This is a genomic window from Nonomuraea marmarensis (genome assembly GCF_043197025.1).
GTDB classification, from domain to species: Bacteria; Actinomycetota; Actinomycetes; order Streptosporangiales; family Streptosporangiaceae; genus Nonomuraea; species Nonomuraea marmarensis.
In genome coordinates this window covers 1-114,769 of sequence record NZ_JBICRM010000012.1, presented here as the reverse complement: position 1 = coordinate 114,769, position 114,769 = coordinate 1, and the positions used below count along the sequence as shown (strand labels likewise).

The 114,769-nt window shown below is 71.6% G+C and carries 98 protein-coding genes and 1 pseudogene (1 of these 99 cut by a window edge); 49 read left to right on the top strand and 50 right to left on the bottom strand.

Annotation, left to right across the window (positions count from 1 at the left end):
* Both zwf and ACFLIM_RS21430 read left to right on the top strand, forming a co-directional pair.
* Positions 1-921, top strand: partial view of a glucose-6-phosphate dehydrogenase gene (zwf, locus tag ACFLIM_RS21435; protein WP_393168019.1) — the 3' portion only. Its footprint begins 468 nt before the window's first position; the window shows 921 of its 1,389 coding nt (coding positions 469-1,389); its start codon lies beyond the left edge, outside the window; its stop codon occupies positions 919-921.
* Positions 922-958: 37 nt separating this feature from the next.
* Entirely contained in the window at positions 959-1,312 is a 354-nt protein-coding gene (locus tag ACFLIM_RS21430) for a GerW family sporulation protein (RefSeq protein WP_393168017.1), read from the top strand.
* 29 nt (positions 1,313-1,341) lie between these two features.
* Here the strand turns inward: ACFLIM_RS21430 and ACFLIM_RS21425 are convergent, their stop codons facing one another.
* Positions 1,342-2,064, bottom strand: a complete 723-nt coding sequence (locus ACFLIM_RS21425; RefSeq protein ID WP_393168015.1) for a VIT1/CCC1 transporter family protein — start codon at positions 2,062-2,064, stop codon at positions 1,342-1,344.
* 223 nt (positions 2,065-2,287) lie between these two features.
* On the opposite strand from ACFLIM_RS21425, the gene ACFLIM_RS21420 reads away from it, so the two are divergent.
* Complete coding sequence (locus tag ACFLIM_RS21420) at positions 2,288-2,917, top strand: Uma2 family endonuclease (protein WP_393168013.1); 630 nt, start codon at positions 2,288-2,290, stop codon at positions 2,915-2,917.
* Positions 2,918-2,962: 45 nt separating this feature from the next.
* On the opposite strand, the gene ACFLIM_RS21415 is transcribed toward ACFLIM_RS21420, so the two are convergent.
* Together ACFLIM_RS21415 and pulA are read right to left on the bottom strand one after the other, a co-directional pair.
* On the bottom strand, positions 2,963-3,628 hold the full coding sequence (locus tag ACFLIM_RS21415; protein ID WP_393168012.1) for a hypothetical protein: 666 nt from the start codon (positions 3,626-3,628) through the stop codon (positions 2,963-2,965).
* A 99-nt stretch (positions 3,629-3,727) separates the two neighbouring features.
* Positions 3,728-6,334 carry a pullulanase-type alpha-1,6-glucosidase gene (pulA, locus tag ACFLIM_RS21410; RefSeq protein WP_393168010.1) on the bottom strand — a complete coding sequence of 869 codons (2,607 nt, stop codon included), beginning with the start codon at positions 6,332-6,334 and terminating at the stop codon, positions 3,728-3,730.
* 262 nt (positions 6,335-6,596) lie between these two features.
* Between pulA and ACFLIM_RS21405 the strand changes: the two genes are divergently transcribed.
* Genes ACFLIM_RS21405 through ACFLIM_RS21390 form a run of 4 tightly spaced genes read left to right on the top strand, consistent with a single transcriptional unit; the run spans position 6,597 to position 12,058 of the window.
* Positions 6,597-7,874 (top strand): extracellular solute-binding protein, encoded by a 1,278-nt coding sequence (locus tag ACFLIM_RS21405; protein WP_393168009.1) that lies wholly within the window; start codon positions 6,597-6,599, stop codon positions 7,872-7,874.
* Between the two features lie 3 nt (positions 7,875-7,877).
* On the top strand, positions 7,878-8,873 hold the full coding sequence (locus ACFLIM_RS21400) for a carbohydrate ABC transporter permease (protein WP_393168007.1): 996 nt from the start codon (positions 7,878-7,880) through the stop codon (positions 8,871-8,873).
* On the top strand, positions 8,870-9,721 hold the full coding sequence (locus ACFLIM_RS21395) for a sugar ABC transporter permease (RefSeq protein ID WP_393168005.1): 852 nt from the start codon (positions 8,870-8,872) through the stop codon (positions 9,719-9,721). The genes ACFLIM_RS21400 and ACFLIM_RS21395 overlap by 4 nt, the downstream gene beginning before the upstream one ends.
* A gap of 48 nt (positions 9,722-9,769) precedes the next feature.
* On the top strand, positions 9,770-12,058 hold the full coding sequence (locus ACFLIM_RS21390) for a hypothetical protein (protein ID WP_393168003.1): 2,289 nt from the start codon (positions 9,770-9,772) through the stop codon (positions 12,056-12,058).
* Here the strand turns inward: ACFLIM_RS21390 and ACFLIM_RS21385 are convergent.
* Entirely contained in the window at positions 11,978-13,168 is a 1,191-nt protein-coding gene (locus ACFLIM_RS21385; protein ID WP_393168001.1) for a cytochrome P450, read from the bottom strand. The two genes, ACFLIM_RS21390 and ACFLIM_RS21385, sit on opposite strands and share 81 nt — an antisense overlap.
* A 93-nt stretch (positions 13,169-13,261) precedes the next feature.
* Between ACFLIM_RS21385 and ACFLIM_RS21380 the strand changes: the two genes are divergently transcribed.
* The 3 genes from ACFLIM_RS21380 to ACFLIM_RS21370 all read left to right on the top strand — a co-directional run bounded on the left by ACFLIM_RS21380 (position 13,262) and on the right by ACFLIM_RS21370 (position 20,730).
* Positions 13,262-16,654 (top strand): phosphodiester glycosidase family protein, encoded by a 3,393-nt coding sequence (locus ACFLIM_RS21380; RefSeq protein WP_393167999.1) that lies wholly within the window; start codon positions 13,262-13,264, stop codon positions 16,652-16,654.
* Positions 16,655-16,772: 118 nt separating this feature from the next.
* Complete coding sequence (locus ACFLIM_RS21375; RefSeq protein ID WP_393167997.1) at positions 16,773-17,924, top strand: amidohydrolase family protein; 1,152 nt, start codon at positions 16,773-16,775, stop codon at positions 17,922-17,924.
* 34 nt (positions 17,925-17,958) lie between these two features.
* On the top strand, positions 17,959-20,730 hold the full coding sequence (locus ACFLIM_RS21370) for a glycoside hydrolase family 2 TIM barrel-domain containing protein (protein ID WP_393167995.1): 2,772 nt from the start codon (positions 17,959-17,961) through the stop codon (positions 20,728-20,730).
* 43 nt (positions 20,731-20,773) lie between these two features.
* Here the strand turns inward: ACFLIM_RS21370 and tuf are convergent, their stop codons facing one another.
* Positions 20,774-21,940, bottom strand: a complete 1,167-nt coding sequence (tuf, locus tag ACFLIM_RS21365) for an elongation factor Tu (RefSeq protein ID WP_393167993.1) — start codon at positions 21,938-21,940, stop codon at positions 20,774-20,776.
* Between the two features lie 361 nt (positions 21,941-22,301).
* Here tuf and ACFLIM_RS21360 point away from each other — a divergent pair, with 361 nt between their 5' ends.
* From ACFLIM_RS21360 to ACFLIM_RS21325, 8 genes are all read left to right on the top strand, one after another.
* Positions 22,302-23,387, top strand: coding sequence for a Fic family protein (locus ACFLIM_RS21360; RefSeq protein WP_393167991.1), 1,086 nt, complete (start codon positions 22,302-22,304; stop codon positions 23,385-23,387).
* Between the two features lie 186 nt (positions 23,388-23,573).
* Complete coding sequence (locus ACFLIM_RS21355; RefSeq protein ID WP_393167989.1) at positions 23,574-25,427, top strand: S9 family peptidase; 1,854 nt, start codon at positions 23,574-23,576, stop codon at positions 25,425-25,427.
* Entirely contained in the window at positions 25,391-26,704 is a 1,314-nt protein-coding gene (locus tag ACFLIM_RS21350) for a serine hydrolase domain-containing protein (protein WP_393167987.1), read from the top strand. Before ACFLIM_RS21355 ends, ACFLIM_RS21350 begins: the two co-directional genes overlap by 37 nt.
* A 20-nt stretch (positions 26,705-26,724) precedes the next feature.
* The gene (locus ACFLIM_RS21345) at positions 26,725-28,323 is read left to right on the top strand and encodes a PucR family transcriptional regulator (RefSeq protein ID WP_393167986.1); all 1,599 of its coding nucleotides are present in this window, start codon (positions 26,725-26,727) and stop codon (positions 28,321-28,323) included.
* Between the two features lie 97 nt (positions 28,324-28,420).
* Positions 28,421-29,986: an ABC transporter substrate-binding protein gene (locus ACFLIM_RS21340; protein WP_393167984.1), complete on the top strand. Its 1,566-nt coding sequence runs from the start codon at positions 28,421-28,423 to the stop codon at positions 29,984-29,986.
* A complete protein-coding gene (locus tag ACFLIM_RS21335; RefSeq protein ID WP_393167983.1) occupies positions 29,987-31,072 on the top strand; it encodes an ABC transporter permease in 1,086 nt (361 codons plus the stop codon).
* On the top strand, positions 31,072-32,919 hold the full coding sequence (locus ACFLIM_RS21330; RefSeq protein WP_393167981.1) for a dipeptide/oligopeptide/nickel ABC transporter permease/ATP-binding protein: 1,848 nt from the start codon (positions 31,072-31,074) through the stop codon (positions 32,917-32,919). Before ACFLIM_RS21335 ends, ACFLIM_RS21330 begins: the two co-directional genes overlap by 1 nt.
* A complete protein-coding gene (locus tag ACFLIM_RS21325) occupies positions 32,916-33,581 on the top strand; it encodes an ABC transporter ATP-binding protein (protein ID WP_393167979.1) in 666 nt (221 codons plus the stop codon). The genes ACFLIM_RS21330 and ACFLIM_RS21325 overlap by 4 nt, the downstream gene beginning before the upstream one ends.
* Here the strand turns inward: ACFLIM_RS21325 and menC are convergent.
* The 9 genes from menC to ACFLIM_RS21280 all read right to left on the bottom strand — a co-directional run bounded on the left by menC (position 33,571) and on the right by ACFLIM_RS21280 (position 42,453).
* Entirely contained in the window at positions 33,571-34,671 is a 1,101-nt protein-coding gene (gene menC / locus ACFLIM_RS21320; RefSeq protein ID WP_393167977.1) for an o-succinylbenzoate synthase, read from the bottom strand. The two genes, ACFLIM_RS21325 and menC, sit on opposite strands and share 11 nt — an antisense overlap.
* On the bottom strand, positions 34,668-35,432 hold the full coding sequence (locus tag ACFLIM_RS21315; protein ID WP_393167976.1) for a GNAT family N-acetyltransferase: 765 nt from the start codon (positions 35,430-35,432) through the stop codon (positions 34,668-34,670). Before ACFLIM_RS21315 ends, menC begins: the two co-directional genes overlap by 4 nt.
* A 149-nt stretch (positions 35,433-35,581) precedes the next feature.
* Positions 35,582-36,139, bottom strand: coding sequence for an acyclic terpene utilization AtuA family protein (locus tag ACFLIM_RS21310; protein ID WP_393167974.1), 558 nt, complete (start codon positions 36,137-36,139; stop codon positions 35,582-35,584).
* Between the two features lie 95 nt (positions 36,140-36,234).
* Complete coding sequence (locus ACFLIM_RS21305) at positions 36,235-37,269, bottom strand: M24 family metallopeptidase (protein ID WP_393167973.1); 1,035 nt, start codon at positions 37,267-37,269, stop codon at positions 36,235-36,237.
* On the bottom strand, positions 37,266-38,174 hold the full coding sequence (locus ACFLIM_RS21300) for an ABC transporter ATP-binding protein (protein ID WP_393167971.1): 909 nt from the start codon (positions 38,172-38,174) through the stop codon (positions 37,266-37,268). Before ACFLIM_RS21300 ends, ACFLIM_RS21305 begins: the two co-directional genes overlap by 4 nt.
* Entirely contained in the window at positions 38,171-38,995 is an 825-nt protein-coding gene (locus ACFLIM_RS21295; protein WP_393167969.1) for an ABC transporter ATP-binding protein, read from the bottom strand. The genes ACFLIM_RS21300 and ACFLIM_RS21295 overlap by 4 nt, the downstream gene beginning before the upstream one ends.
* A complete protein-coding gene (locus ACFLIM_RS21290; protein ID WP_393167968.1) occupies positions 38,992-39,849 on the bottom strand; it encodes an ABC transporter permease in 858 nt (285 codons plus the stop codon). The genes ACFLIM_RS21295 and ACFLIM_RS21290 overlap by 4 nt, the downstream gene beginning before the upstream one ends.
* Complete coding sequence (locus ACFLIM_RS21285) at positions 39,846-40,868, bottom strand: ABC transporter permease (protein ID WP_393167966.1); 1,023 nt, start codon at positions 40,866-40,868, stop codon at positions 39,846-39,848. Before ACFLIM_RS21285 ends, ACFLIM_RS21290 begins: the two co-directional genes overlap by 4 nt.
* A 7-nt stretch (positions 40,869-40,875) precedes the next feature.
* On the bottom strand, positions 40,876-42,453 hold the full coding sequence (locus tag ACFLIM_RS21280; RefSeq protein WP_393167964.1) for an ABC transporter substrate-binding protein: 1,578 nt from the start codon (positions 42,451-42,453) through the stop codon (positions 40,876-40,878).
* A gap of 106 nt (positions 42,454-42,559) precedes the next feature.
* Here ACFLIM_RS21280 and ACFLIM_RS21275 point away from each other — a divergent pair, with 106 nt between their 5' ends.
* Positions 42,560-43,210, top strand: a complete 651-nt coding sequence (locus tag ACFLIM_RS21275; RefSeq protein ID WP_393167963.1) for an Lrp/AsnC family transcriptional regulator — start codon at positions 42,560-42,562, stop codon at positions 43,208-43,210.
* On the opposite strand, the gene ACFLIM_RS21270 is transcribed toward ACFLIM_RS21275, so the two are convergent.
* Complete coding sequence (locus tag ACFLIM_RS21270; protein ID WP_393167961.1) at positions 43,207-43,554, bottom strand: hypothetical protein; 348 nt, start codon at positions 43,552-43,554, stop codon at positions 43,207-43,209. The genes ACFLIM_RS21275 and ACFLIM_RS21270 overlap by 4 nt on opposite strands.
* 156 nt (positions 43,555-43,710) lie before the next feature.
* Positions 43,711-46,431, bottom strand: coding sequence for a helix-turn-helix transcriptional regulator (locus tag ACFLIM_RS21265; RefSeq protein ID WP_393167959.1), 2,721 nt, complete (start codon positions 46,429-46,431; stop codon positions 43,711-43,713).
* A gap of 177 nt (positions 46,432-46,608) precedes the next feature.
* On the opposite strand from ACFLIM_RS21265, the gene ACFLIM_RS21260 reads away from it, so the two are divergent.
* From ACFLIM_RS21260 to ACFLIM_RS21250, 3 genes are all read left to right on the top strand, one after another.
* A complete protein-coding gene (locus ACFLIM_RS21260) occupies positions 46,609-46,767 on the top strand; it encodes a hypothetical protein (RefSeq protein ID WP_393167957.1) in 159 nt (52 codons plus the stop codon).
* Between the two features lie 137 nt (positions 46,768-46,904).
* Positions 46,905-47,672, top strand: a complete 768-nt coding sequence (locus tag ACFLIM_RS21255; RefSeq protein ID WP_393167955.1) for a bestrophin-like domain — start codon at positions 46,905-46,907, stop codon at positions 47,670-47,672.
* A gap of 2 nt (positions 47,673-47,674) precedes the next feature.
* Positions 47,675-48,205, top strand: a complete 531-nt coding sequence (locus ACFLIM_RS21250; RefSeq protein WP_393167954.1) for a hypothetical protein — start codon at positions 47,675-47,677, stop codon at positions 48,203-48,205.
* A 12-nt stretch (positions 48,206-48,217) separates the two neighbouring features.
* On the opposite strand, the gene ACFLIM_RS21245 is transcribed toward ACFLIM_RS21250, so the two are convergent.
* From ACFLIM_RS21245 to ACFLIM_RS21235, 3 genes are read right to left on the bottom strand one after another with little or no spacing between them, the layout of a single operon-like run.
* Positions 48,218-49,108, bottom strand: coding sequence for a carbohydrate ABC transporter permease (locus tag ACFLIM_RS21245; protein WP_393167952.1), 891 nt, complete (start codon positions 49,106-49,108; stop codon positions 48,218-48,220).
* A 3-nt stretch (positions 49,109-49,111) separates the two neighbouring features.
* Entirely contained in the window at positions 49,112-50,035 is a 924-nt protein-coding gene (locus ACFLIM_RS21240) for a carbohydrate ABC transporter permease (RefSeq protein WP_393167950.1), read from the bottom strand.
* Positions 50,032-51,375: an extracellular solute-binding protein gene (locus ACFLIM_RS21235; RefSeq protein WP_393167948.1), complete on the bottom strand. Its 1,344-nt coding sequence runs from the start codon at positions 51,373-51,375 to the stop codon at positions 50,032-50,034. The genes ACFLIM_RS21240 and ACFLIM_RS21235 overlap by 4 nt, the downstream gene beginning before the upstream one ends.
* A 360-nt stretch (positions 51,376-51,735) precedes the next feature.
* On the opposite strand from ACFLIM_RS21235, the gene ACFLIM_RS21230 reads away from it, so the two are divergent.
* The 3 genes from ACFLIM_RS21230 to ACFLIM_RS21220 are packed head-to-tail and all read left to right on the top strand — an operon-like array spanning position 51,736 to position 56,382.
* Complete coding sequence (locus ACFLIM_RS21230) at positions 51,736-54,249, top strand: glycoside hydrolase family 3 N-terminal domain-containing protein (RefSeq protein ID WP_393167946.1); 2,514 nt, start codon at positions 51,736-51,738, stop codon at positions 54,247-54,249.
* Entirely contained in the window at positions 54,233-55,315 is a 1,083-nt protein-coding gene (locus tag ACFLIM_RS21225) for a LacI family DNA-binding transcriptional regulator (RefSeq protein WP_393167944.1), read from the top strand. The genes ACFLIM_RS21230 and ACFLIM_RS21225 overlap by 17 nt, the downstream gene beginning before the upstream one ends.
* Positions 55,316-55,317: 2 nt before the next feature.
* On the top strand, positions 55,318-56,382 hold the full coding sequence (locus tag ACFLIM_RS21220) for an NAD(P)-binding domain-containing protein (protein ID WP_393167942.1): 1,065 nt from the start codon (positions 55,318-55,320) through the stop codon (positions 56,380-56,382).
* Positions 56,383-56,387: 5 nt separating this feature from the next.
* On the opposite strand, the gene ACFLIM_RS21215 is transcribed toward ACFLIM_RS21220, so the two are convergent.
* Entirely contained in the window at positions 56,388-57,026 is a 639-nt protein-coding gene (locus ACFLIM_RS21215) for a GNAT family N-acetyltransferase (RefSeq protein ID WP_393167940.1), read from the bottom strand.
* A 134-nt stretch (positions 57,027-57,160) separates the two neighbouring features.
* Here ACFLIM_RS21215 and ACFLIM_RS21210 point away from each other — a divergent pair, with 134 nt between their 5' ends.
* Together ACFLIM_RS21210 and ACFLIM_RS21205 are read left to right on the top strand one after the other, a co-directional pair.
* A complete protein-coding gene (locus tag ACFLIM_RS21210) occupies positions 57,161-58,762 on the top strand; it encodes a serine/threonine-protein kinase (RefSeq protein ID WP_393167938.1) in 1,602 nt (533 codons plus the stop codon).
* A gap of 112 nt (positions 58,763-58,874) precedes the next feature.
* Positions 58,875-59,975: a coiled-coil domain-containing protein gene (locus tag ACFLIM_RS21205; RefSeq protein ID WP_393167936.1), complete on the top strand. Its 1,101-nt coding sequence runs from the start codon at positions 58,875-58,877 to the stop codon at positions 59,973-59,975.
* A 20-nt stretch (positions 59,976-59,995) separates the two neighbouring features.
* On the opposite strand, the gene ACFLIM_RS21200 is transcribed toward ACFLIM_RS21205, so the two are convergent.
* Complete coding sequence (locus ACFLIM_RS21200) at positions 59,996-61,477, bottom strand: sugar ABC transporter ATP-binding protein (RefSeq protein ID WP_393167934.1); 1,482 nt, start codon at positions 61,475-61,477, stop codon at positions 59,996-59,998.
* Between the two features lie 109 nt (positions 61,478-61,586).
* Positions 61,587-62,387 carry a DeoR/GlpR family DNA-binding transcription regulator gene (locus ACFLIM_RS21195; RefSeq protein ID WP_393167932.1) on the bottom strand — a complete coding sequence of 267 codons (801 nt, stop codon included), beginning with the start codon at positions 62,385-62,387 and terminating at the stop codon, positions 61,587-61,589.
* 162 nt (positions 62,388-62,549) lie between these two features.
* On the opposite strand from ACFLIM_RS21195, the gene ACFLIM_RS21190 reads away from it, so the two are divergent.
* The 5 genes from ACFLIM_RS21190 (at position 62,550) to ACFLIM_RS21170 (ending at position 69,627) form a co-directional block, all read left to right on the top strand.
* Complete coding sequence (locus ACFLIM_RS21190; RefSeq protein WP_393167931.1) at positions 62,550-65,066, top strand: PA14 domain-containing protein; 2,517 nt, start codon at positions 62,550-62,552, stop codon at positions 65,064-65,066.
* A 66-nt stretch (positions 65,067-65,132) separates the two neighbouring features.
* Complete coding sequence (locus tag ACFLIM_RS21185; protein WP_393167929.1) at positions 65,133-66,200, top strand: ABC transporter substrate-binding protein; 1,068 nt, start codon at positions 65,133-65,135, stop codon at positions 66,198-66,200.
* Complete coding sequence (locus tag ACFLIM_RS21180) at positions 66,187-67,719, top strand: sugar ABC transporter ATP-binding protein (protein WP_393167927.1); 1,533 nt, start codon at positions 66,187-66,189, stop codon at positions 67,717-67,719. Before ACFLIM_RS21185 ends, ACFLIM_RS21180 begins: the two co-directional genes overlap by 14 nt.
* Positions 67,712-68,677 carry an ABC transporter permease gene (locus ACFLIM_RS21175; RefSeq protein ID WP_393167925.1) on the top strand — a complete coding sequence of 322 codons (966 nt, stop codon included), beginning with the start codon at positions 67,712-67,714 and terminating at the stop codon, positions 68,675-68,677. Before ACFLIM_RS21180 ends, ACFLIM_RS21175 begins: the two co-directional genes overlap by 8 nt.
* On the top strand, positions 68,674-69,627 hold the full coding sequence (locus ACFLIM_RS21170) for an ABC transporter permease (protein WP_393167924.1): 954 nt from the start codon (positions 68,674-68,676) through the stop codon (positions 69,625-69,627). The genes ACFLIM_RS21175 and ACFLIM_RS21170 overlap by 4 nt, the downstream gene beginning before the upstream one ends.
* A gap of 46 nt (positions 69,628-69,673) precedes the next feature.
* Here ACFLIM_RS21170 and ACFLIM_RS21165 read toward each other — a convergent pair whose 3' ends face one another.
* Both ACFLIM_RS21165 and ACFLIM_RS21160 read right to left on the bottom strand, forming a co-directional pair.
* Positions 69,674-70,078: a hypothetical protein gene (locus tag ACFLIM_RS21165; protein ID WP_393167922.1), complete on the bottom strand. Its 405-nt coding sequence runs from the start codon at positions 70,076-70,078 to the stop codon at positions 69,674-69,676.
* A 92-nt stretch (positions 70,079-70,170) separates the two neighbouring features.
* Positions 70,171-71,103 (bottom strand): pirin family protein, encoded by a 933-nt coding sequence (locus tag ACFLIM_RS21160; RefSeq protein ID WP_393167921.1) that lies wholly within the window; start codon positions 71,101-71,103, stop codon positions 70,171-70,173.
* 65 nt (positions 71,104-71,168) lie between these two features.
* Here ACFLIM_RS21160 and ACFLIM_RS21155 point away from each other — a divergent pair, with 65 nt between their 5' ends.
* Entirely contained in the window at positions 71,169-75,077 is a 3,909-nt protein-coding gene (locus ACFLIM_RS21155) for an AAA domain-containing protein (protein ID WP_393167919.1), read from the top strand.
* A gap of 31 nt (positions 75,078-75,108) precedes the next feature.
* Here ACFLIM_RS21155 and ACFLIM_RS21150 read toward each other — a convergent pair whose 3' ends face one another.
* Positions 75,109-76,230 carry an MBL fold metallo-hydrolase gene (locus tag ACFLIM_RS21150; protein ID WP_393167917.1) on the bottom strand — a complete coding sequence of 374 codons (1,122 nt, stop codon included), beginning with the start codon at positions 76,228-76,230 and terminating at the stop codon, positions 75,109-75,111.
* Between the two features lie 83 nt (positions 76,231-76,313).
* Positions 76,314-77,102 carry an SDR family oxidoreductase gene (locus ACFLIM_RS21145; RefSeq protein ID WP_393167916.1) on the bottom strand — a complete coding sequence of 263 codons (789 nt, stop codon included), beginning with the start codon at positions 77,100-77,102 and terminating at the stop codon, positions 76,314-76,316.
* A 108-nt stretch (positions 77,103-77,210) separates the two neighbouring features.
* On the opposite strand from ACFLIM_RS21145, the gene ACFLIM_RS21140 reads away from it, so the two are divergent.
* Positions 77,211-77,786, top strand: coding sequence for a TetR/AcrR family transcriptional regulator (locus tag ACFLIM_RS21140; RefSeq protein WP_393167914.1), 576 nt, complete (start codon positions 77,211-77,213; stop codon positions 77,784-77,786).
* Positions 77,787-77,848: 62 nt separating this feature from the next.
* Here the strand turns inward: ACFLIM_RS21140 and ACFLIM_RS21135 are convergent, their stop codons facing one another.
* On the bottom strand, positions 77,849-78,589 hold the full coding sequence (locus ACFLIM_RS21135; protein ID WP_393167912.1) for a DUF3152 domain-containing protein: 741 nt from the start codon (positions 78,587-78,589) through the stop codon (positions 77,849-77,851).
* Between the two features lie 107 nt (positions 78,590-78,696).
* Complete coding sequence (locus tag ACFLIM_RS21130; protein WP_393167910.1) at positions 78,697-79,968, bottom strand: NAD(P)/FAD-dependent oxidoreductase; 1,272 nt, start codon at positions 79,966-79,968, stop codon at positions 78,697-78,699.
* Between the two features lie 128 nt (positions 79,969-80,096).
* Here ACFLIM_RS21130 and ACFLIM_RS21125 point away from each other — a divergent pair, with 128 nt between their 5' ends.
* A complete protein-coding gene (locus ACFLIM_RS21125) occupies positions 80,097-80,999 on the top strand; it encodes a hypothetical protein (RefSeq protein ID WP_393167909.1) in 903 nt (300 codons plus the stop codon).
* 9 nt (positions 81,000-81,008) lie between these two features.
* Here ACFLIM_RS21125 and ACFLIM_RS21120 read toward each other — a convergent pair whose 3' ends face one another.
* Together ACFLIM_RS21120 and ACFLIM_RS21115 are read right to left on the bottom strand one after the other, a co-directional pair.
* The gene (locus ACFLIM_RS21120; protein WP_393167907.1) at positions 81,009-81,437 is read right to left on the bottom strand and encodes a type II toxin-antitoxin system PemK/MazF family toxin; all 429 of its coding nucleotides are present in this window, start codon (positions 81,435-81,437) and stop codon (positions 81,009-81,011) included.
* A 49-nt stretch (positions 81,438-81,486) separates the two neighbouring features.
* Positions 81,487-81,789 (bottom strand): epoxide hydrolase N-terminal domain-containing protein, encoded by a 303-nt coding sequence (locus tag ACFLIM_RS21115; protein WP_393167906.1) that lies wholly within the window; start codon positions 81,787-81,789, stop codon positions 81,487-81,489.
* A gap of 89 nt (positions 81,790-81,878) precedes the next feature.
* On the opposite strand from ACFLIM_RS21115, the gene ACFLIM_RS21110 reads away from it, so the two are divergent.
* Positions 81,879-82,652: an acyl-CoA thioesterase domain-containing protein gene (locus ACFLIM_RS21110; RefSeq protein ID WP_393167904.1), complete on the top strand. Its 774-nt coding sequence runs from the start codon at positions 81,879-81,881 to the stop codon at positions 82,650-82,652.
* 143 nt (positions 82,653-82,795) lie between these two features.
* On the opposite strand, the gene gndA is transcribed toward ACFLIM_RS21110, so the two are convergent.
* A complete protein-coding gene (gene gndA / locus ACFLIM_RS21105; RefSeq protein WP_393167902.1) occupies positions 82,796-84,220 on the bottom strand; it encodes an NADP-dependent phosphogluconate dehydrogenase in 1,425 nt (474 codons plus the stop codon).
* Between the two features lie 269 nt (positions 84,221-84,489).
* Here gndA and ACFLIM_RS21100 point away from each other — a divergent pair, with 269 nt between their 5' ends.
* The 3 genes from ACFLIM_RS21100 (at position 84,490) to ACFLIM_RS21090 (ending at position 88,782) form a co-directional block, all read left to right on the top strand.
* Positions 84,490-85,131, top strand: a complete 642-nt coding sequence (locus ACFLIM_RS21100) for an NAD(P)H-binding protein (protein WP_393167900.1) — start codon at positions 84,490-84,492, stop codon at positions 85,129-85,131.
* Between the two features lie 4 nt (positions 85,132-85,135).
* Positions 85,136-86,170: an aldo/keto reductase gene (locus tag ACFLIM_RS21095; RefSeq protein WP_393167899.1), complete on the top strand. Its 1,035-nt coding sequence runs from the start codon at positions 85,136-85,138 to the stop codon at positions 86,168-86,170.
* 113 nt (positions 86,171-86,283) lie between these two features.
* Entirely contained in the window at positions 86,284-88,782 is a 2,499-nt protein-coding gene (locus tag ACFLIM_RS21090) for an ATP-dependent Clp protease ATP-binding subunit (RefSeq protein WP_393167897.1), read from the top strand.
* Between the two features lie 15 nt (positions 88,783-88,797).
* On the opposite strand, the gene ptsP is transcribed toward ACFLIM_RS21090, so the two are convergent.
* Genes ptsP through ACFLIM_RS21050 form a run of 8 tightly spaced genes read right to left on the bottom strand, consistent with a single transcriptional unit; the run spans position 88,798 to position 95,327 of the window.
* Positions 88,798-90,408 (bottom strand): phosphoenolpyruvate--protein phosphotransferase, encoded by a 1,611-nt coding sequence (ptsP, locus tag ACFLIM_RS21085; protein ID WP_393167895.1) that lies wholly within the window; start codon positions 90,406-90,408, stop codon positions 88,798-88,800.
* Positions 90,401-90,682 carry an HPr family phosphocarrier protein gene (locus tag ACFLIM_RS21080; protein WP_393167893.1) on the bottom strand — a complete coding sequence of 94 codons (282 nt, stop codon included), beginning with the start codon at positions 90,680-90,682 and terminating at the stop codon, positions 90,401-90,403. Before ACFLIM_RS21080 ends, ptsP begins: the two co-directional genes overlap by 8 nt.
* Before the next feature lie 10 nt (positions 90,683-90,692).
* A complete protein-coding gene (locus ACFLIM_RS21075) occupies positions 90,693-91,697 on the bottom strand; it encodes a zinc-dependent dehydrogenase (RefSeq protein WP_393167891.1) in 1,005 nt (334 codons plus the stop codon).
* Positions 91,694-92,119 carry a PTS sugar transporter subunit IIA gene (locus ACFLIM_RS21070; RefSeq protein ID WP_393167889.1) on the bottom strand — a complete coding sequence of 142 codons (426 nt, stop codon included), beginning with the start codon at positions 92,117-92,119 and terminating at the stop codon, positions 91,694-91,696. Before ACFLIM_RS21070 ends, ACFLIM_RS21075 begins: the two co-directional genes overlap by 4 nt.
* A complete protein-coding gene (locus ACFLIM_RS21065; RefSeq protein WP_393167888.1) occupies positions 92,112-92,420 on the bottom strand; it encodes a PTS lactose transporter subunit IIB in 309 nt (102 codons plus the stop codon). The genes ACFLIM_RS21070 and ACFLIM_RS21065 overlap by 8 nt, the downstream gene beginning before the upstream one ends.
* Before the next feature lie 3 nt (positions 92,421-92,423).
* Entirely contained in the window at positions 92,424-93,533 is a 1,110-nt protein-coding gene (gene mtlA / locus ACFLIM_RS21060; RefSeq protein WP_393167886.1) for a mannitol-specific PTS transporter subunit IIC, read from the bottom strand.
* 49 nt (positions 93,534-93,582) lie between these two features.
* A complete protein-coding gene (gene pfkB, locus ACFLIM_RS21055; protein ID WP_393167885.1) occupies positions 93,583-94,569 on the bottom strand; it encodes a 1-phosphofructokinase in 987 nt (328 codons plus the stop codon).
* Positions 94,566-95,327 (bottom strand): DeoR/GlpR family DNA-binding transcription regulator, encoded by a 762-nt coding sequence (locus ACFLIM_RS21050; RefSeq protein ID WP_393167883.1) that lies wholly within the window; start codon positions 95,325-95,327, stop codon positions 94,566-94,568. Before ACFLIM_RS21050 ends, pfkB begins: the two co-directional genes overlap by 4 nt.
* A gap of 108 nt (positions 95,328-95,435) precedes the next feature.
* Here ACFLIM_RS21050 and ACFLIM_RS21045 point away from each other — a divergent pair, with 108 nt between their 5' ends.
* Positions 95,436-96,305 carry a hypothetical protein gene (locus ACFLIM_RS21045; RefSeq protein ID WP_393167881.1) on the top strand — a complete coding sequence of 290 codons (870 nt, stop codon included), beginning with the start codon at positions 95,436-95,438 and terminating at the stop codon, positions 96,303-96,305.
* Positions 96,306-96,310: 5 nt separating this feature from the next.
* Here ACFLIM_RS21045 and ACFLIM_RS21040 read toward each other — a convergent pair whose 3' ends face one another.
* From ACFLIM_RS21040 to def, 3 genes are all read right to left on the bottom strand, one after another.
* On the bottom strand, positions 96,311-96,661 hold the full coding sequence (locus tag ACFLIM_RS21040) for an MmcQ/YjbR family DNA-binding protein (RefSeq protein ID WP_393167880.1): 351 nt from the start codon (positions 96,659-96,661) through the stop codon (positions 96,311-96,313).
* Between the two features lie 9 nt (positions 96,662-96,670).
* The gene (locus ACFLIM_RS21035) at positions 96,671-97,087 is read right to left on the bottom strand and encodes a CBS domain-containing protein (protein WP_393167878.1); all 417 of its coding nucleotides are present in this window, start codon (positions 97,085-97,087) and stop codon (positions 96,671-96,673) included.
* A 115-nt stretch (positions 97,088-97,202) separates the two neighbouring features.
* Complete coding sequence (def, locus tag ACFLIM_RS21030; RefSeq protein ID WP_393167877.1) at positions 97,203-97,742, bottom strand: peptide deformylase; 540 nt, start codon at positions 97,740-97,742, stop codon at positions 97,203-97,205.
* 147 nt (positions 97,743-97,889) lie between these two features.
* On the opposite strand from def, the gene ACFLIM_RS21025 reads away from it, so the two are divergent.
* On the top strand, positions 97,890-98,684 hold the full coding sequence (locus tag ACFLIM_RS21025) for a class I SAM-dependent methyltransferase (RefSeq protein ID WP_393167876.1): 795 nt from the start codon (positions 97,890-97,892) through the stop codon (positions 98,682-98,684).
* A 21-nt stretch (positions 98,685-98,705) separates the two neighbouring features.
* Here ACFLIM_RS21025 and ACFLIM_RS21020 read toward each other — a convergent pair whose 3' ends face one another.
* Positions 98,706-99,221 carry a hypothetical protein gene (locus tag ACFLIM_RS21020; protein WP_393167874.1) on the bottom strand — a complete coding sequence of 172 codons (516 nt, stop codon included), beginning with the start codon at positions 99,219-99,221 and terminating at the stop codon, positions 98,706-98,708.
* Positions 99,222-99,277: 56 nt separating this feature from the next.
* Positions 99,278-100,225, bottom strand: coding sequence for a hypothetical protein (locus tag ACFLIM_RS21015; protein ID WP_393167872.1), 948 nt, complete (start codon positions 100,223-100,225; stop codon positions 99,278-99,280).
* A 129-nt stretch (positions 100,226-100,354) separates the two neighbouring features.
* Between ACFLIM_RS21015 and ACFLIM_RS21010 the strand changes: the two genes are divergently transcribed.
* Complete coding sequence (locus ACFLIM_RS21010; protein ID WP_393167870.1) at positions 100,355-101,296, top strand: GNAT family N-acetyltransferase; 942 nt, start codon at positions 100,355-100,357, stop codon at positions 101,294-101,296.
* Positions 101,297-101,304: 8 nt separating this feature from the next.
* Here the strand turns inward: ACFLIM_RS21010 and ACFLIM_RS21005 are convergent, their stop codons facing one another.
* Together ACFLIM_RS21005 and ACFLIM_RS21000 are read right to left on the bottom strand one after the other, a co-directional pair.
* Positions 101,305-102,039, bottom strand: coding sequence for a nucleotidyltransferase domain-containing protein (locus tag ACFLIM_RS21005; protein ID WP_393167868.1), 735 nt, complete (start codon positions 102,037-102,039; stop codon positions 101,305-101,307).
* Entirely contained in the window at positions 102,036-102,680 is a 645-nt protein-coding gene (locus ACFLIM_RS21000; protein ID WP_393167866.1) for a nucleotidyltransferase domain-containing protein, read from the bottom strand. Before ACFLIM_RS21000 ends, ACFLIM_RS21005 begins: the two co-directional genes overlap by 4 nt.
* Before the next feature lie 39 nt (positions 102,681-102,719).
* On the opposite strand from ACFLIM_RS21000, the gene ACFLIM_RS20995 reads away from it, so the two are divergent.
* Both ACFLIM_RS20995 and ACFLIM_RS20990 read left to right on the top strand, forming a co-directional pair.
* Positions 102,720-104,585 (top strand): propionyl-CoA synthetase, encoded by a 1,866-nt coding sequence (locus tag ACFLIM_RS20995; protein WP_393167864.1) that lies wholly within the window; start codon positions 102,720-102,722, stop codon positions 104,583-104,585.
* Positions 104,586-104,667: 82 nt separating this feature from the next.
* Positions 104,668-107,481: an NACHT domain-containing protein gene (locus ACFLIM_RS20990; RefSeq protein ID WP_393167862.1), complete on the top strand. Its 2,814-nt coding sequence runs from the start codon at positions 104,668-104,670 to the stop codon at positions 107,479-107,481.
* Between the two features lie 34 nt (positions 107,482-107,515).
* Here the strand turns inward: ACFLIM_RS20990 and ACFLIM_RS20985 are convergent, their stop codons facing one another.
* Positions 107,516-107,902 (bottom strand): VOC family protein, encoded by a 387-nt coding sequence (locus ACFLIM_RS20985; protein WP_393167860.1) that lies wholly within the window; start codon positions 107,900-107,902, stop codon positions 107,516-107,518.
* A 508-nt stretch (positions 107,903-108,410) separates the two neighbouring features.
* On the opposite strand from ACFLIM_RS20985, the gene ACFLIM_RS20980 reads away from it, so the two are divergent.
* Genes ACFLIM_RS20980 through ACFLIM_RS20970 form a run of 3 tightly spaced genes read left to right on the top strand, consistent with a single transcriptional unit; the run spans position 108,411 to position 111,088 of the window.
* Entirely contained in the window at positions 108,411-109,205 is a 795-nt protein-coding gene (locus ACFLIM_RS20980; RefSeq protein WP_393167858.1) for a hypothetical protein, read from the top strand.
* A 56-nt stretch (positions 109,206-109,261) separates the two neighbouring features.
* Positions 109,262-110,182: a hypothetical protein gene (locus tag ACFLIM_RS20975; RefSeq protein WP_393167856.1), complete on the top strand. Its 921-nt coding sequence runs from the start codon at positions 109,262-109,264 to the stop codon at positions 110,180-110,182.
* 21 nt (positions 110,183-110,203) lie between these two features.
* On the top strand, positions 110,204-111,088 hold the full coding sequence (locus ACFLIM_RS20970) for a hypothetical protein (RefSeq protein WP_393167854.1): 885 nt from the start codon (positions 110,204-110,206) through the stop codon (positions 111,086-111,088).
* Here the strand turns inward: ACFLIM_RS20970 and ACFLIM_RS20965 are convergent.
* Together ACFLIM_RS20965 and ACFLIM_RS20960 are read right to left on the bottom strand one after the other, a co-directional pair.
* Positions 111,073-112,218 (bottom strand): UDP-N-acetylglucosamine--N-acetylmuramyl-(pentapeptide) pyrophosphoryl-undecaprenol N-acetylglucosamine transferase, encoded by a 1,146-nt coding sequence (locus ACFLIM_RS20965; protein WP_393167852.1) that lies wholly within the window; start codon positions 112,216-112,218, stop codon positions 111,073-111,075. The genes ACFLIM_RS20970 and ACFLIM_RS20965 overlap by 16 nt on opposite strands.
* A 4-nt stretch (positions 112,219-112,222) precedes the next feature.
* Positions 112,223-113,068, bottom strand: a complete 846-nt coding sequence (locus tag ACFLIM_RS20960; RefSeq protein ID WP_449291479.1) for a formylglycine-generating enzyme family protein — start codon at positions 113,066-113,068, stop codon at positions 112,223-112,225.
* A 209-nt stretch (positions 113,069-113,277) separates the two neighbouring features.
* Here ACFLIM_RS20960 and ACFLIM_RS20955 point away from each other — a divergent pair, with 209 nt between their 5' ends.
* Complete coding sequence (locus ACFLIM_RS20955) at positions 113,278-114,237, top strand: Ppx/GppA phosphatase family protein (RefSeq protein WP_393167850.1); 960 nt, start codon at positions 113,278-113,280, stop codon at positions 114,235-114,237.
* Between the two features lie 58 nt (positions 114,238-114,295).
* On the top strand, positions 114,296-114,646 hold the full coding sequence (locus tag ACFLIM_RS20950) for a hypothetical protein (protein ID WP_393167848.1): 351 nt from the start codon (positions 114,296-114,298) through the stop codon (positions 114,644-114,646).
* 21 nt (positions 114,647-114,667) lie between these two features.
* On the opposite strand, the pseudogene ACFLIM_RS20945 reads toward ACFLIM_RS20950, so the two are convergent.
* Positions 114,668-114,769: pseudogene (locus ACFLIM_RS20945) on the bottom strand (IS982 family transposase); the annotation flags it as partial.

Sequence of the window (114,769 nt, the reverse complement as noted above, 5' to 3'; positions counted from 1 at the left end):
CTCAGGCACTTCGACGAGGACCACCTGCGGCGGGTCGACCACTTCCTGGGCAAGGAGCCGGTCGAGGACCTCATGGTGTTCAGGTTCGCCAACACCCTGCTCGAGCCCATCTGGAACCGCAACCACATCCGCAGCGTCCAGATCACCATGGCCGAGGACTTCGACGTGCGCGACCGCGGCGCCTTCTACGACGCCAACGGCACCATCCGCGACGTCGTGCAGAACCACCTGCTCCAGCTGCTGGCCATCCTCGCCATGGACCCGCCGCCGTCCACCGACGCCCGCGCCCAGCTCGACGAGAAGTGGCGGGTGCTGCGCGCCGTCCAGGCCATCGAGCCGTCCGACGTCGTGCGCGGCCAATACACCGGCTACCTCGACACCGACGGCGTGCGCCCCGACTCCACGACCGAGACGTTCGTCGCGCTGCGCGCCCACATCGACAGCTGGCGGTGGGCCGGGGTGCCGTGGTGCATCCGCTCCGGCAAGGCGCTGCCGACCACCGACCTGGAGGTCGTCGCCGAGCTGCGCAGGCCGCCGGTGACGATGTTCCGCGGCGGCGACGCGCCACCCGGCCCCAACCTCATCAGGTTCAGGCTCCAGCCGGACGCCGGGGTGACGTTCGACCTGCTGGCCAAGGAGCCGGGCAAGCAGCACACCAGGCCGGTGCCGGTCAGCGTCGACTTCACCAAGGTGCTCGGGCCGATGGAGGCCGCCTACGAGCGCATCCTGGCCGACGCCATCAGTGGTGATCCGCGCAGGTTCGCCAGGTTCGACCTGGTGGAGGAGTCGTGGCGGATCGTGCACCGGGTGCTCGACCTGCCGGAGCGGCCGTTGCCGTACGAGAAGGGGTCCTGGGGGCCCGAGCCGGCCGCGAAGATCCCGCCCGGCGGGTGGCACGAGATCTCGACCACTTTCGACTGAGGTGGCCAGGCGGGCGATCCGGGGTGACGATGGGGGGATGGACATCATGGAGCTGATGGAGCAGGCGAAGGACGCCGCGACCGTCAAGCGGGTCTTCGGCGAGCCGATCCAACAGGGCGACGTCATCGTCATCCCCGTCGCCAGGGTCGCCCACGGGGGCGGCGGCGGTCAGGGCCAGGGCACGGGGGAGAAGGGCGAGGAGAGCGGCGGCAGCGGCGGCGGGTTCGGGTTCAGCGCCACTCCGGCGGGCGTGTTCGTGCTCAAGGACGGCGACGCGCAGTGGCGGCCGGCCATCGACGTCAACCGCATCGTGTTCGGCGGCCAGCTCGTGGCCGTCGTGCTGCTGCTGACCGTGCGAGCCATCTTGAAGCGGCACCGCCGCAAGCGCTGAGAGCCGGAGCGCGCCGCCCTGCGCACGGCCTACGAGATGGCGACGCCGAGCAGATGCCCCAGGCCGAACGTGACGGCCGCGGCCGCGACCCCCAGCGCGAGCTGGCGCACCCCGCCCAGCCACCACGGCCGCGCCGTCATCCGCGCCACCGCCGCCCCGAACCCGAACAACGCCACCACGCTCAGCACCAGGGCCACCACCAGCCCCGACGCGCCGAACAGGAACGGCGCCAGCGGCACCAGCGCCCCGGTGGCGAACGCGCAGAACGACGACGCGGCGGCCACGTAGGGCGAGGGCAGATCATCGGGATCCACCCCGAGCTCCTCACGCACGTGCACCCGCAACGCCTGCTCGGGATTGACCGACAACCCGGCGGCGACGCGGCGCGCCAGCTCGGCGTCCAGGCCGCGCGCCCGGAAGAGCGCGGCCAGCTCCGCCTGCTCACCCTCGGGATCGCGGGCCAGCTCGCGCCGCTCCACGGCGATCTCCGCCCGCATCAGCTCGGTCTGGGACTTCACCGACGTGTACTCGCCGGCCGCCATGGAACACGCCCCCGCGATCAGCCCCGCGAACCCGGCGAGCACCGCACCCCGCCCGGCTCCCGCCGCACCGACGACCCCGGCGATCAACGCGAAATTGGACACCAGCCCATCCATCGCCCCGAACACCGCGGGCCGCAACCAGCCACCGGTCACGTCCCGGTGGCTGTGGTGCTTCTCAGGACGGTACGGTCTGGCGAGCCCGACGGTCATGAAGTCCTCCATTTCCTGACACCTGCGTCAGGAAATGTAGGCATATCACCCCAAGATCCGCAACGAAGGCCAGGCTTCCCTGACGTGCGCCGTTTCCAAGAATCGACCCTCCATGGGTCATGAACCAGTAAGGTCATCACGTCACTCGGTGTGATCGCGTGAACGCGTATGGCCGTGCATGGGTGCGGCATGCGGAACTCGGCTTATGGAAGGTGGCGAGGACATGAGTGCTCTGCCGATCGAGGGCTGGCTGGTGGCGCATCCGCCGCCCAGGCGAATCGTCCTGTTCCCGTCCGGTCGTGTCACCGGTTACACCGTCGATGACTGGCTCAAGCTGCCCGAGACCGGGGAGCGTATCGAGTTGATCGACGGGAGTTTCCAGGTGAGTCCTGTGCTTACGGGACTGCACGCACTGTGCGCCGCCGGCTTGCGCGCGGTCCTCACCGCAGTGGCCAGGGCGGAGAAGTCGGATCTCGTGGTAGTGGAGACGGTAAACGTGACGGTCGGGGAAGACGGCCTCATTCCGGACATCGCAGTCGTGCCCCGTGACTTGGTCATGGCGCGCACGGTCGCATTTCCGGCCTCAGAGGTCGCGCTGGTCGCCGAGGTCGTCAGCCCCGGCCTCGGTAACTGTCGGCGAGACTACGAGATCAAGCCACCCAAATACGCCGCGGCCGGCATCGAGGTGTTCATCAGGGTCGAGATCGAAGGAGCCGACATCCCGCGTGTCGAGGTGCTCAAGTTGGGCCGAGACGGCTACGAGACGATCAGCCAGGCCAAGGCAGGCAAGCTGCTGACGCTGACCGACCCCTTCCACGTATCATTCGACCCCGCCGAGCTGCTCGAAGCGTAGTCACGCCTGCCGCGGCGCCCGCCGCAGGGCGCCGCGAAGGGCCGGTCAGGCGTGGATCGGGGTGGGCATGACAGGCGCGTTGGATTGCGGGCCGCGGATCAGGGCGGCGCAGTCGGCGATCGTCTCCTCCAGCAACGTGCGCAACAACGAGTCCGGGTCGGGGATGCACGCCTGTACGATCCCCACCACCGACAGTTGCACCGCGTTCGGGGCCGCGTACCGGCGGAAGCCCTTCTCCGTGATCCGGGCCGCGCGGCTGAAGCGCCTGGCCTGCTCGGCCGCGTGCGGCACCTCCTCCATCGCCCGCCGGCTCGCCTCGCTGAGCCGTCCCGACGGGGCGCCGTCGAGCCGGGTCAGCATCTCCTCGGCCGCCAGCACCGACACCGCCAGCGCGAGCTGGCGCTCGGCCGCCGCCACCGGCAGCGCCGTCGTGGCGCAGCGCAGCGCGATCCGCGCGTCCACGCGCAGGTCGTCGCTGGACAGGTCGATGATGGACGGTACGAGCCCGACGAGCCTGGCCCGGCTCTCGTCGCTCGTGTTGTCGTTGACCAGGCGGGCGAGTGCGGCCAGCAACGGATGCGTGCAGGCCGGATGGTCGCTCCACCGCTCCCCGGCCAGGTAGGAGGCCAGTTCCATGAAACAGGCACCGCGTTTCGGGTTGCGATGCCTGCCGCGGGACAGGACCGGCATGTGATCAAGGTGATTGTCCACGGGTGCTCCACTGCTCCACGCGATCGCCGTCTATCCAGTCTGCGCTGTCGTGCGCGACAACGCTAGAGATGGGCGTCTTCCGTCTAATACGTTCCCCCGTCACGCCTGGACGAACACCGCGACCGTGCGCGCGGGAACCGTGAGGGTGCCGGTGGCCGGGTCGAACGACGCCTCCCGCACGACCGGATCGCCGGATTCGGCCTGTACGGGATGCAGCGAAACCGCCTGCCCCGCCAGCGACGGCAGCTCCTGCGGGTGGGCGGAAGGCGTCGCGTTGAACACGACCGTGACCGACTTCCAGCGCGGATCGAGGCCCGCCGTGTCCACGTGCATAGTGATCACACCCTCGGCCGAGCCGGGGAACGACAGTCGCCGCTGCACCTCCGCCAGCGATCCCAGCGCGAAGGCAGGGGAAGACGCCCTGATCCGCAGCAGCTCGCCGTACCGAGCCCGGCCGGCGTTGATCGCCGAGCAGTCGGGCCGCAGGGCGGGGTCGGCGAGCAGCGGCCTGGCGTACGGCCACTTGGCCTCGTTGTCCGCCCTGGGCGGCAGCCCGGCGCCGAAGCCGTTGCCCGCCGCGCAGTCCCACGACAACCGGTTGAACCAGTCGCCGGAGTCGTAGGAGTTGCGGTCGAACGACTTCGACCGCAGCCGCTCGCTGCCCGCGTGCACGAACGTCGTCCCCTGCGCCAGCACCGCCGTGGCCAGCGACAACACCTGCATGCGCACCCGGTCGGCCATCGGCGTCTCCTGCGGCAGCTTGTACGCCAGCGCGTCGAACAACGTCTCGTTGTCGTGCGCGTCCACGTACGTCACCGCCTCGCCGGGCGACGACGTGTACCCCGCGGGCGAGCCGTTGTAGTCGATCTCCGAGCCCTTCTGGCCGGACGGCAGCACGTAGTCGCGCAGGTTCCCGGTCAGCCCGACCTTGATCAGGTCCGTGTAGTACGCCAGCCGGGCCCGCTGCTGCTCGGCCGTGCCGTTGGCCGGGGCGCCGTTGGGCGCGCCCGCCAGGCCCGAGCCGAACCCCTGCACGCGGGGATCGTCGTCGAACGGGCTGCCGCCACGCACCGCGTCCCGCAGCCGGTCGGTGAACGTGCCGATGCCGGTCCCGGCCAGGTTCGCCTGCGTGGCCTGCTCGAACCGGGCGCCGTCGGCCACCTCGCCGAAGTTCCAGCCCTCGCCGTACAGGATGATCGACTTGCCGTCGACGCCGTCCTTCGCCACGGTCAGCTCGTCGAGGGCCTCGCGGACGGCGAGCAGGTTCGCCTTCGGGTGGTGGCCCATGAGGTCGAAGCGAAAACCGTCGATCTTGTACTGCTTCGCCCAGGTGACGACCGAGTCGACGACCAGCTTGCCCATCATGGTGTGCTCGGGCGCGGTGTTGGCGCAGCAGGTGGAGGTGGCCACGGTGCCGTCGTCGAGCAGCCGGTGGTAGTAGCCGGGCACGATCGGGTCGAGCACGCCGATGGAGTGCGTGTGGTTGTACACCACGTCCATGACGACCCGCAGCCCGGCCCGGTTCAGCGCGGCGACCAGGCCTCTGAACTCCCTGGTCCGGTTGTCCGGGTCCGTCGCGTAGGAGCCCTCGGGCACGGTGTAGTGCAGCGGGTCGTACCCCCAGTTGAAGGAGTCCGTCTCGGCCGTCCGCGCCACGCACTCCTGCTGCTGGTCGGAGTCGGGCGGCAGCGCGGCCAGGTCGCAGTCGGGCTCGGTCCTGTCCGACCTGCGCTCGGGGACCGTGGCGAAGTCGAACACCGGCAGCAGATGCACGTGCGTCAGCCCGTCCGCGGCCAGCGCCCGCAACTCCCGCATCCCGGCGGAGTCCGCGCCGAACGCCGCGTACGTGCCGCGCAGCCCGGCCGGCACAGTCGTGTCCGATGCGGAGAAGTCGCGCACGTGCAGCTCGTAGATCGACGCCCGATCCTGGGGCACGGCCGCGGGTTTGGCCGGCCGGTCCCAGCCGGGCGGCTTGAGCGCCGCGCGGTCCAGGTTCACGAGCCTGCTGCGCCCGCCGTCCGGGGTCACGGCCAGGCTGTACGGGTCCGTGACCTCGTTCGTGACGATCTCGCCTGCCGTGGGGGAGTAGACCGTGACCAGGAACGTGTACTGGCGGCCCAGCCACGTCGGCAGCCCGCGTACCGACCAGACGCCGGTCTCGTCGTCGCGCCGCATCTGGTGGACAACGGCCGCGGCGGACCCGTACAGGGCCAGCTCGACCTTTCGCGCGGTCGGCGCCCACAGCGACAGCTTCGGGATCAGCCGCCCGGTCGGGCCGAGCGTGGCGGTGGCGGCCTTGGCGTACACGTCGTCGAGCACGCCGGGGAGCTGCACGCCCGTCGCGGCCAGCAGCGACCCGTCGGTGTCCCGCTCCACGGCCACGATCTGGCCGCGCAGCGCCTGCCGCACCAGGTCGGCGTCGCGCGGGTCGACCTTCAGCGCGGTGTGGGAGGCCAGGTGCGGCCATGCGCGCCGCTGCTCGTCGCTCAGTGCCCCGGCCGCAAGCCGGATGATCCGCAGACTCCCGGTCAGATCGCCCTGGTCGCAGGCGATGTCGCCCTGCTCGCTGAAGGCGAGCGAGTGCCGCAGCGACGGCTCGACCTGCCAGGCCACCGTGTCGCGGTCGATCCAGTGGGCCCTGGCCTTGGTCAGGTCGGCGTCCGCACCCGAGGCCGCGGGCTCCGGCAGCAGGTGGTCGTCTCCCATGCGGATGATGTAACTCAGGCTCTTCGCCCCCTCGGCCGGACACGGCCGCCGGTGCCCGACGGCCGCACGGGGGAGGCCCGATCCGTCCCCCGCCGTCGTCGTTCCCGCCTCAGCGGCGGTAATGCGGACGACGGCGTTCTCAGCGCTTGCAACCTTTCTGAAATTTCTTGCAGAAACCTTACGCTCCCATCTATCCGTGAGCGTCACGTCGGCGTAACCTCCGGCGTACTCCGACCTCGGACCCAGCCGTGAGGAGAAGGACATGCGACGACTTTTACCGGCCGTGGCGGCGCTCACCCTGACGATCTCCGCCTGTGGCGGCGGCGGTGGGACCGCGAGCCCGGCCCCTTCCGTTTCCGATCCGCTGAAGATCACTGGCGAGGTGACGTGGTGGGACACGACCCGTCCGGACAGTGAGGGGCCGACGTTCCAGGCGTTGATCAAGGAATTTGAGGGGAAATATCCGGGGATCAAGGTCAAATATGTGAATGTGCCGTCCGACCAGGCGCAGAACCAGTTCCAGACGGCGGCGCAGGCCGGGTCGGGAGCGCCGGACGTGATCCGGTCCGAGGTGGCGTGGACGTCGCAGTTCGCGTCGCTGGGCTATCTGCAGCCGCTGGACGGCGGCCGCGCGGTGGATCAGCCGGACGACTTCCTGGCCGGGCCGCTGTCCAGCACCAAGTACAACGGCAAGACCTACGCCGTGCCGCAGGTGACCGACACGCTCGCGTTGATCTACAACAAGCGGCTGTTGAAGGAGGCCGGTCACGAGCAGCCGCCCACGACGATCGCCGAGCTGAAGCAGACCGCCCTCGACGTCAAGGCCAAGACCGGTGCCGCCGGGCTCGCGCTGAACGTCGACTCCTACTTCCTGCTGCCCTTCATGTACGGCGAGGGCGGCGACCTGCTGGACGTGGCGAACAAGAAGATCGTCGTCAACTCGCCGGCCAACGTGAAGGCCATCCAGACCGTGGCCGACCTGATCAGCTCCGGCGCCGCGCCCAAGCCCGCCACGACGGAGAGCTACGCCAACGCGATGACCGCCCTGAAGGAGGGCAAGGCGGCGATGATCTACAACGGGCCGTGGGCGCTCTCGGAGATCTACCAGGGCAAGGAGTTCAAGGACAAGGCCAACCTGGGCATCGCCCCGGTCCCGGCGGGCTCGGTCAAGGCCGCGGCACCGACCGGCGGCTGGAACCTGGCGATCTACGCGGGCTCGAAGAACATCCCGGCGGCGTACGAGTTCGTCAGGTTCATGACCACGGCCGAGGCGCAGGCGAAGATCGCCAAGGAGATCAGCCTGTTGCCCACCCGCACCTCCGCCTACGCCAACGCGGACGTGCAGGGCAACGCCGACGTGGCGGTGTTCAAGCCGATCATGGACACGGCCGTGCCCCGGCCGTGGATCCCGGAGGGCGGGCAGTTGTTCCAGCCGCTGCTGGAGGGCTACCAGTCGCTCGTCGGCGGCGAGTCCGCACCCGCTGACATGCTCAAGAAGGTCGACGAGCAGTACCGCGGGATCATGAAGGACTGGAGCTGACCGGTGGCGGTCTCCACCGGACGCGCGAGGGCCGCGGGCCAGACCGCCCGCGGCCGGAGCCGCCGCCACGACAGGCCGGGACGGTTGCGCCGCGCGCTGTCCACCCACTGGTACGCGTGGGCGATGATCGCGCCGGTGGTGGTCGTGATGCTGGTGCTGATCGGCTGGCCGCTGGCGCGCGGGGTGTACCTGTCGCTGACGGACGCGACCGAGGCCAACATCGGCCGCACCATCGGGGTGAACGTCATCCCGGCCACCTACGAGTTCGTCGGTCTGGACAACTACCTGCGGATCCTGACCAGCAGCCTGTTCTGGGACAAGCTGCTCTGGACCGTCGTCTGGACGGTCGTCTGCGTGGGCCTGCACTACGGGATCGGGCTCGGCCTGGCCGTGATGCTCAACCGCAGGCTCCGCCTCCGCTCGCTCTACCGGGTGCTGCTGATCCTGCCCTGGGCCGTCCCCGCGTTCGTGGCGGCGTTCATCTGGCGCTACCTCTACAACAGCGACTACGGCGTGATCAACGGCTTTCTGAAGATGGCCGGGCTGTCCGGGGTGGGCTGGCTGGACGACCCCACCACGGCGAAGATCGCGGTGATCGCGGTGAACGTGTGGATCGGCGTGCCGTTCATGATGATCGCCATGCTCGGCGGCCTGCAGTCCATCCCGGCCGAGCTGTACGAGGCGGCCGAGGTGGACGGGGCGAGCGCCTGGCAGCGGTTCAGGGCGATCACGCTGCCCGGGCTCCGGCAGGTGTCCTCCACGGTGATCCTGCTGGGCACGATCTGGACGTTCAACATGTTCCCCATCATCTTCCTGGTCACCCGGGGCGGGCCGGGCAGCGAGACCGAGATCCTGGTCACCTACGCCTTCCGCGAGGCCTTCACCGGCATCCGCGACTACGCGGGTTCGGCGGCCTGGGGCGTGATCATCCTGCTCATGCTGGTGGTGCTGGCCATCGGCTATCGCCGCACGTTGCGTAGTCAAGGAGGCCCCTGGTGACCACGACGGCGCGGGCGCGTGGTGAGCGCGGCCCGCTGGCCTCGATCGGCCTGCACGCCGGGCTGCTCATCGCGGTGGCCATCTCGCTGTTCCCGGTCGTGTGGCTGGTGCTGACCTCGCTCAAGCCGCGCGACGGCTGGTTGTCGACCGAGCTGCGGCTCTTCGACAACTCCTCGCTCGACAACTACACCCGGGTGCTGACCGGCACCGAGTTCCCGCAATGGCTGCTCAACAGCGTGCTGACGGCCGGGCTGACCATGGTGCTCGGGGTGTTCCTGGCGGCCAGCACCGGCTACGCGGTCAGCCGGTTCCGCTTCCCCGGCCATCGCGGGGTGATGTGGCTGCTGCTGATCACCCAGATGTTCCCGGTCGCCATCCTCATCGTGCCGCTCTACAACCTGATGGCCGGGCTGGGGCTGCTGAACCAGATCCCCGGCCTGGTGATCGCGTACATGACGATCGCGGTGCCGTTCTGCGCCTGGATGATGAAGAGCTACTTCGACACCGTGCCGATCGAGATCGACCAGGCCGGGATGGTGGACGGGCTGACCCCGTTCGGCACGTTCTGGCGGGTCGTGCTCCCGCTCGCCCGGCCGGGGATCGCGGTCACCGCGTTCTACTGCTTCATGACCGCCTGGGGCGAGGTCGGCTACGCCACCGTGTTCATGTCCCAGGAGGACAAGCGCACCCTGGGCGTCGGGTTGCAGCAGTTCATCGGCCAGCACTGGTCGGACTGGGGCCTGATGACCGCCTCCGCCGTCCTCATCGCGCTCCCGGCGGGGGCGGTGTTCCTGCTGGTCCAGCGGCACCTCGTCACCGGCCTCACCGCGGGCGCCACGAAGTCGTAACGGATCAATCACTGTACGTGACCGTCCCTGTCGCAGGATCCTGGTGACATGGACGGATTCCTCGACGAGACCTGCGCAGGCGTGACGGAGCTACGCGTGCACGGCGTCTCCGGCACCCCGCCGCAGGGCATCCTGAACCACCCCCACCCCCGGCTCGTCGCGGGCGACGGCACCACCGGGTTCTACCGGCGCTGGTGGGCGGACGGCGAACCTGCGGGCGAGCACGCGGACGTGCCGGGCGCCCGCCACCGGGAGGCGTACGCGTGGGGCGGCCTCACCTCAGGCGGCAGGACGATCGCGCTGTGGTTGCTCCTGCTGCCGTTCTCGCTGGCCAACCTGTCGTACTTCATGCTGCCCAGGCCGGCCGGCGGGACCCGGCTGCGGCACGTGACGGAGGCGGCGCAGCGGCTGTTCGCGCTGCTGCTCACCGGGACGCTCGTCGGCGCCGTCACCAGGGCCGGCGTCGATCTCGTCGGCTGGCAGTGCACGGCCGCGGGCCGGGCGTGCACGCAGGACACGGCGCCCGCCTGGGTGCAGTGGATGGGCGCGCTGTGGGGGAACGAGCCGTCGAAGCGGCTGGCGGTCACCGCTCTGGTTCCGCTGGCGGTCGTCGTCCTGCTGTGGTGGATCGCGCGGCGTACCTGGCACCGGGACGAGCGCACGGTGGTGCCGCCCGGCGGCGCCGGGGGTGCCGGTCCGTTGCTGGCGCAGGCCCGGTTGTGGCACGGCGGCGCGCCGGTGTGGCGGTTGCGGGTGGTGCACGTCTGCTTCTCGATCGCCTCGATCGGCCTGGCCGTGTCCGCGCCGTTCGCGGGCACCCCGCGCGGCCTGGCGCTGACCGTGGCCAACGCGGGCGTCGAGGTCGCCGCCGCGGTCCTGGTGGTGTTGCCGTGGATCGCCAGGCGGCTGGACCCGCACTCCGGCGCGTCCGTGCCCGGGTGGCTCACGGCGGCGTGCCGGGTGTTGCGGATTACCGCGCCGGTGGTCTTCGCGGCCACGATCGGGCTGGCGCTGGCCGGGCTGCCGCCGGGCGCCACCAGTCGCCGGCTTCCCGGCGTCGGAATTGGAGCGTTCCAGTTCGCGCTCACCATCGCGCTTGGGGTGTTCATCCTGGTCGCCACCTGCGTGCTCGCCCGCATGGACCGTCCGGCCGAGCGGCCGGCGATGGGCGGGATCGCCGCTTGGTTCGTGCTGATGGTGGCCGCGGGCAGCGCGAACGTGCTGGCGCTCGGCGTGCTGTTCTGGACCGCCACGTTCTTCGGTGTGCCCGGCACCTCCGCCGCGCCGGAGCCGCTCGACCGGAAGTTGTTCCTGGACGATCCGGTCTGGTGGACGGCGGCCCTCGTGCCGCTGCTGGCGGGCGGGTTCCTCGCCGTCGCGCTCGTCCTTTACCTGATTCGCAGGAGGGAGGCGGGCAGGCTCGCGCCGGAGCTGAGGCCGTACTACGGCGAGCACTCGGCCGTGGTCGCGGGGAAGTGGGCGCTGGCCTCGCTCACCGACCGGGCCGGGCTGGTGCTCGGGGTGCTCACCGGGATCGGGGTGGCCGGGTTCGCCGCGGTGACGGTGATCTACCAGCTCCGGCTGTTCACCCCGGACGGAGGGGTCGCGGGGCTGCTCGCCTCGGTCGGGAGCTGGGCCATGACGGCGATCGTGGTGGGTCTGGTGCTGCTCGGCCGCCGCACGTACGGCGACTTGAGGTTGCGCAGGACGATCGGCATCGTGTGGGACGTCTGCACCTTCTGGCCCCGGGCCATCCACCCGCTGGCGCCGCCCTGCTACACCGAACGGGTCGTCCCCGAGCTGATCGGCCGCGTCGGCCGGCTCGCCAGGACCGAACACGACGAGGTCGTCGTCTCCGGGCACAGCCAGGGGAGCGTCATCGCCGCCGCCCTGGTGGTGCAGCTCAGGCCCGAGCTGCGGGGGCGCGTCCGGCTGCTCACCCACGGGTCGCCGCTGCGCCGCCTGTACGCCGCCTTCTTCCCCGCCTACTTCGGCGCCGACGGCCTGGCCGCCGTGCGTGCCGCCGTGCCCTGGTACAACCTCTACCGGCTGAGCGACCCCATCGGCGGGCCCGTGTTCGGTCGCGTCGACCCGCTCGTCTCCGAGCCGGTTGGCAAGGACGCGGTGGACCGGTTCTGCTGGGATCCGCTCCGGCCCGGGCCTGGTGAGCCGCTGCCGGCGGCTCGGTGGCATTCGGACTACTGGCTCGACCCCCCGTACGACGAGGCGCTGGCGCGGCTGATCACCGTCAAGCGGTCACCAGGCCAGGAAGAGCTGCTCGGGGGCGCGGTGGATGAGCGTGGCCGTCATGGGGACGTCCTCACCGGCGAGGCGTAGCCCGGGCAGCTCGCGCACCAGCAGCTCCAGCGTGATCCTGAGCTGCTCGCGAGCCAGCAGCGCGCCCGGGCAGCCGTGTAAGCCGTGCCCGAACGACAGGTGCCGCACCGGCTCCCGCGCGATGTCGAACTCGTCCGCCCGCTCGAACACCGCCGCGTCCCGCCCCGCCGACCCGAACGACACGAACACCCTGTCGCCCTCGCCCAACTGCGTGCCGCTCAGCTCCAGCGGCCTGGTGACCGTGCGCCGGAACCCCTGCACCGGCGCCTCGTACCTGGCCGCCTCCTCGACCGCCGCCGGGATCAGCTCGGGCCGCGCGCACAGCAGCTCCCACTGGCGGCGGTCGCGCAGCAGATGGTGCACGGCGGTGCCGAGCAGCGCGGTCGTGGTCAGGTGCCCGGCGAGCATGAGGTTGTGCAGATTCGAGGTGATCTCGTCGCGCTGCCCGGCCGTCGGCTCGCCCGGACCGGGGGCCAGGCCGCGCGACAACTCGCCGGCCAGGTTGTCGTCGGTCCTGGAGCCGGCGGCGTGCGCGTCCATCAGCCGCCGCACCGCCGCCACCTCGTGGGCCGCGGCGATCTGGTCCTCCTCGGGCATCGGCGTGAACAGCAGCTCCTCGGCCTGATGTCCCGCCCGGACCACGCCGGGCACGTCGGCCGGGTCGAGGCCGAGCAGGTGCCCGATCACCGCGGCGGGCAGCGGCCTGGCGTACCCGGACATCCACTCCACCCGGCCCGCCTTCGCGAACGAGGCCACGAGGTCGCCCGCCGTAGAAGTGACGAACGGGAGCGCGGCGCTCACCCGGGCGGGCGACAGGCCGCGGGTGAGCGGTCTGCGGTACCGCGCGTGGGCCGGGCCGTCCGTGCTCAGCACCACCGGGGCGCCGCCGGGCGCGCCCGCCAGCTCGGCGAACACGCGCGGGCCGGGGATCACGTCCGGCTGCAGCGCGCCCTTGGAGGAGAAGTCGTCAGGGCGCCCCAGCACCTCGCGCACGTCGGCGTGCCGGGCCACCAGCCAGGCCCCCAGCTCCTCGGCGAAGGTCAGGCCGGGGGCGGCGCGAGCCCTGGCGTAGACGGGATACGGGTCGCGGTAGAACGCTTCTCGATCCACGCGTCCCATCCTAATCACCGGCAAGATCTGAAATTATCTTTTAGTTCACTCCCAAGTCTTGAAAGTTATATCCACGGGCGATTGAGTTCGGTCGTGCAGACCCTCAGAATGCTGACCGCCGCCGCGCTCCTGTTAGGTCCCATGGCCCTGACAGCCGCGCCCGCGCAGGCGGACCCCGCACCTCCCGCAGAGGACGCGCTCGAGGCGTCGTCCTATCCGCCGCCGTCCACCCTGCTCGCCCAGGACGCCGGGCAGAAGCTGGAGACGGCCGAGAAGACCCGGCCGGTGGCGCCGGGGATCTCGCTGACCTCGTTCGACACCTATGACGCGCTCGGCTGGTTACGCGCCGACGCCGTCACCGCCGACCTCGGCGGCGCGAAGGCCGACTACGTGTTCTCCGGCGAGGTGTCCAAGACCGAGCCGCTGTCCGGCCCCGCCAAGCGCTCCCACGCCGTCGCGGCCGTGAACGGCGACTTCTTCGACATCAACAACTCCGGCGCCGCCGAGGGCATCGGCGTGCAGAACGGCTCACTGGTGCAGTCGCCCGTCGCCGGGCACGAGAACGCCGTCGCGGTCACCGGTGACGGCGTCGGGCGCGTGCTCAAGATGTACTTCGAGGGCACCGCCACGCCGTCCGGCGGCTCGCCGATCGCGCTCACCCAGTTCAACCAGATCATCCAGGGCGGCGGCGTCGGGCTGTTCACGCCGCTGTGGGGCTCCTACAACCGGGCCCGCGCCGTCGAGGGCGCCACGTCCGTCGCCGAGGTCGTCCTGGTCAACGGGGTGGTCTCCGAGGTACGTACGTCCGCCGGCACCGGCCCCATCCCCGCCGGGACCACGATCCTGCTCGGCCGGGACGCCGGAGCCGGCAAGGTGTCCGCCTTGAAGGTCGGCGACCGCGTTGACGTGAAATATCAGCCCAAGTCATCGGATGGCAGCACGGTCAAGGCAGCCGTCGGGGGCAACTGGGTGCTGGTCAAGGACGGCGCCGTGCAGAACTCCACCGACCCCGCCGCGCACCCGCGTACCGCCGTCGGGTTCTCCGCCGACGGCAGGAAGATGTACCTGCTGACCGTGGACGGCCGCCAGGCCGACAGCCGCGGCGTCACGCTCAACGAGCTGGCCGGCATGATGGTCGAGCTCGGCGCCGCGAACGCGCTCAACCTCGACGGCGGTGGCTCCTCCACCATGCTGGCCCGCGAACCGGGCGCCGAAGACGTCCGGGTGGAGAACAGCCCCTCCGACGGCGGCGAGCGCCACGTCCCCAACGGCCTGGCCCTCTACGCGCCGGAAGGCAGCGGCAGGCTCAAGGGCTACTGGTTGGAGACCGCGAGCGACCCCGCCAAGGCCCCCGGGGTCGGGCCCGTCGCCGGTGGCCGCCCCGAACGCGTCTTCCCCGGCCTCACCAGGCGGCTGACCGCCGCCGGGTACGACGAGACGTACGGCCCCGCGGCCGGCACGCCGTCCTGGCGGGCGAACCCGGCGGTGCACGGCGTCATCCGGGACGGGAGATTCCATGCCCTGGTGCCCGGCCAGACCACTGTCACCGCCTCCCGGGGCAGTGCCAAGGGCACCCTCGATCTGACCGTCCTGCAGCCCCTCCAGCAGCTCGGCACCACCGCCGACCGGCTCGGGATGGCGGGAGTGGACGGGGTCGCGACGTTCGGCGTGGTCGGCTACGACCGCAACGGTAACTCCGCGCCCATCGAGCCCGCCGACCTCACGCTGGACTACGACAAGAGCCTGTTCGAGGTGACCGCCGCCGAGCAGGGCTACTTCACCGTCAAGGCCAGGAAGGCCACCGGGTCCGGGCTGATCACCGCCAAGGTCGGCAAGATCGGCACGGCCGTGCCGGTGACTGTCGGGATGGAGGACAAGCCGGTCGCCGACTTCGAGGACGCGGCCAAGTGGACGTTCGCCGCCGCCCGCGCCACCGGCTCGTTGTCGGCCGCGCCCGGGCAGAGCGGGGGCGGGCTCAAGCTGTCGTACGACTTCACCACCTCGACCGCCACCCGGGCCGCATACGCCAGCCCGCCGCAGCAGATCGTGGTGGACGGGCAGCCGCAGGCGTTCGGGCTCTGGATCAACTCCACGGGCAAGGGGGAGTGGCCGAGCCTGGAGTTCTACGACGCGCTCGGGCAGTCGCAGATCCTGCGCGGGCCGTACATGACGTGGACCGGCTGGAAGTACGTCGAGTTCGCCGTGCCCGCCGGCGTCAACTACCCGCTCAAGCTGCGGCGGTTCTACGTGGCCGAGACCAAGGCCGACGCGAGCTACACCAACGAGATCCTCATCGACGGCCTGGTCGCCAAGGTGCCGCCGTCGGTCTCCGCGCCCCCGGCGGCCAAGGTCGCCGATCCGGTGGTCAAGGCGGAGGTGTCGAAGATGCCGTGGCGGTTCGCGGTCATGTCGGACGCGCAGTTCGTGGCCAGGCAGCCGGACAGCGACCTGGTCAAGAACGCCCGCCGCACGCTGCGGGAGATCAAGGCCGCCAAGCCGGACTTCCTGGTGATCAACGGTGACCTGGTGGACGAGGCGTCGCCGGAGGACTTCGCGCTGGCCAAGCGCATCCTCGACGAGGAACTCGGCGGAACGCTGAAATATCACTACATTCCCGGCAACCATGAGGTCATGGGCGGCCAGATCGACAACTTCAAGGCCGTCTTCGGCGACACGTATGGGACTTTCGATCACAAGGGCACCCGGTTCATCACCCTGGACACCTCGCGCCTGAACCTCAGGGGCGGCGGCTACGACCAGGTGGCCATGTTGCGGTCGGAGCTGGACAAGGCGGCCAAGGACGCGTCGGTCGGCTCGGTCGCGGTGCTGTTCCACGTGCCGCCGCGCGACCCGACGCCCGGCAAGGGCAGCCAGCTCGGGGACCGCAAGGAGGCGGCGCTCGTGGAGGGCTGGCTGGCCGACTTCCAGCGCACCACCGGCAAGGGGGCCGCCTACATCGGGGCGCACGTGGGGACGTTCCACGCCTCGCACGTGGACGCGGTGCCGTACTTCATCAACGGCAACTCCGGCAAGAACCCCGCCACGGCGCCGGACGACGGCGGGTTCACCGGCTGGTCGTTGTGGGGCGTGGACCCGGTGTCGAAGACCGAGGCCGAGCACGTCAGGCGGAACTGGTTCGCCGACGCGCCGGACTGGGTCGGCACGCAGGTGCGCCCGCACGTGGACGACCTCACGCTCACCGTGCCCGCCACGGTCGGCGCCGGCTCGCCGGCCACGGTGACGGCCTCGGTCAAGCAGGGCGGCAGGACGGTGCCGGCCGCGTACCCGGTCTCGGTGACGTGGTCGGGCTCCCCGAACCTGCACATCGGCACCCGCCAGACGGCCAAGCCGCGGGACGTCGCCGTGCTCGACCCGGCGACGGGCACGCTGACGGCGCTGCGCGAGGGCCGGGTGACGGTCGCCGTCACGGTCAGCGGCGTCACGAAGCAGGCAGTGGTGGCGACCACCGCCAAGGCCGCCGCCTGACCTTCCGGGCCTCACGGGACGATGATCGTCTCGTGAGGCCTGTCCGGTTTGGGGGTGTTCCTCGTACCGGGTGCCGGGTACGAGATCGTGGTGGGAGTCGACCGGGGGAGGATGTCCGTTGTCCATTGAGCTCGATCTCGTGCCCACCGGACTCGTCCGCGCCATCGAAGAGCTGCCGCTGGTCGACCACCACGTGCACGGGGCCTCGACGCGGGACCTGTCGCGCAAGGCCTTCGAGGAGATGATCACCGAGTCCGACCGGCCGGTGCCCGAGTGGATGACCCAGTTCGACTCCCAGGTGGGGTACGCCATCCTGCGCCACTGCGCGCCCGTGCTCGGGCTGGAGCCGTACTGCACTCCCGAGGAATACCTGGCCAGGCGGGCCAGGATCGGCACGGACGAGGTCAACCGGCTGCTGCTCGGCGCGGCCGGCATCGGGCACTTCCTGGTCGAGACCGGGTACAGGGGCGATGAGCTGCTCGGGCCCTCCGGGATGGCGGAGGCCACCGGGGTGCCCGCCGACGAGGTGGTGCGGCTGGAGGCGGTGGCCGAGCAGGTCGCCGCCGCCGGGTGCGCCGCCGGGGCGTTCGCCGACCGGTTCACGGAGGCGCTGTGGGAGCGCAGCCGCTCGGCGCGTGGGCTCAAGAGCATCGCCGCCTACCGGTACGGCCTCGACTTCGACCCGGCGCCGCCATCGCGCGAGGAGGTCACGGAGGCGGCCGGGCGCTGGTTCTCCGCCGGCGGCTTCCGGCTGGACGATCCGGTGTTGCTGCGGCACCTGATCTGGACCGGTCTCGAGCGGGGGCTGCCCCTGCAGTTCCACATCGGGTACGGCGACCCGGACGTGGACCTGCGCCGGTCGGATCCGCTGCTGCTGCGCGGGCTGATCGAACTGGCCGAGCCGACCGGGGTGCCGCTGCTGTTGCTGCACTGCTATCCGTACCAGCGGCAGGCCGGGTTCCTCGCGCACGCGTACCCGAACGTGTACTTCGACGTGGGGCTGGGCGTGAACTACGCGGGGGCGCGCAGCGTGGCGCTGGTGGGGGAGAGCCTGGAGGTGGCGCCGTTCGCCAAGATCCTCTTCTCGTCCGACGCCTGGGGGGCGGCCGAGCTGCACTACCTGGGGGCGCATCTGTGGCGGCGGGCGATGGAACGTGTCCTGGGCGGCTTCGTGGCCGACGGGGAGTGGTCGGTCGGGCAGGCGGTGCGAGTGGTCTCGATGGTGGGCGCCGAGAACGCGCGCCGCGTCTACGAGCTGGGGGCGGGCTGACGAAGACCGGCTCGAACGCCTAGGCTCGGCAGCGATGGATCTCGAAACTTTCACCCCCGGTTCGGGCCGACTCGAACCCCGGGCAGCTCTCCGCTCCGACGCGCCCACCCTCGACCTCAACGGGACGTGGCGCTTCCGCCTCTCACCCACCGCGAACATCCCCGACGACTTCGCCCGGCCGGACTTCGACGACGCTGACTGGGACGACCTCCCGGTCCCGTCCCACTGGCCGCTGCACGGCCACGGCGCCCTCGCCTACACCAACGTCTCCTTCCCGTTCCCCATCGACCCGCCCCACGTGCCCGACGAGAACCCGACGGGCGACTACCGGCGCGCGTTCGACCTGCCGGCGGGCTGGACGGGCGGCAGGTTGCGGTTCGAGGGCGTGGACTCCTTCGCCACGGTCTGGCTGAACGGCCACGAGCTCGGCTTCTCCACCGGCAGCAGGCTGGCCGTCGAGTTCGACGCCGGGCCGTGGCTCAGGCCGGGACGCAACGTGCTCGCCGTGCGCGTGCACCAGTGGTCGGCCGCTAGCTACCTGGAAGACCAGGACATGTGGTGGCTGCCCGGCATCTTCCGCGACGTCACGCTCACCCGCTCCACCGCCGACGTCTTCGTGCACGCTTCCTACGCGGACGGGCGCGGCACGCTGAGCTTCGATGGGCCCGGCCGGCTGAGCGTCCCCGAGCTCGGCGTCGCCGACCTCGAGCCCGGCGCCGAGGTCACGGTCGAGATCACGCCGTGGACCGCTGAGACGCCGCGTCTCTACGACGCGATCGTGACATTCCCCGAAGAGTCGGTACGGCTCCGCGTCGGCTTCCGCACGATCTCCATCGCGGACGGCGTGCTCCTGGCCAACGGCCGCCCGCTCCTGCTCAAGGGCGTGAACCGGCACGAGTTCCACCCCGAGCACGGCCGCGCGGTCCCGTACGAGACGATGCGCGCGGACGTGCTGCTGATGAAGCGGCACAACGTCAACGCCGTCAGGACCAGCCACTACCCGCCCCACCCCGACTTCCTGGACCTGTGCGACGAGCTGGGCCTGTGGGTGATCGACGAGTGCGACCTGGAGACGCACGGCTTCGGCCAGGTCGGCTGGCGGGCCAACCCCACCGACGACCCGCGCTACGCCGACGCCCTGCTCGACCGCATGCGCCGCATGGTCGAACGCGACAAGAACCACCCCAGTGTCATCATGTGGTCGCTCGGCAACGAGGCCGGAGTCGGCCGGAACCTGGCCGTCATGGCGGGCTGGGCCCGCGAGCGCGACCCCTCCCGCCCGCTGCACTACGAGGGCGACTGGTCGTGCGCGCACACGGACGTCTATTCGCGCATGTACGCCTCCCACGCCGAGGTCGAGGCCATCGGCCGGCTCGCCGAGGACCCGCTCGACGACCTGGAGCTGGACGCGCGGCGGCGGGCGATGCCGTTCCTGCAGTGCGAGTACGCCCACGCCATGGGCAACGGGCCCGGCGGGCTGGCCGAGTACCAGGAGTTGTTCGAACGGTATCCCCGGCTGGCCGGCGGGTTCGTCTGGGAGTGGATCGACCACGGACTGGCGCATCCCGTCTTCGGGTACGCGTACGGGGGCGACTACGGCGAGTCCGTCCACGACGGGAATTTCGTGATCGACGGGCTCGTGTTCCCCGACCGGACCCCTTCGCCCGGGCTGCTGGATCTGAAGAAGGTGTTCGAGCCGGTCAAGTTCGAGTTCGGGGACGGGGTCGTGCGGGTCGTCAACTGCCACGACTTCGCGGACCTGTCCCACCTGGAGTTCCATGCCTCGGTGGAAGGCTCCGCCGAGCGCCGGCTGGAGGTGCCCGCCCGGGGCGGCGAGGTCAAGTTGCCCGACGTGCCCGCCGGGACCGGCGAGCAGTGGGTCACCGTGCGGGCCGTGCTGGCCGGCGACCAGCCGTGGGCCGGGGCTGGGCACGAGGTGGCGTGGGGGCAGACGCTCCTGACGCCGCCGCCGTCCCGCTCCGATGAGGCCGCGGCTGGGGCTTGGAGTGCAGGGCTCGTGGCGGGCGGTGGCGAGATCGCCGCCGGGGACTCGGCCTTCGACGCTGAGACCGGACGGCTCGTGCGGCTGTTCGGGCTGGAGGTCGAAGGACCCCGGCTCGACCTGTGGCGGGCGCCGACCGACAACGACAGGTACGGCGGGCTCGAAGAAAAGTGGCGCGCGCTCGGCCTGCACCGGCTCACCCACCGGGTGGACGCCGTCGAGCTCGGCGACGCGCTGACCGTCCGGACCCGGGTCGCGCCCGCGGCCACCGACCTCGGGATGCGGGCGACGTACCGGTGGACGTTCGACGGTGGGTTGCGGCTGGTGGTGGACATCGAGCCCGAGGGCGACTGGCGGGACCCGATCCCGAGGCTCGGTCTCACGATGTCTCTGCCCCTTGTGGTCGATCGGGTCACCTGGTTCGGGCTGGGGCCGGGGGAGGCGTACCCGGACACGGGCCTGGCCGCCCGAGTGGGCCGGTGGTCGGCCACGATCGAGGAGCTGCAGACGCCGTACGTGTATCCGCAGGAGAACGGACACCGGGCCGAGGTGCGGTGGGCCTCGTTCGGGGCGTTCAAGGTGTCGGGGGAGCCCGTCTTCGGGATGACGGCGCGGCCCTGGAGCATCGACGAGCTGACCGCCGCCCGGCACCGGCCCGACCTGGTGGCGGGAGATCGGGTGCACCTCCATCTGGACCTCGCCCACCAGGGCATCGGCACCGCCAGCTGCGGGCCGGGGGCGTTGCCGGACTACGAGCTGCGGGCGCATCGAGCGACGTTCAGCCTCCGATTCGACCCCGCCTGACAGAGGCCGGGCCCCGCGTGTCACGGGGCCCGGCCTCACCGGATCAATCGGGCACGGTCAGGATCGTGCCCGCGCCGACCGTCAGCCCGCCCTCGCGGATCGCGAAGCCGAGCCCGGGCTCGAGCGCGACCGCCTTGCCCAGCTCGACCGTCACCTCCACCGTGTCACCCGGCCGGGCGGGCTCGTCGAGCATGAGCTCACCGGGCACGTCGGTCGTGCGCAGGTAGAACTGCGGCCGGTACCCGGACGCGATCGGCCTGCGCCGCCCGCCCTCCTCCGCGGTCAGGAGGTAGACGCGGGCGGTGAACGACCTGCGGGCCCGCTGGCTGCCCGGCTCGGCCAGCACCATGCCCCGCCGTACCTGCTCGCGGCGCACCCCGCGCAGCAGCACGGCGGCGTTGTCACCGGCCTCGCCCCGCTCCATCGTCTTGCCGAACGTCTCCACGCCCGTCACGACGGCGCTGAACGCGTCGCCGAACCCGACCGCCTCCACCGTGTCGCCGACCCGCACTGTGCCGCGCTCGATGGCGCCGGTGACGACCGTGCCGCGGCCGGTGACCGTCAGCACGTTCTCGACCGGCATCAGGAACGGCGCGTCCACGTACCGGACCGGTACGGGGATGTGCTCGTCGACCGCCTGGAGCAGCGCCTCCACGGACGCCGTCCAGACCGGGTCGCCCTCCAGCGCCCGCAGCCCGGACACCCGGACCATCGGCACGTCGCGGTAGCCGTGCTCGGCCAGCAGGTCCTGCAGCTCCAGCTCGACCAGGTCGGTCAGCTCGGGGTCGGCCCCGTCGGCCTTGTTGACGGCCACGACCAGGTGCTCGACGCCGACCCGCTTGGCGAGCAGCACGTGCTCCCTGGTCTGCGGCATGATCCCGTCCTGCGCGGACACGACCAGGATCGCGCCGTCGAGCTGCGCCGCCCCCGTGATCATGTTCTTCACGTAGTCGGCGTGACCCGGCATGTCCACGTGGGCGTAGTGCCGGGTGGCGGTCTCGTACTCGACGTGCGAGATGTTGATCGTGATCCCCCTGGAGGCCTCCTCCGGGGTCCGGTCGATCCGCTCGAACGGCGTGTACGTGGCCTGCCCCCGCTGGGCGAGCACCTTGGTGATGGCCGCGGTCAAGGTGGTCTTACCGTGATCGACATGCCCCATGGTGCCGATGTTGAGATGCGGCTTGTTCCGTACGTAGGCCTGCTTGGCCATGGTTCCTTCCCTTTGACGCCTGGTCGTTTCGTGACCCGTCAGGGCCGTCAACCTCCCCCCGCCGGGTCACTTCAGGACTTACGGGAAGAGGTCAGCGCTCCAGGCCGTCGCAGGCACGCCCGAACGCACCCGGCACGGCGGGTGTGATGTGGCGAGCGCGCAGGAACATGAGGAACATAGTGCGGTGATCAGCACGGGGAGGCAACAGAATATTCCTTGAGAGCCGAGGGGTGCAGGTAGGCCCGGACCGACCCACCGGTTACCCATCGGCGAGGTTGATCATCTGGGCAATCGACGTAATAACGACACTTTAACAGCAAGTTATTTGCCATTTATCAGCTCGAACACGTATCGTGGAAGGATGTTCTCGCCGACGTTCACGATCACCCCCTCGGTCGCCACGGCCCTCATGGCCATCGAGGGTGATCGCCAAGCGATCATGGAGCTGCCGATCAACGTCGAGGTGCTGGCCGGCCTCCGCCGCACGGCCCGGCTCGTGGCGACGCACTACTCCACTCAGATCGAAGGCAATCGCCTCACCCAGGCACAGGTGGAGGAGGCTCTCCAAGGCGCCCACTTCCCCGGACGAGAACGCGATGAGGCAGAGGTGCGAAACTACTATGGGGCGCTTGAGCGAGTGGAGTCGCTGGCCACGGCGAAAGGTCCGATCGATGAGCTCGAACTGTGCCGCGTTCACGGTCTGGTCATGAACGGCAAGGCGGCATCCTCCCCCTACCGGCCAGGGCAGAATGTTATTCGCGACGCTGCCACCGGGGGCATCGTGTACATGCCGCCGGAGGCACACGATGTCCCGGAGCTCATGGTGGAGCTGTTCGAGTGGCTCAACCGGCAACTGGCCGGCCGGGAGCTGCCTGTCCCGATCGTCGCGGCCATCACCCACTACCAGTACGCGACGATCCATCCCTACGATGACGGCAACGGCCGTACGGCACGGCTGCTGACCACCCTCGTCCTCCATCGGGCCGGGTACGGGCTGAAGGGAATCTACTCACTCGACGAGCACTACGCCCGCAACCTTCACGCGTATTACACGGCACTCACGGTCGGACCATCACACAACTACTACATGGGCCGGGCCGAGGCGGACATCACCGGCTTTGTCGATTTTTTCTGCCAAAGCATGGCAGATGCCCTGGGGGCAGTCCGCTCCCGCGCCGCCGACGTCCAGGCGCGCACCCCAAGTCGTGACGACTCAGTAGCCCTCAGGCGGCTCGATCCGCGCCGCCGCCGCCTCCTGGAATTCTTCCGTGATCATGGGACGGCCACCACCGTCGAGATGGCGGCCTATCTCTCCCTCAGCCCTCGCACCATGACAGGACTGGCCAGGAAGTGGGTTGAAGACGGCTTCCTTGAGATCCACGATCCGTCGCGCAAGGGCCGGTCCTACCGGTTGAGCCCAACCTATGATCACCTGATCAACCAGTAGCACGAGCGTGCCTCTACGCCGGCTGCGGTGCCTGGCGGCCGGGACGTGTGGGAGCGCTCGTTCGCGGGGTGAAGTCTGTCAGCGTGCCGCGTTCGCTGCCCGGCTTGGTGGCGGCGCACAATGCGGGCGGCGTCGTTTGTCGAGTGGGCCGAAGATGGCCGGGTTGTGCTGGCTTACGGTTCGGGTATGACGCGTCTCTCCCCGGATGATCTCTACCGCTTCGCCGTACCCTCCGATCCCCGGCTGCGTCCCGACGGTGGCGCGGTCGCGTACACGCTCACCACCCCCGATCGGGACGCCGACGAGAACCGCACGGAGGTCTGGCTCGCCGCACCCGGCGCGCCGCCGCGCCGCCTGGCTCAGGGGAGCGCGGCTCGGTGGGCGCCGGATGGGCGGACGCTGGCGTTCGTGCGGCCGGTGGACGGTAAGCCGCAGATCCACCTGCTGCCCATGGACGGCGGCGAGCCGTCCGCGCTCACCTCGGCGCCGCTCGGCGCGGGTGCGCCCGTGTGGTCGCCGGACGGAGCCCGGATCGCCTTCAGCGGTCCGGGAGGGAGCGCGCCGGATCCGCACGCGCCCGTCGTGGCCGAGAGCCTCGAATACAAGGCAGACGGTACGGGGCTGCTGCGTGGCCTGACCACCCACCTGTTCGTCGTGGACGTCGCCTCCGGGGAGACGGTCCAGGTCACGGAGGGCGATTTCCACGCGGGGGAGCCGTCGTGGTCGCCGGACGGGGCGCGGCTGGCGTTCGTGGCGGGCATGGAACCCGACCGAGACCTGGAGGTGGGCGGCGCGGTCTACACCGTGGGCGCTGGCGAAGGCGGTGCGCCCGAGCGGCTGACCGATCCCGAGCTCATCTGTGCCGGAGTGTGGTGGCTCGGTGAGCGGCTGGTGGTCGCCGGGTTGAAAGGGGAGCCGGTCGGGCACGTCCGCCTGTTCACGCTCGGCCCCGGCGGACCGGCCGAGGTGGAGACGGGGCTCGATCGCAACGTCATGACCGGCCACCCCGGCTACCCCGGTGCCACCCCCGCGCTGCTGGGCGACGACCTGCTGTTCTGCGTCCGCGACCGCGGGTCCACGCACCTCTACCGCGCTCCCGCCGAGAGGCTCGTCCCGGAGGAGGTGAGCGTGTCGGGGGTGAGTGTGGGGGCCGGGCGGATCGCGTACGTGGCCGCGACCCCGCACAGCGCCGGAGACGTCTACCTGATCGACAATGTAAAGGACGTCACCCGCCTCACCGACTACGCGCTCGACGGTGTGGAGCTGTTCACGCCCAGCCGCCGTACCTTCACCGCCCCCGACGGCACCCAGGTGGAGGGCTTCATCCTGCGCGACGAAGCAGCCACCACCCCAGGCCCGCTGCTCCTGGACATCCACGGCGGCCCGCACAACGCCTGGGCGCCGGTCCTCGACGGCTTCCACCTCTACCATCAGGCCCTGGCCGCCCGCGGCTGGACCATCCTCACCCTCAACCCCCGCGCCAGCGACGGCTACGGCGAGGCGTTCTACACCGCGGCCGTCGGCGCCTGGGGACTGGCCGACATGCAGGACTTCCTCGCCGCCGTCGACGACCTGGTGGCGGAGAACGTGGCCGACCCCGACCGGCTGGCCGTCACCGGCTACAGCTACGGCGGCTACATGACGTGCTGGCTGACGGCGAACACCGACAGGTTCAAGGCGGCGGTCCCGGGCGGCTGCGTGAGCGACCTGACCAGCATGGCCGGCACCTCCGACATGGGCTACCACCTCAAGACGCACGAATGCGCCGGAGACCTCGCCGCCCAGTCCCCGATCACGAACGTCGGCCAGGTCGCCACCCCCACCCTCATCCTCCACGGCGAGAACGACGACCGCTGCCCGATAAGCCAGGCCGAGCAATGGTTCGGCGCGCTGCGCGAGCGGCGGGTGCCCGTCCGGCTGGTGCGCTACCCCGGCGCCAGCCACCTGTTCATCCTGAACGGCCTGCCCTCACATCGGTACGACTACAACGAAAGGATCATCGCGTGGCTGGAGCAATGGGTCAGCGACTCCCCGAACTGATCGCCGAGTACGAGGTGCCGGGCGCCGCGGTGGCGTACCTGCACCAGGGGGAGCTGCACGAGTTCGCGGCGGGCACCCTCAACAGCGGCACTGGCGTCGAGGCGACTCCCGACGCGCTCTACCAGATCGGCTCGGTCACCAAGGTGTGGACCGCCACCCTGCTCATGCTGCAGATCGAGCAGGGCAGGCTCACACTCGACACCACGGTGGCCGAGGTGCTGCCGGAGTTCAAGGTGGCCGATGCGGAGGTCAGCAAGACGGTCACGATCAGGCACCTCCTCTCCCACACCAGCGGCATCGACGGCGACCTCTTCCTGGACACCGGGCGTGGCGACGACTGCGTGGAGCAGTACGTGGCGGCCTGCGCCGACCTGATCCAGAACCACCCCATCGGCGTCACCCAGTCCTACTGCAACTCCGGGTTCGTCATCGCGGGCCGCGTCGTGGAGCGGCTGACCGGCCGGCGCTGGGACGACGCGCTGCGCGAGCAGATCGCCGAGCCGCTCGGCCTCACCCACACCTGGACCCTGCCCGAGGACGTGCTGCGCTTCCGCGCCGCGATCGGCCACGCCGACGGCAAGCCCGTCCCGCAGTGGGGTCTCATGCGCTCGATGGGACCGGCCGGGCTGATCTGCGCCAGGCCCGCCGACGTCGTCGCGTTCGCCCGTGCTCACCTGGAGGGCGGCCTGCTCGACGAGCCGCGCGCCATGTGGGAGCCGCAGGTCGACATCCCGAACCCGTACGCCCTGGGCAAGCAGTGGGGGATCGGCTGGATCCTCGACGAATGGGACGGCCACCGCGTCATCTCCCACGGCGGCAACACCATCGGCCAGCACGCCATGCTCTGGGCCGTGCCCGGCACCGGCACCATCGTCTGCGTCACCGCCAACGGCGGCCACAGCGGCGCCTTCACGCGGGCCGTGGCCAGGGAGCTGTTCGCGGAGCTGGACGGCCTGACCGTGCCGCCCCTGCTGGGCCCGCCGGAGACGCCCGTCGAGGTGGACACCGAGCGCTTCACCGGCGTCTACGAGCGGGCGGGCGCCCGGCTGACGGTGTCGATCCGCGACGGGGAGCCCTGGTTGCGGCACGAGGCCACCGGGCCGCTGGCCCACATGCTGCCGGAGCCGGAGGAGTGCGTGCTCGTGCCGGTGGACGAGGTCACGTTCGTGTGCAGGATGGCCGGCTCGCCGGACTGGACGTCCGCCGTGTTCTACGTGCTGCCCGACGGCTCCCCGTACGTGCACCTCGGCGCCCGGGCCACCCCCAAAACCGGCTGAAAGTGGATTATCGTGACCCGATGAGGAACCGCCCGCGCGCCAGCCTCGCGCGGATCCTCCAGGACCTCGGGACCACGGTGATCGACGTGGCCGCCTCCCCCGGCGACCTCGACACCGAGGTCACCGGCGTGCACATCTACGACCCTCTCGACGAGCTGATCGTCCCGGCCGGCGGGATCCTGCTCGCGGTGGGAGTGCAGGGCGCGGACGGCATCCGCGCCCTGCTCGGGCGGGTGCCGGGGGCCGCGGGCGTCGTCGTCAAACTGCCGGTGGACGTGGACGAATGCGTGCGCGCCACCGTGCTGGAAACCGGCGTGGCGGTGCTCGGCCTCACCAGGGGTGCCTCCTGGGCCCAGGTGGCCGCGCTGCTGCGGTCCCTGCTGGCCGAAGGCGACCTGGCCGAGCCCGGGCAGGAGCCGCAGGGCGACCTGTTCTCGCTGGCGAACGCCATCTGCGCGCTCCTCGACGCGCCCGTCACGATCGAGGACAGGTCCTCGCGGGTGCTGGCGTACTCCGGGCGGCAGGAGGATGCCGACCAGGGCCGGATCGAGACCGTGCTCGGCCGCCAGGTCCCCGAGCACTACCTGCGCATGCAGGAGGAGCAGGGCGTCTTCAAACGGCTCTACCAGAGCTACGAGCCCATCTACATGGAGCTCGACGACGACACCGTCATCAACCGGGCCGCCGTCGCCGTGCGCGCCGGGGACGAGATCCTCGGCTCCATCTGGGCGGCCGTGCACGAGCCGCTCAGCGCGCAGCGGCAGCGCGCGCTCGCCGACGCCGCCAAGATCGTCGCGTTGCGGCTGCTGCGTGAGCGGGCCGGGGCCGACACCCAGCGGCGGCTGCGCGCCGACCTGCTGTCCACCGTGCTGGCGGGCGGCGCGGACGCGGCCGAGGCGGCCGAACGGCTCGGCATCGCGACCACCCGCCTGTGCGTGCTCGCGGCCCAGCTCGCCGACGCGCCCGCCGGCGTCTCGGCCGCCGACCCGGCCCGCGGCGAGAGCGACCGGCAACGCTTCTGCGACGCGCTCGCGCTGCACGTCGGCGCCATCCATCCCAAGGCCGCCGCCGCGCTCGTCGGCTCCGTCGCGTACGCGGTGCTGCCCCTGCACTCCGGCGGTGAGGAGGAGGCGCGGGCCGTGCGCGTGGCCGAGAGCTTCCTGGCCAGGGTCGGGCCCCGGCACGCCGCCAACATCGGCGTGGGCCGCCTGGCGCTCAGCCTCGCCCAGGTCGCCCGGTCGCGAGCCGACGCCGACCGGGCGCTGCGCGTCCTGCGCGGCCGCGGCACCACCGGCCAGGTCGCCGGATACGCCGCCGTGCACTTCGAGTCGCTGCTGCTCCAGGTCGCCGACGTGGCCGCCGCGGAGGAGCAGGCGCCCACCGGCCCCTACCAGCGGCTGCTCGACCACGACGCCGAGCACGGCACCGAGCTGGCGGTCACGTTGCGGGCGTATCTGGACGCGTTCGGGGACGTGGGCATCGCCTCGGCCCGGGTGCACGTTCACCCGAACACCTTCCGCTACCGGCTCAAACGCCTCGTCGAGATCAGCGGCCTCGACCTGTCCGATCCGGATGCCCGGCTCACGGCGATGTTGCAGATGCGGATCTTCGGCCGGTAGCACGAGCCGCCCCCGGTTTTTCGTGACCCGGCACGAAGAACCTGCTGAGACGAGCGACGAAGGTGGTGCACACCCCCCACGCTCGTCTGGAGTTCCGATGAGAAGATCAGCGGCCCTCACCGCGCTCGCCCTGCTCGCGGCCGCCTGCGGAAGCTCGGGAGGGGGCGGCGGGCCGGCCGGGGGCGGCACGTTCACGTACGCCATCCCGGCCGACCCCGGCATCCTCGACCCCGCCATGGGTGTGCTCACCGTCACCAACACCACGCTCTCGCTGGCCTATGACACGCTCGTGAACCTGTCCCCCGACGGCAAGGTCGTCTCGGGGCTGGCCGAGAAGTGGGACGTCCGGCCCGACTCCGTCACCTTCACCCTGCGCAAGGGCGTCACCTGCTCCGATGGCGCGCCGCTGACCCCCTCCGACGTCGCCGCGAGCGTCAACCACATCGCCGACCCGGCCACCAAGTCGCCCATCTACGGCGTGCTGGTGCCCACCGGGATGAAGGCCGAGGCCGACGACGCGGGCGGGACGGTGACGCTGTCCATGCCCAAGCCGTTCAGCTTCATCCTGGAGAGCGCGCGGGCCATCTTCATCGTCTGCGGCAAGGGCGTGAAGGACCGTTCGCTGCTGGCCCGCTCGACCTCCGGCAGCGGCCCGTACCAGCTGACGGAGGCGGTGCCGAGCGACCACTACACGTTCAAGGCCCGCCGGGACTACGCCTGGGGGCGGCAGGGCGCGACGGCCAAGGACGTGCCGGAGACGGTGGTGCTGAAGGTGGTGCCGAACGAGCAGACCGCGGCCAACCTGCTCGTGTCCGGCTCCATCAACGGCGCCGTCTTCTTCGGCCCCGACCGCGCCCGCCTGGAGGCGAGCCCGGGCGTCGGCAAGAAGGTGATCTCGCAGGGGAACGGGCAGTTCTTCTACCACCAGGGCGACGACAGGCCCGCTCACGACCCCGCCGTGCGCAAGGCGCTCACCCAGGCCGTCAATCTCAAGGAACTGGCCGGGATCGCCTCCAGCAACACCGGCCGGCCCGCCACGGGGCTCGTCCTGGAACCACGTCCCTGTCAGGGTGACAGCGTGACCGGGCACGTGCCCGCCTTCGACCCCGCCGCCGCCGCGGCCGCGCTGGACGCCGCCGGCTGGAAGGCCGGGGCCGACGGGGTGCGGACCAAGGGCGGGCAGCGGCTGACGTTGCGGCTCATGTACGCGACGACCAGGGGAGCGGGGGTGCAGGCCGCGGCCGAGTACCTGGGCGCCGCCTGGAAGAAGGCGGGAGCCGAGGTGAAGCTGAACGGCATGATCGACACCAAGGTCTCGGAGTCGCTCAATGCCACCCAGGACTGGGACGTCGCCTGGTTGCCCATCGGCGTCACGCTGCCCAGCCAGCTCGCCGGCTTCCTGTCGGGTCCCGCCGCGCCCAAGGGCGCCAACTTCGCCCACCTGTCCAACTCGCGGTACGAGTCGCTGATCGCCAAGGCCAGCCTGGTGCCGGCCGCCGAGGGGTGCCCGTTGTGGCTGCAGTCGGAGTCGGCCCTGTTCGAGGACGCGGATCTGGTGCCCGTGGTGGAGAACACGGTGCTGCAGGCGAGCAAGGGCGGCACGTACGAGATGCAGTCCGGGTTCTTCGTGCCCACCTCGATCCGGCTGACGGCGGGAGGCTGAATGAACGACGGTGCTGAGCACGGTCCTGACCGGGTGTCCAACGGCGGTGCGACGGTGCCGCTCACGGGGCCGACGGGGATCGGGGAGGTCGCCGTGGAGGTGGCGACGGAGGGCGGGGCACCCGTGCGCTCGCCGGTGGTCGGGCGGAGGGTGCGGGTGGGGGTGCGCCGGCTGGTGCGGTTCGCCGTGTCGCTGGCCGTGCTGATGATCGCGTCCTTCGCGATGATCCACCTCATCCCCGGCGACCCCGTGCGCGCCGCCCTGGGACCGGCGGCGCCCGTGGAGCTGGTCGAGGCGCGTAAGACGGCCCTCGGCCTGGATCGGCCGCTGCCCGAGCAGTTCGTGACCTACGTGACCCACGTTATGTCCGGAAATTTCGGGACCTCGTTCCTCACGGGCGAGCCGGTCGGCGAGGTCATCTCGGCCAGGCTCCCCAACACCCTGACCCTGGCCCTCCTCGCCACCGCCCTGTCCCTGCTGGTGGCGATCCCGCTGGGCATGTGGGCCGCCATCCGCACCGAGAACGGCCGCAACCGCGGCACCGAGCTCACCTTCAGCGCCACCACCGGCACCGCCGTGGCCGTGCCCGAGTTCCTGTACGCCATCGCCCTGGTGGCCGCGTTCGCCATCGGGCTCGGCTGGTTCCCGCCGGCGGGCAAGGCGGGGCCGGAGACGTACATCCTGCCCGTCGTCGCCCTCGCGGCCGGCCCGATCGCGATGATCGCCCGCATCTCGCGCGTCGAGACACTGCGCGAGCTGGGCAAGGACTACGTACGGCTGGCCAGGGCCAAACGCCTGCCCGCCGCCCGGCTGCACCTCAGGCACGTGCTGCCCAACACGCTCACGGCCACCCTCACCGTCGGCGGCCTGCTGCTGACCTCGCTCATCGCGGGCGGCGTCCTCGTCGAGTACGTCTTCGCCTGGCCCGGCCTCGGCCTGAAGATCGTCGAGGCGATCACGCAGAAGGACTACCCGGTCGCCCAGGGCGTGATCCTCGTCTACGGCGCGATCGTGCTGGTCGTGAACCTCGCCGTGGACCTGGTGCTCGGCGCCCTCGACCCCACCTCCGAGATCAGGGAGGCCTGATGCCCGGAGGCACCACAGGCGACAGGCCCGCCGGCGGCAGGATCAGGTTCCGGTGGAGCGGCCCGGGCGTCGCGGGTGTGGTGCTGGTGGCGCTCATGGCCGTGCTGGCCGTCGTCGGCCCGCTCGTCTGGGGCGACACGGCCGAGCGCATCGACGCCGCCGCCATCCTCCAGGGAACCTCTCCCGAACACCCGCTCGGCACCGACAACCTGGGCCGCGACCTCCTGGCCCGGGTCCTGGTCGCAGGCAGGTTCTCGCTCGCCCTGGCCCTGGCCGCCACCCTCATCGGCGCCGTGGCCGGCACCATCCTCGGCACCCTCCCCTCCGTGCTCCCCAGACGCGCCGCCAGGCTGGCCACCGGCACGGTCAACGCCCTGGTGGCGTTCCCCGGGCTGCTGCTGGCCATGTTCACGGCGGTCGTCTCGGGGCTGGGAGCGCGTGGCGCGGTGCTCGGCATCGGCGTGGCCATCGCACCCGGCTTCGCCCGGCTCACCCAGACGCTGGCCGCCACGGTCGCCGGCGCCGACTACGTCTCGGCCGCCCGCATGCTCGGCGTGCCGCGCCGCCGCATCCTGGCCAGGCACGTGCTGCCCAACATCGCCGAGCCGCTCATCCTCAACCTCGCCCAGGCCCTCGGCGGCGCGCTGCTCGGCCTGGCCGGGATGTCGTTCCTGGGGCTCGGGGTGCAGCCGCCGGACTTCGACTGGGGGCGGCTGCTGTTCGACGGCTTCCCGCGGATCTACGTGACGCCCGAGGTGGCGCTCGGCCCGGCCGCCGCCGTCGCGCTCGCCGGCATCGGCTTCAACCTGCTGGGCGATGCGCTGGCCAGGGCCGCCGCCCGCACCCCCGTACCGCGCGAAGAGGCCAGGACCCACGAGAAGGAGACGGAGAGCGCGCCGGAGCCCGGTGCGGTGCTGGAGGTGCGGGACCTGACGGTCACGTTTCCCGGCGGCGGCACCCCCGTGCGGGAGTTGTCGCTGACCGTGGCGCCCGGCGAGATCGTCGGCCTCGTCGGCGAGTCCGGCAGCGGCAAGAGCCTCACCGCCGCCGCGATCGGCGGGCTCGTGCCGTATCCGGGCACGGTCACCTACGGGCGGCTGCACCTGGGCGGCAGGGACGTCGCCACGCTGTCGGGCAAGGAGCTCGGCACCGCGCTCGCGATGGTGTTCCAGGACCCGCTCGCCGCGCTCAACCCGGCGCTCAAGGTCGGCGGCCAGCTCGCCGAGGTGGCCGTCGTGCACCAGGCCGCGAGCCGGGCCGAGGCCCGCCGCCGCGCCGTGGACCGGCTCGGCCACGTGCACCTGCCCGAGCCCGCCAAGCACGCCGGGCAGCACCCGCACGAGTTGTCCGGCGGCATGCGGCAGCGGGCCGTGATCGCGATGGGCCTCATGGGCACGCCCCGCCTGGTCGTCGCTGATGAGCCCACGACCGCGCTGGACGTGACCGTCCAGCGGCAGATCCTCCGGTTGCTCCGCGAGGTCGTCGCGGAGACGGGGACGGCGCTGGTGTTCATCTCGCACGACATCGCCGTCGTGGGCGAGCTGTGCGACCGGGTCGTGGTCATGTACGCGGGCCGCGTCGTCGAGGAGCTGCCCGCCGACCGGCTCGCCACCGGCGCCGCGCACCCCTACACCAGGGCGCTGATCGCCTCCCTGCCCGACCTGGACACTGACAGGACCAGGCCGCTGGCCGGCATCCCCGGCACCCAGCCGTCGCCCGCCCAGGTCGGCCCCGGCTGCGCCTTCGCCCCCCGATGCGCCCTGGCCACCGCGCAGTGCACGGCCGAGCGCCCCGAGCTCATTCCGCACGGCCCCGGGCAGCGGGTCGCCTGCTGGGAGGTTTCATGATCATCAAAGATCTGACCGTGCGCTTCGGCGCCTTCACCGCGGTCGACGGCGTCACGCTGGAGATCCCCGACGGCCGCGTCGTGGGGCTCGTCGGCGAGTCGGGATCGGGCAAGTCCACGCTGGCCAGAGCCGTCTGCGGGCTGGTCCCGCACACCGGGAGCGTCGAGGGCGCCCGCCGCGTGCAGATGGTGTTCCAGGACCCGTACGCGTCGCTGAACCCCCGCATGACCGTCGGCCGCACCATCGCGGAAGGCGCCGGGGCGGGCGAGGTGGAGCGGCTGCTCGGCCTCGTACGGCTGCCGGCCGAGCTGGCATCCCGCTACCCGCGCGAGTTGTCCGGCGGCCAGCGGCAGCGCGTCGCGATCGCCCGCGCCCTGGGCGGCGACCCGGGCCTGCTGGTCGCCGACGAGATCACCAGCTCGCTCGACGTGTCCGTGCAGGGCGCGGTGCTCAACCTGGTCCGCGGGCTGCGCGACGAGCTGGGACTGTCGATGTTGTTCATCTCGCACAACCTGGCCGTGGTCAGGTACGTGGCCGACGTGGTTGCCGTCATGCACCGGGGCCGCCTGGTCGAGGTCGGGCCCACCGAGCGGGTCGTCGGCAAGCCGGCACACGACTACACGCGCGCCCTGCTGGAGGCGGTGCCCAGGCTCAGAGGCTGATCCACTCCGTGGCGGTGGTCACCTCGTCCAGCACGGACTGGATCGGCTCGACGCCGAGCCCCGGCCGGGTCGGCACCTCCAGGTGCCCGTCCGCCAGTTCGAACGGCTCGGTGATGTCGGTCGCGTAGTAACGCCGCGAACCGGAGGTGTCGCCGGGCAGCGTGAACCCGGGCAGCGCCGCCAGCGCCACGTTCGCCGCCCGGCCGAGGCCCGTCTCGAGCATGCCGCCGCACCACACCGCGACCCCGTTCGCCCGGCACAGGTCGTGGATCCTGCGCGCCTCCAGGTAGCCGCCGATCCGGCCCGGCTTGATGTTCACGATCGAGCACGAGCCGAGCGCGATCGCGGCGGCGGCGTGCTCGGCCGACTCGATCGACTCGTCCAGGCAGATCGGCGTCCGCAGCAGCTTGGCCAGCTTGGCGTGCTGGACCAGGTCGTCGTTGGCCAGCGGCTGCTCGATCAGCAGCAGGTCGAACGCGTCCAGCCGGGCCAGCCGGGGGGCGTCGGTGAGGGAGTAGGCGGCGTTCGCGTCCACCTGGAGCAGCAGGTCGTCGCCGAACCGCTCGCGTACGGCCCGGACCGGCTCGACGTCCCAGCCGGGCTCGATCTTGAGCTTGATGCGGACGTACCCCTCGCCGAGGTAGCCCTCGACGGCGTCCAGCAGCTGCGGGATCGAGTCCATGATGCCGACCGACACCCCGCACGGCACCCGGGGACGGGCCGCGCCGAGGAAGCGGCCGAACGACTCTCCCGCCGCCCGCAGCTGCGCGTCCAGCACGGCCGTCTCCAGCGCGGCCTTGGCCATGCGATGGCCCTTGATCGGTTCGAGGGCGCGGGCGACGTCGTGCACGTCGAGGCTCTTCGGCAGCGCGGGCAGCAGGAAGCGGCGGATCACCTCGACGGCGCCGTCGGTGTATTCCGAGGAGTAGAGCGGCTCCGCCATGGCCACGCACTCGCCCCATCCCTCGGCGTCCGGCGTCACGATCCTGACCAGCAGAATGTCGCGGGAGGTCTCGGTGCCGAAAGAGGTGCGGAACGGCGCCACCAGCGGCATCGCGATCCGCCGCAGCTCTACTCCAGTGATCTTCACGTCTTCTCCACTACGTAGTAGGACTTGCCGGAAAACCCCGTGACCGTGCGGCCCTCGGCCATCAGACCCCCCAGCACGTCGCGTACGGCGTGCCGCCACGCCTTGGCCGTTCCCGGGTCCGCGCGGCGCAACCCCTCGATGTCGGCGGGCACGGCCACCAGCACGGTCCCCGCGTCGATCGGGCCGGGCACCGGTCGCCCGCCCTCGTCGGCCAGCGCGACGACCGCGTCACCGGGCACCGGCGTGACCTGCGGCTCCCGCCGCGCCAGCGCCGCCACGTGCGGCTCGGTCAGCGGCCACTCGGCGAGCAGGCGATCGGACTCGTCGCCCTGGTTGATCACGTCGGTCATGACGCCGTAGAAGCACGGCAGGTACTCGCGCGGCCGCGCGCCCAGCTTGGCCAGGTTGAAGTGGGCGTTGCGGCGCACCAGCGGGTCGTAGGTCCAGGTGATGCGCTCCAAGCCGCGCTCCAGGGCCCAGCGGCGCTGGTGCAGCTTGAGCTCCAGCCCGATGCCGCGGCCCGCCGCCGCGCCGGTGACGTGCGAGTGCAGCGCGGCGCCGGCCGCCAGGAACCCGACCGAGCCGCCGACGAGTCGGTCACCCTCGAAGGCGCCGGCCACATAGCCGCCCGCGTGGGACAGCGCCCGCATCAGCTCCAGCGTGATGGGCGGGTCACCGGGGGCGAAGTGCCAGATGTCATCGAACACCCCGTAGACCCGCTCGAACTCCGCCATCTCGTGGAGCTCCCTGACCTCGATCAACCTGCCGCTCCTCCTCGTGGATGCTCACTGGCGACGGTATGTCATGGTGCGCCTGCCGGGATTCGTGCGGCACCACCAAGACAAGCGCCCTGCTTCGTCGGAGTCACCCAGCGGGTGCGGGCTTGCGAGGGGGCGGCGGCCGAGTGCGGCTAGCGGGTGCCCGCGCAGGGGGCGATGACGATCCGGCTGGGCGCCTCCTGGCTGAGGCGGACCGACTCCAGCGGGACCGTGACCTCGGGAGTGCGGTAGCGGCCGCCGGAGAAGCGCGCGGCCAGGCAGGCGCGCACCGCCGCCGCCGTCACGTCCCCGTCGAGCGAGCTGCGCCCGTCGGGCCAGATCTCCACCACGCACGGCCCCGGCTGCGCGGCCAGCGCGAGCCCCGCGACGGTCGCCCCGGCCAGCGCGCCGAGGTCGGCTTTCGTCCAGCCGTAGTGCCACATGCCCGCCGCCACCACGGGCGCCGCAGGGCAGCAGCCGGGGGCGGTGAGCACCACGTCCAGCCCCTGCGACAGCGCCTTGGCGATCTCCTCGGCCCCGCGCGCGGCCAGGGTGCCGGTCCGCATCCCGGGGAACACCGGCACCGGGTCGCCGCCCGTCGCGTAAATGAGCTTGACGCCCGTTTCGAGAGGTCCGGGACCGCCGTCGCGCCACCCGCAGGCGACGACGTCGAGCGACTCGGCAGCCCGCCATGTGCCGATACGCAGCATGTTTCCTTGACTACCCTTTGCCGCGAACCATCACACACTGTCACGCTCATCGGCAACGGCGCGATCGGCGTCCTGTACGAGGCGGGTGTGAACGGCTACCGATCGAGGACGTGCAGGGCGTGCCGGCTGTCGCCCAGCGCCAACGGCCCCGCGTCGGTGCAGGTCACCACGTCCGCCACCCGGGCCCCGAACAGGTCGGGCACGTAGATGGCGGGTTCGAGGCAGAACGTCATCCCAGGAGCCAGCGCGGTGTCCTCACCCGGCCGCGGCCCTTCGTCGGGCCCCAGGCCGACGCCCCGGCCGACGTGCGCCGCCGCGAACCGTCCGTACCCGCTCCCGTCGATCACCTCACCGACGGCCCTGGCCAGCTCCGCGACCGGGACCTCGGGCCTGATGGCGGAGAGCGCCGCCCGATGCGCGGCCAGCACCACCGAGTACATCGCCTCGAAATCCTCGGGCGGCTCCGCCACGGCGAACACGCGGGCGACCTCCGCGCAGTAACCGCCCCACCGCCCGCACACGGACACCGTCAGGGCGTCCCCCGGATTGATCACCCGCTCCCCGGGCACGTGCGCGGGCCGCGCCGTGTGCTCGCCCGCCGCCACCCGCAGCGACAGCACCTCCTCGCACCCGGACTCCAGCAGCAGCAACCGCAGCCGGTACGCCATCGCCCGCTCGCTCGCCCCGAACCACGACAACTCCCGCGCCTGCCGCAGCACCCCTTCCGCCGCGGCCACCGCCTGCCCGATGGCCTCGATCTCGTACGGCTCCTTGCGCAGCCGCAGCGGCTCCAGCACCGAGGAAGCGGGGACGAGCTCGGCCTCGATCGTCAGCCCGAACAGCTCGCGCACCCGCATCTCCGGATCCACCCCCACCCGCCGCGCCCCCTCGGGCACCAGCCCGGCCGGCTCATCGGTCTCGACGACCGCGTCCCGGGTCACCACGAGGAACGCGCCGTCGCCACCGCCGAGGAACCGGAAGTCGGGCGAGGGCCGCAACACCAGGGCATCGACCCGGGCCCGTGCCATGGCGGCACGCACAGCCTGCAACCGCCCGCCGGCCCGCGGTCCGTCCGCCTCCCGCGCCGCGTCCGCAGGCGGCGCGGGCGTGTCGTCGGCCCCCGGCGTCACTTCGGCTCGTGCAGCCAGCAGGCGACCGGCCCGAAGTCCGGCTCCTTCTCGCGGCACACGTCCATCACCAGCGGACAGCGGGGGCTGAACCGGCACCCTTGCGGGGGGTTCGCGGGATCGGGCACGTCACCGGGCAACTCCGCGGGCAGCACCCCCATCCCGTCAGCCTTGGGAATGGCCCGCAGCAGAGCCTGCGTGTACGGATGCCGCGGATCCGCCCAGACCTCGGCCGTGTCGCCCACCTCGACGATCTTGCCCAGGTACATGACGGCGATCCGGTCGGCGATCAGCCGCACCACGGACAGGTCGTGGCTGATGAACAGCAGCCCCGCGCCCGCATCCACCGCCAGGTCCCGCATCAGCCGGGCGACCTGCGACTGCGCGGAGGCGTCCAGCGCGGAGATGGGCTCGTCGCCGATCAGCAGCCGCGGCCGGGCCGCCAGCGCCCGGGCGATGGCGATCCGCTGCCGCTGCCCGCCCGAGAACTCGTGCGGGTGCCCGCCCGCGAAGTCACGCGGCAGCCCGACGCGTTCCAGCAGGTCGGCCGGGGTGGTGGCGGTGTCCCGCACGGTACGCAGGCCGTCGGCGATCTGGTCGCCGACCCGGCGACGAGGGTTCAGCGACGCGTACGGATCCTGGAACACCATCTGGATCCCGGTCAGCTTCCTGCGCCGCAGCCCGAGCGGCGTCACCGGCTGCCCCTCGAACGCGATCGAGCCCGCGGTGATCGGGTTCAGCCCGCAGACCGCGCGGGCCAGCGTCGACTTGCCGCACCCGGACTCGCCGACCAGGCCGACCACCTCACCCGGGCGCACGGTCAGGCTGGCCCCCGCCACCGCCCGCACGACGGGACGGCCGGGGGAGCGGTGCTCGACGACCAGATCGTCAATGGTCAGCAGGCTCATCGCCCTCCCTCCTCGGACCTCTCGGCAGACGCGGCCGGCTCGGCTGGCGAGTTGAGGACGGCGTCCGGCAGGGAGTCGAGCAGCGCGCGGGTGTAGGCGTGCGCCGGTTCCCGCAACACCCGCCCACGCGGCCCGGACTCCACGACCAGCCCGTCCTTCATCACGCTCACCTCGTCGGCCACCGCCGACATCACCCCCAGGTCATGGGTGACCAGCAACACGGCCAGTCCGAGCTCGTCGCAGAGCCCGCGCAGCAGCCGCAGCACCCCGGCCTGCACGGTCACGTCCAGCGCCGTGGTCGGCTCGTCGGCGATCAGCACCTTGGGCGAGCAGGCCAGCGCGATGGCGATCGCGATCCGCTGCCGCATCCCGCCGGAGAACTGGTGCGGGAACCGCCCGTACGCCTGCTCCGGGCCCGGAATGCGTACCTTGCCGAGCAGTTCCACCGCCCGCGCCCTCGCCTCCGCCTTGCCCAGCCGCAGGTGGTGCCGCATGTGCTCGGTGAGCTGCCTGCCGATCGTCAGCATCGGATGCAGGCTGGTCGCCGGGTCCTGGAACACCATGGCGACCTCGCCGCCACGCACCCGGTTCAGCTCCTTGCCGGGCAACGCCAGCAGGTCGCGCCCGCCCAGCCGGATCGCACCGGACACCCGCGCGCCGTGCGGCAGCAACCCGAGCACGGCCAGCCCGGTCATCGTCTTGCCCGACCCGCTCTCCCCGGCCAGCCCGTGCACCCGGCCCGCCTCGAGCGTGAGATCGACGCCGCGCAGGATCTCCTTGCCGCGGATCGACACCTTCAGCCCGCTGATGTCCAGCGTCACAACGCACGCTCCTTGATCGCGCGAGCGGTACGGGGATCGAGCGCGTCCCGCAACGTGTCACCGAGGAAGTTGAACGCCAGTACCACCGTCAGGATCGCCAGCCCCGGGAACGTCGCCACCCACCAGCTGTCGAACACCTCCACCCCCGAGGCCACCATCGCCCCCCACTCGGGAGAGGGCGGCTTGGCGCCCAGCCCCAGGAACGACAGGCCGGACAGCAGCAGCAGCGCGGTGCCGATGTCGAGCGTGGCCAGGACGAGGACCGGGCCCGTCACGTTCGGCAGCACGTCCACCCGCAGCGACCGCCACACCGAGAAGCCCAGCAGCCGCCCGCTCAGCACGAACTCCCGCTCCCGCACCCCCAGCACCAGCCCGCGGGTGACCCGGGCATAGGCGGGCCAGGCCACCACCAGCACGGCCAGCACCGCGTTGGCCAGGCTCGCCCCCAGCGCCGCCGCCACCACCATGGCCAGGATCACGGTCGGGAACGCGAACACCAGGTCCGCCACCCGCATGATCGTCTCGTCCACCCACCGGCCGAAGTACCCGGCGCACGCCCCGAGCAGGCCGCCGATCAGCACCGACAGCGCCACCAGCAGCAACGTCAGCGGGATCGAGACCCGCGCCCCGTACATGACGCGGCTCAGGATGTCGCGCCCGAGCTGGTCGGTGCCGAACCAGTGCCCGGGCCCGGGAGCGGCCAGCCGCGGCAGTTCCTGGGCGAGGGGGTCGTGCGGCGCCAGCACGGGGGCGGCCAGCGCGACGACCAGCCAGGCCACGGCCAGCACGCCGCCCACGACGGCCAGCGGCTGCCGCCACGCCTCGGGCAGCCGCCCCAGCAGAGGGCGTCTCATTGCAGCCTCACTCGGGGATCGATGACGCCGTACAGGACGTCCACGATCAGGTTGATGACCAGGTAGACGACGCCCACGACCAGGCCGACGCCCATGACGGCGGGCAGGTCCAGGGTGGTGGCGCTCTTGTACGCGTACTGGCCGACGCCCGGCCAGGCGAAGATCGCCTCGACCAGTACGGTGCCGGACAGCAGGCTGCCGAACGCCAGTCCCGCCACGGTGATGATGGGCACCAGGGCCGAGCGCAGCACGTACCGGAAGAGGATCACCCGGCCCGGCAGGCCCTTGGCCCGGGCGGCGCGGACGTAGTCCTGCCCGAGCACCTCCAGCACCGCGGAGCGGGTGAACCGGGTGAGCAGCCCGATCGTGTAGAGCGCCAGCACCAGCGCGGGCGTGATCAGGTGGCCGACGGCGGAGGCGAAGACGTCCCACCGGCCGGCCAGCAGCGCGTCCACCGTCTGCAGCCCCGTCACGGCCGGGGCCGGGTCGAGCGCCGCGTCCACCCGGCCGCTGCCCGGGGTGAGCTGCAGCCGGTAGAAGAACACGTAGAACGCGACCAGCGCCAGCCAGAACGTCGGGACCGAGATGCCGATCAGGCTCAGCACCCGCAGCGCGTGGTCGGGCAGCCGGTCCCGGCGCAGAGCGGCCACGACCCCGAACGCGACACCCAGCACGAGCGATACCAGGATCGCCGCCCCGGCCAGCTCCAGCGTCGCCGGGACGAACTCGGCCAGGTCCTCGCTGACCGGCCGGTGGCTCTGCTGGCTGGTGCCCAGGTCGCCCTGGACCAGGCCCTGCAGGTGCAGGGCGTACTGCTGCCAGAGCGGCTTGTCCAGGCCGTGGTCGGCCCGCCACTGCGCCACGATGGCGGGGTCGCCGAGCGCCCGCTGGCCGAGGTTGGCGGCGGCGGGGTCGCCGGGGACGAGGTTCGTCAGGACGAACGTGACAACCGTGATGCCCCACGCCATGAGGACGGCCAGCAGGATGCGCCGGATGAGGAAACGCGCGAGCGGATGCACGGACCGCTTACTTCACGCCGAGGTCGGCGACGTCGACCGTCCAGACCGGGTGGTACTCCAGCCCGGTCACCGACCCCGCCGTCACGATGTTCTGGCTCGGCTGGATCAGCGGGATGAACGGCCCCGACGCGTTGAGCTTCGTCTGCACGTCGGCGTAGGCGGTCTTGCGGGCGTCGTCGCCGATCGCCGTGGCCGCCTGCTCACCCGCGGCCTCGATCTCCTTGGCCGCGCCCGCCTTCCAGCCGGCCCGCAGCCCCACCAGCTTGCCGGGCAGGAACGCCAGGTAGTCGCTGGGGTCCGGGTAGTCGGGGCCCCAGTACCACAGGCCCAGCTCCTCCTTGCCGTTGCGGTAGTTGTCCAGCGCCGCCGTCACGGGCGCGGGCTGGAGGTCCACCGTGATGCCGACCTCCTTGAGGTTGGCCTGGATGCGCTCGGCCAGCGGCTGGAACGACAGCCCGTTCACGGTCAGCTCGCTCGGGTACTCCAGCTTGACGGTCGGGTTGGCGACCCCGCTGGCGGCCAGCGCCGCCTTGGCGCCCTCGACGTCCCGCTTGGCGCCCTGGTCGGCGGGCAGCGCGCCGAGCAGCTGCGACGGGATGACACCCGGCGCCTGTGTCGAGCCCTCGCCGGCCAGCTCCAGCAGCCCCGCGTAGTCCACGCCCTTGCGCACCGCCTCCACGAACTTGGCGTTCGGCGTGGTCTTGCTGATCGCGGAGTCCTGGTTGGCCAGCAGGAAGATGACATTCGCCGAGGCGGTCTTCTTGACCTGCAGGCTCGGGGGCATGCCGGTGACCTGGTCACCCGACAGGTTGAGCGCGACCTGGCTGTCGCCTCGCTGCACGTTCAGCTTCTGCGTGGCGGCCTCGACGTTGCGGATGACGACCTTGTCGTAGGCGGGCTTGGTCCCGTAGTACTTGGGGTTCGCCTTGAGCGTGACCTGGCTGCTCACGTTGAACGACTCGATCAGGTACGGGCCCGAGCCGGCCGAGGCCGAGTTCAGGTACTGCTCGGCCTTGTCCTGGGGGTCGGTGGTCGCGCCGTGCTCCTTGGCGACCTTGCTGTTGATGATGCCGAGCGCCGGGTTGGGCAGGATGTAGGGCAGCGCCGGATTCGCCGCCTTCGACGTCAGCGTGATCGTCGAGTCGTCGGTCTTGGCCACCTCGACGCCGTCCAGCAGGAACGACGGCGTGCCCTTCATGTCACGCACCCGGGTCAGCGAGAACACCACGTCGTCGGCCGTCACCGGCGACCCGTCGGCGAACGTGGCGCCCGGCTTCAGCTTGAGCGTCAGCGTCTTGCCGTCCGCGGCCAGCTCGTACGACTCCGCCAGCGCCGGCACCGGCTTGGTCACGTCCGCCCCGTCGAACGTCAGCAGCGTCTCGTAGACCGCCTTGCCGACGATGAGCCCCGTCGGCTCGTACGTGCGCCCCGGGTCGGCCGTCTTGAGGTCGAAGGACGTGTCGATGACCAGGGTCTTGCCCCCGGAGGCCGCGGGGGTCTGGGAACTGCCTCCGCCGCTTCCGCAGGCGGCGAGGGCGAGTGCACCGGCGAGCAGTACAGCCGCCGTCTGCGAGCGGGTCGCCATGTAGGTCCTCCAAAATGGACGTTCGGCAGAAGGATGCCGAGGATTGTCCGGCAGAACGTCCAGGCACCGTGCAGTCGCTGAGACGTATATAAAGGTCGATGAGGTAATGATGAGTGAAATTTCCAGAAATGGGGTCGGCGGTGGCGGTCAGGCTGGACGGATCGGAATCGGTCTGGAGCTGGACGACGTCCACCTGAAGATCCTCGAGGTCCTGCGCGAGAACGGCAGGATCTCGGTCGCGGCCCTGGCCGAGCGGGTGGGCATCTCCCGGGCGAACGCCTACACCCGCTTCGAGGCGCTGCGCGCGGACGGCGCGATCAAGCGGTTCACCGCCGAGATCGACCACGTGAGAGCCGGGCTCGGCATCACCGCGTTGATCTTCGTCACGGTACGCCAGCAGATGTGGAAGCAGTTCAGGGCCGAGCTGGCCAGGATGCCGGAGGTGGAGTACTGCGCGATCACCACCGGCCAGCACGACGCCATGATCCAGGTACGCGTGTCGGACGTGGCCGCGGTGCACACCATGGTGACCGAACGCCTGGCCAACATCCCGGCGGTCAAGGCGACGGAGACGGTGTTCATCCTGGACGAGGTGCTCAGGCGGCCGTACGTGCTGCCCAGCGACCGCGGCGGTGATCGAGACCGGGCCCGCTCCGCGCGGCGACCGGCCCAGGAGACGCAGGGTGACGTGCCGCTCGGCAAGATGCGCTTCGTCGGCGCCGCCGAGGGCCGGGCCGCCCTGCGCAAGGACGACTAGCCGCCGACCTCGGCGCACACGCTCACGTGCAGCGTGTCGTCCCCGTCGAACCTGAACTCCTCCACCAGGCGCAGCAGCCCGTCGTCCCCGGTCTCGACGCGGCTGCTGCTCTGCCCGCCCGCCTTCCCCCCGGCCTTCAACGCGTGCGCGTACGCGATGGACACCCGGTCACCGTCCCGCGTGCCGACGAAGCGCCCGTGGGTCACGGTGTCGCCGGTGTAGCTGCCCCACACCACCCCGTCGGCCTCCCAGTACCGGAACTCCGTAGGGTCGTCCTGGCTGACCACGCTCGCCGTCGAGCTCACCATCACGAATGTGCGGCCGTTGAGATTCACGCCCCCCATGGTCCCGATATTTCCGAAATATCAGCATGCGGATGGACGGATGGTGAGGACACCGGTCAATGATCGGCAATCCGTCCAGCCGGACCCCGCGCGGCGGGCCGTACGAAAGCACCTCAGTATCGCTGGGCCGGGATCGCAGGTGAGCCCCGGCGCCTCTCAATCCATGAGCTTGGTGGTGAGCGCCACCCGGGAGCTGACCCCGAGCTTGGCATAGGCGTTGCCCAGGTGATATTCGATCGTCTTCACGCTCAGCACCAGCTCCCTGGCCACCTGCCGGTTCGTCATCCCGGTCGCCACCAGCCGCGCCACCGCCTGCTCCTGCGGCGTCAGCCCCAGCAGCGGTGAGGCGCCCGACTCCGTCCGCGGCAGCCCGCACGCGCTCAGCTCCCGCTCGCACCGGTGCACGTAGGGGACCGCCCCCAGCCGGGTGAACAGCTCCAGCCCCGCCCCCAGCTGCGCCTGCGCCTGCTTGCGACGCCCCAGCCGGCGCAGGAAGCTCCCGTACGCCAGCCGCAGCCGCGCCTCGTCGAACGGCAGCCCCGCCACCCCCGCGTGCCCGAGCCCGGCGGCGAACGCGGCGTCGGCCAGGTCGTTCTCGTGGCGGGCCGCGTGCAGGCCGCCCCGGCAGCGCGCCGCCGTGGCCAGCGCCGAACGCCGGCCGCGCCGCCCGGCCACCCGCTCCAGTTCGGCCAGGCACTCGTCGGCCCGGTCCAGCTCGCCCAGCCCGGCCAGGGCGTCGACGAGCAGGTCGAGCCACTGCACGATGCCGGGCTCGTGCACCATGTCGTTTGTCTTCACCGCCACCAGCGGCTCCAGCGCCTCGACCGTACGGGCGTGGTCTCCCCTGGCGGCGGCCAGGTGGGCGGCGGCGCTGCACGCGTGCGCCAGGGAGGCCACCGCCCCGTCGCTCGCCCCCTTGCCCGACAGGGCCGCCGCCACGTGCGCCTCGGCCGACGGCCAGTCGCCGCGGGCGGCCGGGACCAGCGCGGCCAGCGCGTGGCAGACGGGCGAGAGCCACTGCTGGTCGGCGTCGTCGGCCACCGACGCCGCGGTCTCGGTGTGCAGCACCGCGTCGTCCCAGCGGCCCGCCCGGTACTCCACCTGGCCCAGCATCGCCATGGCCAGCATGCGGAACGGCACCGAGCGTTCCCCGCACGCGGCCACCGTGCCCGACAGGTCGGCCAGCCCGCCCGCCAGGTCGTCGCTGAACGTCCGCAGCAGCCCGCGCCCGAGCAGCGCGTCCAGCTCGGCGATCGTCGCGGCCGAGGGTGGCGGCAGGTCCCTGGTCGCGGTCAGCGCCGCCTCGATCTCGCCCGAGATGCCCAGCCCGACGAGCTGGGTGTAGCGGTTGTAGTCGATGCTGAAGCGGTAGCCGGGCGAGCTCCTGGCCCGCTCCGCCCAGCGGGCCGCCTGCCCGCCCTCGGCCCTGACCAGGCAGAGCATGGCCAGCTGCTGCGCCGCCCGCGCGGCCAGACCCGACTCGGGCGGGCCCGCTTGCTCCCAGGCGGTGGTGAGTTGCGCCTTGGCCTCCTCGACGTGTCCGCGCACCATGGCCAGGTGGCCGAGCGCGTAGCCGCGTACCGCGGGGTGGGCCTGCGCGGGCAGGCTCGCGGTCAGCCGGGTCGCCTCCTCCACCCGCCCGTCCAGCAGCAGCGCCTCCACCGCCTCGGCGGCCAGCGGCGCCGGATCGCCCGACAGCTCCGCCGCCGCCTTCAGGTGCTCGGCCGCGCTGCCGAACGCGCCGAGCCGTACCTGCTCCCTGCCCAGCTCCGCCAGCTCGCCGGCCAGCTCGGGGCTGGGGCCGGCCACCGCCTCGATGCGGTGCCGCAGCCGCGCCTGCTCGCCCTCGGCCGCCAGCGCCGCCCGCGCGTGCAGCGCCGAGCGGTGCGCGGGGCCGAGGTCGCGGTAGACGGCTGCCCTGATCAGCGGATGCCCGAACGCCGCCACGGGCCCGCGCGCGGAGGACCGTTCCAGCAACACGCCCTCGCTCACCGCCTGCTCCAGCGCCTGCAACGGCTGCTCCACCCCCGCCACCCGGGCCGCCAGGTGCAGCGGGCTCGACATGCCCAGTACGCTCAACGCGCTGACCAGCTCGCGCACCGGCGCCGCGCACCTGGCCACCTTGGCCAGCACCAGCATCGTGTACGAGCGCGGCGCCGGCAGCGGCTGCGCCAGGTCGTCCAGCGCCTCCAGCGGCACCTCCTCCAGCAGCGCCCGCAGGTGCAGCGGCACGCCCTCGGTGTGCGTGACCAGCCGCGCCACCGCCAGCTGCGACACCGGCCCGCCGCCCAGGCCGGTGACCAGGGCCGCCACCTCGGGCGCCCGCAACCCGGACAGCCGTAGCCTGAGCGTGGAGTCGGCGGCGATCAGCCGCCGCAACCCTTCGGGGCCGGGCAGCAGGGCGGCGTCGCGCAGCATGAGCACCGTCAGCACCCGGTCCACCCGCAGCCTGCGCAGGCAGAACGTCAGCGCCCGCAACGTCGGCGCGTCCGCCCAGTGCACGTCGTCCACGACCAGGCAGATCGGCACGCTGAGCTGCCGCTCGCTCAGCACGTCGAGCAGCGCCGCGCCGACCGCCAGCGGATCCGCCGGCGCGGGCGCGACGACCGCCGCGAGCTGTGCAGGCAGCCCGCCGAACAGCCTGGTCAGCGTCCCGTACGGGAGCAGCGCCTCGCTTTCGTCGCCATCGGTGAACAACACGTCGGCGGCCGTGCCGCACGTCTCCAGGAACCGATGGATCAGGGTCGTCTTCCCGATCCCCGCCGCCCCCTCGACCACCACCAGCCTGGGCAGCCCGGCGCGGGCGTGGCCGAACTCCTCGCCGAGGCGTTGGAGCTCGTGATCGCGCCCGACGAACGTCGCACTCCGCTCAGCCATGACCGGCCTCCGAACCCTGGGTATCCCAACCTCGCGCGGCATGGCGGACGGCTCAAGTAAGACTTGCCTGCCCCTTTCGTCCGGCATCCGGAGAAAACCAGGGGATATCCCCAGGTGCCGCCCTAAGGCGCCGAGGCGGCCCGCCTCCCTACGCTCGCGGGTGAGCCGGGAGGCGTGATGCGCTTCGTTGTGGAGCTGGAGTACGGCATGGACGGGGTCCACGGGCAGGTCACCCGGGAGGGCTCCGAGCGTCCCGAGCCGTTCCACGGGTGGCTGGAGTTGCTGCGGGTGCTCGAGGGGCCGTACTCCAGGGCGAATCCCTGGGACCTGCCCTGACGCCACGGACAGCGGGCCGGCCGGGCATGTACCCCGATGGGCTTGCCCGGGGCTTTACCTTTCAGGGCCTGACGCCATCATTGCGCTGTGTGATAGTAATGTGACGTTGCGTATCCGGAGAGGTTCGGGAGATCTTCATGGTGGCGTACACGCTCTCGATCTTGGCGGCGGTGGGCGCGGTGGCGCTCACCGCGCTGGTGTTCAGGCGGGTGAAGAGGGCAGGTGAGGACCGCGATCCCAACGGGCCGTCCGCCGCGCACGCGGGGGCGATGTTGTCGGCCATGTTCCTGCTGGTGTTCGCCATCGCGATCATCGTGCCCTGGACCACGGCCGACGCCGCCCGCCTCAACATCCACGCAGAGAGCCAGTCCGCGGTCGACGCCTACTGGGCGGCCGACGCCCTGCCCGGCACCGCACCCCAGCAGGTGCGCACGGCGCTGCGCGACTACGTCACGTTCGTGGTCAGGGACGAGTGGCCGCTCATGGCCGAGGGCAAGATGGACCCCGTCGGCGCCGCCAGGATGGACGAGCTGCGCGGCCGCGTCAACGCCCTCCAAGTGAGCGGCGACGACGAGGAGGACGCCAAGGCCACCGTGCTGGAGCACATCAGGGCCATCTCCACCGCCCGCGCCCAGCGCGCCGCCGACGCCGCCGCTTCGCCTCCCGAGGGGCTGCTGCTCCTGACGATCCTCACCGCCGCGGTGGTCATCGTGTTCCCGTTCCTGGCCGGGGCCAGGCCGCGCGGGCTGGCGATCCTGCCGCTGGTGGCCATGGCCGGGCTGCTCGGCTTCGGCGTCTACCTGACGTGGGACATCTCCCGCGCCTTCGCCGGGCCGCTGGCCGTCGGGCCCGACGCGTTCCAGGGGGCGCTGCAGGAGTTCACGCGGATCGCCGGGGGACTGTGATCGTGGCCGTCAGGCGCGCGCCGCTGCTGCTCGCCGCCGCCCTGCTCGCGGCGGGCGCCGCGGGCCCGGCGGCGGCCGACCGTGAGCCCCGCCCGGTCCCGCAGGTGTCCGTACGCCCGCCCGCACCGCCCAAGGGCGTCACCGTGGGACCCAGGGTGTCCGTGCCCAGGGTGAAGACGTGGCGCAAACCCGTCCCCGGGGTGTCGATCTCGGTCCCGCCGGCCAAGCGCAGGGCGGCGCCCGAGGTCACGCTGCCCCAGGTGACGGTCTACCGCGACGCGGTGTGCACGGGCCGGGTCGTGGTGGGGGAGTGCCCGCGCAGGAGACCGCATACGGCTCCCCGGCTGCCCGCGCCCCGCGCGACGCCCTTCCGCACGCCGACGCCCACCCCGACGGTGACGCCCCGGTCGCACGTCAAGCGCTTGGCCGCGCCGCCCCGCCGCAAGAACCCGATGACCACCGTCCTGCTCACGGTGGTGCTGGTGACGGCGATCGCCTCGACCACGGCCGTGGCGTTCGGCTCACGCCGCTGATCAGGCTCGGGCTCACTTGCCGAAGCCCGCGGTCAGGCCGCTGAGGAGTTGGCGGCGGCCCACCACGTACAGGATCAGGATGGGGAGTGTGGTGAGGAGGACGGAGGCGAGCACCGCGGGCACGTTCACGCTGTACTGGCCCTGGAAGCTCCACAGCGCCAGCGGCAGGGTGCGCTTGTCGGGGCTCTGGGTGAGGATCAGCGGCAGCAGGAACCCGTTCCAGATCGTCAGCGCGTTGTAGATCGTCACCGTCACGATGGCCGGCCGGGTCAGCGGGAACGCCAGCCGCCACAACGTCGCCTGCTCGCCGGCGCCGTCGATCCGCATCGAGTCGAACAGCTCCTTGGGCACGTCGCGGATGAAGTTCGCCAGGACCAGCACCGACAGGGGGATGGCGAAGGCGATCGACGGCAGGATCAGGGCCAGCAGGGTGTCGTAGAGGTGCAGCCTGATGATGATCAGGTAGATCGGGATGATCGTCGCCTGCAGCGGGATGGCCAGGCCCATGAGGAAGAGCGAGTTCGTCCAGCGCAGGAACCGGCTGGCGCCGCCGCGGACGATCGCGTAGGCCGCCATGAAGCTGAACAGCACCGCCGGGATCACGGCCCCCAGGGTGGCGATGACGCTGTTCAGGAAATATTGCGCGAAGTCGGACTCGATGACCAGCCGGTAGTTGTCCAGCGTCGGCTCGCCCGGCGGTGCGAGCGGGTTCTCCGCGTAGTAGTTGCTCTGCGACTTGAAGCTGGTGATGACGATCCAGTAGATCGGCACGATCACGACCGCCAGCCAGATCCAGCCCGCCGCGCCGCCCAGCCAGTTGCGGTGACCCGCGACCGGGCCCGGGGTGGGCCGGGGCTCGGTCGCGGCCGTCCGGTCGGAACCCTTGGTCAGGGTGGTCGCCATGGATCAGGCCCCTTCCAGCTGGCTTGCGGAGGCGTCGCGGCCGCCGAGCCGGCGCAGCACCAGCGCCAGCACGAGGCCCACGAGGACCAGGATGACTGCGATCGCGCTGGCCGGGCCCATGAGGTTGGCCTGGAATCCGCGCTTGTACATGTCCAGGGCGAGCACTCGGGTGGCGTCCGCCGGCCCGCCCGCGGTCAACACGAAGATCAGGTCGAAGAAGGTCAGCGAGCCGACGACCATGAGGGTCGAGGAGGTGATGATCGTGTACTTGAGCTGCGGCAGGGTGATGCTGAAGAACTTGCGCACCCGGCCGGCGCCGTCCAGCTCCGCGGCCTCGTACATGGAACGCGGGATCTGCCGTACGCCGCCCTGGTAGATGAGCGAGTGGAACGGGATGAACTGCCACGACACCACGAAGATCACGACGCTGAAGGCGAGCCACGGCTCGCCGAGCCAGTCCTGCGTGAGCAGCGGGAGCTGCAGCCCGGCGCCGAGCCCGAAGTTCGGGTCGAGCAGCGCCTTGTACGTGATCGCGATGGCCGCCGAGCTGAGCAGCAGCGGGATGAAGTACAGCACCGACAGGACCCCGCGGTAGCGCTGCTTGCCCGCCAGGAACACGCCGAGCAGGATGCTCGCGGGCGTCTGGACCGCCCAGGACGCGGCCATCACCAGGAACGTCACCCACAGCGCGTGCGGCAGCCCGGGATCGGCGAGGACGGTCCGCCAGCTGCCGAAGCCCGCGAAGCTGATGTCGCCGAGACCGTCCCAGGAGGTGAAGCTGAGCACGAGGACCCCTACGAGCGGGATCACGCCGAAGCCGACGAAGAACACCAGGGCCGGCACGGCCAGCCACGCGAGCGAGCCGCCACGGCCCTTTCGCGGGGTGGCCGCGGCGGTGGTTGTGGCGGGGGTCGCGACCGCGCTCACTGGCCGATGACCGCGTTCATGTTCGTGGCGAACTGCTGCGGCGAGATCGACAGCTGGAACAGCTTGGAGATGTTGTCGAGCAGCGTCTCCGCGGCGGTCGGGCTGAGCGCCTGGTCCCAGGACTGGGCGAACGACTTGGCGTTGACGGAGATGCCGTAGACGAAGTTCAGGAAGTCGGCGTCCTTGGTGCCGGCGAACGAGGCGTCGGACCCCTTGACCACCGGCACCGAGCCGATCGCGGCCCACTCCTTCATCGCCGTGTCGCCCATCAACTCGGTGGCGAGGAACTTCTTGGCGATCTCCTTCTGCTCGGGGGTGGCCTTGGAGGAGATCGACAGGTACTGGCCGGGGTTGCCGACGGTGTTGCTGGGGTCGCCCTTGCCGCCGTCGACCGGCGGGAAGTTCATGTAGCCGAGGTGGCCGCCGGAGACGAAGTCGCCGCCGTCGGTGGACATGCTGCCGTACGTCCAGCCGCCGTGCAGCATCATCGCGGCCTTGCCCGTGTACAGCAGGGCCTGGTCGGCGTTCGAGTCGGCGGTGATCGAGGAGAAGCCCTTGATGAACCCGTTGGCCTTGACCAGGTCCTGCACCTTGGTGAGGCCGTCGATGGCGATCGGGTTGGACCAGGCGTCCTTCTCGCCGTCGAACACCGCCTGGAACACCTCGGGGCCGCCCATGCGGTCGAAGAGGAACTCCAGCCACATCATGTTGGTCCAGCGCGACTGCCCGCCGAGGGAGAACGGCGCGATGCCCTTGGCGTTGAACTTGGGCACCAGGTCCATGATGTCGCCCCAGGTCTGGGGCGGCTGGGCGCCGATCTTCTCGAACGCCCGCTTGTCGTAGTAGAGGACGATCGGCTGTACCGTCTCGCAGGGCATCGCGTAGATCTTGCCGTCGATGGTGGCGGCGCCGAAGGAGGAGGGGAACAGCCGGTCTTTGACGGCGGGGTTCTGGTCGAACCACGAGGTGAGGTCGTCGACCTGGCCCGCCTGCACGTAGCTGCGCAGCGTGCCGCCGCCCCAGCCCCAGATGAGCGTGGGCGCCTGGCCGGCGCCGATGGCCGTCTTGATCTTCGTCTTGTAGGCGTCGTTCTGGAAGGTCGTCCCCGTGATCTTGCCGTTGGGGTTGGCCTTGTTGAACCGCTCCACGGTCCTGGTGCGCACACCTTCCTGAGGCTGGGTCGACAGGTACCAGTAGGTGGCACCGCCGCCGCCGCCTCCGCCACTGGTGGCGCCGGGTCTGGTCGGCCCCGAGCTGCCGCAGGCGGCGAGCGCGGCTCCCAGAGGGAGGCCCATCGAGAGGGTGAGGAAGGTGCGGCGAGACGTTGTCCTGGACTCCACGCTGATCTCCGTACTCGAATGCCGCTGGGGCCGCGGCTCGTTGATCATCGGATGCGGTGGCCGGCGGTCGGGGGATCGGCACCTGCCGATGCCACTCCTCCACTCCTCCTTGAGTCAGCTATCCGAAACATTTTCGACATGACCGCAGGGTTTCGCCAATCTAGGTTTGGACCAAGGGCGTGTCAAGGCCCGTCGACCCGGAAACCACTCTCCACCTTGGCAATGGCGCGTGTAAAGTACTCTCGCGCGAGCTTGTGGCCGATTTTCGAGCAGCGCGGAGATTTCGTCGCGGAGGCGGCCCGAGGATCGAAATATTTCGAAAATCTTGCGACAGAAACCACCTCTTAAGGAGAGCAGCAGATGACGGCTCTTGATCGGACCCCCGCGGCGGACCAGGTCCTTCGCCCATGGCAGGACCCGGCCCTTCCCGTGGCCGAGCGAGTCGACGCCCTCCTTGCGGAGCTGACCCTGGAGGAGAAGGTCGGCCAGCTCGGCAGCCGGTGGATCGGCAACGACATGCAGGACGAGGAGCCGGAGCAGGACGCCGACCCGCTCAACGTGGCGCCGCTGCAGGACGTGTTCGCGGCCTCAGGGACCGTGCCCCTCGAAGAGGCGGTCCGCCACGGGCTCGGCCACCTGACCCGCGTGTTCGGCAGCGTTCCCGTGACCGCGGCCGAGGGCGCCGCGGAGGTGGTACGCCTGCAGCGCGCGGTGGTCGGAAGCTCCCGGCTCGGCATCCCGGCGCTCGTCCACGAGGAGTGCCTGACCGGGTTCACCACCTACGGCGCGACCGTCTATCCGGCGGCCATCGCCTGGGCGGCCACGTTCGACCCCGGGCTGGTGGAGCGGATGGCCTCCGCGATCGGGCGCGACATGGCCGCCGTGGGCGTGCACCAGGGTCTGTCCCCGGTGCTGGACGTCGTGCGCGACTACCGCTGGGGCCGGGTCGAGGAGACGATGGGTGAGGATCCCTACCTCGTCTCGATGCTGGGCGCCGCCTACGTCCGCGGGCTGGAGAGCGCCGGGATCATCGCCACCCTCAAGCACTTCGCCGGATACTCCGCCTCGCGGGCGGCCCGCAACCACGGTCCCGTGCCGATGGGGCGGCGGGAGTTGATGGACATGATCCTGCCGCCGTTCGAGACGGCCGTGACTCTGGGCGGGGCGCGCTCGGTGATGAACTCCTACGCCGACGTGGACGGCGTGCCCGCTGTGGCCGACTCCTGGTTGCTGACCGAGGTGCTGCGGGAGGAGTGGGGGTTCACCGGGACCGTCGTCTCGGACTACTGGGCCGTGCCGTTCCTGGCCACGATGCATGAGGTCGCGGCCGACACCGACGAAGCGGGCGCCCTGGCGCTGGCCGCGGGTGTCGACGTCGAACTGCCCGACACGCTGGGCTTCGGGCAGCACCTGGTCGAGCGGGTGCGGCGGGGCGAGCTGCCGGAGTCCCTGATCGACCGGGCGGCGCGCCGCCTGCTCACCCAGAAGGTGCAGCTCGGGCTGCTCGACCCGGACTGGACGCCGGAGCGCTCGGTCGCCGCCGCCGATCCGGAGGTCTCGCCTGGCGCGGTCGCCTCTCCTGTGGATCTGGACTCGCCGTCCAACCGGGCCCTGGCTCGGGAGATGGCCGAGCGGTCCGTCATCCTGCTCGACGCCGGGACCGCCCTGCCCCTGCTCGGCGAGGGCCGTCCCGGGCCGGGCCGCGTCGCGGTCGTTGGACCCGGCGCGGACGACCCCCGTACCTTCATGGGCTGCTACGCCTTCCCCAACCACGTGTTGCCCCGGCACCCGCGGCTCGGGCTCGGCGTCGAGGCGCCGAGCGTGCTCGACGCGCTGCGCGCGGAGCTGCCGGACGCCGCGATCTCCGCCGAACGGGGCTGCGACGTGCGGGGCTCGGACCGCTCGGGCTTCCCCGCCGCGGTGGCCGCGGCGCGCTCGGCCGATCTGTGCGTGGCCGTCGTGGGGGACCTGGCGGGCCTGTTCGGGCAGGGCACCTCGGGCGAGGGTTGCGACGCCGAGGACCTCCGGCTGCCAGGGGTGCAGGCCGAGCTGCTGGCCGAGCTCTTCGCCACGGGCACGCCGGTCGTCGTGGTGGTCGTCGCCGGCCGCCCGTACGCGCTGGGCGACGTGCACGCCGGCGCCGCCGCGCTCGTCCAGGCGTTCATGCCCGGCGAGGAGGGCGGGGCGGCGATCGCCGGGGTGCTCTCCGGCCGGGTCCAGCCCGGCGGCAGGCTGCCCGTGCAGATTCCCGGCAGCCCCGGCGGGCAGCCGGGCACCTACCTGCAGCCGCCGCTGGGAGCCAACAGCCACGGCATCAGCAACCTCGACCCGACGCCGCTGTTCCCGTTCGGGTACGGCGCCTCCTACACCACCTTCGAGGTCGATGACCTGCGGATCAGCGCGGCCGAGCCTGATGTGGCCGGGTCCGCCACCGAGCCTGATGTGGCCGGGTCCGCCACCGAGGTGCCCACGGACGGGGAGTTCACCGTGTCCGTGCGCGTCCGCAACACCGGCGGCCGGGCGGGCGACGAGGTCGTCCAGCTCTACCTGCACGACGTGCTCGCCCAGGTCACCCGCCCGGTGCGGCAGCTCGCCGGGTTCGCCCGGATCCGGCTGGATGCAGGCGAGGCCACGGACGTGCGTTTCCACGTGCACGCGGACCGGACCGCGTTCACCGGGCGCGACCTGCGGCGGATCGTCGAGCCCGGGGACGTCGAGGTGCTCGTCGGCACGTCGGCGGCCGATCTGCCGTGCCGTGGCCGCGTACGATTGACCGGCCCGCTGCGGCACGCCGGCCGCGGCCGGCGGCTTGTCACGCCCGTGGATGTGGGATCCGCTGTGCGGCAAGGGGGTGGAGATGCCGGTCAGTCCTAGGCGCGAGATGCCGGCCGGTCCCAGGAGGGCCACACTGGCCACCGTCGCGGCGTCGGCGGGCGTGTCGGTGGCGACCGTGTCCAAGGTGCTCAACGGGCGCAGCGACGTCGCGCCGGCCACCCGGTCGCTGGTGCAGTCGCTGTTGCAGCAGCACGAGTACGTCGCTCCCGCGCCCCGGCGGGTCGAGGTGACCAGGGTCGGCGAGATCGAGGTGCAGTTCGACGCGGATCTGAACGCGTACTCGACCGAGATCATCCAGGGGGCGGTGGCGGCCGGGGCCGAGGCCGGGGTCGGGGTCGTCGTGAGCATCAGGAAGGGCGCGGACCGCACCGCCGGGTGGGCCCGCGACCTGGCCTCCGCCGGGCGGCGGGCGCTGATCGCCGTCACCACCGAGCTGACCGCCCGGCAACTGACGGCGCTGTCGCGGGCCCGGGTGCCGCTGGTCGTGATCGACCCGCTGAACCTGCCGCGCACCCGCGTGACCAGCATCGGCTCGACCAACTTCGCCGGCGGGCTGGCCGCCACCCACCACCTGCTCTCGCAAGGTCACCGGCGCATCGCCTACATCGGCGGCCCGGCGACGGCGGCCTGCAACCAGGCGCGCGTGGCCGGCTACCGGGCCGCCATGGAGGCCGAGGGAGCACCCGTGATCCCCGGCTACGTGCAGTCCGGGCACTTCCGCTACCACGACGGGCTGGTGCACGGGGCGGCCGTGCTCGACCTGCCGCAGGCTCCTACCGCCATCTTCGCCGGTTGTGACGAGATGGCGCTCGGGATCATGGAGGCGGCCCGGGCGCGCGGGCTGCGCATTCCCGAGGACCTCAGCATCGTGGGGTTCGACGACACGCAGAACGCCCAGCTGGCCTCGCCGCAGCTGACCACCGTCCGGCAGCCGCTGCAGGAGATGGGCGGGGTGGCCCTGCGCACGGCGCTGCGCCTGGCGGCGGGGGAGAGGGTCGACTCCCATCACGTCGAACTCGCCACCGAGCTGGTCGTCCGGGGGTCCACGGCTCCCGTGTCGGAGGCGGGCCGGGAAGAGCGTGGGGCCGCCGGCGGTTTCAGCTGAGCGTGGAGGAGACCGAGGTTGTGGTGATCGGCGCCGGGCAGGCGGGGCTGTCCAGCGCGTACTTCGTGCGGCGGTTCGGGTTCGAGCCGGTCGTGCTGGACGCCGCCGAGGGGGCGGGAGGGGCGTGGCGGCATCGGTCGCCCTCGCTGACCATGGACAAGGTGCACGGCATCTTCGACCTGCCCGGCGTGCGCCGTCAGCCGGGTGTAGAGGGTCGGCGGCCGGTCTCCGAGGTGGTTCCCGCGTATTACGCCTCCTACGAGGAGGGTCTCGGGCTGGACGTGGTACGACCGGTCAAGGTCACGGGCGTCCGGCGCGGGGAGGGTGACCGGCTGATGGTCGAGACGGACACGGGGGAGTGGGCTGCCCGGGCCGTGGTCAACGCGACCGGCACCTGGACGCGCCCGCACTGGCCGTACTATCCGGGCGCGGCCGAGTTCGCCGGGCGGCAGTTGCACTATGCGAGCTATCGGGGGCCGGCGGAGTTCGCGGGGCGGCAGGTGGTCGTGGTGGGCGGCGGGCACTCGGCGATGCACGTCCTGTCCGAGATCGCCGGGATCGCCGCGAGCACGGCCTGGGTCACGCGGCGGGTGCCCGACTTCCGGGAGGACGACTTCGGCGAGAACGCCAGGCGCGAGGCCGTCGCCCTGGTCGAGGAACGCGTCCGCGCGGGGCTCACGCCGCAGAGCGTGGTCAGCGTCACCGGCCTCGGCCACAGCCCGGTCGTGCTGGAGGCGCTGGCGAAGGGGGCGCTGGACCGGCTCCCGATGTTCCACCGCATCACCAGGGACGGGGTCGCCTGGTCCGAAGGGCGGTACATGGCGGCGGACACGATCATCTGGGCCACCGGTTTCCGGTCGGCGTTGGATCACCTCGCGCCGCTGCGCCTCAGGGAGCCGGGCGGCGGCATCATGGTGGACGGCACCCAGGCCGTCAAGGAACCCCGGCTCCAGCTCGTCGGCTACGGACCCTCCGCCAGCACGATCGGGGCCAACCGCGCCGGCCGGTCGGCGGCGGAGAACGTCCGCGCCTACTTGACCACCCACCCGGCCCGGCCCGCCGCCTGACCCGGTCACTTCTCGGCGACGCCGAAGGCGGTCCAGCCCCGGTCGGGGAAACCGGCCGCGGTGGCCACGGCCGCTGAGGCGGTGTTCGTGACGGCGTGCAGGTACGTGGGTACCGCGCCCTCGTCCAGCACCCGCCGGGCCGCCTGCGCCACCAGCCGCCTGGCCAGCCCGCGCCCGCGCGCCGCCGGGGTCGTCACCACCGACAGCTCGTGCCCGTACGCGTCGTGCCGCTTGATCCCGACCCCGGCGAGGTGGTCGCCCGTGCCGGGATCCACGGCCACCAGCACGTCGCCGCCGAAGGGATGCAGCCAGCCGGGAACGCCCGGGGCGGTGGCGGGCAGCCAATCCCCGGCGTCCGCCAGCGGGGCCGGGCTGGTGGTCCAGCGGAAGACGGCCTCGAACCAGGCGCGTTCGCCGTACCCGATGAGCTTCGGGATCTCCGCGCGCGTGCGGGCGGCCGCTACCCGGGTCACGTGCTCCGGCGGCACCGACAGGACGGCGCCGTCCGGCGTGCCCACGCCCAGCGCCGGGTGGATCCGGCCGTCCCAGGCGGGCGTCGTGCGCCGCGCCGAGCCCGTGATGTGCAGTTTCTCCTCTGGCGGCCACGCGCCGAGCCACTGGCGCAAATGATCGGTAAGCGACACGCACCTACTATAGAAAGTAGTAAAAATACCGATTGCGGCAGGGGTGTGGTTACTCGTGAGGAGGGGCTCGACACATGGCGTGACACCGGCTAACTTCCTGACATAAGGATCTTTATCCGGTCAGGAGGTCCCACATGCAGGTTCCCGGCTACACCGAGATCCGGGAACTCGGACACGGCGGGACAGGCCGGGTGATGCTCGCCGTACGGGACTCCGACGGCCAGGCGGTCGCCATCAAGCACCTGTCCGAGGCGCTGCGCGAGGACGAGGGGTTCGTCTCGAGGTTCAGGGCGGAGGCCCTGCTCATCCGGGAGATCGACAGCCCTCACACCGCCCGCGTGCTGGACTACGTCGAAGACGAGGACGACGCCGTCATCGTGATGGAGCTGGTCGACGGCGTCACGCTGCGGCGGCTGCTGGAGCACGAGGGCGGGACCGGCGCGGAAGCCGCGCTCGCCGTGCTGAAGGGGGCGCTGCTCGGGCTGGCCGAGGCCCACCGGCGCGGAGTCGTGCACCGCGACTTCAAACCCGAGAACGTCATCATCACCCAGGACGGCGACAGCAAGCTGGTCGACTTCGGCGTCGCGGCGCACTTCGGGGAGACCGCCGACCTGGCCGGCACTCCCTACTACATGGCGCCCGAGCAGTGGGACGACGCCCCGGCCAGCCCGGCGACCGACGTCTACGCCGCCGCGCTGGTGTTCTTCGAGTGCCTGACCGGGCACCGGGCCTTCCAGGGCGAGAACGTGGCCGCCCTCGCCTACCAGCACCAGCGCGTGCCGCCCCCGATCGAGGACGTCGACGAGCCGCTGCGGCCGCTGGTCGAGCACGGGCTGGCCAAGGACCCCGCGAACCGGCCCGAGTCGGCGGAGGCGTTCCTGACCGAGTTGGAGGAGGTCGCGCTCGCCGCGTACGGGGACGAATGGGAGCACCGCGGGCGGGCCGGGCTCGGGCTCCTGACCGTGCCGCTGGCCGCGTTGCTGCCGAAGCCGCAACCGGTCGCCGACAGCGGCACGAGCCTGTTCCACAGCACGCTCACGCCGGTGACCAAGTTCGCGGTGACGGGCGGGCTGGTGCTGGCGACCGCGGCGGCGGTGGTGTCGACGTTCGTGATCTGGAACGACTCTCCCAGCCCCAGGAGCGGCGCCGCCCTGCCGCCCGCCACATCCGCCCCGCCGCGTACCGAGCCGCCTGCCTCGCCGACGTCCGCCACGCCCGTGCCGACCCCGCCCGAGTCTCTCCGCGGTACGCCGCCCATCACGGACGCCGGTCAGCCGACCACTCCACCCACGGTTGAACCCCGTCCGACCACGGGCCGACCCGAACCGTCCCCGGGCACGCCGGAGCCGACCGACCGGCCGACGACGCGCCCGCCCACGCGTACCGTCCGGCCCACCACACGGCCGCCCACCAGCGCGCCGCCCACGACCAGGCCGCCGGACAGCGACCCGCCCGACAGCGACCCGCCCGTCACCCAGCCGCCGACCACGAGCGCGCCCGATCCCGGCACGCCGCCGGCCACCAGGAACAGGGAGCCGCTCGTCTCCCTCTCGGTCAAGGTGTCGGTGAACGTGCCCATCCTCAGCGGCGACGGCGACGGGCTGCTGGACGCCGACGTCGGCCTCGGACTGGGGTCCAGCCTGCTGGGTCTGGTGGTGGTGCCGGGCTCGGTGCTGCTCGGACGGCACATGGTGGTCCGCAGGGTACGGCGGCCGCGCGATACCGAAAAATCGTAAATCGCGTGCCGGGGACGCATGATCCCCTACTATCAGCGTCGGATAGAGGGCGTCCCCCGGCCTGAATAACTCCTGACCGGAACCTGCCCTGCGGTTCGGTGTAAGGAGAAGAGTGGCGGTTGCGTCTCTCGGCGACCGGCTGCGCGACCTGGTCCGCACGTTCGCTCTGGCCGATCGGTTGCGCGGCCCGGCCAGGACCTTCGCCGCCGCGCTCCTGCTGGCCGGTGTGCCTTTTGCGGCCGGGTCCGCCACGGTTCTTATTGTGGCCGGGTCCGCCACGGTTCTTATAGTGGCCGAATCCGCCACGGCAGCGGAGGCGGAGCCCAAGCCCACAGTGAAGCAGCTCAAGAAGGAACTGGCCGAGCTCCAGAAGGAGTCGGACAAGCTCATCACCGACTACTACAACAGCCGCATCGCCCAGCAAAAGGCGGAAAAAGCGGAAAAATCCGCACGGGAGAAGCTGGCCGCCGCCCAGGAGGTCTACGACCGCGAGTCCACCGAGCTCAGAGCCATGGCCGTCGCCCAGTACACCGGCGGCGAACCCAACCAGCTCGCCATGCTCACCGGCAGGCAGGACCCGTCCGCCCTCCTCAGCGGGATGGCGCTCACCCAGCACCTCGTCGCGGTCCAGGACGCGCGGCTACGCGGGTACGCCCAGGTCAGGAACGCCCATCAGCAGGCCAAGGACGAGTCGGCCGCCCGCGCCAAGGAGCTCGCCGAGACGGCCGGGGACCTGGAGGGACGCAAGAAGAAGGCCGAGAAGCAGATCGAGCGGATCAAGGACAAGATCGACCAGCTGTACCAGGCGCCAGGGGTGCGGCGTTCCGACGGCACGTGGGTGCCGCAACTGCCCGAAGGGGCGGACAACATCACGCCCAGGATGCGGCTGGTCAAGATGCTCATCCAGGAACGGTTCGGCGTACCGTACGGGATCGGGTGTTACCGGGCCATCCAGGACGGCGGCGAGCATCCGCTCGGGCGGGCCTGTGACTTCATGCTGAGCCGGGGCGGCGCGTTGCCGGCCGGGGCGGAGCTCGAGCGCGGCGAGGAGATCGCCAATTGGGCGATCAAGAACGCCAGGCGGCTGGGGATCATGTACATCATCTACCGGCAGCGCATCTGGCACGTCGGCACGGGCGCCTGGCGCACCATGTCCGATCGGGGCGGCACGACGGCCAACCACTACGATCATCCGCACATCTCGGTCTATTAGCGGCCTGGACGCCGGGCCGGTCAGTCCTTGGCGAGGGCCGCGAGCAGGCGGTCCTCCGTGACCTCCGGGCCGGTCAGCTGCTCCGTGATCGCCCCGTCCCTGAGCACCACCACGCTGTCGCAGTTTTCCACCAGCTCGCCCACGTCCGACGAGATCAGCAGGATCGCCAGCCCGTCAACCGCCAGCTCGTCGAGCAACGTCTGCATCTCCAGCTTGGTCGCCACGTCCACGCCCCGGGTCGGCTCGTCCAGCAGCAACACCTTCGGATGCATGGCCAGCCACCGCGCCAGCAGCACCTTCTGCTGGTTTCCGCCCGACAACTCCCCGGCGGGCTGCCGGGGTGAGACCGCCTTGATCCCGAGCCGCCGCATGAACGTCGCCACGATGCCGTCCACCTGCGTGTCCGACACGATCCCCGCCCGCGACAGCCGGGGCAGGGCGGCCAGCGCGATGTTGTCGCGCACCGACAGCGTGGGCACGATGCCCTCGGTCGTCCGGTTCTCCGGCACCAGCCCGACCCCGGCGCGGACGGCGCTCCTGATCGACCACTTGCGGGCCGCCGCCCCCGCCACCGTCACCTGGCCCGCGTCCACCGGCAGCACGCCCGCGATCGCCCGCGCGGTCTCGCTCCGCCCGGCGCCGAGCAGCCCGCCCAGCCCGACCACCTCGCCCGCCCGCATGGCGAGCGACACCCCGTCCAGCACGTGGTGGCGGGTGAGTCCCTTGGCCTCCAGCACGGGCAGGTCCGCGGGCTCGTCCGGCTCCCCGGTCTGCGACGCGGGCTCTACTGGATGGAACGGCCGGCCCAGCATGAGCGAGACCAGCCGCAGCCGGTCGAGCCCGGCCAGCGGCCCCGTGTGCACGACCCGGCCCTCGCGCAGCACCGTGACCCGGTCGCAGATCCCGTACAGCTCCTCCAGCCGGTGCGTGACGTAGACGACCGAGCGGCCGTCCTCGCGCAGCCTGGTCACGGCCCCGAACAGCGTCTCCAGCTCGGCGTGCTCCAGCGCGGACGTGGGCTCGTCCATGATCACCAGGCGGGCGTCCGCGGAGGCGGCCCGGGCCAGCGCGACGAGCTGGCGCGCCCCCTCGCCCAGCGACCCGAGCGGGCGGCGCACGTCGACCCGCAGCCCGTACGCGGCCAGCGCCTCCTCGGCGCGGGCGTTCGCGGCCGCGAAGTCGATCAGCCCGAACCGCCCCCTGGGCTCCCTGCCCAGCAGCAGGTTGCGGGCGACGCTCATGGTCGGTACGAGGTTCGTCTCCTGATGGATCGTGGCGATTCCGGCCCGCTTGGCGTCGGCCGGGCCGGCGAACCTGACCGGCTCGCCGAGGAGACGCAGCTGGCCCGCGTCCGGCTGGTAGACGCCGGAGAGCACCTTCACCAGGGTCGACTTGCCCGCTCCGTTGCCGCCGATCAGCGCGTGCACCTCGCCGGGACGCACGGACAGGGTGACGTGGTCGAGGGCGGTGACACCCTGGAAGGTCTTGAGAACGCCTGCCACCTGTAGCACGGTTGCCTCCGCCTCGATCGTGGTCGAGTAAGGAAACATTCTAGTAACGGGTTTGTCACATTCGATCAGAACCGGGCGAGCGTACGGACTGAGCAGCTGGTCAGAACGGGGCGACGTGCAGGCGCACGCCACGGGCGCTCAGCTCGTCGAGCACGTCGCGGGGCGCGGCGTCGTCGGTGACGAGGTGGTCGATCCGGTCGGGCGCGACGGTCTGCACCATCGTGTCCACGCCGACCTTGGTGTGGTCCGCCAGCACCACGACCTCCTCGGCGGCCGCGGCCAGCGCCCGGTCCACGCCCGCCACCTGCATGTTGGGCGTGGACAGGCCGCGCTCCGCGGTCAGCCCGTTGCCCGAGACGAACGCCCTGCGCACCCGCAGCCCCGCCAGCGAGTGCTCGGCCGCGCTGCCCACCAGGGCCAGGATCGAGCCGCGCAGCGTGCCGCCGGTCAGCATCACCTCGATCCGTGGCGAACCGGCCAGCACCTGCGCGACCAGCAGCGAGTTGGTCACCACGGCCAGCTCGGCGTGCCTGGTCAGGCGGCGGGCGAACTCCTGCGTGGTGGTGCCGGGACCGATCACGATCGCGTCGCCGTCCTCGACGAGGGCGCCGGCCAGGTCGGCGATGGCGGCCTTCTCGGCGGACTCCAGTGAGACCTTGTGCGCGTAGCCGGCCTCGCGCGACAGCTCGCCCGGCAGGGTGGCGCCGCCGTGGTGACGGTTGAGCAGGCCCTCCGACTCCAGCGCGCGCAGGTCGCGGCGGACGGTTACCTCGGAGGAGTGCACGGCCTGGGCGAGCTCGCGCAGCGACACCGCGCCGTTGGCACGCACCAACTCCAGGATGCGCTGCCGGCGCTCAGCGGCGAACACGGGCCTGCGGCCGTCGCTCTGCGTGTCGCTCACGTCCCGATCATAGTCGACGCGCCAACATGAGTTCACCTCTGACCGAATGGGAGCGAATTTGATCGGAAATCTTGACCGGCTCGGTCCATCGGTGCTTACTTTGGAGCGTGTCAGGGTCAAAAGCTGTCCGAACCTGATCGGCGCCCGTTGAAAGGACCCCCCGTGCGTAAGCGCCTAGCGTTGCTGCTGGCCGTACTGATGTCCGTGTTATGGCAGCCGCCGTTCCCCGCCTCCGCTGCCGCCGCCGAGCGGAACGGATTGCGCGGCGACTACTACCTCGCCTCGGCGGCGGGGAAGTTCGACTTCGCCGAGCTCAAGGCGACCGTCGTCGACCCGAACCTGGAGCTGACCGACCTCAACCCGACGTTCAAGCTGCTGACCGGCAGGGAGGACGACGTCACCGTACGGTGGACCGGGCAGATCCAGGCCGAGCACTCCGAGACCTACACCTTCTCCATGATCGGCGACAACGGCTTCCGCCTCTGGGTGGACGGCCGGCCGATCATCGACCACTGGGTGGACGACTGGGACCGCGAGCTGACCGGCACCCCGATCGCCCTCGAAGCCGGCCGGAAGTACGACATCAAGGTCGAGTACTTCGAGCACTTCGGCGGGGCGAACCTGCGGCTGCGCTGGCAGAGCCCCAGTCAGCCAAAGGAGATCGTGCCGGTGGCGGCGTTCACGCTGCCCGAAGGATTCGAGCCGCCCGGGCCGTCCCACGCCGAGGTGAACGCGGCCGGTGACGTGGCGACGCTGACCTTCGGCAAGTCGCTGAGCCCGCTCCCGGCGGACGCGGCCGACAAACTGGCCATCACGGTCGCAGGCACCAAATGGCCCGCGACCTCCGCAGTCCTGAAAAATCCGGAAACCGTCGAGCTCAAGCTGAAATATCCGGTCCCGGCCAAGGCCGGCAGCACCATCCGTACCGCCTACGACGGCAACGGCGGCCTCACCCACACCGACGGCACCCCGGTCCAGGCCTTCCCGTACACGTTCGTGGTCAACGGCTCCGCCTACATCCTGCGTACCAGGTGGGCCGACGACGTGAACCCGGCCAACCCGCTGCCCGAGTACCCCAGGCCGCAGCTCGTCAGGGACCGCTGGCGCAGCCTCAACGGCACCTGGCAGTTCGCTCCCGCCAAGGCCGGCGAGGCCGCGCCGATCGGCCGTGACCTGCCGGAACGCATCGTCGTGCCGTACCCCGTCGAGTCCCAGCTGTCCGGCGTCGGCCGGCACGAGGAGCGGATGTGGTATCGCAGGACGTTCGAGGTGCCGCGCACGTGGCGCGGCGAGCGGCTGCTGCTGCACCTCGACGCCGTGGACTGGCAGTCCGCGGTCTACGTGAACGGCAAGCAGGTCGCCACCCACAAGGGCGGCTACGACCGCATCACCGCGGACGTGACCGACGCGCTCAAGGGCGGCGGCCCGCAGGAACTGGTCGTCGGCGTGTACGACCCGACCGACGCCGGCACCCAGGCCATCGGCAAGCAGCGGCTCAGCCCGAGCGGAATCTGGTACACGGCGAACTCCGGCATCTGGCAGACCGTCTGGATCGAGCCCGTCGCCAAGGACCGCATCGACCGCGTCGACACCGTGCCCGACCTGAGGGGCCAGGCCCTGTACGTCACTGTCCAAGGCTCGGCGGGCACCGCGAGCGTCATCGCCAAGGACGGCAGGCGCGTGGTGGGCGAGGTCAGCGGCCCGGTGGGCAAGGAGCTCAGACTCCCGGTCCCCAACCCCAAGCTCTGGTCCCCCGACGACCCCCACCTGTACGACCTGGAGGTCAGACTCAAGCAGGACAAGGTCGAGTCCTACTTCGGGATGCGCTCCATCTCGGTCTCCGGCAACCGGATGCTGCTGAACGGCAAACCCGTCTTCCAGCTCGGCCCCCTCGACCAGGGCTTCTGGCCCGACGGGATCTACACCGCCCCCACCGACGAGGCCCTGCGCTACGACCTGGAGCGGACCAAGGCGCTCGGCTTCAACGCCGTGCGCAAGCACGTCAAGGTGGAGCCCGACCGCTGGTACTACCACGCCGACAAGCTCGGCCTGCTGGTCTGGCAGGACATGCCGGCGGCGTTCCGCACGGATGACAAACCCCAGTTCGAGGCCGAGCTGCGCGAGCTGGTCGACCAGCATCGCAGCAGCCCGTCGATCGTGATGTGGGTGCCGTTCAACGAGGGCTGGGGCCAGTACGACCAGGCGCGCGTCGCCGACCTGGTCAAGAGCTGGGACCCCTCGCGCCTGGTGAACAACATGAGCGGCGTCAACTGCTGCGGCGCCGTGGACGGCGGCAACGGCGACGTCAAGGACTTCCACATCTACCCCGGCCCCGGCAACCCCGGCAAACCCTCCGGAACCAGGGCGACCGTCATCGGCGAGTACGGCGGGCTGGCCCTGCCCCTGATCGGCCACACCTGGGCCGGCGGCGGCTGGGGCTACGCGGTCGAACCCGACCCGGAGGCCCTGACCACCCGCTTCGTCGGCATGACGAAGGAGCTCGAGCGGCTGCACGCCTGCGAGCAGCTCAGCGCCGCCATCTACACCCAGACGACCGACGTCGAGACGGAGATCAACGGCCTGATGACATACGACAGGGCGATCACCAAGCCCGACGTGAAGCGCGTCCACGACGCGAACAAGGCGCTGACGAGCGCGATCAACCCACCCTGCGCGTAAGCGTCTGAACCCGCGCCCGGGCCCTCTGTGGCCCGGGCGCCGGGGCCTGATAGGAAAGGAACCGCCATGACCCCCCATGTCCGGATAGCCGCATTAGCGCTGGCCGTGCTCCTCACCGCGGCCGCCTGCGCGAAGGCGGAGGAGCCGCAGAGCGCGCCCGCCGCCGCCAGCACGGCCGGCCAGCAGGTCGTGCAGTCGCCGTCGGGCACGGCCGGGCCGACCTGCACGCTCACCCAGTTCGGCGGCACGAAGTTCGACCTCAAGTCGGCTACGGTCGGCTTCTCCCAGTCGGAGAAGGAGGCCAACCCGTTCCGCATCGCCGAGACCAAGTCCATCAAGGACGAGGCCGCCAAGCTCGGCATCACGAACCTCAAGGTCACCAACGCCCAGTCGCAGTTCTCCAAGCAGATCACCGACGTCCAGCAGCTCATCGCCCAGGGCGTGCGACTCCTGGTCATCGCCCCGCTGAACTCCGACGGCTGGGAGCCCGTCCTCCAGCAGGCCGCAGCCAAGAAGATCCCGATCATCACCGTGGACCGGAAGATCAACGCCAAGGCGTGCAGCGACTACCTGACGTTCATCGGCTCGGACTTCTACGAGCAGGGCAAGCGGGCCGCCGACCGCATGATCGAAGCTCTCTCCAGCAAGGGCAAGGTCGCCATCCTGCTCGGCGCCCCCGGCAACAACGTCACCACCGAGCGGACGAACGGCTTCAAGGACCGGATCAAGGAGAAGGCCCCCGAGATCACGATCTCGTTCGAGCAGACCGGCGAGTTCGCCCGCGAGAAGGGGCAGCAGGTCACCGAGCAGCTCATCCAGTCCAACCCCGACATCAACGGCATCTACGCCGAGAACGACGAGATGGCGCTGGGCGCGGTCACCGCTCTGAAGGGCGCGGGCAAGGAGCCCGGCGACATCAAGATCGTGTCGGTGGACGGCACCCGCAGCGCCGTCCAGGGCATCGCCGACGGCTGGCTGCACGCGGTCATCGAGTCGAACCCCCGCTTCGGCCCGCTGGCCTTCGAGACCGCCCAGAAGTTCCTGGACGGCCAGCCCATCCCGGACAAGGTCATCATCTCCGACCGCGACTACGACACGGGCAACGCCAAGGACTCCCTCGGTGAGGCGTACTGAGTTGGAACCGGTTCTCGAGGCCAGGGGGATCAGCAAGCGCTTCCCCGGCGTGCTCGCCCTCGACGGCGTGTCCCTCGCCCTGCGCCCGGGCGAGGTGCACGCCCTCGTCGGCGAGAACGGCGCCGGCAAGTCGACGCTGATCAAGGTCTTCACCGGCGTGTACCAGCCGGACGGCGGCGAGCTGCGCTACCAGGACGGGCCCGCCGCCTTCGGCACCCCCCTGGACGCGCAGCGCGCCGGAATCTCCACCATCTACCAGGAGGTCAACCTCGTCCCGATGATGAGCGTGGCCCGCAACCTGCTGCTCGGCCGCGAGCCGCGCGGCCGCTTCGGAGTGATCGACGCGGCCGCGATGTACGGCGAGGCGGAACGCGTTCTGGCCGGGTACGGCGTCGGAACCGACGTCCGGCGGCCGCTGCGCACGCTCGGGGTCGGCGCGCAGCAGATGGTCGCCCTGGCCAGGGCCGTCTCCGTCGACGCGCGGGTGGTCATCATGGACGAGCCCACCTCGTCGCTGGAGCCGCGCGAGGTCGAGACGCTGTTCGGGGTGATCAGGCGGCTGCGCGACACCGGGATCGCCGTGATGTACGTCAGCCACCGGCTCGACGAGCTCTACCAGGTGTGCGACCAGGTCACCGTGCTGCGCGACGGCCGGGTCGCGCACTCCGGGCCGCTCAGCGACCTCGAACGGCTCAAGCTCATCTCGCTCATGCTCGGCCGCGACCTGAACGACGTGCGCGCGGAGGGCCTGACCCGCTTCTCCAGGGACCACGCCCACGTCAACGGGCAGCCGGTGATCGAAGCGCGCGGACTGACCCGGCGGCACGTGCTCGACGGCGTGGACGTCTCGGTCCGGCCCGGCGAAGTCGTCGGGCTCGGCGGGCTGCTGGGCGCCGGGCGTACCGAGACGGCCAAGGCCATCGTCGGCGCGTTGCCGCTGGACGGCGGGCAGGTGCTGGTGGCCGGGCTGCCGCTGCGCGGCGGCTCCACCACGGCGGCGATCAGGGCGGGCGTCAGCCTGCTGCCCGAGGACCGCAAGGCCGAGGGCATCATCCCGACCCTGTCGGTACGCGAGAACATCGTGCTGGCCGCCCTCCCCTCCCTCGGCAGGGCGGGCGTGGTGTCGGACGCGAAGATCGACCGGGTGGTCGAGATCTTCATGCGGAGGCTGAGGATCAAGGCCGCCTCGCCGCACCAGCTCGTGTCAGAGTTGTCCGGTGGCAACCAGCAGAAGGTGCTGCTCGCCCGCTGGCTGGCCGTGCGGCCCAAGGTGCTGCTGCTCGACGAGCCCACCCGCGGCATCGACGTCGGCGCCAAGGCCGAGGTGCAGGCGCTGATCGACGAGCTGGCCGAGGAGGGGCTGGGCGTGTTGCTGATCTCCTCCGACCTGGAGGAGCTGGTGGAGGGCGCCGACCGGATCCTGGTGCTGCGCGAGGGCGCGGTCGTGGGGGAGCTGGCGGGCGACGAGGTGACCGAGGAGAGGATCATGGCGACGATCGCGGAGCAGTCCGATGGCTGAGCTCACCTCGCAGGGCCGCGTCGCCGTGCTGAAGCCGCGGGTCTTCGCCTGGGTGCAGGACTACGGCGTGTACGCGGCGGTGCTGGCGCTGCTGCTGTTCAACGTGCTGTTCACGCCGCACTTCCTGGACGCGTCGAACTTCCGTACCCAGCTCGTCCAGGTCACCCCCATCGTGATCGTCTCGCTCGGGATGGCGCTGGTGATCGGCACCCAGGGCATCGACCTGTCGGTCGGCTCGGTGATGGCGCTGGCCGCCGCGCTCGTGGTCCTCTACCTCGGGTACGGCTGGTTACCGGCGCTGATCGTGGCCGTGATCGGCGGCGCCGTCATGGGGGCGGCCGGTGGCGCCCTGGTGGCCTACGTGGGCGTGCAACCGATCGTGGCCACGCTGGCCCTCCTGGTCGGCGTACGAGGGCTGGCCAACGTGCTGGTGCCCCAGCTCGTCGAGTTCCGCAACCCCGACCTGATCGCCCTGGGCAGCAGCTCGGTGGCCGGAATCCCGGTGATCGTGCTCATCGCGGCGGCCCTGACGCTGATCGTGCTGTTCGTGGTGCGGCGGACCACGTTCGGCCGGCAGGTGGTGGCGATCGGCGGGAACAGGTCGGCCAGCGAGTTGTCCGGGCTGCCGGTCAAACGCGTGCTCCTGACCGTCTACGTGATCTCCGGCCTGCTCGCCGCCCTGGCCGGGGTGCTGGCCACGGCCCGGCTGCAGGCCAGCGACCCGACCTCGCTCGGGCTGTTCATCGAGTTGTCGGCCATCACCGCCGTCGTCGTCGGCGGCACCCCGCTGACCGGCGGCCGGATCAGGGTGCTCAGCACCGTCATGGGCGCCCTGCTCATGCAACTGCTGTCGGCCACGCTGATCAAGCACAACCTGCCGCAGTCCTGGACCCAGATGGTCCAGGCGGTCATCATCCTGGCCGCCGTCTATGCCACCAGGGAGCGTGGGACCCGATGAACCGTGAACAGGTCAGCCGGGTACTCCAGCAGCACGGCGCCCTCATGGTGCTCGGCCTGCTGGTGATCGTGGGCAGCCTGGCCTTCGACTCCTTCGCCAAGCCCGAGAACGCGGCCAGCGTCGTGGTGTCCTCGTCGTTCCTGGCGATCATCGCGATCGGGATGACGTTCGTCATCATCAGCGGCGGCATCGACCTGTCGGTGGGCTCGCTGTTCGTGCTCGGGGGCGTCCTGGCGGCTTACGGCTCCCAGTACGGGCTGGTGGTGGCTTTGCTGCTGCCGCTGGTGGTGTGCGGCGTCGTCGGCCTGCTGCAGGGCCTGGTCATCGCCCGTACGGGAATGGCGCCGTTCATCGTGACCCTGGCGGGCCTGCTCGGTGTCAGGGGTCTGATGCTGGCGATCTCCGACGAAGGCGCCACCACCTATCTCGTGAAAAATCCCGCCTTCGCCTCCTTGGGCCAGGGCGAGTTGCTCGGCCTCTCGTACCCCGTGTACATCACCGTCGTCCTGGCCCTGGCGGCGATGGTCCTGCTGCAACGCACGGGCTTCGGCCAGAACGTGTACGCCATCGGCGGCAACGAGCAGGCGGCGGCTCTGATGGGCGTACCGGTCTCACGCACGAAGGTCTATGTCTACGTGATGTCGGGCCTGCTGGCGGGCCTGGCCGGTGCCCTGAACGCGGCCCGGCTCTCGTCCGGGGTGACGATCCTGGGCATCGGCCTGGAACTGGACGCGATCGCCGCCGTGGTGATCGGCGGAACCCTGCTGACCGGGGGAGCCGGGGGGATCACGGGGACGGTGGCCGGGGTGCTGCTGCTCGGGGTCATCCAGAGCCTGATCAACCAGGTGGGGAGTTTGACGTCGGCGTTCCAGCAGGTGGTGAGCGGGGCGTTCCTGGCGCTGGTGGTGGTGGCGCAGCGACTGCTGAGCAAAGCCCAGCGACTGACGTGACACGGGTGTGCCCCCGGACCGGTGTCCGGGGGCACACCGTTGGCGGCTAGTTGAGGTCTGCTGTCTCCTCCGGGGGGAGCGGGATGTCGAGGTGTGCGAACAGGGCTGCGAACATGCGAGTCTGCGTCGCCTCTATGCCCGCGACTTGTGTGTTAAGGCCGGTGACACTCGCCTCGACGCCGGTCAGCCGGTCCTCGACGCCGGTCAGCCGGTCCTCGACACCCGTCAGCCGCGTGTCGAGATCAGTGACCTTTGCCTCTAGGCTGGTCATCCGGGTGTCCAGGCCGGTGATGGCCTTTGTGTGTTCCTCCTGCTTCTCAAGCATCTCGTCCGTTTTCTCCACGAGTTTGGAGACGTCGATGCAGATGGCACGGATGTCTTCAGTGTGTCGCTCGTCGCGTCGCTCGAGATAGCCGACGCGACGGCCGAGATCTTGGAGGGTGACTGCCATGGCGAGCAGCTTAGCAGTGACCGAATGATTTCAGAGCGTAATCGTTGCTGATCATGCCCCGTGAAAGCCATCTACACCTGCACGCACCGCAACTAACGCACCCGCCCGCGCGGCTTCAGCCGAGTGCCGGGCAGGGTGGGCGCGGGCAGCGGCGCCCCGTCGAACCCCACGACAGCGCCGAAAACTGAGGGGCCGAACCCAGCGGTGCCCTCCATCCACTCCTTGCGGAACGCGGCGATCTCGTCGTGCGAGCGGCCGACGAAGTTCCACCACATGACGATCTCCTCGCCGAACGGCTCGCCGCCGATCAGCAGCACCCGCCCGCGCCCGGACAGCCGCAACCCCTCGCGCCCCGGCGCCAGGTACACCAGCGGTCCCCGCTCCAGCCGCTCGATCTCGCCGTCGAGCAGCAGCAGCCCGTGCTCGAACCCACGGGTGAGCGGCACCTCGCACGCGCCGTCGACCGCGATCTCGGCGCCCACGAGCGGGGTGTATGCGGTGGCGGGCGAGGACACCCCGCCGAGCGAGCCCATGACGACGGTCGCCGCGAAGCCGGACCCCGTGAGCACGGGCAAGACCGGGTGATGCTCGAAGCCGGGCCCGACGTGCCGATCGGAGCCGGGCAGCGCCACCCACAACTGCACCCCGTGCAGCACCGTGTCCGGGGACTCCTCCGAGTGCGAGATTCCGCGACCGGCGGTCATCAGGTTCAGCTGCCCGGGGCGTACCTGCTGCAGGGTGCCCAGGCTGTCGCGATGCAGCACCTCGCCCGCGAGCAGCCAGCTCACCGTCTGCAGGCCGGTGTGCGGGTGCGGCGGCACCCGCATGGCGGCCCGCTCCGGGCCGTAGGCGTCCACGAAGCACCAGGCGCCGATCATGCGCCGATGCCGGCCGGGCAGGGTTCTGCTCACCGACATCGCGCGCGGCCCGCCCAGCGGCACCTCGCGCCCCATCAGCACCTCGCTGTCCGCGCCCGCGTCGGCGCCGCAGCGGATCTCCTGCGGGTCAAGCTCCAGGTTGCTCACCCCAAGACTGTACGTTCTGCGCGCCAAACGACTGCAAAGCCCCCGGCAGGGCAGAAGAGATGCTCATGGCGGAGCCATTGGACAGCCGCAGGGCCGAACTGATCGAGGCGGCCCAGGCCAACTGGATATCGGCGCTCACCGATCTGGGCGGGCGCAACACGCTGCTTTACTACAAGGACCGGCGGGCAGGCACCCTCGACCTGGCCCCGGCCGACCCCGCGATGCTGGAACGCTTCCTGCGTACCGGCTCGATCAGGCTCACCCGCCTGTTCACCGACGCGGACTTCAGGGCCGACGCGATCAGGCGCGTGCAGGCCATCCACCGCAAGTCACGCGAGCTGCTCGAAGAGCGCGGCATCAGAGCCGGCTACCTGGCCACCGGCATGGCCAGATGGGACGAGCTGTTCCTGGAGCCGGCCGCGCCGGTGCTGCTGCGCGGGCTGACCATCACCCCCACCCGGGCCAGGCACGACGACTTCGACCTCACCCTCGACGACGAGTACGAGGTCAACCCCGTCCTGCTGCACAAGCTCGGCACCGTGTACGGCGCCGCCGTGGACCGGGCCACCGGCGACCACGACGAGTTGCGCGCCATCGCGGCGGCCGCCGAGGTGCCCGGGTTCGACATCCACGACCGGCTCGTGATCGGCACGTTCACCTACTCCAAGCTGCCCATGGTCAGGGACATGCAGGCGGCGGGCGAGCTGCTGGCCGACAGCGACATCGTGGCCGCCGTCGCGGGCGACCCCGACGCCCAGGAGCTGCTGTCCGGCGACCGCCGCGAGGCCCTCGGGCTCGACTCGCCGGAGGACGACTACTCGGTGCTCGACGCCGATTCCTCGCAGCGCAGCGCCATCGCGGCCGTGTTGTCGGGACGCAGCCTGGTCGTGCACGGGCCGCCCGGCACCGGCAAGAGCCAGACCATCGCGAACCTCGTCGCCGCACTGGTCGCCAGGGGCAGGAAGGTGCTGTTCGTGGCGGAGAAGCGGGCCGCCATCGACGCCGTGTTGTCCCGGCTCAAGGGCGCGGAGCTGGGCGACCTGGTGCTCGACATCCACGAGGGCACCAGGGACCGGCTGCGCATCGCCCGCGACCTCGGCGACACGCTCGACCTCGCCCAGACGGTGACCTCCGGCCCCGAGCAGGAGCTGGACCGGCGGCTCATCGACCGGCAACGGCGCCTGTCCCAGCACGTCGCCGGGCTGCACGAGCCGCACGCGCCGTGGGGGTTGTCGGCGTTCCAGATCCAGTCGGCGCTGCTCGGCATCCCGCTGGAGGCCCGTACCCCTGTGCGGCTCGCGCCGCCCGAACGCATCGACGTGGAGACGGCCGAGGGGATCAGGGACGAGCTGCGCGACTTCGCCCACCTGGGCGGTTTCACCCTGCGCCCCGGGAGCACGCCCTGGTACGGGGCCGCGCTGCGGACCGCCGAGCAGGCCAGGCAGGCCGGTGACCTGGCCTCGCGGCTGCACTCGCACCTGCTGCCGCTGCTGGCGTACCGGGTGGACCAGGCGTGCGGCGAGGTGGGACTGCGCGAGCCGGAGGGGCATCGGGAGCGGCTGGGGCGGCTGCAGCTGTTCGCCGGAGTCGCGCAGACGATGCGGCGGTTGTCGCCCCGGGTGTTCGAGGCCGACCCGGCACGCCTGGCCGAGGCGGTCGGCGAACGCGGCCCGGCCGGCCCGGCCGGCGAGCGCGCGTCGAACGGCGAGCGCGGGCCGATCGGGCTGCGGGAGCGGCACGCGCTACGCAGGCAGGCACGCGCCCTGTGGCTGGGGGCCGACAAGCCGGAGCGCACGGAATTGCACGCAGCCCTGGCGGCGGCCGCCGGACAGCTGGCCGAGTGGGAGTCGCTCCGCGTCCCGTCGCCGGACCAGGGCGCCTGGCGCGCGGGCCCCGACGGGACGGGCGCGTGGCAGGCGGGCCCCGGACCCGGCGACACGCCGCGCCCCGGAGACGGGGGCGCGTCGCCCGGAGAGGCTGGGCGTCGGGGGCGGCCGCCGTGGCCACCGTCCGATCTGGGCGGGTTGTTGCGGCTGCTGGCCGAGTGCGAGGCGCAGCTCGCCTCGCTGCGGGCCTACGTGCGCGTGCCGGACGACCCCGAGCAGGTGCTCGCCGCCCTCTGCGGCGACCGCGACACCGCGTGGAAACTCCCCAGACTGTACGAGCTGGGCATGCGATTCGACGCCCTGGGCCTCGGCCAGCTCCTCGACGATCTGGCACGCAAGCAGGCGGACGCGGACCTGGCGGCGGCCGCGTTCGACCATGCCTGGTACTCCTCGATCCTCGACCACATCAGGGTGAGCGACCCCCGCTACGCCGCCAACAGGGGAGACGCGCTCGACGAGATCGCCGGCGACTTCCGCGAGCGCGACATCCAGCACCTGGCCGCCAACCGGGCGCGCGTGCGCAGGGCCTGGGCGGTCAGGCTGCGCGACGCCGAGGACCGGCACCCGCTGCAGGCCAGGGTGATCCGCAAGCAGGCCGCGCTGCGCAAGGGTCACCTGCCGCTGCGGCGGCTGCTGGACCAGACCGGCGACGTGTTGTTCGCGCTCAAGCCGTGCTGGGCCATGTCCCCGCTGATCGTCAGCCAGGTGCTCCCCGCGACCCGGCTGTTCGATGTGGTGATCTTCGACGAGGCCAGCCAGATCGTGCCCGCCGACGCGGTGCCGTCCATCATGCGGGCGCACCAGCTCGTGGTCGCGGGCGACGACAGGCAGCTCCCGCCGACGAACTTCTTCCGCCAGATCGGTGACGGCATCGAGGACGTGGAGGACGAGGAGAGCATGGTGTCGTTCGGGGCGGGGTTCGAGTCGGTGCTCGACGCGCTCAGGCCGCTGCTGCCGACGTGGCCGCTGACCTGGCACTACCGCAGCAGGGACGAGCGGTTGGTGGCGTTCTCGAACGCGCGGATCTACGGTGGGGCGCTGACCACGTTTCCCGGCGTGTCGCGGGGCGACTGCCTGCGGCACGTGGTCGTCGCCCAGTCGGCGCTGCCGGGGCAGGAGGCGTCGGTGTCCGCCGAGGTGGACAAGGTCGTGGAGCTGGTGCTCGACCACGCCCGTGCCCGTCCCGGGGAGTCGCTCGGGGTCATCGCGCTCGGGATGCGGCACGCCGAGCAGGTGGACCAGGCGCTGCGGGCGGCGCTGGCCGCACATCCCGAGCTGGAGGACTTCTTCGCCGAGGACCTGCCGGAGCCGTTCTTCGTCAAGAACCTCGAACGCGTCCAGGGCGACGAGCGGGACGCGATCATCCTCACCATCGGGTACGGCAAGCACCGCGACGGCCGCATGCGTTACCAATGGGGCCCGTTGCTGCGCGACGGCGGCGAGCGCCGGCTGAACGTGGCCGCCACCCGCGCCAAACACCGCCTCACCCTGGTCAGCTCGTTCTCCAGCCATGACGTGGACCCCGCCCGTGTCACCAAGGCGGGGGCCAGGCTGCTGGCCGACTACCTGGAGTACGCGGGCTCGGGCGGCACCCCGGCGGACGCGTCCGGCGGCACGACGCTCAACCCGTTCGAGGCCGACGTACGGGACCGGCTGGCCCGCTCCGGCATCACCGTCGTGCCCCAGTACGGCGTGGGCGGCTTCCGCGTCGACTTCGCCGCCACCCATCCCCGCGACCCGGACAAGATGGTGCTGGCGATCGAGGCGGACGGGGCGTCGTACCGGGACTCGCGCAGCGTCCGCGACCGCGACCGGCTGCGCAAGGAGCACCTGGAACGGCTCGGCTGGAACTTCCACCGCCTGTGGTCCACGAACTGGTTCCACAACCCGCAGGCCGAGGCGGACAAACTCCGCGAAGCGTACGAGAAGGCAGTCGCCGAGAACGAACCCGAGCCACCTTCCACACCCCCACCGCCTGCGACCCCCTCCGAGAACGTGACGCCCTCTGGTAAGGCGCCGTCCACGCCCGGCACGGAGCTGGAGCGGCCACCGAAGGCGCCCGGCGCGGAGGTGGAGCGACGCGGCTGAGCCTCCGATCGACCGGCATGGGGGAGACCCGTCAGCTCAGGGTCTCCCACCAGCCGTCCACGGCCGGGGCGGCGGTGGTGTCGACACCCTCACCGGGCCGAGGTACCACGATCTTGACGTCGCGGGCCTTGGCCTCGCGCCACAGCCGCTCCACCGGCTCCGACCAGGGGTGCAGGGCCAGCGTGAACGTCGCCCAGTGCACCGGCAGCAGCAGCTCGCCCCCGAGATCCAGATGGGCGTTGACGGCCTCCTCGGGATCCATGTGGATGTCCGGCCACGCCGGGCTGTAGGCGCCGATCGGCATCAGCGTCAGGTCGAACGGCCCGTGCTCCGAGCCGATGCCCTGATATCCCGAGAAATATCCGGAATCGCCCGCGTAGAACACCCGCTTGCTCGCCCCGGCGACCACCCAGGAGCCCCACAACGTGTCGTTACGGCTGAACGCCCGCCCGGAGAAATGCCTGGCGGCCGTCGCGACGAACCGCAGCCCCGCCACCTCGGCCTCCTCGTTCCAGTCGAGTTCGACGATCCGGTACGCAGGCACGCCCCACCGCTCCAGGTGCGCCCCGATGCCCAGCGGCACCAGAAAGGGCGCCTTCTGGGTACGCGTCAGCGAGCGCACGGTCGCCAGGTCGAGATGGTCGTAATGGTCGTGCGAGATGGCGATGGCGTCGACCTGCGGCAGCTCGCCGAGCTCCACGGGCACCGGGTGGTGCCGCTTCGGCCCGACGAGCTGCGAGGGCGAGGGCCGCCTGCTCCACACCGGGTCGAACAGCACCCGCTTGCCCTCGATCTCCACCAGCGTGGAGGCGTGGCCGTACCAGACCGCGCGCACGCCGTCGGCGGGCGGCGGGCTGGACGGCGGGTAGCGCAGCGGGACGTGACCGTTCGGCCTGCGCTGCTCCCTGTCCTTGGCCAGCTCGCCGATCAGGTTCGCGGGCGGGGCGGTCATCATCGTGGTCGGCTCGGGCATCGGGTTGAAGAACGTGCCGTCCCTGAACTGCGGCGAGCGTCGCATCCGCGCCGCCCGGTCGGGCCCCGACGTCAGCGGGCGCACGCCCAGCTCGGCGGGCACCTCGCGCAACGCCCAGCCCGCTGCGGCGAGGGCCACGCCGCCCGCGAGGATCCGCCGTGCCGATCTCTTCCCTGCCATCGCCCCACACTCCCCTGGAAGGCTCTCGATCCCGCTCAACCGAACGGGATTCCCCGGTGTTCTCTACGATATATCGCGATAGGTCAGACCGTCTTGATCGATCCCCCGTCGATGACGTAGTCGGCGCCGCTGATGCTCCCGGCGTGCGGCGAGGCCAGATACGTCACCAGCGCGGCGACCTCCTCCGGTTCGACGAACCTACCCGTGGTCATTCCCGTGCTCGACGGCAGCCCCGCCAAGAGCTGTTCATGTTCCACGCCGAGCGAGGACGCCAGCGCGGCGCCGTACCCGTTGGGGCCCTCCCACAGCGAGGTGCGGCTGGCGCCGGGCGAGATCGTGTTGACCCGCACCCCCTGCGGGCCGAACTCCTCCGACAGCGCCTTGCCGAACGCGGTCAGCGCGGCCTTGGCCGTCGTGTACGGGACCGGCCCCGCGTGCGGCATCCGGGCGCCGTTGGAAGAGATGTTGATCAACGTGCCCCGCCGGCGGAGCAGGCTCGGCAGGGCGGCCCGGGTGGCGCGCACGGCGCTGAGGAAGTTCAGGTCGTACGTCTGGAGCCACTGGTCGTCGTCGAAGCCGAGGAAGCCGTCCGTCTGGCCCTCGCCCCCGTCGCCACCGCCCACGTTGTTGACCAGCAGGTCGATCTCGCCCAGCTCGGCCAGCGCCCGTTCGATCACCTCGGCGGGGCCGCCCGCGGTGGACAGGTCGGCCGTCACCACGCTCGCGCCGGTCTCCTTCAGCGCGGGCGAGATCGTGCGTGCGGCGGCCACGACCCGCATCCCCTCGCCGGTCAGTGCCTTGACGATGGCCAGCCCGAGGCCCCTGCTCGCGCCGGTGACGACGGCGGTCTTGCCGGTGAGCCGCATGTCCATGACTGTCTCCGTTACTAGTTGCGTCAGTCGGGATGCTTCGACTCTACGACTTGCAACATTGATGACGCAAGTTGTCGGCAAACGAGGACGTTGCCGTACCCTGTTGGGGTGAGCGAGACGACGCGGGTGTTGCGGTCCGACGCTGAGCGGACCGTGCGGACGATCCTGGAGGCGGCCGAGCGGGTTCTCAGCAGGAACCCCTCGGCCAGCATGGAGCAGATCGCCGAGGCGGCGGGGGTGGCGCGCACGACCGTGCACCGGCGCTTCGCCTCGCGGGAGGCGCTGGTGGACGCGATGGCGGCGTGGGCGACCCGGCAGTTCGCCGCCGCCGTGGAGGCCGCCCATCCCGAGACGACGCCGCCGATGGTCGCGCTCTACCAGGTCACGGCGAACGTGTTGCGGGTGAAGCTCGACTGGGGATTCGCGATGAGCCGGGCTGTGTCGGCCGACCCCGAGGTGGCCAGGGTGCACGCGGACGTCGCGGAGCGCTGCGCCCGGTTGTTCCACAGGGCGCGGGAGGTGGGGGTGCTGCGGGCCGACGTCGACCCCGACTGGGCCAGGCGGGTCTACTACGCGCTGGTCCACGAGGCGGCCGAGAGCCGCGACGGCGACGCCGACGCCCTGGCCACGCGCCTGGTGGACACGCTGCTCCGGGGCGTCGGCACGGGCAAGGGCCTCGATTAGGCCGGGTCAGCCGATCACCGGAAACCCCGGTTTCGACCAGACGTTCGGGGTGAGGCAGTCGATCATCCGGGTCCCCTTTCGGCTCTGGCCTCCGATCGTCGGTCTCGCCGCTCTTCGCGCGGTTTGCGGGCCGGGAAGGGCCAGGGATTGGGGCGGCAGCGGCCCAGCGACTTCGACTGCTGCGTCATGACGGGGGCCAGGCGGCCGGGGCCGGGGCAGGGGCGGTGGCTGTGTCCCAGGCTGTGGCCGACCTCGTGGCTGATCACGTAGTTCCGGTACGCGGCCAGGTCGCCGCCGTACTGGGGGACGCCTTTCGCCCAGCGCAGGGCGTTGATGACGGAACGGGTGCCGTTCCAGCAGGACAACGTGCCCCCGGTGCGCAGCGGGCGGCACTGGCGGATGGTGAGGCGAGGGCTGGACAGGGCGACGCGCACGCGTACCGGGCCGTGGTCGACGCGCTGGAAGCGGGCCCAGCCGCGGACGTCGTTGAGGGTGCGATGCACGGCGGCCGCGAACTCGCCGGGGTCGAACGGCAGGCCGCGCTCCACCTCCACCAGGTAGCGCACCACCGATCCCCGGCCCGGCCTGGCGGGGGCGCCGCCGGGCACGACGGCGTACCTGCCCGAGGCCGCGAACGGCACCCGCACGTCACGCTGCCGGGGCGCGATGGAAGGCAGGGGCGTCCTGGACGGGGAGGGCGTGGGCGGCGGGGACGGCCTGGGCGGCGAGGGTGCGGGCGGCCGGGTGCCGCATCCGGCGGCCGCCAGCAGCAGGGCCAGCACCAGCAGTGCGAGCAGCGGCAATGCGGCCTCCCCACGAGATCACGGTGGGGAGGAAACCGATCATACGTTGCTGCTTGTCGCGCTTGTCGGGCAGGGTGCGGAAAGGTGGGGAATGATCATGATGGGGCTCAGGTGGTGGGCGGCGCGTAGGGCGTGATGTCGATCGGGGGCTCCTCGCCGAGGGCGAGCGCGGCGGCGATCTGGCCGGTGAAGGGGCCCGCGGTCAGCCCGTACGCGCTCAGGCCCGTCGCCACCACCACGCGGGGGGTGAGCGGGCCGATGAGGGCGGGGCCGGGGGCGTACACCGGGCGCAGGCCGACCCTGGTCTCCGCCACCGTCGCGGCGAACAGCCCCGGCGCCACCCGCAGCCCCGCCTCGATCACCTCGGCGAGCCCGCCCATCGTGACCCGGGGCGCGAACCCGACGTCCTCCACGGTCGCGCCGACCACGACGCGGGAGTGGGGGAAGCCCAGCAGGTACGGGCCCTTCCTGGGCAGCACGATCGGCCACCACGCGGTGTCGACGCCCTCGAGGGTGGCGTGCAGGATCTGGCCCCGCCTGGGGAACACCGGCAGCTCCACGCCCAGCGGCCGGCACACCTCGCCCGCCCAGGCCCCGGCGGCGACGATCACCATGTCCGCGTCGAGAGGCACGCCCTGGCCGGCGAAGCGGCGGCCACCCGTGGTCGAGGGTGGTGGGGTGGACGGGGGCGTGAGCGGGGCGGCCTGACGCCAGGACGCGGTCTCGCCGCCTTCCCGCCCGGACCCGGCTTGTACGGCCGGCGCGGCGTCCTGCCGCCCGGATGCCGGCGCACCCTGGACGGGGGCCGCCTGCTGGACGGGGTCCTCGTCCAGCACGGCGTGCACGTGCACCTGGCCGTCGGGGGTGAGCGTCGCGGCGCCCCGGCGTACCTGCGCGCCCTGGTTGACGGCGGCGCGGAGCAGGGCGTCGCGCACCCAGGAGCCGTCCACGCGGGCCGCGCCGGGGACGAGGATCGCGCTCAGGGTGTCGGACAGCGGCGGGAACAGCTCGGCCGGGGTGTCGATGTCGGTGATGTCGCCCATTTCGGGCGCGGAGGGGTGGCGGCGGCGGAGCAGGGCGCGTACCGGCCCCAGGTCGGCCGGGTCCTCGGCCACCAGCAGGGCGCCCACCTTGGCGTACCCGATGTCCTCGCCCAGCGCCTCCACCAGGCCCGGGTAGTGGCGGGCGCCCTCGCGGGTCAGCCGGTACCAGTCGTCGTCCTCCGGATGGTCCACCCACGGGCACACGATGCCCGCGCCCGCCTGCGTCGCCTGGCCAGGAAAACCGCCGTCCACCACGGTCACCGACACGCCGCGGCCGCTCAGGTGGTAGGCCGCGCCGGCGCCGACGATGCCGCTTCCGATCACCACAACACGCATGAACCCAATGATCGCAGCCGGGTGACCTCGGCCTGCGGCGGGGCCGCGCCCCTTGCCAAGCGGATACCCGTGCACGGCCTTCTCCGGGCAACGGCGACGCGGAACGCGGACAGGTCTAAGGTCGGCGCATGGACGTCGCCGTCACCAGGATCGACCTACCGCTCCCGGTCCGGGCCGCCGCGTCCGACGGGACCACCGTGTGGTGCGCCACGTCCGGCGGCGTGCGGGCTTACACGACGTCCGGCACGCCACTGGACCATGACACCGCGCCTCGTCAGCCGGACGCGGCCTGGCAGGAGGACTTACGGTCGCTGGCGGCGGTGCCCGGGACGGTGGCCGGTGCGGCGGGCGTGCCCGGCACGTTGGCCGAGACCGTGATGGTGCCCAGGACGTTCGCGGGGATGCCGGCCGTGAACTCGTTACCCACCGGAACCCTGGCGGGCACGGCCGGCGGCCGGGTGTACTGGCTCGATCCCGGCGGCGCGCCGCTCGCCAGCGTGCTCTTCGACGGCCGGGTCGTCGCGGGTGGCGGGGAGATCTGGGCCGTCGCCGCCGACCGGGCGTACCGGCTGCTCGCGCCCGGCCGCCTGGGTGAGCCGGTGGAGTTACCGGGCCTCGACCTGTGCGCGGTGGAGGGGGAACGGTTGTGGTGGACGTCCACACGGGACACCCTGCTGCGCGGCGGGCCGAGGGAGGTGGACCTCGGGCGGGGACGGCGTGGCGGCATGACCGTGTGCGCGGGCTCCCTGTGGGTCAGCGTGGCGGGCGGGCTGCTGCGGGTCTCCGCCTGGTCGGGCGAGCCGAGGCGGTTCGTGAGCGCGCCGGAGGGGCCGGTGCCGTTCCTCGTGTGCGCGAACGGGGTGCTGGCGGGGGCCCGCCGTGACCTGTTCGCGCACGCCCCGGCCGCCGGGGCCGTGTCCCGCGTGATCCCGCTGGGCCTGGACGCGCCAGTCGGGCTGGTGATCGCGGCGGGCAAGCACGTCTGGGCCTTCCCCGCCGACCGCTCCCAAGCCCTGATCGTCGCGATGTGACGGAGCGTCTCAGCCGGCGCCCCAGCCGTAGGCCTTCATCAGCCGGGCCGCCACCCGGGCGAAGCGGTCGCCGTCGAGCACCGCGCCCTCGCGCCGGATGTCGTCCTCGTCCAGCACGAACACCCGGTCCAGCCGTACGTAGGACACCCGGCCGTCGCGACCCCACGGCCCCAGCTCCAGCCAGTCGGGCCCGTCGTCGCCCTTGCTGGACAACATCATGCCCAGGAGCCTGCGCCCGGTACGGCCCACGACCAGCAGGGGGCGGTCCTTGCCCCGGGCCGGGTCCTCCTCGTACGGCACCCAGGCCCAGACGATCTCACCGGGGTCGGCCAGGCCGTCGAGGTCGGGGGAGTACGCCAGGGTGGCGGGTCCCTTGAGGGAATGGATCTCGCGTACCGCACCCCGGGCGGGGCGGGAGTCCTCACCTAGATCACGCATTGTGGGAGCTTACGGGGGCAGGCCCGGGAAAATCCACCCGTCAGGCCGGTCAGAGCCCCGAGAAGAACGTCCTGACGTCGTCCGCCAGCAGCGAGGGGGCCTGGAGGGCGGCATAGTGCACCCGCTGGCCGTCGATCTCGGTCGTGTACTGCGGCAGCGCGTTCAGCCGGGCCTCGTGCGCGCGCCACGAGTAGCCGTCGAGCCAGTACGCGGCCAGCTCCCGCACCGCCTCCGGCGGCACGCCGTACGACCAGCCGACCCCGTCGAGCGCGTCGGGCCAGCGGGTACGCCCGAGCCGCTGCCGCAGGTCGTCGAGCCGGTCCTGTGATATGTCGATGACGAATGCGTCCATGCCTCGCGACACTAGGCGCCAATGCGGTCAGAATAAGGAACGCCTGCGCATTCTTGGGCGGCGCCTGCTCTCCTCTAGAATCTGATTCTGTGTCGTCAGCGTTCTTCACTCAGAAGCGGGACGAGCTCGTCCCCGCGCCGCACGCCCGCGGCCCCTGGTCCCCTGACATGCTCCACGGCCGCCTGCTCGGCGGGCTCGCCGCGCGGGCGATCGAGGAGCGGTACGCCCAGCCGGGGCTGCACTTCGCCCGGCTGACCGTCGACCTGTTCCGCAACAGCCCGATGTTGCCCGTCACGGTGGAGACCGCCCTGGTCAGGGACGGGCGCAGGATCCGGGTCGCCGACGCGACGATCTCCACCGACCAGGGTGTGATCGGGCGGGCCAGCGCCGTCCTGCTCCGGCAGGGTGCGCAACCTGGCGGGGATCAGACGGTCGTCACGCCCGCCTGGGACGCGCCGCCGCCCTCCGGGCCGCCGGTGGAGGGGCGCGACTGGACGCCGCCGTTCGACCTGTGGCGGCTGACCGGCTGGGGCGAGCCGGGGCCGGGTCGGGTGTGGCTGCGGGAGACGTATCCGCTGGTGGACGAGGAGCCGGTGACGCCGTTCGTACGCGCTGCGCTGGCCGCCGACTTCGCCAGCCCGCTGAGCAACGCGGGGCCGGACGGGCTGCGCTTCATCAACGCCGACTACACGCTGACCCTGGGCCGGCTCCCGGAGGGTGACCTCATCGGCGTCGAGGCCACCGGCCACCTCAGCGCGGGGGGTGTGGCGACGGGCCAGGTCACCCTGCACGACACGGCCGGCCCCATCGGCTTCTGCCTGGTAACGGCAGTGGCCAACGCCGCCGCCATCGGCGGCCGCTAACCCCGTCACCGCGCACTGGACGCTGCACCACACGTGGTGCGCACGGCACGTCGGGCGCGCGCCGCGTTGGTGTGCGGACGGCTCGGCGCGGTCGCGGGAGGCGGCCGCTTGCGCGAGCCGCTCCACGCGTCGAAAGCGGCGGGCTACGCCGGGCGTTCCGTGCGGTCGCCGGACCAGTCCGTGTGGAAGGCGCCCTCCTTGTCCACCCGCTGGTACGTGTGCGCCCCGAAGAAGTCCCGCAACCCCTGCACCAGCGCCGCCGGCAGCCGGTCGCGGCGCAGCCCGTCGTAGTACGCCAGCGCCGACGAGAACCCAGGCGTGGGCACGCCGATCTGGACCGCCGTGGTCACCACCCGCCGCCACGCCTCCTGGGCCGTGTCCAGGGCGGCCGCGAACGCCGGGTCCGCCAGCAGCGTGGGCAATCCGGGGTTCGCGTCATAGGCGGCCCGGATCCGGTCCAGGAACTTGGCCCGGATGATGCATCCCCCACGCCAGATCGTGGCCATCGCCCCCAGGTCCACGTCCCAGCCGTACTCCTTCGAGGCGGCGGCCATCTGGTCGAAGCCCTGGGCGTAGGCGACGATCTTGGAGGCGTAGAGAGCCTGCCGCACGTCCTCCACCAGCTCGCGCCCCCCGACCCCGGTCAGATGAGGGCCCTGGAGCGAGGTGGTGGCGGCGCGCTGCTCCGGGTGGCCCGAGAGCGCACGCGCGAAGGTGGCCTCCGCGATGCCCGTCACCGGGACGCCCAGGTCGAGCGCGCTCTGCACGGTCCAGCGGCCGGTGCCCTTCTGCTCGGCCTGGTCCACCACGACGTCCACGAACGGCTTGCCCGTCTCCGCGTCCACCTGATCGAGCACCTCGGCGGTGATCTCGATCAGGTACGAGTCCAGGTCCCCCCGGTTCCACTCGCGGAAGACCTCGGCCAGTTCGGCCGGAGTGGCGCCCAGGGCCTGGCGCAGCAGGTCGTACGACTCCGCGATGAGCTGCATGTCCGAATATTCGATGCCGTTGTGCACCATTTTCACGAAATGTCCGGCACCGTCGGGCCCGACGTGCACCGAACACGGCACCCCGTCCACCTTGGCCGAGATGTCCTGCAGGATCGGCCCGAGCGCCTCCCACGACTCCTTCGACCCGCCCGGCATGATGCTCGGGCCGAGCAGCGCGCCCTCCTCGCCGCCGGAGATGCCGGTGCCCACGAAGTGGATGCCCCGCTCGCGCAGCGCGGCCTCGCGCCGCCTGGTGTCCTCGAAGTGCGCGTTGCCGCCGTCGACGATCATGTCGCCCGGCTCCATCAGGTCGGCGAGTTCGTTGATCACGGCGTCGGTGCCCGCGCCCGCCTTGACCATGATGATCGCGCGCCGCGGCCGCTTCAGCGAGGCGACGAAGGCGGCCATCTCCTCCGACGGCACGAACGTGCCCTCCCCGCCGAACTCCTTGACCAACTGCTGCGTACGGCCGTACGACCGGTTGTGCACGGCCACCGCGTATCCGTGCCTGGCCAGGTTGCGGGCCAGGTTGCGCCCCATGGTGGCCAGGCCGGTGACGCCGATGTCTGCCAAGTCCATCTCAGCTCCTCTGTGGGGAATACGCAGGATCCAGCCAGGTAGTTCGGCGGGATATTCCTGGATTGATCGCTCTATCGCGCGCCGAGCTCGCCGGGCCCGCCGGGACGGTCGGCAGGATCGGTGTAGCGCCTGAAGGCACGTTCGACCTCGTCCCTGCCGTACCCACCGGACGGCGGTCCGATTCTCAGCGCACCGGGAACCGTCCGAGTCGAACGGGACGCCGGGGCCCGGGGGAAGTCGGTCACAGGTCCATGACACCATGAAGGACTATGCGGATCATCATCGCGGGTGGCCACGGGAAGATCGCGCTGCGCCTGGCGGAGCGGCTCAAATCCGGTGCGGTCGGCGTGGTGCGCAATCCCGCCCATGTCGCCGACGTCGAGGCCACCGGGGCCGAGGCCGTGGTGTGCGACCTGGAGCAGGCGACCGTCGAGGAAGTCACCGAGATCCTGCGCGGGGCCGACGCCGTGGTCTTCGCGGCGGGGGCCGGGCCGGGCAGCGGCGCGGCCCGTAAGGACACCGTGGACAGGGGCGCGTCCGTGCTGCTCGCCGAGGCGGCCGAACGGGCCGGGGCCGGCAGGTTCATCCAGGTCTCCTCCATGGGCGCGGGCAAGCCGCCCAGACCCGGCGGTGACGACGTCTGGGCCGCCTACATCGCCGCCAAGACCGCCGCCGAGGACGACCTGCGCGCCCGCGACCTCGCCTGGACGATCCTGCGGCCTGGCCGGCTGACCGACGAGCCGGGCACGGGCCTGGTGCGGCTGGCGCCCGAGGTCCCGCCGGGCTCGGTCCCGCGCGAGGATGTGGCCGCCGTCATCGTGGCCCTGCTCGAAGCCCCGGGTACGGCCCGCCGGACCCTGGAACTCGTCTCTGGTGACACGCCCATCATCAGCCTCGTTGGGAGAGAGTGAAGACGTGACGGAATATCGCACACTTGGACGTACCGGTCTCAAAGTCAGCCCGCTGTGCCTCGGCGCGATGATGTTCGGCTGGTGGGGTGAGTCCGACCCCGGGGAATCGTCCCGGATCATCGACCGGGCGCTCGACTCGGGCATCAACTTCATCGACACCGCCGACGTCTACTCCCAGGGCCAGTCGGACGAGTTCGTCGGCCAGGCGCTGGCCAAGTCCGGCAAACGTGACGACGTGGTGCTGGCCACCAAGTGCCACGGGGTCATGGGCGAGGGCCCCAACCAGCGGGGCAACTCCCGCCGCTGGATCTTCCAGGCCGTCGAGAACAGCCTGCGCCGCCTCGGCACCGACTGGATCGACCTCTACCAGATCCACCGGCCGGACCCCGGCACCGACATCGACGAGACCCTCGGCGCACTCACCGACCTCGTCCGGCAGGGCAAGGTCCGCTACATCGGCAGCTCCACCTTCCCGGCGCACCGCATGGTCGAGGCCCAGTGGGCGTCGGAGCGGCGCTCGCTGGAGCGGTTCGTGTGCGAGCAGCCGCCGTACTCGCCGCTCGTGCGCGGCATCGAGGCCGATGTGCTGCCCGTGGCCGAGAAGTACGGCATGGGCGTCATCGTCTGGAGCCCGCTCGCCGGCGGCTGGTTGTCCGGCCGCTACCGCAAGGACCAGGCGCAACCGCAGACCCGCAGGGCCGAGCGGCTGCCGCAGCGCTACGACATGACGCTGGAGGTCAACCAGCGCAAGCTGGACGCGGTGGAGCAGCTCGCGCTGCTGGCGGAGGAGGCCGGGATCACGCTGGTCGAGCTGGCGCTGGCGTTCACGATCAGGCATCGGGCGGTGACCTCGGCCATCATCGGGCCGCGCACCATGGAGCACCTGGACAGCCAGCTCGCCGCCACCGAGGTGCGCCTGACGGACGACGTGCTCGACCGGATCGACGAGATCGTCCCGCCCGGCGTCACGCTCAACCGGGCCGACGCGGGCTGGGAGCCGCCAGAGCTGTCCGAGCCGGCCCTTCGACGTCGGCGGTGAGGGGGCGAGGAAGTCCCCGGCGATAGCACGCGACCAGCGATGCTTTGCCGAATGCTGGCTATGACGTGCGGCATGTGCGGCTAGATGTCCCCCTGAGTGTGAGGGGGCGTTCGATGTCGGATATGCCGTACAGGTCGTTCTTTGGCGGGGACCCGTTCAGAGGGTTCGAGGAGCTCACGGGCCGGGTGTTCGGCGGCATGGAGGGCTGGCCGCCGACCCGGCCCAGCGTGCAGCGGGTGGACGTGGGCAAGCTGCTGAGCGCCTCGGCCAGGGAGGTGCTGAGCCGGGCGCTGGAGGCGGCGGGGGAGCGCGGCGCCGCGGACCTGGACGTGCTCGACCTCCTCGACGCGCTGATCGACGACGACACCGCCCAGGCCCTGCTGCGTACGGCGGGCGTGGACACGGGCCGGTTGCGGGACCGCATCGACGCGCTCGCGGGCCCCGGGGAGCCGGCCGAGCCGCCCACCACGCTCTCGCCCGCGGCCAAACGGGCCATCCTGGACGCCCAGCGGATCTCCCGCGCGCTGCAGTCGTCGTACATCGGGCCCGAGCACCTGCTGCTCGCGCTCGCCGCCAACCCCGACTCCAGCACCGCCCGCCTGCTGCAGGAGCAGGGCGTCTCGGCCAACGAGCTGCAGCAGGCCCTCCTGTCCGGGGCCGCCAGGCCGGGCGAGGGCCGCAGGTCCACCGGCACGCCGTCGCTCGACGAGTACGGCCGCGACCTCACTGAAGAGGCCAGGCAGGGCAAGATCGACCCGGTCGTCGGCCGCGAGGACGAGATCGAGCAGGCCATCGAGGTGCTGTCGCGGCGCACCAAGAACAACCCGTGCCTCATCGGCGAGCCCGGCGTCGGCAAGACCGCGATCGTCGAGGGCATCGCCCAGCGCATCGTGAACGGCAGCGTCCCCGACACGCTCAAGGACCGCCGCGTCGTCGGCCTCGACCTGACCGGGATGGTGGCCGGGACGAAGTATCGAGGCGAGTTCGAGGAACGCGTCAAGAAGGTCATCGACGAGGTGCGCTCGCACGCCGACGAGATCATCGTGTTCATCGACGAGGTGCACAACCTGGTCGGCGCGGGCGCCGCCGAGGGCGGCATGGACGCCGCGAACATCCTCAAGCCCGCCCTGGCCCGCGGCGAGCTGCACGTCGTCGCCGCCACTACGATCGACGAATACCGCAAGAACATCGAGAAGGACGCCGCGCTCGAACGCCGCTTCCAGCCGATCCTGGTCTCCGAGCCGACCGTGGAGCAGACGGTCGAGATCCTGGCCGGGCTGCGGGACACGTACGAGGCTCACCACCAGGTCCGCATCACCGACGAGGCCCTCGACGCGGCCGCGAACCTGTCGGCCCGCTACATCGCCGACCGTTTCCTGCCCGACAAGGCCATCGACCTCATGGACCAGGCCTCCGCCAGGGTGCGGCTGCGCTCGCGCACGCCCGGCAGCGACGTGCGCGAGCTGGAGGAGCGGCTGGACGCGCTGCACCGCGAGAAGGACCAGGCCGTCTCCGCCGACGACTTCGACCGCGCCAAGGACCTGACCATGCAGATCGACAAGCTCAGGCCCGAACTGGAGCGTGCCCGGCACGGCGCGGACACCGTGCCCCAGGTCATGGTGGAGGACATCGCCGAGGTCGTCTCCCGCCGCACCGGCATCCCGGTCACCCAGCTCACCGCGCAGGAGCGCGACCGTCTCATGCGTCTCGAAGAGCACCTGCACCAGCGCGTGATCGGCCAGGACGAGGCGGTGACCGCCATCGCCGAGGCCGTACGCAGAGCCAGGGCGGGCCTGTCCGACCCGAACCGCCCGATCGGCAGCTTCCTGTTCCTCGGCCCGACGGGTGTCGGCAAGACGGAGCTGGCCAGGGCCCTGGCGGCGGCGCTGTTCGGGGGCGAGGACCACATGGTGCGCATCGACATGAGCGAGTTCCAGGAGCGGCACACGGTCTCGCGCCTCATCGGCGCCCCGCCCGGATATGTCGGGTACGAGGAGGCGGGCCAGCTCACCGAGGCCGTACGCCGCCGCCCGCACGGCGTGATCCTCCTGGACGAGGTCGAGAAGGCCCACCCCGACGTCATGAACATCCTGCTGCAGATGCTCGACGACGGCCGCCTGACCGACGGCCAGGGCCGCACGGTGGACTTCACCAACACGATCGTCATCATGACCAGCAACATCGGCGCCCAGCTCATCCTGGAGTCCTCGGGGGACACCGCCGAGCTGCAGGACCAGCTCATGGACCTGCTGCGGCACTCGCTGCGGCCCGAGCTGCTCAACCGCATCGACGAGACGATCATCTTCAAGCGGCTCGAACGCGAGCAGCTGCGCCGGATCGTGGACCTGCTGCTGGAACGCACCCGGCAGCGGCTGCGCGGCCAGGACGTCACGATGGACGTCACGGACGCGGCCAAGGACTGGCTGGCGGAACGCGGCTACCAGCCCGAGTTCGGGGCCCGCCCGCTGCGCCGCACCGTGCAGCGGGAGCTGGACAACCGGCTGTCCACGATGTTGCTGACCGGCGAGATCATCGAGGGCGGCCGGGTCACGGTGGACGTCGAAGACGACCGGCTCCGGCTCAAGGCGCACAACCCGGAGCCGGTCGGCTGAGTCCCCGGGAGGCGGTCAGGACAGGGCGGCCCGGGCTCGTTCGCGGCACTCGGCCAGGGTGAGGCCGGCCAGGGCCTCGCGGACGGCGGGCACGCTCACCGGGGCCATGGACAGGCTCGTCACGCCGAGCCCCACCAGCAGCGGCGCCAGCAGCGGATCGCCCGCCGACTCGCCGCACACCCCGACCGGCTTGCCCGCCTCCCGCCCGGCCTCGGCGCAGATCGCGATCAGCTCCAGCAGCGCGGGCTGGCGCGGATCGAGCAGGTCGGCCAGGGCGGAGTGCTGGCGGTCGGCGGCGAAGGTGTACTGGGCCAGGTCGTTCGTGCCGATGCTGAGGAAGTCCACCTCCTGCAGCAGCCGCCCCGCCCGCAGCGCCGCGGCCGGGACCTCGACCATCGCCCCGACCTTGGCGATGCCCTTCGCCCTCGCCCGGCGGGCGAAGCCGGTCGCCTCCGCCATGGTGGTGACCATGGGGGCCATCACCCACGCGTGCGTGCCCGTCGCGCGGGCCGCCGCGGCGATCGCGTCCAGCTGGGTGTCCAGGACGTCCGGCAGCAGCCGGTCCACCCGCAGCCCCCGTACGCCCAGGGCCGGGTTCTGCTCCTCCGGCAGGCCCAGGAACGGCAGCGGCTTGTCGGTGCCCGCGTCGAGCGTGCGCACGATCACCGACTCCGCCTGCCCGAACACCTCCGCGTACGCGGCCACTTGCTCGTCGAACGACGGCGCCTGCTTGCGGTCGAGGAACAGGAACTCCGTCCTGAACAGCCCGACCCCCTCGGCGCCCGGCCGCAGGTCCTTGGCCGAGCCGATGTTGAGCAGCAGCTTCACCGGATGGCCGTCGGCGGTCCTGCCGGGGCCGCTGCTCGCCGCCAGCCTGGCCCGCTCCGCGCGGTCGCGCTCCCTGACCGCGGCCGCCTCCTCCTCGGTGAGGCCGATCGCGATCTCGCCGGTGGCGCCGTCCACGCCGACGACCGTGCCGTCGGGCAGCTCCATGACGCCCTCGCAGGCCACCACCGCGGGCAGGCCCCGGCCCCTGGCCAGGATCGCCGTGTGGCTCGTGGGTCCGCCTCGCTCGGTCACCAGCGCCAGCACATCGGGGCCCAGGCCGGCGGTGTCGGCGGGGGAGAGGTCCGCGGCCACCAGCACGTACGGGTGGCCGGGGGCGGGGAGTCCGGGCATGGGCAGGTCGAGCGCGTACGCCACGGCCCGGTGCTTGAGGTCGTCCAGGTCGGCGGCCCGCTCCGCGAGGTAGCCGCCGAGCGCGGCGAGCGCCTCCCGGTGTTGCGCGAAGGCCGCGTCCAGGGCGTGCGCGACGTCGAGGCCGTCGCGGGCCCGGCGCTCGGCGTCCTCCAGCAGCATGGGATCGTCGGCGATCATGGCGAGCGCTTCGAGGATCTCGGCGGCCTCGCCCCGCGCCGCGGCGGCCCGCCGGTTGAGGTCGGCGGTCACCGCCTCCAGCGCCTTGGCGACGGCGGCCGACTCGGCGTCGGGGTCCGCGACCGGGCGCGGCGCGGGCAGCGTCGGCGGGGCGGCCATCCGGACCACCGGCCCCGCCGCCCGCCCCTGGCTGACCCCGAGACCGGTCAGCCGCCCGGCGGCACCCGTCCAGGGGCCGCTGTCAGGCATCGAGGGCCTCTTCCGCGTCCAGGTCGCGCGAGAGCAGCGCCACCAGCGTGTCCAGCGCCTCCTCCGCCCCCGGCCCGTCCGCCTCCAGAGTCACCTCCGTGCCGTGCACGGCCCCCAGCGACAGCACCCCCAGCATGCTCTTGGCCGGGACCGACTTCTCGCCCAGCCGCACCGTGACCGGCACCCCCAGCCGGACCGCCGCCTGCACGAACAGCTTGGCCGGCCGCGCGTGCAGGCCGCTGGCAGAGGCCACGACCACCGTTCGATGTGCCATTGCGAACCTCCTAGGGCTCAATTGTGACCTTGATGGCCGCGCCCCGGCTGACCAGGTCGATCCCGTCGAGCACCTGGGGCAGCGGCAGCCGGTGGGTGATCAGGTCGGACACCGTGACGGCCCCCTCGGAGACCAGCCGCAGCGCCTCGGCGTTGTGCGCGGGGCTGGAGCCGTTCGCGCCGATGATGGTCAGCTCGCGGTAGTGCACCAGGTTCGAGTCCAGCGCGATGATCGGGTCGTCCTTGGGCAGGCCGCCGAAGAAGCTGATCCGGCCCTGCCGGGCCGCCATCCGCACCGCCTGTTCCTGGGCCGCCCCCGACGCCGCCGCCGTGATCACGACGTCGGCGCCCCTGCCGCCGGTCAGCTTGAGCACCTGCTCGACAGGGTCGGAGTCGATCGCCGCGTCAGGGTGCACCAGCTCGGCCGCCATCGCCAGTCGTTGCGCGTTGACGTCCACGAGGAAGACCCGGGCGGCGCCGCGCGCCCGCGCCAGGCGTACGTGCAGGCAGCCGATCGGGCCCGCGCCCATCACCACCACGTCGTCGCCCGCGCCGACGCGCGCCAGCGACTGGCCGTTGAGCACGCACGCGAGCGGCTCGGCCACCGACGCCTCCGCGAAGCCGACGCCGGCGGGGATGGCGTTGACGCCGTTCACGGCCAGCACCTTCGCCGGGATGATCATGTACTCGGCGAAGCCGCCGTCGTAGTGATAGCCCATCGACTCCTGGTTCGGGCAGACGGTCTGGCGGCCCCGCAGGCACTCCTGGCACGTCCCGCACGGGATCGCGGCGATCACCTGGACCCGTGCGCCCGTGTCCACGACCTGGCCGGCGATCTCGTGGCCCATCACCCGCGGCGGCCTGATGTGGTGGTGGCCGAACTTCAGGATCTTGGCGTCCGTGCCGCACGTCGAGCAGTTGCGTACCCGGATCTTCAGCTCGCCGGGCCCGGCGACGGGCTCGGGCGCGTCCTCGATCCTGATGTCGCCCGGAGCGTGGAATCTGGCGACCTTCATGTGAGCTCCTTCAGCACCTGCGAGACCTCCGTGGCCTCGCGCAACGTTCTGGCGCGGTCGGGGTCGAGCAGGATCTCGGCCAGCGCCGCCAGCAGCGGCACGTGCCCGTCGTCCTTGGCCGCGATGCCGACGCAGAGCGTGACCAGCTCGCCGTCCCAGTCCACGCCGCCGGGGAAGCGCACCACGCAGATCGCGTCGCGCTTGACGTCCTCTTTGGAGGCGTTCGTCCCGTGCGGGATGGCCACGCCCTCGCCGACGTAGGTGGAGATCGTGCGCTCGCGTTCGAGCATCGCGTCGATGTACGACTCCGCGACCGCCCCCACCTCGACCAGCGCCCGCCCGCACCGGCGGATGGCCGTGTCGCGGTCGGGGGCGCTCTCGTGCAGCAGCACCGCCCGCGGGTCGAGCAGGTCGTCACGCATCGACCGTGCCGCCGTTCTTGATCGTGTTCACCAGCCTGGTCACCGCCGGGTCCCCGAGGAAGATCTGGAACGACACCAGCACCTTCCCCGGCGCGGCGGCCTTGGCCCTGGCGGCGAGCCCGGCGTGGCACAGGACCACGTCGGCGTCGTCGGGGATGTTGTTGACCGGGGTGTGCTCGACGCTGACGCCGGTCTCCTTGAGCTGCTTGCGGAGCTGGGAGGCGAGCATCACGCTGCTGCCCATCCCGGCGTCGCAGGCGACGATGATCTTGTGGATGTCCTTGCTGTCGATGCTGGCCATGGTTCACGCTTCCTTGGTGGCGGGTTCGGTGACGGCGGCTTCCTGTGCGTCGGCGGGCTCTTCCTTCTCGCCCCTGCCGAAGCCGAGCAGGATTGCGGCGACGGCGAATGACACGCCCGCGGCCACCAGGATGCCCAGGCTGGAGCCGAGCCAGCCGCCCCTCGGGGTGACCGCGAGGTAGGCGAAGATGCTGCCCGGCGACGGGGTGGCGACCAGGCCCGCCCCGGTGACCATGAACGTGAACACCCCGGCCGCGCCGCCCGCGATGACCGCCAGGATGAGGCGCGGCTTCATGAGCACGTACGGGAAGTAGATCTCGTGGATCCCGCCGAAGAAGTGGATGATCATCGCGGCGGGCGTGCTGGGCCGCAGCGAGCGCGGCCCGAACAGCAGGTACGCCAGCAGCAGCCCGAGCCCGGGACCCGGGTTCGACTCCAGCATGAACAGGATCGACTTGCCGTGCTGGGCGGCCTCGGCGACGCCGAGCGGGCTCAGCACGCCGTGGTTGATGGCGTTGTTCAGGAACAGCACCTTGGCCGGCTCGATCAGCACGGAGGCCACGGGGAGCAGGTTGTTGGTGATCAGCCAGCCCACCGCGTTGCCGGCGGCGGTGGTGACCGTCTGCACGATCGGGCCGATGCCCAGGAACCCGACCACGGCCATCGCGCCGCCCACGATGCCGGCGGAGAAGTTGTCCACCAGCATCTCGAACCCGGCCTTGGTCCGCTGCTCAGTGAACTTGTCCACATATTTCAGGATCAAGGCGGTGAGGGGACCGATGATCATGGCGCCGAGGAACATCGGAGCGTCCGTGCCCACCACGACGCCCATCACCGCCACCGCGCCGACGACCGCGCCGCGCTGCCCGTGCACCATCCGGCCGCCGGTGTAGGCGATGAGGATCGGCAGCAGGGTCGAGATGATCGGGCCGACCATCTTCGCGAGCGTCTCGTTGGGCAGCCAGCCGGTCGGGATGAACAGGGCGGTGATCAGGCCCCAGGCGATGAACGCGCCGATGTTCGGCATGATCATGCCGGCCAGATGGCCGCCGATGCGCTGGATGGTGGCCTTGACGCCGGTTCCGGTGACCGGGGGTGTGTAACTGTCGGCCATGGACTTGCTCCTTCGGGGGGATGAGCAGTTGATCAGCCGCCTCGCGGGACTACGGGAGCGGGGTGGGGGCGGATGGGGTCGGGACGATGGGAGAGGTGAGGGGGCGGGCCGGGTCCGGTGGATGGACGGTGACGCCGTCTAAGCCGATGTCGCCGGGGCCGGGCATCCGGCTGCCGGGCAGGCGTACGGCCGCGGCGCCCCAGGCCAGCGCCCGTTTCAGTGCCTCCGGGCCGTGGCCGCCGGCGGCCAGGAAGCCGGCCAGCATGGCGTCCCCGGCGCCGACGGAGCTGCGCGGCTCGGTCACGGTGGCCTCGCCGTACCAGATACCGTGCTCCTCGACGAGGACGGCGCCGTCGGCGCCCAGGCTGGCCAGCACGGTCCGCGCGCCCGCGGCCCGCAGCTTGCCCGCGGCCTCCACCACGTCGCCGAGGCGGCGGATGGGCATGCCGGTGGCGGCGGAGAGCTCTTCGAGGTTCGGCTTGACCAGGGCGGGGGCGGCGCCGAGCGCGCAGGCGAGCGCGGGGCCGCTGGTGTCGACCGCCACGTGGATGCCCGCCCCCGCGAACCTGCGGCAGAGCCTGGCGTAGACGTCGGCGGGGACCTCGGGCGGCAGGCTGCCGGAGGCGACCACCCAGTCGGCCCCCTTGTCGTCGGAGTGCGCGGCGGCCAGCACGGCGTCGGCGATCGTGTCCAGCTCGGCCGCCGACAACGCCGTGCCGGGTTCGTTGATCTTGGTGACGGTGCCGTCGGGCTCGGCGAGGGTGACGTTCGACCTGGTCGTGCCCGCCACCGGGACGGTGATCATGTCGAGCCCCTCCGCGGCGAGCAGGCGGACGAGCTGCCTGCCCTCGTTCCCGCCGAACGGCACCACCGCCCTGCTGGCCACGGCGTTGGCGAGCAGGGCGCGCGAGACGTTCACGCCCTTGCCGCCGGGGTCGAGGTGGGCGACGGCGGCGCGGATGACCGCGCCCCGGTCCAGCGCGGCGATCTCGATGGTGCGGTCGAGGCTCGGGTTCAGGGTCAGGGTGAGGATCACGCCCTGATCACCTCCGGCCCGGCCGCCGCCACGTCGGCGGCCAGCGTCAGGTCCAGCCCGGTGTCGGTGATGACCACGTCGATCTCGCCCAGGTCGGCGAACCTGGCCAGGTACGTGTTCGAGAACTTCGTGTGGTCGGCCAGCAGCACGCTGCGCTGCGCGGCCTTGACCATGGCCCGCTTGATCGCCGCCTCGGCCGGGTCGGGCGTGGTCAGGCCCCTGGTGAGCGAGCAGCCGTTGGTCGCCATGAACGCCACGTCCACATTGAGGTCGGCCAGCGGGCGCAGGGCCCAGTCGTCGACGGTGGCCAGGGTGTTGCCGCGCAACCGGCCGCCCAGCATGATCACATGCAGGTTGGCCCGCGCGGCCAGCACGGTGGCCAGCGGCGGCGAGTTCACCACGACGGTGAGCTCCCGGTCGGTGGGCAGCACCTGGACCAGGCGGCCCGTGGTGGTGCCCGCGTCGATGATCACGGACCCGTCCTCGGGCAGCTCGGCGAGCGCGGCCTTGGCGATGCGCTCCTTCTCGGCCGTCATCACCTCGTCGCGGGTGTCCAGCGCGGGCTCGAACCCGAGGCGCTCCACGGGGATCGCGCCCCCGTGCACCCGGCGCAGCACGCCCGCCCGCTCCAGCGACGTGAGGTCGCGGCGGATCGTCTCGGTGGTGACGTCGAGCTCGGCGGCCAGCGTCACCACGTCGACGCGGCCCGCGGCGCGCGCCCTGCGCAGGATCTCCTGCTGCCGCTCCTCGGCGTACATGATGTTGATTCACCGCCGTTTCGAGTTGGTTTCCTCTGTGTTTATACCCGCTTACGTTGGACCGTCAAGGGTGTTGTGCCGGAATCTGGTAGTTATAGGCGGGTGCTAATGAAGCCTCTGGCCCCCCTGCTCGTCACCGGGCCCCTCGTCGTCGCCGCGCTCGCGGCGCCGAGCGCCGCCGCCCACGCCGCCGCGTCCAAGCCTCCGCGTGTCCCCGCGGGGACCACGGCGGCGTGGGTGGTGTTCGACCGGCAGGCCGGCAAGTTCGTGGCCACGAGGAACGCGCACCGGAAGTACCGCTCGGCGTCCGTCGTCAAGATCCTCATCGCGATCGACTACCTGGAGCGGCGCAAGAGCGTGCCCGCGGCCGACGCCAAGCTGCTGCGGATCATGTTGCGGTCCAGCGACGACGACGCCGCCTCGACCTTCTGGGACCGCGGCGGCAAGGGGCAGATCATCGTCAGGACGGCCCGCAAGCTCGGCCTGTCCGACACCACGCCGCCGCCCGCCGCCAAGCCGGGCTTCTGGGGTTACACCTCGCTCAGCGCGTACGACGTCGTACGCACCTACCGCTACCTGCTCGACCGGGCCGACGCCAAGGTCAGGGACACGATCCTGGGGCACCTGCGGCGGTCCACGCCGTGCGGGACCGACGGCTTCGACCAGACCTTCGGCATCCCCGACGGGGTGCCCAGGCCGTGGGCGGTCAAGCAGGGATGGTCGGGGTTCGGCACGACGCCGCCGGTCAGGTGTGACGCGAAGGCCGCCGCCGCGGCCATCTCGCTGGTCGCGCAGCGCGCCGCCGGCTCGGGCGTGCCCGACTACGGCCGTCCGGTGCTGCACACGACCGGCCTGGCCGGCAAGGGCGACCGGTTCGTCATGGCGGTGCTGACGGCGCACCCGGCGGGCAGCACGTGGAGCGGCTCGGTCAAGCGCATCACCACCCTGACCAGGGACCTCTACCGCAGCGTGTCCTAAGGCCGTCAGCGCTCGGCGGCGAGCTGCTGCTCCAGGCGTACCTTCTTCGGCACGCACATGCGCCACGCCTCCAGCACCAGCTCCCGCATCTCCTCGGCCTCGATGGCGGCCAGGCGCACGACCACCCAGTTGAAGCGCAGGTCGGACTCCCTCGGCATGAGGAACTTGGCCGGCTCGGCCGCCACCAGCGCCTCGCGTTCCTCCTTGGGGAACCCGAAGCCCATCAGCGTCTCGTCGTGCGAGAACGCCACGTAGACGATCTTGCCTACGCGGAACTTGACCCGATCCCTGATCAGGTGCTCCGAGGTGCGCGGGAGCGTGCGCGCGAACCGCCGTACATCGTCGACTGTGACCACACGGGCACGTTACCGGTTGCCTTCCGCGGCCGAAATGTCGGCGAGGGCAGAGTTCGGGTCGCGTTCGAGGGCCAGGTCGCCGAGGCTGACGATGCCGACGGCGCGGCCGTCCTCGACCACCGGCAGGCGGCGTACGGCGTGCGAGCGCATGAGCCGGACCGCCTGGTCGATGCTCGTGTCCGGACCGATGGCCTCGACGTACGGGCTGCACGCCTCGCGCACCGGCGTCTGGCAGCACTTGTCTTCCGCGACCACCCGGATGGCGATGTCACGGTCGGTGATAATGCCCTGCATGCGCCCGTTGTCGTTGACGATCACGGCGCCGGCGTCGTTGTCGCGCATCAGCGACGCGGCGACGGACACCGGCTGGTCGGCCTCGACCGTCGCCGGGTGCGAGGTCATCAGGTCTGCCACGGTCTTCGCCATGGGATCCTCCTGTCGCTCGGTGCCGACCCCCTACCCGAGCGGACGGGCGACTCACGGGTCCTCCGCAGGTCCGGCCAGACACCGGCACGAGCCTTTGCGGTGGGCCGCGCATCCGCTACAGCGGTGAGATGTCCGCGACAGCGGAACGAGCCTCCTCGTACGCGGCCAGCACCTGCTTGCGCCGCTTGGCCGGCAGGCGGTCGATGTAGAGGTAGCCGTCGAGGTGGTCGGTCTCGTGCTGGAGGCAGCGAGAGAGCAGCCCGGTGCCCTCGACGGTGACGGGCTCGCCGGCCGTGTCGAACCCGTGCACGGTGGCGTGGTCGGGGCGCGGGAGCGGCGCGTACTGGCCGGGGACCGACAGGCAGCCCTCGTCGCCGGGGTCGAGGTGGCGCTCGCCGAGCCCCGGGAGGTCCAGGGCCGGGTTGACGACGACGCCCCGGTGGCGCTCGCCGTCCGCGTCCGGGCAGTCGTAGACGAACACGCGCAGCGGCACGCCGATCTGGTTGGCGGCCAGGCCCACGCCCTCGGCCGCGTACATGCTGGCGAACATGTCGTCGACCAGCGCCGCCAGCTCCTCGTCGAACCGGGTGACCGGCTCGCACGGGTGCTGCAGCACCGGATCGCCCACGTACACGATCGGCCGGACCTCTCCCACGACCAACGCCCTTCCCGAAGTTGCGACCATTTCGCAACAAGTGTACGAGCGATGCGAGTGTTCATATCCCGAGACGTTTCTTCTTGAATCGTGAGATGAGCGCTAAGATGGTGCGACATCGGGACAGAAACGAAGGAGTCTGGCCACATGGATGCCGTCTACACGCATGGCCACCACGAGTCCGTGCTGCGCTCGCACCGCTGGCGTACCGCCGAGAACTCGGCCGCGTACCTGCTGCCCCACCTCAAGCCGCACATGAAGGTGCTGGACGTGGGCAGCGGCCCGGGCACGATCACCGCGGATCTCGCGGCCAGGGTCGGGCACCTGACGGCGTCCGAGGTGACCCCGGACGCCCTCGACCTGGCCAGGGCCGAAATCACCGCCAGAGGGCTGGCGAACGTGGATTTCGCGGTGGCCGACGTGCACGCGCTGGAGTTCGCCGGCCAGACGTTCTGCGTGGTGCACGCGCACCAGGTGCTGCAGCACGTCGGCGATCCGGTGCGGGCGTTGTCCGAGATGCGCAGGGTGACCAAGCCCGGCGGGATCGTCGCGGCGCGGGACAGCGACTACTCCGGGTTCACGTGGTATCCGCGGCTGCCGGTGCTGGACGAGTGGATGGCGCTGTACCAGAAGGTCGCGCGGGGCAACGGCGGCGAGCCGGACGCCGGGCGGCGGCTGCTGTCGTGGGCCCGTGCGGCGGGCTTCGAGGACGTCACCGCCACCTCCTCGACCTGGTGCTTCGCCACGCCCGAGGACCGGGCCTGGTGGGGCGGGATGTGGGCGGAGCGGGTTCTGCGCTCGGCCATGGCCGAACAGGCCCTGGCCACGGGCGCCGCCACGGAGGCCGGCCTGCGGCGGATCTCGGAGGGGTGGCTGGAGTGGGCGGCGGCCGGCGACGGCTGGTTGTCGGTCCTGCACGGCGAGATCCTCTGCCGCGTCTGACAGCGGACCCGCGGTGGTGCTTCAGAGCCCCAGGGTGCGGGCGCGTTGCCACTGCGGGTCGCGGTAGAGGACCATGTCCGTGCCGACCATCTCGTCGGGCGCCGACAACATGGTGATCTCGCCCGTGGCCTGCAACTGCAACAGCAGGTCGCGCACGCGGGGCCCGACAGGCATGCGCCCGGCGGCCAGCCCCAGCCCGGACCTGACCGTGTCGGCGATCTCCGACAGGTGGAACGGCCCGTCGAACCCCGCCACGATCCCGCGGATGACGGTCATCGTGATCAGGTGCTCGGCCTCGGCGTACGCGAGCTGCCAGGTGATCTGCTCCTTACGGCGCCCGGTCGCCACGCACGCCGAGCAGCCGCGCGCCAGCCCGGGCGCCAGCTCCTCCTCGGCCGAGCCGAGACAGGCCGAGCACAGGCCGTTCTCGGCGGCGTGCAGCTCGGCGGTCATCCGCCCGGCCAGCACGGCGCCGCAGTCGCAGGCGAACGCGTCACCCAGGATGCCGCTCTGCGGGGAGATCGCATGCTTGGTCACCGGGCCGACTCTACCGCCGCCGCCCCCGACCCGAACGCCCGGACCAGGTGTACTCCCTACCCCCGCGCGTCGGCGAGACCATGCAACCTGCGCAACGCCTTGCGGGCCGAGGCCACGACCTTCTCGTCCGGATGATGGTCGATGAACACCCGCAACACCCGCCCCGTCCACGGATGATCCCCGAACGCCAGGATCGCGATCGTGCCCGCCTGCTCCTCCGCGTTCATCCCCATGGCGATCGACTCGATCACCTCGCCCGTCTCACCCCCGAACTCCAGCAGCGCCGCCGCCATGTCCACCAGCACCCAGGCGATCTCCTCGGGGGCGGGCTGCCGGTCCTCGCGCCCGGTCCTGGCGGCGATCACCGCGCCCAGCTTCGGCTCCTCCAGCAGCCCGGCGAGCGCCTGCCGGCCCTCGTCGCCGAGCCCCGACGCCAGCAGCTCCACGCCGACCGCCCGGCTCAGCGGGCTCACCGTGGCGAGCGCCGAGGCGATCTCGGCCACCGCGGCGGCCGCGTCCCGGCCCTCCAGCCAGCCCGCGAGCTCCTCGCCCCGCTCGGCCTCCGGATAGGAACGCAGGCCGTGCAGCAGCGCCGCGGCCTCCCGGTCGGAGAGGGAGCCCATGACCGGGATGTCCTGCCCGGTGGTCTCGGCGATGATCTGCCGCGCCACCCACAGTCCGAGCCAGCTCAGCGTGTACGGCTCCGCCTGCCGTACCAGTCCGAGACCCGTCAGCGTCCCGGGCACGTCGCCCTTGAGCGGCTCGCGGGACAGGAACATCCTGATGAGCTCCAGCAGCAGCCCCTCGTCGGCGGCCAGCTTCTCGCGGCAGTGGTCCGCCCAGGCGGCCAGCACCTCCGTGTCGTCGCCTTCCGCCTTCATGAGCTCCGCCTTCAGGAGCTCCTCGGCCAGGGGAGCAGCGCGTACGGCCGCCGCGAGCGTGGCCGCCCCGGGCAGCCGGATCGGAGGCTGCAGAGGCAGCGTGTCGTCGTCGTAGGACCTCACGAGCCCATCCTGTCGTGATATCTCCGCTAGAGTGTCGCTGACGCCGAAAAGTCGGAAGAAAGGAGGCGCTGAGATGTTCGGTACTACCCCGGGCGCTCACCGCGTCCGCTTCTACTTCTCGGAGGAATCGTGCATTTCCGCACTGCGGTCGAGGCTGACCTAGACAATTTGCTCGGCTGCGTCGTCGACGAGTCGATCAGCTGGTCGCATCCCGACCGGCTGCTGTCGTACCTGGAGACCGGCAACTACCGCTTCGACCACATCTGGCTCGCCGTCGACGAGCAGAGCGGCGAGATCCTGTCCCGCGCGGTCTGGTGGGGTTTTCCCGACGGCGCCAAGCCGCTGGCCATGGACTGCCTCTATGTCCATCCCACGGTGGCGGACCGCGTCGGACTGGCCGCCGAGCTGCTGCGCCGGGCCCACGCCGCCTATGGGGAGGCGCCCGCGTACCACGTCTTCGTGCCCAACGGCTGGCGCGGCAACCCGAAGACCGCGGCGGCCGTCGCCTGGCGCTGGGAGGCCGCAAGCCGCGCCGGGCTGACCGAGGAGCTGGAACGCCTGCGCTACGAATGGACGGCGGACGGTCCCGTACCGGAGGCTTCCGACCGGCTCGTGTTCCGCGGCGATGACGACGACGAGGTGTTCGTGCAGGCGTTCGTCCGGGTGGCCGTCGGAACCCTCGACTTCGCCACGCGACAGGCTCTCGTCACCATGGACCCGGTGGCGCAGGCCCGGGAGGACGTCAACGACTACAAGTCCATGCCGGGGGACCGGTCATGGTGGCGCCTGGCGTACACCAAGGACGGGGACCTGGTGGGGGTCGCCCTGCCGTCGGCCAACGACGCGGGGCCGGTGGTCGGCTACCTCGGGGTGGTGCCGGAGCACCGCGGCCGCGGCCACGTCGACGCCCTGCTCGCCGAGATCACCCGCTTCCTCGCGGAACGCGGAGTCCAGCGCATCCGGGCGGACACGGACACCGGCAACGTGCCGATGGCCAGGGCGTTCGAACGGGCCGGATACCGCAACCACGCCATCAGGCTGGTCCTGTCGGCGAATCCCGTGAACACGTGATGCCGACCTCACCCCCGTGACCTGGCCCGCAGCACCAGGTCATGCAGCGCTTCCGCGGCGCTCGCCCGCTCGGGCAGTGCCGCGGACTCCCGGGCCTCCTCCAGCGCCGCCGTCATCCGCTCCACGTCCGCCTCCAGCCCGAGCGTGGACGGCGCGGGGCTGTGCTCGGCCGCCTGTTTGGCCGCGACCAGCTCGGGCAGGTACGCGGGCCCGTACGCGTACAGGCGCGTCAGGTCGGCCTCCAGCTCGCCGGTGCGCATGAGGTGCGTACCCGTGGCCAGCACGCGGAAGGTGTAGAGCAGCGGCTTCAACTCCAGGGTCTTCGTGAACAGCCGCCACTGCGTACGCGCGAACCCCAGGTAGTGGTGGGCGTGGTGCCGCGTCAGGCAGCCGGGGGCGAGCGCGGCCAGTTCCTCGTGCGCCGGCGAGGACGCCACGACCAGCGGCGACAGCAACTGCTCAAGGACGTAGCCGTTGCGGCCCAGCAGCAACCGGCAGAACTTGGCCGCGTCGTGCGTGACCAGGTCCACCTCCACGCCCTCGCGCGTCCACATCCGCTCCAGCGTCTGCGGCCCGTGCCGCAGCCCCGCCACCTCCTCGACCGGCAACACGTGCACGCCCCGCAGGTCCACGTCCGAGTCCACCGAAGGGAATCCGTACAGGTGCGCGCCGCTCACCGTGGCGAACACCAGCGGGTACGGCTGCTCGCCGGGAATCTCCGCCAGCCATCCGGGCAGGTTCACAGGTTCTCCTTGCGTACGCCGACCAGGAAGTCCTCCACCCGGTCCCGATCCGGTTGCGCGGGCAGCACGCTCGGGCTCGCGGCCAGTTCGGCGGACAGGGCGGCCCGCCAGGCGTCCACCTCCGCCCAGGGCAGCTCGCCGCGCCTGATCGCCAGCAGCCGCTCCCTGTGCGGCCCCACCTGGACCAGCGGCTCCCCGTGCCGCACCAGGTGCAGGCCGCTGAGCAGCAGCCGCACCATGTGCATCGCCTGCTTCCACTTGGGCGCGGCCGGGTCGAGGCGGCGGAACTGGTCGTCGGCGTACCCGGCGAACGTCCGGCGGGCCCGATCCGACACGAACGCCGGCCGCAGATCACGCAACTGCTGCCCGGCAGGGGTGATCACCTCCACGATCGGCGACCACAGGCACTCCAGGACGGTGGGGTTCGCCTGGAGGGCGAGGCCACAGAAGCGCTCGACCTCCCACGAGAACTGCTCGGGCAGCGGCCCGTCCCGATGCGTGGCCGGCTTGTCCAGCCGCCAGAACGCCGCCGTCGGCGCCACGAACACCCCCCGGCGGTCCGTATCGGAACGGTCGGTTTCGAGCCCGTACGCCCGGGACCCCATGACGACGGAAAGGATTATGTCATCGCTCACCCGCATATCTTGCGCCATGGGGGCGGGGGCTGGTCTGATCGAAAAGTGGGCGGTTATGACGAGGCTTACCGGCGGAGCATCGAGGAACCCGGCGCGTTCTGGGCCGAGGCGGCGCGCGGGATCGACTGGGACGTGGCGCCCGCCACCGTTTACGGCGGCGGCCGGTGGTTTCCCGACGGACGGCTGAACACCTGTCACAACGCGGTCGATCGGCACGTCGAGGCCGGGCGCGGCGAGCAGGCGGCGCTGATCTACGACAGCCCGGTCACCGGCACCGCGCGCACGATCACCTATGCCGGGTTGCGAGACGAGGTGGCCCGGACCGCGGGCATGTTGCGGGATCTCGGCGTGCGCGCCGGGGACACCGTGGTGATCTACATGCCCATGGTGCCCGAGGCGGTGGTCGCGATGCTGGCCTGCGCGCGGCTGGGGGCGGTGCATTCGGTGGTGTTCGGGGGGTTCGCGGCCAGGGAGCTGGCGGTCCGGATCGATCATGCCAGGCCCAAGGTGGTGCTCTCGGCGTCCTGCGGGATCGAGCCGGCGCGGGTGGTGGCGTACAAGCCGCTGCTGGACGCGGCGCTGGAGCAGGCCTCGCACCGGCCCGGACACTGCGTGATCCTGCAGCGGCCCCAGTGCGTGGCCGAGCTGGAAGGCGGGCGTGATCTCGACTGGGCGCGGACCGTACGGGAGGCCGAACCCGCCGCCTGCGTGAGCGTGGCGGCCACCGATCCGCTCTACATCCTCTACACCTCCGGCACCACCGGCTCGCCCAAGGGCGTCGTGCGCGACAACGGCGGGCACGCGGTGGCGCTGCACTGGAGCATGGCGAACGTCTACGGCGCCGCCCCCGGCGAGGTCTACTGGGCGGCCTCCGACGTGGGCTGGGTGGTGGGACACTCCTACATCGTGTACGCGCCGCTGCTGGCCGGGTGCACGACCATCCTGTACGAGGGCAAGCCGGTCGGCACGCCTGACCCCGGCGCGTTCTGGCGGGTGGTGGCCACGCACGGGGTGCGGACGTTGTTCACCGCGCCGACCGCGATCAGGGCCATCAAGAAAGAGGACCCATCCGGAAATTTCGCGAAAAAATGGGACCTGTCCGGACTGCGGTACCTGTTCCTGGCCGGTGAGCGGCTCGACCCCGACACCTACCACTGGGCCTCCGACCTGCTCGGCATTCCCGTCATCGACCACTGGTGGCAGACGGAGACCGGCTGGCCGATCGCCGCCAACTGCGTCGGCCTCGGAACCCTCCCCATCAAGCCCGGCTCGCCCACCAAGCCGGTCCCGGGCTGGGACGTACGCATCCTCGACCCCGACGGCAAGGAGTGCCCGCCGGGCGTGGAGGGCGCGGTCACGATCAAGCTGCCGCTCCCGCCCGGCTCGCTGCCCACCCTCTACCGCGACGACGCCCGCTTCGCCCGCTCCTACCTGGAGCGCTACCCGGGCCACTACCTCACGGGCGACGGCGGCCACGTGGACGAGGACGGCTACCTCTACGTCATGGGCCGCATCGACGATGTGATCAACGTGGCCGGGCACCGGCTCTCGACGGGTTCGATGGAGGAGGTCATCGCCGCCCATCCGGACGTGGCCGAGTGCGCGGTGATCGGGGTGGCCGACGAGATCAAGGGCCAGGTCCCGGTCGGGTTCGTGGTGCTGAAGGCAGGCGCCGAACGAGCTCAGGACGACATCGAACGCGAGCTGATCACCCTGGTACGCGACCGCATCGGCCCGGTCGCCGCCTTCCGCCGCGCCGTGGTCGTCGCCCGGCTGCCGAAGACCCGGTCGGGCAAGATCCTGCGCGCCACGATGCGGGACATCGCCGACGGGAACCCCTACCGCACCCCGTCGACGATCGAGGACCCTGCGGCGCTGCCGGAGATCGAGCAGGCCGTGAAGGAAACATAACGTTCAGATCGTCCGGGCGAAGGAGCCTGCGCGATCCCGGCGTACAGCGCATGATGGGCATCCCAGGTCCCGGGAGGAGGCCATGATCGAGACCCCGAGCTACGCCGACGCCCTGAGGATTCTCGGATGCAAGGAGGGCCGGCTCGTCAAGGTGGTCGGGTTCGCCTCGGCCGCGGCCCGTACCGGCTGGGCGCTGGCCGGCGGCGGGCAGCTCGTGATGGGGCTGGCCGACATGCGGGGTGACATCGTCCGCTACGGCGAGGACGTCATCCGCCGCATGCCGGAGCTCAAGAGCGGCGTGGACCGGTTCACCCGCACGCAGCGGCTGGCCGCGGCGCACGCGGTGGTCGTCGTGTCGGCGTACTTCGAGGCGCTCGGCGAGGCGAAGCTGCCGTTCACGTTGGACCAGCTCGACCGGGGCGACAAGATCTCGCGCGGCGTGCCGACGCAGGAGCGGTTCGCCAGGCTGGTGGCGGGGCTGCTGCTCGACCGGTTGCCCACGCCCGAGCCGCATCTGCCGTACGCGGAGACCCGGCAGGCCGTGGAACGTGCCTACCTGCGCATGTCCGAGGCCATGGCCGGCTACGTCGGCGGCCTGGCGATCTGGGCGGAGCTGCCGGTCGACGACCAGCTCCTGCTGCCGCGCATGCTCGCCGAGGGGCCGCCCGCGCACGCGCTGCGCATCTACGACGAGGACTACCGTTCGCTGGCGCTGGACAGTCACGAGTTCGGGGTGCGCAGCCTCGTCACGGAGCAGCCGCAACCCGCCACGGCGTTGTCGCGGGTGGCGTGGCTGCTGGCCGAGCTGGCCCCGCCCCGGGTCGGCGACCGTCCCATGATCCACCGGGCCAGGATGGCCGCCAACGCCCTCGACCAGCCGCTCCTGCTCGCCGGCAAGCTGCCCGAGGACGTCTCGCTGCCGCTGCTCGGCGAGGGCTACCTGAGCCCGCGCTGCCGGGTGGCCGAGCTGACCCGCGAGGCCACGCCCGCGCTGCGGAGCTGGTGGGACGACCAGCGGCTGCTGCCCGACTCCGAGGCGTTCCTGGCGGGGCACCTCACGTCGCTGCGCGCCACCCAGGCGCCCCTGCTGGTGCTGGGCGAGCCCGGCTCCGGCAAGACGAAGCTGACCGAGGTGCTCGGCGCGCGGCTGGCCAGGTCGGAGTTCCTGCCGATCCGGGTGGAGTTGCAGGGCGTGGGGGCGCGGGCGAGCGTCACCGAGCAGATCGAGCAGGCCGTACGCGCGGTGCTGGAGGAGGAGGTGGCGTACGCCGACCTGGTGACGGCGGGCGACGGGGCGATGCCGGTGATCCTGCTGGACGGGTTCGACGAGCTGGTCCAGGGCGGGGTCAACCGCTACGACTACCTCGAACGCGTACAGGAGTTCCAGGCCAGGGAGGCCGGGCTCGGGCGGCCCGTCGCGGTGATCGTGACCAGCCGCACGGTGGTGGCCGACCGGATCAGGTTTCCCGAGGGGCTGCTGGCGCTGCAGCTCCAGCCGTTCGCGGACGAGCAGGTACGCCAGTGGCTGGACATCTGGGACCAGGCCAACCGCGCCCTGCTGGCCAGGCGCGACCTGAAGCCCCTGCCGGCGGAGGCGGCGCTCGTGCACGGCGAGATGGCCAGGCAGCCGCTGCTCCTGCTGCTGCTCGCGCTCTACGACGCGGGCGGCAACGTGCTGCAGCGCGACCACGGCCCGCTCGGGCGCGCCCGCCTGTACGAGGTGCTGCTCAGGGACTACACCGAACGGGAGACCGGCGGGGCCCGGCGGGTCGTCATCGACCAGGAGCTGGTGCTGCTCGGCACGGTGGCGCTGTCCATGCTGGCCCGCGGCCGCCAGGTCATCACCGACGAGGACCTCAACAGGGACGTGCCCGCGCTGTGCCACGGCGGCGAGGACGACCCGGGCGAGGAGGGGGTCGACTGGGCGCGCCGGGCCACCGAACGGTTCTTCTTCGTGCGCCGGAACGGGCACACGTTCCTGCACGCCACGTTCGGGGAGTTCCTGGTGGCGTGGCTGGCCATGTACGCGGTGCGCGACCTCGACAGGAGACGCCGCCAGGCGGGGGACGAGCCCCTCGCGCTGGTGCAGAGCGTGGACGACGACCTGCTGTACGCGGTCACGTCGCACTCGTGCCTGGCCGAGCGCGGGCCGACGGTGGGGTTCATCCTGGAGCTGCTGGACGAGGTGCCCTCGGCGGTGCGGGCGCGGTGCGTGGAGCTGCTGGCCGGATTGCTGCGGCGGTCGCTGCACGGGCGGCGGCGGCGCCACTTCACCGGGTTCAGGCCGGTACGGCACACGGTGACGCGGCGGCTGGCCGCGTACTCCGCGAACCTCGCCCTGCTGATCGTCGCCGCCGCCGAGGAGCCGGTGAGCGTTTCGTCCCTCCTGCCGGGCCCCGACTACCTGGAGCGGTGGTCCTCGTTCACGCATCTGTGGAAGGGGCAGCTCGGGCAGGAGGGCTGGACCGGGCTGGTCACCGCGCTGTCGGCGCATCGGGTGGTGGAGGGCGGAAAGGAGGACGTCGTTCTCGGGGGTGCCGAGACCGGCGGCCTGGGCGACGTCGTGGTCGCCGTCGCCACCGGCCACACGCCCCGGCACCGCAGGCTGCTGGATCTCCTGCTGGGCGCGCTGGGGGAGGGGCGGAACCTGCCGTACCGGGATCGGGTCGGGATCCTGGAGGAGCTGGTGCGGACGGTGGCGGTGCGGTCGCCGGCCATGCATCGGGCGTTGGGGGCGATGTGGCGGGAGGACGGGGCCGACCACGCGGAGTTGCGGCCGCTGCTGCACGCCATGCTCGCCGATCCGGTCGATCGGATGGGGACGTGGGATCAGCTCGTCAAGGCGGGCGTCCCTGAGACGGTGCTGCTGGAGCTGCACCAGAAGAGCACGGACTGATCGTCCTGATGTTCACCGGCGATACCCAGGGCGGCTACGCCGATGGACCGGCGACGCCGATCACGTTGCCTTCGGGGTCGGTGAAGCGCCCGACCGTGAAATCCCCGGACTTCGGCTCGGGGCCCATCAGGCGCTTCCCGCCGAGGCTCTCGGCCTGCTGGAGCGCGGCCCCGACGTCGGGTACGGCCACGTAGAACAGGACCCGGCGCTCATGGCCCCGGCCGCCGCCGACGCCGCCGTTGATGCCGTTCCCCTCGCCGGTCGTGCTCCCGTCCACGAAGCCGTACATGCCCGGCTGCGAGACCTTCTCGGTGACCGCGTCGCCCGCGTGGAACTCCCAGCCGAACAGCTCGCCGTAGTAGCTCTGGAGCCTCGCCGGATCGTTCCCGATGATCTCGAAATGCACCACTGGTAGTCCCATGATCAGTCCTCTCCGCTGTGCCGGGAACCTCTGGTGGGTCCCTCACAGCAGAGGTCGGAGCGGAAGGCCCGGTCTCGACATGTCACCCGCGCTCGCCGTACCCCGGCTACCGCCAGACCGCTCGACCTGCTCGGCTACATGCTGCTCGCGGCGACGCTCGCCCGCCAGGGGCATTACCTCGGCGGTTACGATCATGTTTTGCGTTCGGCACGTTCGACGCCCGTCATGGGGGTGGGGTTGGCCGCTGCGGTGCTGGTGGACGCCCCTGTGGTGGGCCTGATCCCGGTGCCTGCCGTCATGGAAGTGCACCTGGTGGTTCCCCGGCCTGTCCTTTCCGAGGCTGACACTCGGGCGGAATGTTACGTAATATCCACACATCACGAGCGTTGGGGGCGCCAGGGTGCCAGGACAGAGCGTGGGTGTGGTCGTCGATCCGGGAGTACCCCCGGAGGTTGCCGGATTGCTGCGTGCCAACGCCCCCTTACTGTCCAGGGTCAGGGCGGGATGGGTGCCCCCCGCGGAAGTCCGCCCGCCCCGCCGCCACAGCCCCTCCAGCGCGGTGCTGCTGGCCGCCACGCCCGTGGTGATCGCCCTCATGGGCATCCTGCTGGCCTCGCCGTTCGCGCCGGCCGGGTTCGTGCTCCTCGGCACGTACGTCTTCATCGTGCTCGTCAAGATCGCCTCCTTGAGCGAGGTGCCCGACGACGACCGGCCGCAGGAACGCGGCGTGTACGAACAGGCCCGCTGGTACGACGGCCGCTACCTGCTGGCCGAGGACTTCGACCAGGAGGCCAGGCTCGTGCTGGTCAGGGCGCAGCGGGCGATCGGATCCGTGCTGCGCTCCCACGTCAACGCCGAAGGGCTGCTGGACGACGCCCGCAACGCCGTCATGCTGCCCGCGCAGGAGTGGGAGATAGCCCGGCTGCTCGCCAAGCTGTCGGCCCTGCGCCTGGAGCACAGGGAGCTGCTGGCCAGGGGCATCGCGCCGGAGGTCGCCTCGGTGATCGAGCCGCTCGAACGCGCCCTGGTCAACAGCGAGGCCGCCGTGGTCGCCCGGGTGGAGGTGCTGGAACGGTACGCGGGTCACGTCGCCGAGGCCGAGCGCGCCTACCACGCCCGCGGCCAGATCGAGGAGCTGCGCGCCAGGCTGCCGCGCTATGAGGAGCTGCTGGCGGAGTCGGGGGCGGACAAGCTGGCCGTGCCCGAGATCGAACGGCTGGCCGAGGACGCCGACGTGCTGGAGCGTACGTTACGGCGCAGCGTCCAGTCCGCCCACGAGGCGTTCCGGTATCTGGAGGGCTGACACTCGGACAGAACGGCTCACATAGGGCTCACATTGGATCAATTAGGATCAATAACGTGCCCGGACGTCATGCGAAGGTGATAGTCGATCCGGCGGTGCCCGACGACGTCGCGGCCTTACTACGTGACAACCGTAAACTCCTCCTGCGCATCCACTCGGGCTGGGCCCCCGCGCACCGGCGGCACCGCCCCATGACCGGCCCCGTGGCCGGCATGGTGGCCAGGCTGGCGGCCACCGCGACGGCCGTGGCGGCGGTCGTGTACGGGCTGGCCCTGTTCGTCGCGGAGCGCTACACGCCCTTCGTGGTGATCATGACGGGGGCCGCGCTGCTGATCGTCAGCGTACTGCTCAGACCCAGGCCCGACGCCGAGGTGGAGCGCGGGCACGCGCTCGAACGAGCCGTCTACGACGCCGCGACCAGGCACCACGGCCACTACGTGCTGCGCGAGCACCTCGACGACCCCGCCAGGGCCCTCATGTCCCGCGCCCAGGCGGCCATCGACCAGGTCATGGACTCCCACGTCAACGCCGAGGGCCTGCTGGACGACGCGCGCAACGCCGTGATGCTGCCCGCCCAGGAGTGGGAGATCGCCCGGCTGCTGGCCAAGCTGTCGGACCTGCGCGCCGAACACCAGGAGGTCGTCGCGGAAGGCGTCACCCCCGAGGTGGCCGCCGTCGCCGAACCCCTCGCCCACGCCCTCGACAGCAGCCAGCAGGCGGTGCTCGCCCGCGTCGAGGCCCTGGAACGCTACGCCGGCCACGTCGCCGACGCCGAGCGCGCCTACCGCGCCAGAAACCAGATCGAACGCCTCAGCGCCCGGCTGCCCCGCTACGAGGAGCTCCTCGCGGAATCGGGCGCGGACGAATCGGCGGTTCCGGAGCTGAGCAGGTTGTCGGACGACGCCGACCGCCTTGAGCAGGCGTTACGCGACAGTGTCAGCTCCGCACACGAGGCTTTTCGCCACCTTAGAGGCTGACTTCGCTTAGGATCCGGTTTCGTGGCGGATGTGGTAGTAGACCCCGGGGTGCCGCCGGATGACGCGCAGCTGCTCAGGGAGAGCCGGCGGGTGCTGATCAAGATGCGCCAGGGCTGGGTTCCCGAGTCGCGGCGGGCCATTTCGGGCGCGCACTACCGCATGATCGCGGCCATCGGCACGGTCGCCTTCTTCGGCCTGATGACGGGCATCGGCTTCTTAGGCAGGGGCCTCGGCCTGCTGATGCTCGTCCTGCTCGGCATCCCCCTGATGGTCGTGATGTTCGTCCGCAACGACCTGCCGGGGGACGAGGAGGAGGAGTTCGAGCGGGACGTCTACGAGCAACTGCGCTGGTACGAGGGCCGCTACGTGCTGGTGGACGACCTCGACGAGTCCTCCGCCAGGCTGCTCGCCCGCGCCCAGCGCGCCATCGCCACCGTGACGAGCTCCCGGATCAACGCCGAGGGCCTGCTGGACGACGTGCGCAACGCGGTGATGCTGCCCGCGCAGGAGTGGGAGATCGCCCGGCTGCTGGCCAAGCTGTCCGCGCTGCGCGCCAAGCACCGGGAGACCGTCTCGCAGGGGCTCACGCCCGAGGTGGCGGCCGTGGCCGAGCCCCTCGCCAGGGCGCTCGACAGCAGCGAGGACGCCGTCCTGGCCCGGGTCGAGGCGCTGGAACGGTACGCCGCCAACGTCACCGACGCCGAGCGCGCCTACCTGGCCCACCACCAGATCGAGGAGCTGCGCGGCCGGTTGCACCAGTACGAGGAGCTGGTGGCCGAGACCGGGGCGGACGGCTTCGCCGTACCGGAGCTGGAACGGCTGGCCGAGGACGCCGACCGGCTCGAACAGTCGCTGAGGCGGAGCGTGAGCTCCGCCCAGGAGGCGTTCCGCTATCTGGAGCCCTGAGCCGGCGTGTGCGCGACCTCCAGGAGGACGTCGCACAGGGCGTCGGCGGCGTCCACGCGGCCCAGCTTGGCCGCGGCGTGCCCCATCGCCCCCCGCAACCCCGGATCGGCCAGCAGCGGCATCAGCTCGGCCAGCAGCAGCTCGGCCGTCGGATGCGGCTCGAGCAGCGCCCGCGCCGCCCCCGCCGAGGCCAGGTAGGCGGCGTTCTTGCGCTGCTCGTCACCACCCGTCGGGATCAGCGGGATCAGCACGGCGGGCTTGCCGATGGCGGTCAGCTCGGACACCGTCCCCGCCCCGCTGCGCGCGATCACCACGTCGGCCGCCGCGAACAGGTCGGCCAGCTCCGCCCCCACGTAAGGCACCGGATGGTAGCGGTCGGCCAGGTCGGGCGGCAGCGCCACGGCCCGCATCTGCTCGATCCAGGCGGGCCCGCACTGGTGCACGATCTGCGCGTGCGGCAGCAGTCCCGGCAGGATCTCCGCGATCAGCGTGTTGATCTGCTTGCTGCCCTGCGCGCCCCCCGTCACGTAGATCAGCGGCACCTCGAACGTCAGCCCGAACAGGTCGTACGCCGCCGCCCTGTTGCCCTGCAGCAGCTCCGGCCTGATGGGGTTGCCCGTGACCACGGCCTTGGCCCTGGCGGCGGCGGGCAGGTATTCCAGCGACGACTCGTGCGACAGCGCGATCCTGGTCGCCAGCCTGGCCAGGATGCGGTTGGCCAGCCCCACCACGGTCGTCTGCTCGTGCATGACCAGCGGCCGGCGGATCAGCTTGGCCGCCACCCCGATGGGCACCGCCACGTAACCCCCGGTCGAGAGCACCACGTCGGGCAGGTAGCGGGCGGCGTGCCCGACCGCCTGGAGCACCCCGACCGGGATGCGGAACACGTCGGCGATATTGGTGCCCAGCTCCTTGATGTTCGGACGGCGGCGCAGCTTTCCCGTGGTGATCGCCTTGAACGGGATGCCGTGCTCGGCCGTGATCCTGGCCTCCAGGCCGCCCGCCGTGCCCACCCAGAGCACGTCGTGCGGCACCTGACGTCGCTGGACGGCCGACAGGGTCGTCAGGGCCGGATAGGTGTGACCACCGGTGCCGCCGCCGGTGATCAACAGTCGCAGGGTTCGTGACATGCGATCAGCGTAGGGCCGCGCAGCGGAAACCGGTGTGGCCGGTCGAGGAGTCCGGCGTGTTCGAGGTGCGGGCGGCCACGCGGTAGCGGTTGCAGTAGGAGTCGTGGCACAGGTAGGAGCCGCCGCGGATCACCTTCGCCGTGCCGTCCGCCGGGCCGGTGGGATCGTCGGCGGACCCGGCGAAGCTCGTGCTCCACCAGTCGGCGGTCCACTCCCACACGTTGCCGGAGACGTTGTAGAGGCCGTAGCCGTTGGGCTGGAACGACTTCACCGGCATCGTCCCCTTGCTCGGCGCGGTCGGGAACCGGCCCTGCCAGATGTTGCACCGCTGCCGCCCCTTGGGTGCCAGCTCGTCGCCCCACGGGTACCTCTGCCGCGAGAGCCCGCCGCGCGCCGCCATCTCCCACTCCGCCTCGGTGGGCAGCCGCTTGCCCGCCCAGGCGGCGTACGCGGTGGCGTCGTTCCATGACACGTGCACGACGGGATGGTTCTGCCGGTCGCCGACCGACGAGCCGGGACCCTCGGGGGAGCGCCACGCGGCCCCCTCGACCCCGGCCCACCAGGGCGCGCCCGGCACGCTCGCGTCCATCACCCCGCCGGTGGCGAACTGCGCGAACACGAACGACCAGCCGATCCGCTCGGCCTCGGTGACGTACCCGGTCTCCTTGACGAACGTGGCGAACTGCGCGTTCGTCACGCACGCCGGATCGATCAGGAACGGCTCCAGTCGCACCTCGCGCACCGGACCCTCGCCGTCCTCGGGACGGCCGTCCGGATCGTCCCCGCCCATGAGGAACGTCCCCCCGGGAACGCGCACCATCCCGCGCGGCGCCGCCCGCCGCCGCACCATGATCTCGGCGGTCTCCTGGTACGGCCCGGCGGCCTCTCTGCTCGGACCACAACAAGCGCTCAAAGATCCCCCCAAACGTGTCATGACACCAAGGAAGGGTAGTGCCTGGAGTCAGTCCGCCCGTCACACCGGAGGTTCCGCTGCCCACGACACCTGCCCACTTCGGGCTCCGCTTCGCCGTCAAAGCCGCAGGACGGTAGCGTTTTCCCATGCGACTCGGCGTGCTGGACATCGGCTCGAACACCGTCCATTTACTGGTCGTCGACGCCCACCGGGGCGCCCGGCCCATGCCTGCCTACTCCCACAAGGTCGATCTGCGCCTGACGGAGCACCTCGACGCGGACAACCGGCTGGCGGCCAAGGGCGTCGAGCGACTCGGCGCCTTCGTCGAGGAGGCGGTCCACCTGGCGGAGGACAAGGGGGTGGAGGACCTGCTGGCCTTCGCCACCTCCGCCGTGCGCGAGGCGGCCAACGGCGAGCAGGTGCTCGCGGAGATCGACGCGCGCTGCGGCGTGCACATCAACGTGCTGTCCGGGCGCGACGAGGCCAGGCTGACGTTCCTGGCGGTACGCCGGTGGTTCGGGTGGTCGTCGGGGCGGCTGCTGGCCTTCGACATCGGGGGCGGCTCGCTGGAGATCGCCGGTGGGGTGGACGAGGAGCCCGACGTGGCCGTGTCGCTGCCGCTGGGCGCCGGGCGGCTGACCCGCGACTGGTTCACCACGGACCCGCCGTCCGCCGACGAGGTGCGCAAGCTGCGCAAGCACGTACGCGCCGAGATCGCCCGCACGGTCGGCGACGTCGTCAGATACGGCGAGGCCGACCGCGCGGTCGCCACCTCCAAGACCTTCAAGCAGCTCGCCAGGATCGCCGGGGCCGCGCCCTCCAGCGAGGGCCCCTACGTCTCCCGCTCGTTGTCCAGGCAGGACATGGCCGACTGGGCGATCAAGCTCACCACCATGAGCTCCGCCGAGCGGGCCGAGCTGTCGGGCGTGTCCGAGGGCCGGGCGGCGCAGCTCGCGGCCGGGGCGGTGGTCGCCGACGCGGCCATGGACCTGTTCGAGGTGGACCGGCTGGAGGTGTGCCCGTGGGCGCTGCGCGAGGGAGTGATACTGCGCCGGCTCGACATCATGCCCGGACGGCTCGACCAGCTGAATGGCAAACCGGAGTAACCTCGATATATCCCAAATAAGTGGCATAAACCGCTGGTAAACGGGCATCTTTCGGCGAATGTTGGCAGTGCTCGGCGTCATCGGCTCCCTGTTGGTCGTCCTCCTCCTCATCGTCCTGGCCGTGCTCGTCATCTCGGCGGTCGTCCTGATCACCCTCGCGCTGATGGCCGGGTCGATGACCGACTGGCGCGCGCTGTGGAGACGGCTGACTCGTGGGGAGGCGCGGCTGAGAGCGAAACTCAGCGGGAGCGCGGTGCCCGAGCGGCGGGCGGAGCCGAGCGGCAGCACGCCGCCGGTGCGTCGCCGGTTCCGGCTCGGCGGTGCCCGGCCCAGGGAGCGCAGGAACGGCGGGCACCCGCGAAGTTCCCGGCTCCGCGGGCACCCGGTGCGGCGGCGTACCAGGGTCTAGACGAGTAAGTCCGATCGCCGGTCAGTGGTCGTAGGCGATCAGTGACCGGATAGTCGGGGCGTTGGTCATGTGGTTGTGCCAGATCGCGGCGGCCATCGCCAGGACACGCTGGGCGACGCGGAT

Excerpts from the sequence above, each read along its gene's own strand:
- ACFLIM_RS21100 (WP_393167900.1), top strand. The coding sequence starts at position 84,490 with ATGCGGATCATCATCGCGGGTGGCCACGGGAAGATCGCGCTGCGCCTG.
- ACFLIM_RS21165 (WP_393167922.1), bottom strand. The coding sequence starts at position 70,078 with ATGGCAGTCACCCTCCAAGATCTCGGCCGTCGCGTCGGCTATCTCGAG.
- ACFLIM_RS21115 (WP_393167906.1), bottom strand. The coding sequence starts at position 81,789 with ATGGACGCATTCGTCATCGACATATCACAGGACCGGCTCGACGACCTG.
- ACFLIM_RS21080 (WP_393167893.1), bottom strand. The coding sequence starts at position 90,682 with ATGGCACATCGAACGGTGGTCGTGGCCTCTGCCAGCGGCCTGCACGCG.
- ACFLIM_RS21050 (WP_393167883.1), bottom strand. The coding sequence starts at position 95,327 with ATGTACGCCGAGGAGCGGCAGCAGGAGATCCTGCGCAGGGCGCGCGCC.
- ACFLIM_RS20960 (WP_449291479.1), bottom strand. The coding sequence starts at position 113,068 with ATGGTGCGGCGGCGGGCGGCGCCGCGCGGGATGGTGCGCGTTCCCGGG.
- ACFLIM_RS21310 (WP_393167974.1), bottom strand. The coding sequence starts at position 36,139 with ATGCTGCGTATCGGCACATGGCGGGCTGCCGAGTCGCTCGACGTCGTC.
- ACFLIM_RS21330 (WP_393167981.1), top strand. The coding sequence starts at position 31,072 with ATGCCCGGAGGCACCACAGGCGACAGGCCCGCCGGCGGCAGGATCAGG.
- ACFLIM_RS21070 (WP_393167889.1), bottom strand. The coding sequence starts at position 92,119 with ATGCGTGACGACCTGCTCGACCCGCGGGCGGTGCTGCTGCACGAGAGC.
- ACFLIM_RS21420 (WP_393168013.1), top strand. The coding sequence starts at position 2,288 with ATGAGTGCTCTGCCGATCGAGGGCTGGCTGGTGGCGCATCCGCCGCCC.
- ACFLIM_RS21275 (WP_393167963.1), top strand. The coding sequence starts at position 42,560 with ATGATGAGTGAAATTTCCAGAAATGGGGTCGGCGGTGGCGGTCAGGCT.
- ACFLIM_RS21340 (WP_393167984.1), top strand. The coding sequence starts at position 28,421 with ATGAGAAGATCAGCGGCCCTCACCGCGCTCGCCCTGCTCGCGGCCGCC.
- ACFLIM_RS20965 (WP_393167852.1), bottom strand. The coding sequence starts at position 112,218 with ATGTCACGAACCCTGCGACTGTTGATCACCGGCGGCGGCACCGGTGGT.
- tuf (WP_393167993.1), bottom strand. The coding sequence starts at position 21,940 with ATGGCCAAGCAGGCCTACGTACGGAACAAGCCGCATCTCAACATCGGC.
- ptsP (WP_393167895.1), bottom strand. The coding sequence starts at position 90,408 with ATGCCTGACAGCGGCCCCTGGACGGGTGCCGCCGGGCGGCTGACCGGT.
- ACFLIM_RS21290 (WP_393167968.1), bottom strand. The coding sequence starts at position 39,849 with ATGAGACGCCCTCTGCTGGGGCGGCTGCCCGAGGCGTGGCGGCAGCCG.
- ACFLIM_RS21355 (WP_393167989.1), top strand. The coding sequence starts at position 23,574 with ATGACGCGTCTCTCCCCGGATGATCTCTACCGCTTCGCCGTACCCTCC.
- pulA (WP_393168010.1), bottom strand. The coding sequence starts at position 6,334 with ATGGGAGACGACCACCTGCTGCCGGAGCCCGCGGCCTCGGGTGCGGAC.
- ACFLIM_RS21120 (WP_393167907.1), bottom strand. The coding sequence starts at position 81,437 with ATGCGTGATCTAGGTGAGGACTCCCGCCCCGCCCGGGGTGCGGTACGC.
- ACFLIM_RS21075 (WP_393167891.1), bottom strand. The coding sequence starts at position 91,697 with ATGAAGGTCGCCAGATTCCACGCTCCGGGCGACATCAGGATCGAGGAC.
- ACFLIM_RS21150 (WP_393167917.1), bottom strand. The coding sequence starts at position 76,230 with ATGGCAGGGAAGAGATCGGCACGGCGGATCCTCGCGGGCGGCGTGGCC.
- ACFLIM_RS20985 (WP_393167860.1), bottom strand. The coding sequence starts at position 107,902 with ATGGGACTACCAGTGGTGCATTTCGAGATCATCGGGAACGATCCGGCG.
- gndA (WP_393167902.1), bottom strand. The coding sequence starts at position 84,220 with ATGGACTTGGCAGACATCGGCGTCACCGGCCTGGCCACCATGGGGCGC.
- ACFLIM_RS21210 (WP_393167938.1), top strand. The coding sequence starts at position 57,161 with ATGCAGGTTCCCGGCTACACCGAGATCCGGGAACTCGGACACGGCGGG.
- mtlA (WP_393167886.1), bottom strand. The coding sequence starts at position 93,533 with ATGGCCGACAGTTACACACCCCCGGTCACCGGAACCGGCGTCAAGGCC.
- ACFLIM_RS20955 (WP_393167850.1), top strand. The coding sequence starts at position 113,278 with ATGCGACTCGGCGTGCTGGACATCGGCTCGAACACCGTCCATTTACTG.
- ACFLIM_RS21090 (WP_393167897.1), top strand. The coding sequence starts at position 86,284 with ATGTCGGATATGCCGTACAGGTCGTTCTTTGGCGGGGACCCGTTCAGA.
- ACFLIM_RS21270 (WP_393167961.1), bottom strand. The coding sequence starts at position 43,554 with ATGGGGGGCGTGAATCTCAACGGCCGCACATTCGTGATGGTGAGCTCG.
- ACFLIM_RS21425 (WP_393168015.1), bottom strand. The coding sequence starts at position 2,064 with ATGACCGTCGGGCTCGCCAGACCGTACCGTCCTGAGAAGCACCACAGC.
- ACFLIM_RS21325 (WP_393167979.1), top strand. The coding sequence starts at position 32,916 with ATGATCATCAAAGATCTGACCGTGCGCTTCGGCGCCTTCACCGCGGTC.
- ACFLIM_RS21280 (WP_393167964.1), bottom strand. The coding sequence starts at position 42,453 with ATGGCGACCCGCTCGCAGACGGCGGCTGTACTGCTCGCCGGTGCACTC.
- ACFLIM_RS21260 (WP_393167957.1), top strand. The coding sequence starts at position 46,609 with ATGCGCTTCGTTGTGGAGCTGGAGTACGGCATGGACGGGGTCCACGGG.
- ACFLIM_RS21065 (WP_393167888.1), bottom strand. The coding sequence starts at position 92,420 with ATGGCCAGCATCGACAGCAAGGACATCCACAAGATCATCGTCGCCTGC.
- ACFLIM_RS21000 (WP_393167866.1), bottom strand. The coding sequence starts at position 102,680 with ATGCGGGTGAGCGATGACATAATCCTTTCCGTCGTCATGGGGTCCCGG.
- ACFLIM_RS21225 (WP_393167944.1), top strand. The coding sequence starts at position 54,233 with ATGCCGGTCAGTCCTAGGCGCGAGATGCCGGCCGGTCCCAGGAGGGCC.
- ACFLIM_RS21360 (WP_393167991.1), top strand. The coding sequence starts at position 22,302 with ATGTTCTCGCCGACGTTCACGATCACCCCCTCGGTCGCCACGGCCCTC.
- ACFLIM_RS21370 (WP_393167995.1), top strand. The coding sequence starts at position 17,959 with ATGGATCTCGAAACTTTCACCCCCGGTTCGGGCCGACTCGAACCCCGG.
- ACFLIM_RS21335 (WP_393167983.1), top strand. The coding sequence starts at position 29,987 with ATGAACGACGGTGCTGAGCACGGTCCTGACCGGGTGTCCAACGGCGGT.
- ACFLIM_RS20950 (WP_393167848.1), top strand. The coding sequence starts at position 114,296 with ATGTTGGCAGTGCTCGGCGTCATCGGCTCCCTGTTGGTCGTCCTCCTC.
- ACFLIM_RS21175 (WP_393167925.1), top strand. The coding sequence starts at position 67,712 with ATGGCTGAGCTCACCTCGCAGGGCCGCGTCGCCGTGCTGAAGCCGCGG.
- ACFLIM_RS21025 (WP_393167876.1), top strand. The coding sequence starts at position 97,890 with ATGGATGCCGTCTACACGCATGGCCACCACGAGTCCGTGCTGCGCTCG.
- ACFLIM_RS21145 (WP_393167916.1), bottom strand. The coding sequence starts at position 77,102 with ATGGACATGCGGCTCACCGGCAAGACCGCCGTCGTCACCGGCGCGAGC.
- ACFLIM_RS21390 (WP_393168003.1), top strand. The coding sequence starts at position 9,770 with ATGGACGGATTCCTCGACGAGACCTGCGCAGGCGTGACGGAGCTACGC.
- ACFLIM_RS21045 (WP_393167881.1), top strand. The coding sequence starts at position 95,436 with ATGAAGCCTCTGGCCCCCCTGCTCGTCACCGGGCCCCTCGTCGTCGCC.
- ACFLIM_RS21245 (WP_393167952.1), bottom strand. The coding sequence starts at position 49,108 with ATGGCGACCACCCTGACCAAGGGTTCCGACCGGACGGCCGCGACCGAG.
- ACFLIM_RS20990 (WP_393167862.1), top strand. The coding sequence starts at position 104,668 with ATGATCGAGACCCCGAGCTACGCCGACGCCCTGAGGATTCTCGGATGC.
- ACFLIM_RS21265 (WP_393167959.1), bottom strand. The coding sequence starts at position 46,431 with ATGGCTGAGCGGAGTGCGACGTTCGTCGGGCGCGATCACGAGCTCCAA.
- ACFLIM_RS21405 (WP_393168009.1), top strand. The coding sequence starts at position 6,597 with ATGCGACGACTTTTACCGGCCGTGGCGGCGCTCACCCTGACGATCTCC.
- ACFLIM_RS21300 (WP_393167971.1), bottom strand. The coding sequence starts at position 38,174 with ATGAGCCTGCTGACCATTGACGATCTGGTCGTCGAGCACCGCTCCCCC.
- ACFLIM_RS21345 (WP_393167986.1), top strand. The coding sequence starts at position 26,725 with ATGAGGAACCGCCCGCGCGCCAGCCTCGCGCGGATCCTCCAGGACCTC.
- ACFLIM_RS21230 (WP_393167946.1), top strand. The coding sequence starts at position 51,736 with ATGACGGCTCTTGATCGGACCCCCGCGGCGGACCAGGTCCTTCGCCCA.
- ACFLIM_RS21170 (WP_393167924.1), top strand. The coding sequence starts at position 68,674 with ATGAACCGTGAACAGGTCAGCCGGGTACTCCAGCAGCACGGCGCCCTC.
- ACFLIM_RS21130 (WP_393167910.1), bottom strand. The coding sequence starts at position 79,968 with ATGCGTGTTGTGGTGATCGGAAGCGGCATCGTCGGCGCCGGCGCGGCC.
- ACFLIM_RS21430 (WP_393168017.1), top strand. The coding sequence starts at position 959 with ATGGACATCATGGAGCTGATGGAGCAGGCGAAGGACGCCGCGACCGTC.
- ACFLIM_RS21125 (WP_393167909.1), top strand. The coding sequence starts at position 80,097 with ATGGACGTCGCCGTCACCAGGATCGACCTACCGCTCCCGGTCCGGGCC.
- ACFLIM_RS21155 (WP_393167919.1), top strand. The coding sequence starts at position 71,169 with ATGGCGGAGCCATTGGACAGCCGCAGGGCCGAACTGATCGAGGCGGCC.
- ACFLIM_RS21035 (WP_393167878.1), bottom strand. The coding sequence starts at position 97,087 with ATGGCGAAGACCGTGGCAGACCTGATGACCTCGCACCCGGCGACGGTC.
- ACFLIM_RS21185 (WP_393167929.1), top strand. The coding sequence starts at position 65,133 with ATGACCCCCCATGTCCGGATAGCCGCATTAGCGCTGGCCGTGCTCCTC.
- ACFLIM_RS21255 (WP_393167955.1), top strand. The coding sequence starts at position 46,905 with ATGGTGGCGTACACGCTCTCGATCTTGGCGGCGGTGGGCGCGGTGGCG.